Source organism: Embleya sp. NPDC020630, assembly GCF_044334985.1.
Taxonomy (GTDB): domain Bacteria; phylum Actinomycetota; class Actinomycetes; order Streptomycetales; family Streptomycetaceae; genus Embleya.
Map to the genome: position 1 here is coordinate 114900 of NZ_JBIRUB010000011.1, position 114003 is coordinate 228902.

Annotated in this window: 102 protein-coding genes, 3 tRNA genes, 1 pseudogene and 1 riboswitch (2 of these 107 running past the window's edge); of the genes and pseudogenes, 53 read left to right on the top strand and 53 right to left on the bottom strand. The window is 70.7% G+C overall.

Annotated features, from left to right (window positions below):
• The 5 genes from ACH4XV_RS31650 to ACH4XV_RS31670 form a co-directional block, all read right to left on the bottom strand.
• Positions 1-613 carry the 5' portion of an NTP transferase domain-containing protein gene (locus ACH4XV_RS31650; protein ID WP_395795766.1) on the bottom strand. It extends 254 nt beyond the left edge of the window, so 613 of the gene's 867 nt are visible here — the first part of the coding sequence; its start codon is at positions 611-613; its stop codon lies beyond the left edge, outside the window.
• Positions 610-1356 carry a TrmH family RNA methyltransferase gene (locus ACH4XV_RS31655; protein ID WP_395795767.1) on the bottom strand — a complete coding sequence of 249 codons (747 nt, stop codon included), beginning with the start codon at positions 1354-1356 and terminating at the stop codon, positions 610-612. The genes ACH4XV_RS31650 and ACH4XV_RS31655 overlap by 4 nt, the downstream gene beginning before the upstream one ends.
• 77 nt (positions 1357-1433) lie before the next feature.
• Complete coding sequence (locus tag ACH4XV_RS31660) at positions 1434-2729, bottom strand: HTTM domain-containing protein (RefSeq protein WP_395795768.1); 1296 nt, start codon at positions 2727-2729, stop codon at positions 1434-1436.
• Entirely contained in the window at positions 2716-3537 is an 822-nt protein-coding gene (locus tag ACH4XV_RS31665) for a DUF5819 family protein (RefSeq protein ID WP_395795769.1), read from the bottom strand. The genes ACH4XV_RS31660 and ACH4XV_RS31665 overlap by 14 nt, the downstream gene beginning before the upstream one ends.
• Positions 3538-3661: 124 nt before the next feature.
• The gene (locus ACH4XV_RS31670) at positions 3662-5308 is read right to left on the bottom strand and encodes an AMP-binding protein (protein WP_395795770.1); all 1647 of its coding nucleotides are present in this window, start codon (positions 5306-5308) and stop codon (positions 3662-3664) included.
• 163 nt (positions 5309-5471) lie between these two features.
• Here ACH4XV_RS31670 and ACH4XV_RS31675 point away from each other — a divergent pair, with 163 nt between their 5' ends.
• A complete protein-coding gene (locus ACH4XV_RS31675; protein ID WP_395795771.1) occupies positions 5472-6161 on the top strand; it encodes a PaaI family thioesterase in 690 nt (229 codons plus the stop codon).
• Positions 6162-6203: 42 nt separating this feature from the next.
• On the opposite strand, the gene ACH4XV_RS31680 is transcribed toward ACH4XV_RS31675, so the two are convergent.
• Positions 6204-6536 carry a rhodanese-like domain-containing protein gene (locus tag ACH4XV_RS31680; protein ID WP_395795772.1) on the bottom strand — a complete coding sequence of 111 codons (333 nt, stop codon included), beginning with the start codon at positions 6534-6536 and terminating at the stop codon, positions 6204-6206.
• Positions 6537-6697: 161 nt separating this feature from the next.
• Complete coding sequence (locus ACH4XV_RS31685; protein WP_395795773.1) at positions 6698-7504, bottom strand: hypothetical protein; 807 nt, start codon at positions 7502-7504, stop codon at positions 6698-6700.
• 182 nt (positions 7505-7686) lie between these two features.
• On the opposite strand from ACH4XV_RS31685, the gene ACH4XV_RS31690 reads away from it, so the two are divergent.
• Positions 7687-8274, top strand: coding sequence for a TetR/AcrR family transcriptional regulator (locus ACH4XV_RS31690; protein ID WP_078976338.1), 588 nt, complete (start codon positions 7687-7689; stop codon positions 8272-8274).
• Positions 8275-8798: 524 nt separating this feature from the next.
• On the opposite strand, the gene ACH4XV_RS31695 is transcribed toward ACH4XV_RS31690, so the two are convergent.
• Together ACH4XV_RS31695 and ACH4XV_RS31700 are read right to left on the bottom strand one after the other, a co-directional pair.
• Positions 8799-10181 carry a DUF2252 domain-containing protein gene (locus ACH4XV_RS31695; RefSeq protein WP_395795774.1) on the bottom strand — a complete coding sequence of 461 codons (1383 nt, stop codon included), beginning with the start codon at positions 10179-10181 and terminating at the stop codon, positions 8799-8801.
• A gap of 100 nt (positions 10182-10281) precedes the next feature.
• Positions 10282-10365, bottom strand: a tRNA-Leu gene (locus ACH4XV_RS31700).
• 387 nt (positions 10366-10752) lie between these two features.
• Here ACH4XV_RS31700 and ACH4XV_RS31705 point away from each other — a divergent pair.
• The 6 genes and pseudogenes from ACH4XV_RS31705 (at position 10753) to pknB (ending at position 19132) form a co-directional block, all read left to right on the top strand.
• Positions 10753-11637, top strand: coding sequence for an FhaA domain-containing protein (locus ACH4XV_RS31705; RefSeq protein WP_395795775.1), 885 nt, complete (start codon positions 10753-10755; stop codon positions 11635-11637).
• Between the two features lie 10 nt (positions 11638-11647).
• Positions 11648-12187: an FHA domain-containing protein gene (locus ACH4XV_RS31710; protein ID WP_078976335.1), complete on the top strand. Its 540-nt coding sequence runs from the start codon at positions 11648-11650 to the stop codon at positions 12185-12187.
• 5 nt (positions 12188-12192) lie between these two features.
• Positions 12193-13782, top strand: coding sequence for a protein phosphatase 2C domain-containing protein (locus tag ACH4XV_RS31715; protein WP_395795776.1), 1590 nt, complete (start codon positions 12193-12195; stop codon positions 13780-13782).
• Positions 13748-15166, top strand: a pseudogene (locus tag ACH4XV_RS31720) (FtsW/RodA/SpoVE family cell cycle protein); the annotation flags it as partial. The gene ACH4XV_RS31715 and the pseudogene ACH4XV_RS31720, both read left to right, overlap by 35 nt.
• Positions 15167-15497: 331 nt before the next feature.
• The gene (locus tag ACH4XV_RS31725) at positions 15498-17027 is read left to right on the top strand and encodes a peptidoglycan D,D-transpeptidase FtsI family protein (protein ID WP_395795777.1); all 1530 of its coding nucleotides are present in this window, start codon (positions 15498-15500) and stop codon (positions 17025-17027) included.
• 206 nt (positions 17028-17233) lie between these two features.
• Entirely contained in the window at positions 17234-19132 is a 1899-nt protein-coding gene (pknB, locus tag ACH4XV_RS31730; RefSeq protein ID WP_395795778.1) for a Stk1 family PASTA domain-containing Ser/Thr kinase, read from the top strand.
• Between the two features lie 91 nt (positions 19133-19223).
• Here pknB and ACH4XV_RS31735 read toward each other — a convergent pair whose 3' ends face one another.
• Positions 19224-20207, bottom strand: coding sequence for a helix-turn-helix domain-containing protein (locus tag ACH4XV_RS31735; protein ID WP_395795779.1), 984 nt, complete (start codon positions 20205-20207; stop codon positions 19224-19226).
• A gap of 125 nt (positions 20208-20332) precedes the next feature.
• On the opposite strand from ACH4XV_RS31735, the gene ACH4XV_RS31740 reads away from it, so the two are divergent.
• The 3 genes from ACH4XV_RS31740 (at position 20333) to ACH4XV_RS31750 (ending at position 21730) form a co-directional block, all read left to right on the top strand.
• The gene (locus ACH4XV_RS31740; RefSeq protein ID WP_395795780.1) at positions 20333-21145 is read left to right on the top strand and encodes an NAD(P)H-dependent oxidoreductase; all 813 of its coding nucleotides are present in this window, start codon (positions 20333-20335) and stop codon (positions 21143-21145) included.
• A gap of 239 nt (positions 21146-21384) precedes the next feature.
• On the top strand, positions 21385-21522 hold the full coding sequence (locus ACH4XV_RS31745) for a DLW-39 family protein (RefSeq protein WP_170222265.1): 138 nt from the start codon (positions 21385-21387) through the stop codon (positions 21520-21522).
• 135 nt (positions 21523-21657) lie between these two features.
• A tRNA-Ala gene (locus ACH4XV_RS31750) sits at positions 21658-21730 on the top strand.
• 75 nt (positions 21731-21805) lie between these two features.
• Here the strand turns inward: ACH4XV_RS31750 and ACH4XV_RS31755 are convergent.
• Positions 21806-22414: a DUF5324 family protein gene (locus ACH4XV_RS31755; RefSeq protein ID WP_395795882.1), complete on the bottom strand. Its 609-nt coding sequence runs from the start codon at positions 22412-22414 to the stop codon at positions 21806-21808.
• 201 nt (positions 22415-22615) lie between these two features.
• On the opposite strand from ACH4XV_RS31755, the gene ACH4XV_RS31760 reads away from it, so the two are divergent.
• Both ACH4XV_RS31760 and ACH4XV_RS31765 read left to right on the top strand, forming a co-directional pair.
• Positions 22616-23146 carry a peptidylprolyl isomerase gene (locus ACH4XV_RS31760; protein WP_395795781.1) on the top strand — a complete coding sequence of 177 codons (531 nt, stop codon included), beginning with the start codon at positions 22616-22618 and terminating at the stop codon, positions 23144-23146.
• A 62-nt stretch (positions 23147-23208) separates the two neighbouring features.
• Positions 23209-24090, top strand: coding sequence for a rhomboid family intramembrane serine protease (locus ACH4XV_RS31765; protein ID WP_395795782.1), 882 nt, complete (start codon positions 23209-23211; stop codon positions 24088-24090).
• A gap of 248 nt (positions 24091-24338) precedes the next feature.
• Here the strand turns inward: ACH4XV_RS31765 and crgA are convergent, their stop codons facing one another.
• Positions 24339-24590: a cell division protein CrgA gene (gene crgA, locus ACH4XV_RS31770; protein WP_078976324.1), complete on the bottom strand. Its 252-nt coding sequence runs from the start codon at positions 24588-24590 to the stop codon at positions 24339-24341.
• 130 nt (positions 24591-24720) lie between these two features.
• Here crgA and ACH4XV_RS31775 point away from each other — a divergent pair, with 130 nt between their 5' ends.
• The 8 genes from ACH4XV_RS31775 (at position 24721) to gcvH (ending at position 31395) form a co-directional block, all read left to right on the top strand.
• On the top strand, positions 24721-25470 hold the full coding sequence (locus ACH4XV_RS31775) for a DUF881 domain-containing protein (protein WP_126640326.1): 750 nt from the start codon (positions 24721-24723) through the stop codon (positions 25468-25470).
• Between the two features lie 49 nt (positions 25471-25519).
• Entirely contained in the window at positions 25520-26215 is a 696-nt protein-coding gene (locus ACH4XV_RS31780) for a class E sortase (RefSeq protein WP_395795783.1), read from the top strand.
• A 61-nt stretch (positions 26216-26276) separates the two neighbouring features.
• Positions 26277-26540 (top strand): hypothetical protein, encoded by a 264-nt coding sequence (locus ACH4XV_RS31785; RefSeq protein ID WP_395795890.1) that lies wholly within the window; start codon positions 26277-26279, stop codon positions 26538-26540.
• Positions 26537-27175: an aminodeoxychorismate/anthranilate synthase component II gene (locus ACH4XV_RS31790; RefSeq protein ID WP_126640238.1), complete on the top strand. Its 639-nt coding sequence runs from the start codon at positions 26537-26539 to the stop codon at positions 27173-27175. Before ACH4XV_RS31785 ends, ACH4XV_RS31790 begins: the two co-directional genes overlap by 4 nt.
• A 119-nt stretch (positions 27176-27294) precedes the next feature.
• Positions 27295-28611, top strand: a complete 1317-nt coding sequence (locus tag ACH4XV_RS31795; RefSeq protein WP_395795784.1) for a class E sortase — start codon at positions 27295-27297, stop codon at positions 28609-28611.
• Between the two features lie 65 nt (positions 28612-28676).
• Complete coding sequence (locus ACH4XV_RS31800) at positions 28677-29456, top strand: class E sortase (protein WP_395795785.1); 780 nt, start codon at positions 28677-28679, stop codon at positions 29454-29456.
• Between the two features lie 103 nt (positions 29457-29559).
• Positions 29560-30873 (top strand): hypothetical protein, encoded by a 1314-nt coding sequence (locus ACH4XV_RS31805; protein ID WP_395795786.1) that lies wholly within the window; start codon positions 29560-29562, stop codon positions 30871-30873.
• A 126-nt stretch (positions 30874-30999) separates the two neighbouring features.
• The gene (gene gcvH, locus ACH4XV_RS31810; protein ID WP_395795787.1) at positions 31000-31395 is read left to right on the top strand and encodes a glycine cleavage system protein GcvH; all 396 of its coding nucleotides are present in this window, start codon (positions 31000-31002) and stop codon (positions 31393-31395) included.
• Positions 31396-31478: 83 nt separating this feature from the next.
• Here the strand turns inward: gcvH and ACH4XV_RS31815 are convergent.
• From ACH4XV_RS31815 to dnaA, 9 genes are all read right to left on the bottom strand, one after another.
• A tRNA-Ile gene (locus tag ACH4XV_RS31815) sits at positions 31479-31552 on the bottom strand.
• A 50-nt stretch (positions 31553-31602) separates the two neighbouring features.
• Positions 31603-31923 carry a DUF3566 domain-containing protein gene (locus tag ACH4XV_RS31820; RefSeq protein WP_395795883.1) on the bottom strand — a complete coding sequence of 107 codons (321 nt, stop codon included), beginning with the start codon at positions 31921-31923 and terminating at the stop codon, positions 31603-31605.
• A 504-nt stretch (positions 31924-32427) separates the two neighbouring features.
• Positions 32428-35052, bottom strand: coding sequence for a DNA gyrase subunit A (gyrA, locus tag ACH4XV_RS31825; RefSeq protein WP_126640253.1), 2625 nt, complete (start codon positions 35050-35052; stop codon positions 32428-32430).
• A gap of 81 nt (positions 35053-35133) precedes the next feature.
• Positions 35134-37170, bottom strand: a complete 2037-nt coding sequence (gyrB, locus tag ACH4XV_RS31830) for a DNA topoisomerase (ATP-hydrolyzing) subunit B (protein WP_395795788.1) — start codon at positions 37168-37170, stop codon at positions 35134-35136.
• Positions 37171-37565: 395 nt separating this feature from the next.
• Positions 37566-38081 carry a DUF721 domain-containing protein gene (locus ACH4XV_RS31835; RefSeq protein WP_395795789.1) on the bottom strand — a complete coding sequence of 172 codons (516 nt, stop codon included), beginning with the start codon at positions 38079-38081 and terminating at the stop codon, positions 37566-37568.
• Entirely contained in the window at positions 38074-39231 is a 1158-nt protein-coding gene (gene recF, locus ACH4XV_RS31840; RefSeq protein ID WP_395795790.1) for a DNA replication/repair protein RecF, read from the bottom strand. The genes ACH4XV_RS31835 and recF overlap by 8 nt, the downstream gene beginning before the upstream one ends.
• Before the next feature lie 18 nt (positions 39232-39249).
• Positions 39250-40191 carry a phosphogluconate dehydrogenase (NAD(+)-dependent, decarboxylating) gene (gene gnd / locus ACH4XV_RS31845; protein ID WP_395795791.1) on the bottom strand — a complete coding sequence of 314 codons (942 nt, stop codon included), beginning with the start codon at positions 40189-40191 and terminating at the stop codon, positions 39250-39252.
• Between the two features lie 200 nt (positions 40192-40391).
• Positions 40392-41525 carry a DNA polymerase III subunit beta gene (gene dnaN / locus ACH4XV_RS31850; RefSeq protein ID WP_078976313.1) on the bottom strand — a complete coding sequence of 378 codons (1134 nt, stop codon included), beginning with the start codon at positions 41523-41525 and terminating at the stop codon, positions 40392-40394.
• Between the two features lie 836 nt (positions 41526-42361).
• Positions 42362-44353 (bottom strand): chromosomal replication initiator protein DnaA, encoded by a 1992-nt coding sequence (gene dnaA / locus ACH4XV_RS31855; protein ID WP_395795792.1) that lies wholly within the window; start codon positions 44351-44353, stop codon positions 42362-42364.
• Between the two features lie 351 nt (positions 44354-44704).
• Between dnaA and rpmH the strand changes: the two genes are divergently transcribed.
• The 9 genes from rpmH (at position 44705) to ACH4XV_RS31900 (ending at position 51091) form a co-directional block, all read left to right on the top strand.
• Entirely contained in the window at positions 44705-44842 is a 138-nt protein-coding gene (gene rpmH, locus ACH4XV_RS31860; protein ID WP_010849920.1) for a 50S ribosomal protein L34, read from the top strand.
• A gap of 16 nt (positions 44843-44858) precedes the next feature.
• Positions 44859-45362 (top strand): ribonuclease P protein component, encoded by a 504-nt coding sequence (gene rnpA, locus ACH4XV_RS31865; RefSeq protein WP_395795793.1) that lies wholly within the window; start codon positions 44859-44861, stop codon positions 45360-45362.
• On the top strand, positions 45359-45703 hold the full coding sequence (gene yidD, locus ACH4XV_RS31870; RefSeq protein ID WP_380003311.1) for a membrane protein insertion efficiency factor YidD: 345 nt from the start codon (positions 45359-45361) through the stop codon (positions 45701-45703). The genes rnpA and yidD overlap by 4 nt, the downstream gene beginning before the upstream one ends.
• Before the next feature lie 2 nt (positions 45704-45705).
• Entirely contained in the window at positions 45706-46872 is a 1167-nt protein-coding gene (yidC, locus tag ACH4XV_RS31875; RefSeq protein ID WP_395795794.1) for a membrane protein insertase YidC, read from the top strand.
• Positions 46873-46940: 68 nt separating this feature from the next.
• Positions 46941-47492: a protein jag gene (locus ACH4XV_RS31880; RefSeq protein WP_371863052.1), complete on the top strand. Its 552-nt coding sequence runs from the start codon at positions 46941-46943 to the stop codon at positions 47490-47492.
• Positions 47493-47574: 82 nt separating this feature from the next.
• Entirely contained in the window at positions 47575-48327 is a 753-nt protein-coding gene (gene rsmG / locus ACH4XV_RS31885; protein WP_395795884.1) for a 16S rRNA (guanine(527)-N(7))-methyltransferase RsmG, read from the top strand.
• Positions 48328-48600: 273 nt separating this feature from the next.
• Positions 48601-49533 carry a ParA family protein gene (locus ACH4XV_RS31890; protein ID WP_246126980.1) on the top strand — a complete coding sequence of 311 codons (933 nt, stop codon included), beginning with the start codon at positions 48601-48603 and terminating at the stop codon, positions 49531-49533.
• Complete coding sequence (locus tag ACH4XV_RS31895; RefSeq protein ID WP_395795795.1) at positions 49530-50696, top strand: ParB/RepB/Spo0J family partition protein; 1167 nt, start codon at positions 49530-49532, stop codon at positions 50694-50696. Before ACH4XV_RS31890 ends, ACH4XV_RS31895 begins: the two co-directional genes overlap by 4 nt.
• 170 nt (positions 50697-50866) lie before the next feature.
• Complete coding sequence (locus ACH4XV_RS31900; protein ID WP_395795796.1) at positions 50867-51091, top strand: hypothetical protein; 225 nt, start codon at positions 50867-50869, stop codon at positions 51089-51091.
• An 88-nt stretch (positions 51092-51179) separates the two neighbouring features.
• Here ACH4XV_RS31900 and ACH4XV_RS31905 read toward each other — a convergent pair whose 3' ends face one another.
• The 9 genes from ACH4XV_RS31905 to ACH4XV_RS31945 form a co-directional block, all read right to left on the bottom strand.
• On the bottom strand, positions 51180-52358 hold the full coding sequence (locus ACH4XV_RS31905) for an N-acetylmuramoyl-L-alanine amidase (RefSeq protein ID WP_395795797.1): 1179 nt from the start codon (positions 52356-52358) through the stop codon (positions 51180-51182).
• Positions 52359-52616: 258 nt separating this feature from the next.
• The gene (gene trxA, locus ACH4XV_RS31910; protein WP_380003315.1) at positions 52617-52943 is read right to left on the bottom strand and encodes a thioredoxin; all 327 of its coding nucleotides are present in this window, start codon (positions 52941-52943) and stop codon (positions 52617-52619) included.
• Between the two features lie 65 nt (positions 52944-53008).
• A complete protein-coding gene (gene trxB / locus ACH4XV_RS31915; RefSeq protein WP_380003316.1) occupies positions 53009-53956 on the bottom strand; it encodes a thioredoxin-disulfide reductase in 948 nt (315 codons plus the stop codon).
• Positions 53957-54121: 165 nt separating this feature from the next.
• Complete coding sequence (locus ACH4XV_RS31920; RefSeq protein ID WP_395795798.1) at positions 54122-55072, bottom strand: anti-sigma factor family protein; 951 nt, start codon at positions 55070-55072, stop codon at positions 54122-54124.
• Positions 55069-55782, bottom strand: coding sequence for an RNA polymerase sigma factor SigM (gene sigM / locus ACH4XV_RS31925; protein WP_395795799.1), 714 nt, complete (start codon positions 55780-55782; stop codon positions 55069-55071). Before sigM ends, ACH4XV_RS31920 begins: the two co-directional genes overlap by 4 nt.
• Before the next feature lie 85 nt (positions 55783-55867).
• Positions 55868-57667 carry a protein kinase family protein gene (locus tag ACH4XV_RS31930; RefSeq protein ID WP_395795800.1) on the bottom strand — a complete coding sequence of 600 codons (1800 nt, stop codon included), beginning with the start codon at positions 57665-57667 and terminating at the stop codon, positions 55868-55870.
• Positions 57668-58153: 486 nt separating this feature from the next.
• The gene (murJ, locus tag ACH4XV_RS31935; protein WP_395795801.1) at positions 58154-60781 is read right to left on the bottom strand and encodes a murein biosynthesis integral membrane protein MurJ; all 2628 of its coding nucleotides are present in this window, start codon (positions 60779-60781) and stop codon (positions 58154-58156) included.
• A gap of 52 nt (positions 60782-60833) precedes the next feature.
• The gene (locus ACH4XV_RS31940) at positions 60834-63254 is read right to left on the bottom strand and encodes a DUF6049 family protein (RefSeq protein ID WP_395795802.1); all 2421 of its coding nucleotides are present in this window, start codon (positions 63252-63254) and stop codon (positions 60834-60836) included.
• The gene (locus ACH4XV_RS31945; protein ID WP_078976297.1) at positions 63251-63712 is read right to left on the bottom strand and encodes an NUDIX hydrolase; all 462 of its coding nucleotides are present in this window, start codon (positions 63710-63712) and stop codon (positions 63251-63253) included. The genes ACH4XV_RS31940 and ACH4XV_RS31945 overlap by 4 nt, the downstream gene beginning before the upstream one ends.
• A 129-nt stretch (positions 63713-63841) precedes the next feature.
• Between ACH4XV_RS31945 and ACH4XV_RS31950 the strand changes: the two genes are divergently transcribed.
• The gene (locus ACH4XV_RS31950; RefSeq protein WP_395795803.1) at positions 63842-65329 is read left to right on the top strand and encodes a CCA tRNA nucleotidyltransferase; all 1488 of its coding nucleotides are present in this window, start codon (positions 63842-63844) and stop codon (positions 65327-65329) included.
• Positions 65330-65392: 63 nt separating this feature from the next.
• Here the strand turns inward: ACH4XV_RS31950 and ACH4XV_RS31955 are convergent, their stop codons facing one another.
• From ACH4XV_RS31955 to ACH4XV_RS31975, 5 genes are all read right to left on the bottom strand, one after another.
• Positions 65393-66058: a hypothetical protein gene (locus ACH4XV_RS31955; RefSeq protein WP_395795804.1), complete on the bottom strand. Its 666-nt coding sequence runs from the start codon at positions 66056-66058 to the stop codon at positions 65393-65395.
• Positions 66059-66202: 144 nt separating this feature from the next.
• Entirely contained in the window at positions 66203-66706 is a 504-nt protein-coding gene (locus ACH4XV_RS31960) for a hypothetical protein (RefSeq protein ID WP_395795805.1), read from the bottom strand.
• Positions 66707-66839: 133 nt separating this feature from the next.
• Positions 66840-68159 (bottom strand): MFS transporter, encoded by a 1320-nt coding sequence (locus tag ACH4XV_RS31965; RefSeq protein WP_395795806.1) that lies wholly within the window; start codon positions 68157-68159, stop codon positions 66840-66842.
• 143 nt (positions 68160-68302) lie between these two features.
• On the bottom strand, positions 68303-69382 hold the full coding sequence (locus ACH4XV_RS31970) for an inositol-3-phosphate synthase (RefSeq protein ID WP_380003326.1): 1080 nt from the start codon (positions 69380-69382) through the stop codon (positions 68303-68305).
• 48 nt (positions 69383-69430) lie between these two features.
• Positions 69431-70090: a PadR family transcriptional regulator gene (locus ACH4XV_RS31975; RefSeq protein WP_380003328.1), complete on the bottom strand. Its 660-nt coding sequence runs from the start codon at positions 70088-70090 to the stop codon at positions 69431-69433.
• Between the two features lie 535 nt (positions 70091-70625).
• On the opposite strand from ACH4XV_RS31975, the gene ACH4XV_RS31980 reads away from it, so the two are divergent.
• Both ACH4XV_RS31980 and ACH4XV_RS31985 read left to right on the top strand, forming a co-directional pair.
• Entirely contained in the window at positions 70626-73019 is a 2394-nt protein-coding gene (locus ACH4XV_RS31980) for a transglycosylase domain-containing protein (protein WP_395795807.1), read from the top strand.
• A gap of 147 nt (positions 73020-73166) precedes the next feature.
• The gene (locus ACH4XV_RS31985) at positions 73167-74624 is read left to right on the top strand and encodes a glycosyltransferase family 87 protein (protein ID WP_395795808.1); all 1458 of its coding nucleotides are present in this window, start codon (positions 73167-73169) and stop codon (positions 74622-74624) included.
• 127 nt (positions 74625-74751) lie between these two features.
• On the opposite strand, the gene ACH4XV_RS31990 is transcribed toward ACH4XV_RS31985, so the two are convergent.
• The 3 genes from ACH4XV_RS31990 to ACH4XV_RS32000 form a co-directional block, all read right to left on the bottom strand.
• Positions 74752-75783: an alanine racemase gene (locus tag ACH4XV_RS31990; RefSeq protein ID WP_380030588.1), complete on the bottom strand. Its 1032-nt coding sequence runs from the start codon at positions 75781-75783 to the stop codon at positions 74752-74754.
• Positions 75784-75911: 128 nt separating this feature from the next.
• Complete coding sequence (locus ACH4XV_RS31995) at positions 75912-77030, bottom strand: lipid II:glycine glycyltransferase FemX (RefSeq protein WP_395795809.1); 1119 nt, start codon at positions 77028-77030, stop codon at positions 75912-75914.
• A 219-nt stretch (positions 77031-77249) separates the two neighbouring features.
• Positions 77250-77585, bottom strand: coding sequence for a hypothetical protein (locus tag ACH4XV_RS32000; protein ID WP_395795810.1), 336 nt, complete (start codon positions 77583-77585; stop codon positions 77250-77252).
• Positions 77586-77832: 247 nt separating this feature from the next.
• Here ACH4XV_RS32000 and rpsF point away from each other — a divergent pair, with 247 nt between their 5' ends.
• The 9 genes from rpsF to ACH4XV_RS32045 all read left to right on the top strand — a co-directional run bounded on the left by rpsF (position 77833) and on the right by ACH4XV_RS32045 (position 84158).
• Positions 77833-78123: a 30S ribosomal protein S6 gene (rpsF, locus tag ACH4XV_RS32005; RefSeq protein WP_020557172.1), complete on the top strand. Its 291-nt coding sequence runs from the start codon at positions 77833-77835 to the stop codon at positions 78121-78123.
• Positions 78124-78197: 74 nt separating this feature from the next.
• Complete coding sequence (locus ACH4XV_RS32010; RefSeq protein WP_395795811.1) at positions 78198-78797, top strand: single-stranded DNA-binding protein; 600 nt, start codon at positions 78198-78200, stop codon at positions 78795-78797.
• Positions 78798-78865: 68 nt separating this feature from the next.
• Positions 78866-79102, top strand: coding sequence for a 30S ribosomal protein S18 (gene rpsR / locus ACH4XV_RS32015; RefSeq protein ID WP_020557174.1), 237 nt, complete (start codon positions 78866-78868; stop codon positions 79100-79102).
• A 17-nt stretch (positions 79103-79119) separates the two neighbouring features.
• Positions 79120-79566, top strand: coding sequence for a 50S ribosomal protein L9 (gene rplI / locus ACH4XV_RS32020; RefSeq protein ID WP_078976286.1), 447 nt, complete (start codon positions 79120-79122; stop codon positions 79564-79566).
• A 158-nt stretch (positions 79567-79724) separates the two neighbouring features.
• Complete coding sequence (locus ACH4XV_RS32025) at positions 79725-81269, top strand: phenylacetate--CoA ligase family protein (RefSeq protein WP_395795812.1); 1545 nt, start codon at positions 79725-79727, stop codon at positions 81267-81269.
• Complete coding sequence (locus ACH4XV_RS32030; RefSeq protein ID WP_395795813.1) at positions 81266-81724, top strand: DUF4188 domain-containing protein; 459 nt, start codon at positions 81266-81268, stop codon at positions 81722-81724. The genes ACH4XV_RS32025 and ACH4XV_RS32030 overlap by 4 nt, the downstream gene beginning before the upstream one ends.
• Entirely contained in the window at positions 81721-82833 is a 1113-nt protein-coding gene (locus ACH4XV_RS32035; protein ID WP_395795814.1) for a hypothetical protein, read from the top strand. The genes ACH4XV_RS32030 and ACH4XV_RS32035 overlap by 4 nt, the downstream gene beginning before the upstream one ends.
• Complete coding sequence (locus ACH4XV_RS32040; RefSeq protein ID WP_395795815.1) at positions 82830-83792, top strand: hypothetical protein; 963 nt, start codon at positions 82830-82832, stop codon at positions 83790-83792. Before ACH4XV_RS32035 ends, ACH4XV_RS32040 begins: the two co-directional genes overlap by 4 nt.
• 156 nt (positions 83793-83948) lie before the next feature.
• The gene (locus tag ACH4XV_RS32045) at positions 83949-84158 is read left to right on the top strand and encodes a heavy-metal-associated domain-containing protein (protein ID WP_078976282.1); all 210 of its coding nucleotides are present in this window, start codon (positions 83949-83951) and stop codon (positions 84156-84158) included.
• A 63-nt stretch (positions 84159-84221) separates the two neighbouring features.
• On the opposite strand, the gene ACH4XV_RS32050 is transcribed toward ACH4XV_RS32045, so the two are convergent.
• A complete protein-coding gene (locus ACH4XV_RS32050) occupies positions 84222-85505 on the bottom strand; it encodes an MATE family efflux transporter (protein ID WP_395795885.1) in 1284 nt (427 codons plus the stop codon).
• Positions 85506-86059: 554 nt separating this feature from the next.
• On the opposite strand from ACH4XV_RS32050, the gene dnaB reads away from it, so the two are divergent.
• Positions 86060-88648: a replicative DNA helicase gene (gene dnaB, locus ACH4XV_RS32055; protein WP_395795816.1), complete on the top strand. Its 2589-nt coding sequence runs from the start codon at positions 86060-86062 to the stop codon at positions 88646-88648.
• Between the two features lie 12 nt (positions 88649-88660).
• Here the strand turns inward: dnaB and ACH4XV_RS32060 are convergent, their stop codons facing one another.
• Positions 88661-89545, bottom strand: coding sequence for a LysR family transcriptional regulator (locus tag ACH4XV_RS32060; protein WP_395795817.1), 885 nt, complete (start codon positions 89543-89545; stop codon positions 88661-88663).
• Positions 89546-89674: 129 nt separating this feature from the next.
• Here ACH4XV_RS32060 and ACH4XV_RS32065 point away from each other — a divergent pair, with 129 nt between their 5' ends.
• Entirely contained in the window at positions 89675-91204 is a 1530-nt protein-coding gene (locus ACH4XV_RS32065) for an MFS transporter (protein WP_395795818.1), read from the top strand.
• Positions 91205-91224: 20 nt separating this feature from the next.
• Here ACH4XV_RS32065 and ACH4XV_RS32070 read toward each other — a convergent pair whose 3' ends face one another.
• Positions 91225-91734: a nuclear transport factor 2 family protein gene (locus ACH4XV_RS32070; protein ID WP_395795819.1), complete on the bottom strand. Its 510-nt coding sequence runs from the start codon at positions 91732-91734 to the stop codon at positions 91225-91227.
• 168 nt (positions 91735-91902) lie between these two features.
• On the opposite strand from ACH4XV_RS32070, the gene ACH4XV_RS32075 reads away from it, so the two are divergent.
• The 4 genes from ACH4XV_RS32075 (at position 91903) to ACH4XV_RS32090 (ending at position 96849) form a co-directional block, all read left to right on the top strand.
• On the top strand, positions 91903-92070 hold the full coding sequence (locus ACH4XV_RS32075) for a hypothetical protein (RefSeq protein WP_395795820.1): 168 nt from the start codon (positions 91903-91905) through the stop codon (positions 92068-92070).
• Between the two features lie 593 nt (positions 92071-92663).
• On the top strand, positions 92664-94832 hold the full coding sequence (locus ACH4XV_RS32080) for an MMPL family transporter (protein ID WP_395795821.1): 2169 nt from the start codon (positions 92664-92666) through the stop codon (positions 94830-94832).
• Positions 94833-94855: 23 nt separating this feature from the next.
• Entirely contained in the window at positions 94856-96184 is a 1329-nt protein-coding gene (locus ACH4XV_RS32085) for a sensor histidine kinase (protein ID WP_395795822.1), read from the top strand.
• Positions 96181-96849 carry a response regulator transcription factor gene (locus ACH4XV_RS32090; protein ID WP_078976274.1) on the top strand — a complete coding sequence of 223 codons (669 nt, stop codon included), beginning with the start codon at positions 96181-96183 and terminating at the stop codon, positions 96847-96849. Before ACH4XV_RS32085 ends, ACH4XV_RS32090 begins: the two co-directional genes overlap by 4 nt.
• A gap of 21 nt (positions 96850-96870) precedes the next feature.
• Here ACH4XV_RS32090 and ACH4XV_RS32095 read toward each other — a convergent pair whose 3' ends face one another.
• The 4 genes from ACH4XV_RS32095 to ACH4XV_RS32110 form a co-directional block, all read right to left on the bottom strand.
• On the bottom strand, positions 96871-97332 hold the full coding sequence (locus tag ACH4XV_RS32095; RefSeq protein ID WP_380003345.1) for an NUDIX domain-containing protein: 462 nt from the start codon (positions 97330-97332) through the stop codon (positions 96871-96873).
• A gap of 99 nt (positions 97333-97431) precedes the next feature.
• Positions 97432-98331, bottom strand: coding sequence for a LysR family transcriptional regulator (locus ACH4XV_RS32100; RefSeq protein ID WP_395795823.1), 900 nt, complete (start codon positions 98329-98331; stop codon positions 97432-97434).
• A 74-nt stretch (positions 98332-98405) separates the two neighbouring features.
• Complete coding sequence (locus ACH4XV_RS32105; protein WP_395795824.1) at positions 98406-99527, bottom strand: cystathionine gamma-lyase; 1122 nt, start codon at positions 99525-99527, stop codon at positions 98406-98408.
• A gap of 63 nt (positions 99528-99590) precedes the next feature.
• A complete protein-coding gene (locus tag ACH4XV_RS32110; RefSeq protein ID WP_126640292.1) occupies positions 99591-99968 on the bottom strand; it encodes a phage holin family protein in 378 nt (125 codons plus the stop codon).
• An 81-nt stretch (positions 99969-100049) separates the two neighbouring features.
• Here ACH4XV_RS32110 and ACH4XV_RS32115 point away from each other — a divergent pair, with 81 nt between their 5' ends.
• From ACH4XV_RS32115 to thiC, 4 genes are all read left to right on the top strand, one after another.
• A complete protein-coding gene (locus ACH4XV_RS32115) occupies positions 100050-100367 on the top strand; it encodes a cupin domain-containing protein (protein WP_380030574.1) in 318 nt (105 codons plus the stop codon).
• Positions 100368-100479: 112 nt separating this feature from the next.
• Complete coding sequence (gene tenA / locus ACH4XV_RS32120) at positions 100480-101145, top strand: thiaminase II (protein ID WP_395795825.1); 666 nt, start codon at positions 100480-100482, stop codon at positions 101143-101145.
• Between the two features lie 152 nt (positions 101146-101297).
• Positions 101298-101498: a hypothetical protein gene (locus ACH4XV_RS32125; RefSeq protein WP_395795826.1), complete on the top strand. Its 201-nt coding sequence runs from the start codon at positions 101298-101300 to the stop codon at positions 101496-101498.
• A 51-nt stretch (positions 101499-101549) separates the two neighbouring features.
• A riboswitch (TPP riboswitch) is annotated at positions 101550-101658 on the top strand.
• Positions 101650-103398, top strand: coding sequence for a phosphomethylpyrimidine synthase ThiC (thiC, locus tag ACH4XV_RS32130; RefSeq protein ID WP_395795827.1), 1749 nt, complete (start codon positions 101650-101652; stop codon positions 103396-103398). (Overlaps the previous riboswitch by 9 nt.)
• Positions 103399-103472: 74 nt before the next feature.
• On the opposite strand, the gene ACH4XV_RS32135 is transcribed toward thiC, so the two are convergent.
• On the bottom strand, positions 103473-104315 hold the full coding sequence (locus ACH4XV_RS32135) for a helix-turn-helix domain-containing protein (RefSeq protein ID WP_395795828.1): 843 nt from the start codon (positions 104313-104315) through the stop codon (positions 103473-103475).
• Between the two features lie 112 nt (positions 104316-104427).
• Between ACH4XV_RS32135 and ACH4XV_RS32140 the strand changes: the two genes are divergently transcribed.
• Complete coding sequence (locus ACH4XV_RS32140; protein ID WP_395795829.1) at positions 104428-105021, top strand: NADPH-dependent FMN reductase; 594 nt, start codon at positions 104428-104430, stop codon at positions 105019-105021.
• A gap of 36 nt (positions 105022-105057) precedes the next feature.
• On the opposite strand, the gene ACH4XV_RS32145 is transcribed toward ACH4XV_RS32140, so the two are convergent.
• From ACH4XV_RS32145 to cydD, 7 genes are all read right to left on the bottom strand, one after another.
• Positions 105058-105753: a response regulator gene (locus ACH4XV_RS32145; protein WP_395795830.1), complete on the bottom strand. Its 696-nt coding sequence runs from the start codon at positions 105751-105753 to the stop codon at positions 105058-105060.
• Entirely contained in the window at positions 105750-106877 is a 1128-nt protein-coding gene (locus ACH4XV_RS32150; protein ID WP_395795831.1) for a sensor histidine kinase, read from the bottom strand. Before ACH4XV_RS32150 ends, ACH4XV_RS32145 begins: the two co-directional genes overlap by 4 nt.
• Positions 106874-107593, bottom strand: a complete 720-nt coding sequence (locus ACH4XV_RS32155) for an ABC transporter permease (protein ID WP_395795832.1) — start codon at positions 107591-107593, stop codon at positions 106874-106876. The genes ACH4XV_RS32150 and ACH4XV_RS32155 overlap by 4 nt, the downstream gene beginning before the upstream one ends.
• Positions 107590-108486: an ABC transporter ATP-binding protein gene (locus ACH4XV_RS32160; RefSeq protein WP_395795833.1), complete on the bottom strand. Its 897-nt coding sequence runs from the start codon at positions 108484-108486 to the stop codon at positions 107590-107592. Before ACH4XV_RS32160 ends, ACH4XV_RS32155 begins: the two co-directional genes overlap by 4 nt.
• Before the next feature lie 96 nt (positions 108487-108582).
• A complete protein-coding gene (locus ACH4XV_RS32165; RefSeq protein WP_395795834.1) occupies positions 108583-109665 on the bottom strand; it encodes a medium chain dehydrogenase/reductase family protein in 1083 nt (360 codons plus the stop codon).
• Between the two features lie 99 nt (positions 109666-109764).
• Entirely contained in the window at positions 109765-111540 is a 1776-nt protein-coding gene (locus tag ACH4XV_RS32170; RefSeq protein WP_395795835.1) for a GAF domain-containing protein, read from the bottom strand.
• Between the two features lie 117 nt (positions 111541-111657).
• On the bottom strand, positions 111658-114003 hold the 3' portion of the coding sequence (gene cydD, locus ACH4XV_RS32175) for a thiol reductant ABC exporter subunit CydD (protein ID WP_395795836.1). Its footprint extends 1326 nt past the window's final position; 2346 of the gene's 3672 nt are visible here — the last part of the coding sequence; its start codon lies off the right edge, out of view; its stop codon occupies positions 111658-111660.

Below are 114003 nucleotides of genomic sequence, written 5' to 3' on the forward strand. Positions count from 1 at the left end.
TCATCTCTCTCCTCTTCGGGGCTGTGTCCATCCTCCCCGACCGTGCTCGCGCGTCGCGCACATCCGCCCAGGTGTCGCAGTCGAAGGCGGCGTCGGGACCGGCCTGGATCCGGCGCGTCGCGAGCGGGCCGACCACCCGGCGCAGCGCCGCCCCGGCGGGCTCGTCCAGACCGGCCAGCGCGGTGCGGAGCGCGGCGGTGCGGTAGGCGGCGAGCAGGTACTGGTCGCGCCCGTCGGCGTCGACCGCGACCACGCCGGCCGGCGCGTCCGGCCCCCGGTCGGGGCCGAGCGCGGCCACCAGGCGGTCGAGCAACGCGGCGGACAGGAAGGGCAGATCGGCCGCGAGCAGGACCACCGCGTCGGCCCGCACGACCGGCAGCGCGGCGGCGAGCGCGGCCACCGGGCCACCGCCGGGCGGGTCCTCGCGCACCCACACCACCTCGCGGCGGGTCGGCCGGCGCGGGCCCACCACGATGGTGCGCTCGGCGCCGGCCGCCGCGGCGAGCACCCGGTCGAGCAGCGGGACACCGGCCACGAGCAGGCCCGGCTTGTCCGCGCCGGCCAGCCGCCGGGCGGCGCCGCCGGCGAGCACGATGGCGTCGTGGCCGCTCATGCCGGCGCGTTCGCGGAGGTGCAGGACCAGCGGAAGAGGGCCATCCCGACACTGGTGGCCAGGTTGTAGCTGGAGACCCTGGGCCGCATCGGGATGGCCACTCGTCGATCCGCCCGCCCGCGCAACGCCGCGGAGACGCCGTGTCGTTCGGTGCCAAAGGCGAGGACCGCGTCGTCGGGGATGTCGGTGGCCCGCAGGTCGTCGCCCTCGGGGTCGAGCACGAACAGCGGCCCTTCGGGCAGTTGGTCGGGGCCGACCCGGGCGACCTCGGTGGCGAAGTGCAGCCCCGCGCTGCCCCGGATCACGTGCGGATGCCACGGGTCGAGGTCGCCGGTGGTCAGCACGGCGGCGGCGCCGAACCCGGCGGCCAGCCGGATCACCGCCCCGACGTTGCCCAGGTTGCGCGGGTTCTCCAGGAGCACGACGGGCGCGGCGCGCTCGCCCGGGGGCGCCGGTTCGGGACGCCGGGCGAACGCGAGCACCCCGGTGGGGCTGCCGCGCGGGACCAGTTCGCGCAGCAGGGCTTCCGACACCTCGATCGCCGTCTCGTCGAGGTGTTCGCCCACGTCGGCCGCGAGTTCGTCGGCGAGCGCGCGAACCGCGGCCCGGTCGGTGGTCACCACCAGGGACACGTCCGCGCCGAACCGCAGTGCGTGCTTGACCGCGTGGAAGCCGTCGAGCAGCACCGTCCCGGGCGCCGCGGCCGACCGGCGCACGCGGGCATCGACGTCGTGGAGGTCCATGGCAGCAGCCTAGAACCCGGCGTGCCCCCGCCCCGACCGGCGTGGCGCGGGTCGGGACGGGGGTGCGAGTGCCTCGGTCAGGCCCGACTCGCGGTCGGCGACAACCCCGCCGGCCCCTCGGACGCGGGCGGCCCGGCCGGCGGCGCGGGATCGGCCGGCACCTGTGCCGGCGCGGCGGGCCCGCGCCGCAGCCGCGCCGTGAGCCGCCCGATCACCCGCGAGCGGGTCCAGATCAGGAACGCGGTGGGCAGGAACAGCGCGTCGCCCACCGACATCGACGCGGAGAACGCGGGCAGGCCGAGCAGGACGGCGATGCCGAAGTGCATGCCGAGCAGGATCACGATCGCGACGTACTTGACCCGCTTCGCGAACAGCATGAAGACGAAGCCGACCTGGATGAACACCGTGAGGTAGGCCAGCACGACGCCCATCTCGGTGTTCGCGGCGAGCGTGTGGCTGACCCCGGGCCAGGGCGCGAAGTACTCCAGGTTCAGCACGTAGTGCATCGCCGTGCCGTCCTGCCAGTACGAGCCCTGCACCTTGTAGAGGCCGGCCGCGCCGTAGATGAAGCACACCTCGGCGGCGATGACGAACAGCGCGCAGTTGTGCACCGCGGTGACCAGGCCGGCGCGGACCTGCTCCACCTCGCGTGGAAGCCGCCACAGCGCGCCGAAGACCACGAGGATCCCGGGGAGCCAGATCCATTGGCACACGAACGCGAAGGAGAACTTGGGGTGCAGGGCCCACGAGTCGCCCCGGCAGGTGGTGCCGAGCACGACCATGGCGATCAGCCCGACGAGCACCCCGACCTCGTGCCCGGGACCGGTGCCGGGGCGCACCCCGGTGCGCCGGGCCCGACGGGCGTCCAGCGACCACACCCGACCGCAGGCGGTGAAGGCGAGGTAGATCGACATCAGCAGCAGGACGGTGTCGCCGCCGTCGGTCATCAGGATGGAGCGGCTGTTGAACGACACCACCATGACGGCGAACAGGATGCTCGTCGCCCGGGTGTGCCAGCCGAGCACGAACAGCGCGCTGACCACGATGGCGGCCAGGTAGACGCCCTCGAACCACCAGCGCGAGTCGCTTTCGAGCAGCAGGCTCACGCCCTGGATGCCGTTCAGCAACTCCCGGGCCATGTCCGGCGACCAGGCCGACTGATCGCCCCAGATCTCCCGCCGGTTCAGGTATTCGCGCAGCAGGCTGACCAGGAACACCAGGCCGTAGCCGATCCGCAGCAGCGCCGCCTGGTGCACCGCGAAGGTACGTGTACCGACCGCGTCCAGGGCCCCGACCAGCGCGCGGCCGACGGCGTCCTCCCCGCGGCGCCACGGGCTCGCCGCGCCGGGCGGCCGCACCTCACCGGAAGTCATCGGGCTTCGTCTCCCACCAGCCGAGCGTGCGGTACGAGGTCGTCGGCTCGGGGCTCGCACCGGGCTTGCCGATCGCCGTGGTCGCGACCCGGATCCGGATGGACTCCAGCGAGCGGTTCAGGCCCGCGTCCTGGAAGCGGTGCACCACGATCCGGCGCAGGTAGCGCTGGGTCAGCGGGCCGCGGCTGCCGACCGCCGACTCGTCCTTGGCGTCGTGGCTGTCGGAGTAGCTGGACCAGGCGCGCCGGATCATGTTCTGGTCGGCCTTGCTCGGATACGGGTTGCCCCGGATGTGGTTCAGGTCGTCCAGGGTCAGGTCGGACCAGTCCGACTCGACGACCCGGCCGTCCGGACCGCGCACTCGCGACTGTGCCTGCACGCGGAAGTTCTCCGACATCGGATTCGGCGCGAACAGCGCCCAGTTCTGTTCGAAGTAGGGGTAGATCCAGGTGCCGGTCTCCTTCTGGTACTCCTGGCTCAGCGCGTTGCTCGGCGCCACGTGCAGGAACACGAAGAAGACGTGGACGAGGGTCACCAGGATCGCGAGGACGGCGAACACCGCCGTGACCGAGCGCACCGCGGTCGACCGGCGCTCGTCGGCGGGCACCGCCGTGTCCGTCGGCACGTCGACGGGGGAACGCTCCCCCGCCTGTTCCGGGATGCGGACGGCGGGCGATGGTGTGCCGGGTGCCGGACCCGAATCGGCCGTCGGTCCGCCGGTCGCGGTGCCCACCGCCGCCCCGGACTCGACTACCGGCTTCGACCGATCCACCGGTTGCCCGGGCACCGCGTCGTCAGGCGACTGCATGCCTCTCCCGTGGTCGATGGGTCCGATCCGGACCCGTGCGCCCGGCACGCTACCGGGTCCGGTCGGCGGGGCGTACCCAAACCACCGCCGACCACCCGTTCCCGACGGCTTCCGCGAGCGCGGCTCACAGGTCCAGCACGTGCTCCCGCTCGTGCGCGCGGTAGCGCCCGATCAGCTCTTGTCGCCCGGCGTCGTCGAGGAGGCGATACGCCCCCTCGCGCTCGGGACGCCACCACACCTCGTCCGCCGTACGAAATCCCTCGCGGCGCAATCCGACCTTGTGCACCTTGTTGGTCGCGGTGGTCGGCACCGTGTCCACCACCCGCACGAACGTGGGCGCCATCTTGGTGCCCAGGTCGGGCTGTTCGGCGATGAACGCGGCGAACTCCCCGGGGTCGAAGGCGGTCCCCTCGCGCATCTGCACGGCCGCCATCACCAGGTCCCCGGTCACCGGGTCCGGCACCCCGTACACGACCACCACCTCGAACGGCTCGTGGCGGGCGAGGATGCCCTCGATCGTGGCCACCGCCAGGTTCTCCCCGTCCACCCGCAGCTTGTCGTCCGCCCGCGCGGCGAAGTAGAGGTATCCGGCCGCGTCCCGGTAGAAGTGGTCGCCCGTCCAGTAGCGGCCGTCCCGGGACCGGGCCGCCGACGCCTGCTCGTTGCGCCAGTAGCCCTCGAACCCGCTGCGCCCGGTGTTGACCAGCTCACCTATCGCGGCGTCGCCGTTGACCAGCCGACCCGCCGCGTCGAACTCGGCCCGCGCGCACTCCTCGCCGGTCGCCGGATCGAGCACCGCGGCGTGCTCCGGGCACGGCCCGACCGCGCCCGGGGGCGTCCCGGGCCGCCGGTTGACGCTCATCCCGCCCTCCGAGGAGCCGTATCCCTCGGTCAGCGCGCATCCGAAGCGCGCCTCGAAGCGCGCCATGTCCACCGCGCCCGCCTCGGTGCCGAACCCGGCGCGCAGCGGGTTGTCCCGGTCGTCGGGCCGCTCCGGGGTGGCCAGCAGATACGAGATCGCACGCCCGACGTAGGTGAAGTAGGACGCGCCGTAGCGGCGGACGTCGGGCAGGAACGCCGACGCGGAGAACCGGCGGCGCAGCGCGACCGCGCCGCCCGCGCGCAGCGCCGGCGCCCAGTTCGCCATCAGCGCGTTGCCGTGGAACATCGGCATGCACACGTAGTTGACGTCGTCCGGGCCGAAGCCGAACTGCGCGGTCAGCGCGCTGCCCGCGCCGGCCAACCGGCCCTGCGAGCAGATGACCCCCTTGGGCGCGCCGGTGGAGCCGGAGGTGAACACGATCAGCAGCCGATCCGAGGGGTCGACCGTCAGGGCGGGCAGCGCGGCGTCCGCGTACGGTCGCAGCAGGTCGGCGTAGCCGGGGTCGTCGACCACCAGGATGCGCTGCGCCGGGATGCCCAGATCCAATCCGTCGAGCAGCGGCAGGTGCGCCCGCTCGGTGACCAGGACGGCGCATTCGGCGTGGGTGATGTCGCGCGCCAACTCCGCGCCGCGGCGCGTCGAGTTCACTCCCACGAGGGTGGCGCCCGCCACCGCCGCGGCGGACAACCAGAGCGGGAATTCGGGCACGTTGTCGAGCAGGACCCCCACGTGCGGCTCGACTCCGCGCGGCAGCAGGTCGGCGAGCAGCGCGGCCCGGGCGGCGGCGTCGCGGGCGATCCGGTCGTGCGTCCAGGTCAGGTCCTCGAAATGCAGCCCGGTCCGCTCGTCGCCCCATTGGCGATGTACGAGCTCCGCGATCGTCACCATGCCGCACTCCCTCACCGCGATCCGGCCGCGCCGGGTCTGATAGACCGTTAGATCTGATGCACCGTCATATTCTTGGCCCGCATTCTTGGCAAGATCAAGAACCGCGTCACGAAAGATGGGGCATTCTCGGCAGGCTCCAGCAAAGTGTCACGAAGGGACGGGTATGAACTCGAACACCGGGCCGCTGCCGCCGGCCTCGGCCACCGCCCTCGCCGAACTGATGGCCGGCACCCTGCCCGGACCGGAGAGCGTGACCCCGGAGGCGCTCGACCTCGCGGACCGGGTGCGGGATCTGGTCGAGGCGGTGGTGTGGACCGACGTGGACGCGGCGGTACGCGCGGACGCGGCCGGGCGGATCGCCGAGCTGACCGCGCTGCTCGGCGCGGCCCGCCGCCCGCAGGCGGTCTCGCTGATCCGGTATCCGGACGGCCGGCTGGAACATCTGACCCAGATGGGCTCGGGACGGCTCAACCCGCAGGCGCCCCGGCTGGTGTTCGCCGAGGTCACCCCCAGGCCCGACCCGACGGCGGAGCCCGCGTCGGTGGAGATCAACGCCCGATGCACGCTGACCGCGGCACACGGCGGCCCGCCCGCCCGCGCGCACGGCGGCATCGTGGCGGTGATCCTGGACCAGCTGCTCGGGGTGGCCGCGTCCGCGGCCGGGGCGCCGGGGCTGACCGCCGGCCTCGACATCCGCTACCGCCGGGCGACGCCCTACGACGTACCGCTGGAGCTGACCGGGCGCTGGACCGGCCGCGAAGGACGCAAGAGCTTCGCGACCGGTGAGATCCGCGCCGACGGGCAGGTGACCGCCGAGGCGACCGCGGTGTTCATCGCGGAACGGCGGTCCTGAACCGAACGACGGTCCCGGCCGGAGGGAGCGGCGCGGCGGGCCTCAGACCACCGCCGGAGCCGCCTCGGTCTCGCTCACCATCGGCCGCCCCGCGGCCTCCCAGGCGAGCATCCCGCCGTCCACGTTGACCGCGTCCCAGCCCTGCTGGCCCAGATAGTGGGTGACCTGCGCGGACCGGCCGCCGACCCGGCACATCACGTACACCCGCGTGTCGTGCGGCACCTCGTCGATCCGGTCGAGCAGCGTGTTCATCGGGATGTGCCGGGCGCCGGCCACATGACCGGCGTCCCACTCGTGCGCCTCCCGTACGTCCAGTACGAAGGCGTCGTCGGGAACCGCGGCGGCGGCCACGGCCGGCGGGGGCGACAGGTGCATCGGGTCTCCGGGAGGTCAGGCGTCCGGAACCCGTCCGGCCGCGCTCATCGCACATTGTCGGTCATCGGCGCCGCGCACAGGTGCCCCGAACGGGCGAACCGCCCGCTCGTCACCCCCGGCACACGCGCGGGCGGGGGCGGCCGGGCACCGGCCGCGGCCGATCACGGCACCAGCGTGCCGAGCACCTTCTCCTTCTCCGCGATGTCGTGCAGGAGCTGGTCGGCCAGATGTTCGAGCAGGCCGTCCGGATCGTCGGGGGCGAGCTGGAGCAGCTGCCCCATCGCACCCGCCATCAGCTCCTCGCGCAGCCCGGCCAGCTCGGTGCGGCGATGGGTGAGCCAGGCCAGCCGGCTGCGCAACCACTGCCCCCGGCCCTCGGTACCCGCCTCGCTCGCGCCCTCCGGGGACGTGGCCCATTCCGTACCCAACGCCAGCAGCTCGGTCACGTCGCCGCGCGCGTACGCGGCGTTCACCCGGGCGATGAAGGCACCCCGGCGCTGCTTCTCCTCCGGGTCCTGGACCAGATCCGGGTGCGCCCGGCGGGCCAGCTCGCGAAACAGCTTGCGTGCCTCGGCGCCGGGGCTGACCCGGTGCACCTCAGGCACCGGCATCGACTCCTCGGCCGAACCGCCCTCCGCGCCGGGCGCCCCGTCGAGGGCACCCAAAAGCGAGTCCAAGTCCGGCATGTCCGTGACCACACCACGCAATTCGACCGCGCGCCGGATGTCCGCCGGATCGCCGGTGTGCGCCGCGATCGCCTCCGCGATCAAGGCGTCCAACTCGTCCAGCCGCTCGTAGAGCGGACCGAGCCGGCGGTGGTGCACGATCGCCAGGTTGTCCAGCTCGACCTGAAGGGTCGTCACATCCACTTCGTCGTCGAGCAAGGCGGTCTCCTCGGCGGCGACCTGTCGCTCCAACTCGGCGATTTCGGGGTCCGACCAGGGGGTCGGCGCGCTGACCTCGTCCATCACGTCCCTTGTGTGCTGTTCTGTTCCCGCGCGACACCGGCCGGCGGGCGCGTCTGCCGGACTTTGAAGATCAAATCACTCGCAACACCCCCCAGCAGCCTATGTGGTAGGGCAGCATGGTCAGGCCGTCCCTGGCCAGTCGATCCAACAAAGCAGTTGGCTAGAGGGGATAAGATCCAGCCATGCCGCCCGACACCGCACGCACCCGAGCCAAACTTCTCGACGCCGCCCGCGCGGAGTTCGCCGAGCACGGCATCGCCGGCGCCCGCGTCGACCGCATCGCCCTGCGCGCCGGGGTGAACAAGGAGCGCATCTACGCGTACTTCGGGAACAAGGAGCAGCTCTTCCAGCACGTGCTGACGGAGTCGCTCCAGGAGCTCAACACGGTCGTCACGATGCCCAACGACGACCCGGCCGAGTACATCGCCCAGGTGTACGACTTCTACTGCGCCCGCCCGGAATTGCTCCGGCTGCTGGTGTGGGAGGCGTTGTACTACGGGCACGACCCGGTCCCGGACGAGGAGCGGCGAGTCACGAGCTACGCCGCGAAACTTCAGGAGTTCGCCGATCACCTCGGCGTGAAGCCCTCGCCCGACGTCGCCCAGCTGCTCTACTCGCTCATCGGCGTCGCCGCCTGGCAACAGACGATGCCGCAGATGTCGCGGGTACTGCTCGGGGCCGACTCGGAGTCCGAGGAGGCCCGGGCGAACCGGCGCAAGCACCTCATCGAGTTCACGCGAGCGTCCATCGCGTCGATGAAGCAGTCATAGCGCGCACGGCCGGATGAAGGGTCCACCCTTCATCCGGCATGCCCACGAACGTGCCGTCCTTCCGGCACGCTCTCCTCGAAGGAAGGCACGGCCGGGGCAGGCCCTCCCCCGGGCACCCCGCACGCGCGGCGGCCGGCACACCCCATGCCCCCGCCGCCCGCACACCCCGTCCCCCCGCCCCGGAACGGCGACCGAGCCGGAACACCCCGCCGGCCGGTCCACGACACGAAGCCCTCGTGCGCGGCAACGCGCACGAGGGAATCGGCCAGGGCCGTCCCGCACCCCGGGGCTTCACCCCGGATGAGCAGACGCTCGCCCCATCGCAACGAGGGAATCGGCCAGGGCCGTCCCGCACCCCAGGGCTTCACCCCGGATGAGCAGACGCTCGCCCCATCGCAACAAGGGAATCGGCCAGGGCCGTCCCGCACCCCAGGGCTTCACCCCGGATGAGCAGACGCTCGCCCCATCGCAACGAGGGAATCGGCCAGGGCCGTCCCGCACCCCGGGACTGAACCCCCGCCGGGTCAGACGCCGGTCTCGGCCGGCAGCCGGCCCGACCGCACTGCGGCCAGCAGTTGTTCGTGGTCGGCCTCCGTACGATCCGCGTACCGCACCGCGAACCGCGCGAACGCGTCTTCCAGCCGGTCGTTCTTCCCGCAGTAACCGGCCAACACCTGCGGGTCCACCGAGTGGCTGTGCGCCCGGGCCAGCAGCGCGCCGGTCATCCGCGCGTAGTCGTCTATCTCGTGCGCGGCCAGCAGCGTCGCGTCGATGCTGCCCTTCATATTGCGGAACCGCCGCACCATGAAGTCGCGCCCGTCTATCGAGGTCCAGCCCAGCAGCGCGTCGGTGCCGGCCTGCATCCACTTCTGCCCGACCACCACCCGACGCCCCTCGTGCTCGACCCGGGTGGGCGGCAGATACGGCGCCAGCGCCGACGGACGGGCCTCCTTCACCTGCAGCACCAGCGGCTCGTCGCCATTGCCCAGGAGCAGCACCACATAGGCCCGGGTACCGACGCTGCCGGTGCCGACCACCCGAAACGCCACGTCCTCCACCGCGAACCGGGCCAACAACGGCCGCCGCTCGGTGGAGAGGGTGTCCACGTAGCTCTCCAGGCCGCCCGCCACCGCACGGGCGAGGTCGTCGTCCACCTCGGTGAGCACCGGCGGATCGGGCACGAAGTGCCAGGTGCCGTCGGAGCGCCGTGCGGTCGACTTGGCCGCGAACCGCGCGCTGGTGTTGCGCCGCGCTTTCGCGGTGACCTGCGCCAGCAGTCCGGACAACTCGTCCGCGTCCGCGTGCGCCACCAGCGAGTCGTCGGCGATCGCGTTCCAGGCCTGGAGCACCGGCATTTTGGCGAGCAGCGCCATCGTCTTGCGATACGACGCGGCCGCGTCGTAGGCGGCCGCGTGACACGCGTCCTCGTCGAGCCCGCCGACCCGACCCGCCACCACGAGCGAGGCCACCAGCCGCTTGAGGTCCCACTCCCACGGTCCCTGCACGGTCTCGTCGAAGTCGTTGAGGTCCATCACGAGCCGACCCTCGGCCGTACCGAACACCCCGAAGTTCGCCGCGTGCGCGTCACCGCATATCTGTGCCGTCAGCCCCGTCACCGGCTCCGCCGCCAGGTCCGCCGCCATCAACCCGGCCGCCCCGCGCAGGAACGCGAACGGCGAGGCCGCCATGCGCCCGATCCGCAACGGCACCAGGTGTTCGAGTCGCCCGACGTTGGAGCGCTCGACGCTCTCCACCACGTCCGGCCGATCCACCGCCGGCTCGAACGCCGCGTGCGCGGACCGCGACACCCGCTCGCGCAGGCCCTTGCCCAGCGCCTTGGACGCCACATCCGACCTGTCCCGAAAACCCGGAACGATGAATTCCCGCCCCACCGAAGTCCCCGACATGTACCGATCCTCCCCGGACCCAGCCCACGACCGGCCATGCACGACACACGGCCCGACATACGAAAAGGCCCCAGGTCGATGACCTGGGGCCTTTGCTCGGTGCGCGAGGGGGGAGTTGAACCCCCACGCCCTTTCGGGCACTGGAACCTGAATCCAGCGCGTCTGCCTATTCCGCCACCCGCGCGAGCAATCAAAGATTAGCACGGGCCCGAGGCCCATTACGAATCCTTACCCGCAGCCCCCACGGCTCACACCATGAGCACCCGTATGGCCACTCAGAGCAACCAACGGTTCATCTTTCCGTACCGGGATCCCCACGACCCCCGCCTCTCCGGCATGCTTGCCCTGCACCGTACGGTGAACGGGCTTCGGCCCGGGCCACGCACACGGTCGCGGCACAACTACTGCAAGCGAGCCACCGAGGGGTCGACAGGGTGTAGGAATCCCTGTGAAAGCCAACACTCCTTACAGTGGCCACGGTAGGGAACCGCGCCCGTTTCCCACGCGTGGATACGATCAGTGAGCAGACTGTAGGACCGGACCGGCCGATCGCGTACGGAAGGAGGTGCCCGTGGGTCCCCTGAAGAAGTTCGAGCAACGGCTCGAGGGCCTGGTCAACGGCGCCTTCGCCAAGGCGTTCAAGTCCGATGTCCAGCCCGTCGAGATCGCCAGCGCCCTCAAGCGCGAGTGCGACAACAACGCGACGATCTGGAACCGAGACCGCACCATGGTCCCGAACGACTTCGTCGTCGAGCTCGGACAACACGACTATGAGCGCCTGAGCCCGTACGTGCAGCAACTCGGCGGTGAGCTGGCGACCGTGGTGCGCGACTACGCGCAACAGCAGCGCTATTCGTTCATCGGCCCCGTCGAGGTCCATTTCGAACATGCCGACGATCTGGACACGGGTCTGTACCGGGTGCGCAGTCAGGCACTCGCGGGCAGCCAGTCCCAGCTGGACCAGCAACAGCCCCCACAGGCATCGCCCTTCCCGGGCGGGGGGCCGCAACCCGAGCAGCCGCCGCAGGGTTATGGATACGGTCGACCCGGCGGGCCACCCCCGCCCGGGGTGCCCGCACCGCCCCCCTTCGGCCCGCCCGGGACCCCGGGAACGCCGCCCCGGCCACAGCCGGGGGAGCAGGCCGGCTACGGTCAGACTCCGCCGCCGGCACCACGGCTGCGTACCTGGCTGGAGGTCAACGGGGTGCGTCACGAGCTCACCGCCCCGGTCGTGAAGTTGGGCCGCAGCACCGATGTGGAAGTTCGCGTCGACGATCCGAGCGTTTCGCGGCACCACGCCGAGATCCGCGTAGGCGCCCCGGCGTCGATCACGGACCTCGGTTCGACCAACGGGATCGTCGTCGACGGCCAGCACTGCCAACGTGCCGGCCTGCGGGACGGATCGCGCATCGTGCTCGGCAGCACCACTGTCGTGTTCCGCCAAGCCGAGGGGTGACAACGGGCGCATGTCTGAGCTGACCCTCACCGTTATGCGGTTGGGTTTCCTCGCTGTGCTGTGGTTGTTCGTGATCGTCGCCGTACAGGTGATCCGTAGCGACCTCTTCGGCACACGCGTGACCCAACGACCCACGCGGCGCAGAACCGCCGCGCCGGCCGCAGCCGGAGGAGGTGCCACTCCGCCTCCGCAGGCGCAGCCGGCCCCGCCTCCGCAGCGGCAGCAGGCCCGGCCCCGCCGCGGCCAACGCAACAACAGCCCGAGCAAACTGGTGATCACCGAAGGCTCGCTGACCGGCACGACGATAAATCTGACGGATCAGCAGATCACCATCGGCCGGGCGCACGACTCGACCATCGTGCTGGACGACGACTACGCGTCGAGTCGGCACGCCCGCATCTACCCTGCGCCCGACGGCAGCTGGGTGGTCGAAGACCTCGGGTCGACGAACGGTACCTACCTGGACCGTACGCGCCTGACCGGTCCGACCCCCGTGCCGCTCGGTGCGCCGATCCGCATCGGCAAGACCGTTATCGAGCTGCGCAGGTAGCCTGAATGAGCCTCTCTCTCCGCTTCGCCGCCGGATCCCACAAGGGCATGATCCGAGAAGGCAACGAGGACTCCGGGTATGCCGGTCCTCGCCTGCTCGCGGTCGCCGACGGCATGGGCGGGCAGGCAGCGGGCGAAGTCGCCAGCTCCGAAGTCCTGTCCACCATCGTCGAACTCGACGAGGACGTGCCCGGAGCCGACCTGCTCGACGCGCTGCGTTCGGCGGTCGATCGCGCCAACGACCGACTGCGTGTGATGGTCGACGACGATCCCCAGCTCGAGGGCATGGGGACCACGTTGACGGCGCTGTTGTGGACCGGGAGCCGTCTCGGCCTCGCCCACATCGGCGACTCCCGTGCCTACCTCCTGCGTGACGGCGCCCTGGAGCAGATCACCCAGGACCACACCTGGGTGCAGCGCCTGGTCGACGAGGGTCGGATCACCGAGGAGGAGGCCGACCACCATCCGCAGCGCTCGCTGCTGATGCGCGCGCTGGACGGGCGCGGCCACGTCGAGCCGGACCTGTCGGTGCGCGAGGCCCGGCCCGGCGATCGCTACCTGATCTGCAGCGACGGCCTGTCGGGGGTGGTCAGCCGGGAGACGATGGAGACCACCCTCCTCACCTACGGCAATCCCAACGACGCGGTCCAGGAGCTGATCCAGCTCGCGCTGCGCGGCGGTGGCCCGGACAACATCACCTGCATCGTCGCGGACGTGGTCGACCCCTCCGACCAGCCCTCCGACAGCCCGATCGTGGTGGGAGCGGTCGCGGCCGTGGTGGACGACACCACGACGCTGCCGAACACCCCGGCCTCCCGGGCCCGGGAGCTGACCGCCGGCGAGTACGAGACCGAGGCCCTGGTCTCCGAGCCGGGCAGCCGGCGCAAGCCCAAGCCCAAGTCCACCCTGCGCAAGACGCTGCCCATCTGGGGCGGCGTCGCGGTGCTGGTGGCGGCGCTCGGCGGCGCCTACTACTGGACCCAGACGCAATACTTCGTGGCCGACAAAGGAGACCACGTAGCGATCTACCGGGGGATCGACTCGAAGATCCTGGGCATCAACCTCGCGAGCACGTACCAGAGTTACGACGAGGTGAAGCTGTCCCTGATCGGTCAGCCCAATCGGGACGCGGTCAACAGCACGCTCGACGCGACGAGCCTGAGCGACGCACGGCACACCATCGACCGGCTCAAGCGCCAGGCCGACGTGTGCCGCAGGTCGTACTCGGCGCAGGACATGAAGAAGACCGAGGCTCCCGGCAACCCCGGCGCCCAGCCGGCGGGCAGCGTGGACGCGTTCCCGCAGCAGGTCCAGGGCCTCCCGGTGGCGCTGCAGACCAACCTGCCGGCCGCCAAGCACACCTCGACCACGGCCTCGCGCAGCAACCGGAGTTCGACCGCGCCGCCCACCGAGTCGGGCGGTCGAAGCAAGGGCAGCACGACCACGAGCCCGACTGCCCCGGCGAGTTCGGCACCACCGAGTACGACACCACCGGCGGCGACACCGGAGGCACCCGGGGCGGGGCTGAGCGCCGAAGAGGCCGAGCTGGCCAAGCAGTGTTATCCGCGACCGGCCGGAACCGCCGGAACGAACTGAGGGGAGCGCCGTGAGCAACACGACGATCACCCCCCAAGCCGCACCGAATCGCCGCAACACCGAGTTGATGATGCTCGGATTCGCGGTCCTGGTGCCGATGCTGGCCTACGCCAACGTGGGACTGGCGGGGGACGGGTCACTGCCCATGGGCAGCCTGATCAAGTACGGCTTCGGCCTCGGCGTCTTCGCGGGAATCGCGCACCTGCTGGTCCGCAAGTTCGCCCCGTACGCCGACCCGCTGCTGCTGCCGTTGGCCACGTTCCTCAACGGCATGGGCCTGATGTTCATCAACCGGCTCGACCTGGACATCGTCAAGGGCATCGGTCTGGGCGGCAGGCACGGCACCGCGGCGGCCGGTTCGCAGCTGATGTACTCGGCGATCGGCATCGGGCTGTTCGCGGGCATCGTGGTGCTCCTGAAGGACCACCGGCTGCTCCAGCGCTACACGTACACGTTCATGGCGCTCGCGCTGGTCCTGCTCGTGTCGCCGATCCCGTTCCCGGGCGACATGTACGGCGCGAAGATCTGGATCCGGCTCGGCCCGTTCAACTTCCAGCCCGGCGAGTTCACCAAGATCGTGCTGACGATCTTCTTCGCCGGCTACCTGATGGCCAAGCGCGACGCGCTCGCGCTGGCCAGCCGCAAGGTGATGGGGCTGTACTTCCCGCGCGGTCGGGACATGGGCCCGATCGTGGTGGTCTGGCTGCTGAGCATCCTGATCCTGGTGTTCGAGCGCGACCTCGGCACCTCGCTGCTGTTCTTCGGCCTGTTCGTGGTCATGCTCTACGTGGCCACCGAGCGCACGAGTTGGCTGCTGTTCGGTCTGTTCATGGCCGTCGGCGGCGCGGTCGTGGTCGGCACGCTCGAACCGCACGTGCACGACCGCGTGGCGGCCTGGCTGGATCCGCTGGCCGCCTACAACGGCAGCGGATCGGTGCAGTCCGAGCAGCTGGCCCAGGCCCTGTTCGGCTACGGCACCGGCGGCCTGCTCGGCACCGGCCTCAACCAGGGCCACCCGACCGAGATCGGTTTCGCCGCGCGCAGCGACTTCATCCTGACCACGGTCGGCGAGGAGTTGGGCCTGGCCGGGATGATGGCCATGTTCATGGTGTACGCGCTGCTGATCGAGCGTGGTCTGCGGACCTCGCTGGCCGCGCGCGACCCGTTCGGCAAGCTGCTCGCGGCCGGCCTGTCGGTCACCATCGCGCTCCAGGTCTTCGTGGTCGCGGGCGGCGTCACCGGCCTGATCCCGCTCACCGGTATGACGATGCCGTTCCTGGCCCAGGGCGGCTCGTCCGTGATCACCAACTGGGCGCTGGTGGCGATCCTGATCCGGATCAGCGACACCGCCCGCCGCCCCGCGCCGCCCGCCGGGACCTTCGACCCGGGCGCGGGAGTGGCCCCCCGGCGCGGCTCGCACGCCTCGGGCCGCGACGGCACACCGGCCGGCGGCACCACCCCGCCGCCGCCGAACACGACGCCCGCCGACGGTTCGTCCGCTCCCGACCCCGAGGCGCTGACCGTGGCCGGCGGGGTGCCCAGCGCCCCCGGCGGCCCCGGCACCCCGCCTCCGGGCGGCTCCGGGACGCCACCCAGACCATTCGCGCCCCCGCCGCACCCCGGCGGCGGAGCCCCGTTCGGCCCGCCGGGCCAGGGCGGCTCCGGCGGGCCGAACCCGTGACCGCCGCAACGCACGTCCAGGGGAGGGAAACACCGTGAACAAGCCGTTGAGGCGGGTCTCCGTCTTCTGTCTGATCCTGGTCGCGGCACTGATGCTGCGGGCCAACTGGGTCCAGGTCGTCAAGGCCGACGACTACGCGAACAACACCCACAACAAGCGGGCGATCTACGAGAAGTACTCGCACCCGCGCGGCGACTTCCTCGTCGAGGGCAAGCCGATCACCAGCTCGGTCAAGACCGACGACAAGCAGTACGAGTTCCTGCGCAAGTACGAGTTCGGCCCGATGTACGCGCCGGTCACCGGCTACATCTCGCCGTTCGTCGGCAAGAACCTGCTGGAGAGCATCGACGACGACATCCTCAGCGGCAAGGACAGCCGGCTGTTCGTGCGCAAGGTGCTCGACACGGTGACCAACAAGGGCACCCGGGGCGGCAACGTCGCGCTGACGATCAACGCCAAGGCGCAGGAGGCCGCGTACAACGGCCTCAAGGACAAGACCGGCGCGGCGGTCGCGATCGACCCGGACACCGGCAAGGTGCTGGCCATGGTCAGCACGCCGTCCTACGACCCGAACGTGCTGGCCCAGAACGACCGCAACGCGGTGGCCGAGGCGTACGACCAGATGACCCTGGACAGCGACCCCAAGCGCAAGAAGCCGGACACCAAGTTCGACCCGAAGATGCCGATGGACAACCGGGCGCTGCGCTACACCTATCCGCCCGGGTCGACGTTCAAGCTGATCACCGCGGCGGCGGCGCTGTCCGAGGGCAAGGCCAAGCCGAACGAGGCGCCGACGGTCCCGCTCAAGGGCGACACGCTGTTCTACCCGTCCTCGAACCAGGGTTTGAGCGAGGCCTCGCACCCGGGCTGTGTCGGCGCGACCACGCAGCGCGCGCTGGAGTTGTCCTGCAACACGGTCTTCGCCCAGCTCGGCACGGACGTCGGCGAGGCGAAGCTGAAGGAACAAGCCGAGAAGTTCGGGTTCAACAACTTCGGCAAGGGCGTCAACGACAACCCGCTGGACATCCCCACCCGGGCCAAGCCCAGCCTCTTCCCCGGCGGAAACGACGGCGGACAGCTCATGCGGGCCTCGATCGGCCAGCAGAGCGTCGCGGCCACCCCCATCGAGATGGCCATGGTCGTCGCCGGGATCGCCAACAACGGCAAGGTGATGAAGCCGTACGTGGTGGACGAGTTGCGGGCGCAGAACCTCTCGGTGCTGGAGAAGACCCAGCCGCAGTTGGCCAGTCAGGCGGTCTCGCCGGAGGTCTCGGCGCAGCTGCGGGACATGATGCAGGCCGTGGTCAAGGACGGCACGGGCAAGCCCGCCGCCATCCCGGGCGTCGAGGTCGGCGGCAAGACCGGCACCGCGCAGCAGGGTCTCAACAACGACAAGAAGCCGTTCGCGTGGTTCGTCTCGTACGCCAAGGGCGCCGACGGCAAGAGTGTCGCGGTCGCGGTGGTGGTCGAGCCGGACGACAACGTCCAGCGTGACGACATCGCCGGCGGCCAGCTCGCCGGCCCGATCGCCAAGGCAATCATGGAAGCCGTGGTCAAGAAGTGAGCCATGGCACACGATCACCCCGATAGTCACTCCGACCACTACTGCAATCAGATATCGACGTGCCCTCGTGGCTCGGGTGTGACGGCCCGCCGGGCCGCCGCACCGGTACCGTGTCGGAGAACGCGCCGGACCGTTGGGGCAATCGCCGCGGTGCCGGCCGGCCGAAGACCGAAGGCCGTGGACCGGTAAGGGAAGGGCTGGAAGTTATGGAAGAGCCGCGTCGCCTCGGCGACCGGTACGAGATCGGCGCGGTCCTCGGCCGTGGTGGCATGGCCGAGGTGTACATGGGCCGTGACATTCGTCTGGGACGCAGTGTGGCGGTCAAGACACTGCGCGCCGATCTCGCCCGTGACCCAACGTTCCAGGCCCGGTTCCGCCGCGAGGCGCAGTCGGCCGCGTCGTTGAACCACCCGGCGATCGTCGCGGTCTACGACACCGGCGAGGACTACATCGACGGGATCTCGATCCCGTACATCGTGATGGAGTACGTGGACGGCTCGACGCTGCGCGAGCTGCTGCACTCGGGCCGCCGGCTGCTGCCGGAACGGGCTCTGGAGATGACCGCCGGCGTGCTCCAGGCGCTGGAGTACAGCCACCGCAACGGCATCATCCACCGCGACATCAAGCCCGCCAACGTCATGCTGACGCGGCAGGGCACGGTCAAGGTGATGGACTTCGGCATCGCGCGGTCCATGGCCGACAACGGCATGACCATGACGCAGACCGCGGCCGTGATCGGCACCGCGCAGTACCTGTCGCCGGAGCAGGCCCGCGGCGAGACCGTGGACGCCCGGACCGACCTGTACTCCACCGGCTGCCTGCTCTACGAGCTGTTGACCGAGCGCCCGCCGTTCATCGGCGACTCCCCGGTCGCGGTGGCCTATCAGCACGTCCGCGAGGACCCGCTGCCGCCGAGCACGTTCGACCCCGAGGTCTCGCCGACCATCGACTCGATCGTGCTCAAGTCGCTGGCGAAGAACCCGGACAACCGGTACCAGAGCGCCGACGAGATGCGCGCCGACATCGAGCGGGCGCTGCACGGCCTCCCGGTGGGCGCGCCGAGCGTGATGGCCGCGCCGATGGGGGCCGACCCGGCGACGCAGTACCTGCCGCCGACGGCGGGCGGGGCGACCCAGGTCATTCCGGCACACGGTCAGGGGCCGGCCACGGGGCAGTACGAGCTCGACGACAACGACCGCCGCCGGGACGAGCCGAAGAAGTCCAGGGGCGGCGCCTGGATCCTGCTGGCGCTGGCCTGCATCGCGGTCCTGGTCGCCGCCTTCTTCATCGGCAAGACCCTGATGGGCGACGGCGAGGACAAGTCGGCGGGGGTGCCCACCCTGACCGGCAAGACCCTGGAGGAAGCCACCAAGGCGGTGGACAACGCCGGGTTCAAGATCAACATGAACAACGACCCGTCGCAGTGCCCCAAGGACGCCACCGGGACCAAGGGGACCATCTGCAAGCAGACCCCGCCGGCCGGAGGGAGCGCCAAGAAGGGCGACACCATCCAGGTCTGGGCCTTCGGCGGCCCGAAGAAGACCACCGTCCCGCCGGGCCTCAAGGGCGCCACCGAGGAGGAGGCGACCAAGAAGCTCAAGGACGCCGGTCTGCTGGCCGACCCCGTGCGCAGCCAGACGCTGACCAGCTGCACCCGGGACACCGTCTGCTCGACCAGCCCCGACGCGGGCGCCGAGCTGAACGAGGGCGACAAGGTCACCCTGAACATCTTCACCGGCAAGACCCAGGTGCAGGTGCCGCAGGTGGTCGGCCTCAGCTACGACGACGCCAAGGCCAAGCTGGAGAACCTCGGGTTCAAGGTCACCAAGTCCTCCGACCAGTACACGACGGAGAAGCCGGCCGGCCAGGTGTTCAAGCAGAGCGAGACCGCGGGCTCGAAGATCAACGAGGGCGGCACCATCAACCTCACCGTCTCCAAGGGTCCGACCCCGGCCACCACGGCCCCTCCGGCCACGGGCACCCCGGGCGGCAACACGGGCTCCAGCAGCCCGCCCCCGTCCGGTGGCAACAACCAGGGCAACGGCGGCGGCAACCCGGTGTTGGGCGGCGACCTGAGGGGCGGCCACGGCAACTGGCCGAACTGACCCGAAGACATCACCGGACCGAGGCCCCGAGAGCCGATCCTCCCGGGGCCTCGGCCTTTTCCCGCCGACGCGCAGGGGGCGTGGGCAGGGACTACCTCCGGAGACCCTCGGTTGCGTCGGCGGGGGTGGGGTCGGAGGTGGTCGCCCGGTCGACGAGTGTGGCCAGGTGGGACAGCGCGGTCGCCGACGGGGTGTTCGGGCGGGCGCGGAAGACGTGGATTTCCAGGGCGGTGTCGCCGGTCGGGGTGGGGACGCGCAGGGTTTCGTAGTCCAGGTGCATCGAGCCGACCGCCGGGTGGTGCACGCTCTTGTGGCCGGCGCCGCAGACCAGCACCTTGCCGGTGGCCCAGATCCGCCGGAAATCGGCGCTGTGGGTGGAGAGTTCGGTGATCAGCGTGGCCAGCTCCGCGTCGTCGGGGTAGCGCCCGGCCGAGACCCGCAGCTGGCCCACCGCGTCCTCGGCCCGCTCCTCCCACTCGGGGAACACGCGGCGGGAGGCGGGGTCGAGGAAGAGGAACCTGGCGTTGTTGCGGTCGCGGCGGCTCGGGTCGGCCAGGCCGCCGACGAGTTCGGCGCCCAGGTCGTTCCAGGCCACCGTGTCCAGGCGGTGGTTCGTGGCGAAGGCCGGGAGCCGGGTCAGCGAGTCCAGGATCTGCTGGATCAGCGGGCTGACCCGGGCCGTCGGCGCGGGGACGCGGCGGGTGCCGGCCAGCGTGATCAGGTGCCGGTGCTCGGCGGCGTCGAGGCCGAGCGCCCGGGCGAGTGCGTCGAGCACCTCGGGGGAGGGCTGGGTGGCCCGACCCTGTTCGAGGCGTACGTAGTAGTCGACGCTGATCCCGGCGAGCTGGGCCAACTCCTCGCGGCGCAGGCCGCGGACCCGGCGTCGCCGGCCGCCGACGAGTCCGACGTGCTCCGGTGCGACGCGGCCTCGGCGGGCCCGCAGGAAGCCGCCCAGCGCGCGCCGGGCGTCGCCGACGCCCTCGACCGCGTCGTCGGTGTGCGCGGCGGGCACGCCCGCCGTCCCGGTGCGCCACTCGGTGGCGGTCGTACGCTCGTCCTGCTCCACCCCGTTCATGCGGTCAAGTATGCGCGGGCGCCGGGCGGATCGGTCCTGTGTGGTTCTCGCAGTACCAGGAACGGGGTTCCGCCGGTTGAACCGGGTCCTGGCTACCCGTTCGCGCCCGGAGGAGGGTTGGCTCCATGAACCCCACCACACCGCAGTCCGGCCGGCCCACGTCGTCGCCCCGCAAAGTCCTCGTCGTCGCCGCCCATCCCGAGCCGCGCTCGCTCAACGGCGCGCTGACCGAGTTCGCGGTCGAGCGGCTGCGAGCGGCGGGGCATCACGTGCGGGTGTCCGACCTGTACGCGATGAAGTGGAAGGCGACGGTGGACGGCGACGACTTCCCGGAGCACGTCGCGGACCACCGCCTTCGGGTGATGGCCGAGTCGCAGCGGGCCACGCTGACCAAGCGGCTGGCCCCGGAGATCGCCGCCGAGCAGGAGAAGGTGCTCTGGGCGAACGCGGTCGTCCTGCAGTTTCCGATGTGGTGGTTCTCCGCGCCGGCGATTTTGAAGGGTTGGATCGACCGGGTGTTCACCGCCGGATTCGCCTATGGCCCGGAGGTCCCGCCCCCGTACAGCGAGGGCGCGTTGGCCGGGCGGCGGGCACTGTTGTCGGTGACGGCCGGCGCCCGGGAGACCGCGTTCTCCGACCGGGGCATTCACGGGCGGTTGGCGGAACTGCTCTTCCCGCTCCAGCACGGGTTGTTCTGGTTCGCCGGCCTGGCCCCGCTGGAGCCGTTCGCCGTGTTCGGCTCGAACGACGTGTCGCCGGAGCGGTTCGAGGCGGCGAAGGAGGAGTACGGCCGACGGCTGGACGGGCTGTTCACCGACGAGCCGGTGGCCTTCCGCGCGCTCGGCGGCGGCGACTACGACCGTGAGATGCGGCTGCTGCCGGGCGTCGAGGCGCCCGGGACGAGCGGGATCGACATACATGTGCGGTCGGGTGCCTGAGCCCGGGGGCCGGTCGCGTCCGACTCCCCCGTACGCGGGGGCGGTTCGGGGCCGCGAAACGGGCGGCGACCTGCGCGGACCGGCTCTGCCGGGGGCCGACGACCGGCGCTGGGACCATGACTTTCGGTATTGGTCGGCCCCTCGGTCCACCTGTTATTGTCGAGCCCGACCCGACCGCAGCGCCCACGGCACGCGGACAGGTGCACGAACGTCACTCGCAGGACGGAGAGGCCACGCTGATGAAGAAGCTGATCCTGGTGGCTTTGGCTGCTGTAGCCGGCCTGTTGGTCTACCGGCAGATTCAGGCGGATCGGGCCGAGCAGGATCTGTGGACCGAGGCGACGGACGCGGTTCCGGCGGGCACCGGCACTCGCTGAACAGATCGTGCGGGAGATCCCGCAGAGGCTTGACCCACCCTGGGAAGTGTGACGTTTCACGTGAAACGTCACACTTCCCAGGGTGAGGTGTCGTGAAATCGCGGCCCGGTTGCCGCTAATCTGGTTCGGTACCGAGGGGCCTTAGCTCAGCTGGTAGAGCGCTGCCTTTGCAAGGCAGATGTCAGGGGTTCGACTCCCCTAGGCTCCACAAGGATCCACGACTCGCGATACGAACGAAGGGCCCGGCACGATGCCGGGCCCTTCGTTCGTATGTTCGAGCGGGTCAGTCGGTGTTCCGCTTCGGGGCGGCCGAGCGGAACTCGTCCTCGGTCAGCTTGACCTCGTCGTCGAGGGACGCGGGGGACTGCGGGGTGGTGGCGGAGCCCTGCGGGGCCTCGTCGGGCTCGTCGGTCAGCCACTCGGGCCGGGCATTGCGGCGGCGCCACCACGAGAAGGCCGCGAAGCCGCCACCCGCGACGACCGTGATCAGCAGGATCCGGCGGCGGCGGGCCCGGCGCCGCTTGGCGCGGCCGACCCGGGCGACATCCTCGGCGCTGATCTCGCCCTTGAGGACGGACAGCGCGGCGCCGGCCCGCAGAAGGGCCTCGTCACGGACGGGTTCGGCGGCGCCCCGCGCCTGGTCGACCGCCTGGTATACCCGCGGAACCACGTCGTTGCGGACCCGGTGGCGGGCCGTCTCCACGACGTGCTCGACGTGCGGTGCGGCCGTGTCCTTGGCGTTCACCAGTGCGGGTACGACCTTCTCGCGGGTGGTCTCGACCGCTCGCTCACGGGCCGCGCCCGCGTAGTGGATCGCCGCCTCCTTGGCGTGCGCGGCGTGTGGGGCAAGCCGGTCCCTGGTCCTGCCGGTCGCCTCGCGGACCGGATCCATACGGGTCACGACATCCTCCTCCTCGCCGGGTTCACCCGCTATCTGTTCCCGACGATCCCGGGATCATGCGCCGCGTATCGACGCGGGATCCGTACGGTGGAACGGTGTCCGCGGTGGTCTCGTGGCAGGAGCCGCCCGCGGCATGCGAGGATTTCGAGGATTCAAGAAGACCGTCCGTGTAACCGTAGGGAAGGCACATCAGTGGCCGAGGAACTTTTCGCCACCATCAAGACCAACCACGGGGACATCCGCATCCGGTTGTTCCCGAACCACGCACCGAAGACGGTCGCGAACTTCGTGGAGCTGTCGCAGGGGCAGCGCGAGTGGGTCCACCCGGCCAAGGGGCAGAAGACCACCGACCGCCTCTACGACGGCACCGTGTTCCACCGCGTCATCTCCGGCTTCATGATCCAGGGCGGTGACCCGCTGGGCACCGGGACCGGCGGCCCGGGCTACCGCTTCGCCGACGAGTTCCACCCGGACCTGGCGTTCTCCAAGCCGTACCTGCTGGCGATGGCCAACGCCGGACCGGGCACCAACGGTTCGCAGTTCTTCATCACCGTGGGTGCCACGCCGCACCTGAACAACAAGCACACCATCTTCGGTGAGGTCGCCGACGCGGAGAGCCGCAAGGTCGTCGACGCGATCGCCGGTACCCAGACCGACATGCGCGACCGTCCGGCCTCCGATGTCGTGATCAACACGGTCGAGGTCGAGACCGTCTCGTCCTGAACCCCGAGCGCACGGGCCGGGGCCTTCGGGTCCCGGCCCGCGGCGCGTGCCTGAAGGTGAGCATGAGCCCCGACGAGCAGCAGCCGAGTGCGACCGGACCGGCCGGTCCGCCCGTGTGTTATCGGCATCCCGATCGGGAGTCGAACATTCGCTGTACGCGCTGCGAGCGGCCCGTCTGCGGCGATTGCATGGTGAGCGCGTCCGTCGGGTTCCAGTGCCCGGACTGTGTCCGGCAGGGCAGTCGCCAGGTACGCGAGGCGCGCACCGTGGCGGGCGGCCGGGTCGCGCCCACCACGGCGACCGCGATCGTGACCAAGACCCTGATCGGGCTCAACCTCGCCGTCTTCGTGCTGGTCCAGGTGGTCGGCAACACGTTCGTGGACCGGTGGATACTGGTCGGCCGCTTCTTCATGGGCGGCGAATGGCAGGGTGTCGCCGAGGGCCAGTGGTACCGCCTGCTCACCGCGACGTTCCTGCACCAGCAGTTCTGGCACATCGGGTTGAACATGCTCGGCCTGTGGATGCTGGGTCCGCCGCTCGAGGCGGCGCTGGGCCGGACCCGGTTCATCGCCCTCTACCTGGTCGCGGGCCTGGGCGGCAGCGCGCTGTCGTACCTGATCGCCGAACCGAACCAGGGCTCGCTGGGCGCCTCGGGCGCGTTGTTCGGGCTCTTCGGCGCGATGATCGTGCTCGGTCGGCGGATGAACTACGACCTGAAACCGCTGATCATCCTGCTGGCGCTGAATCTGATGATCACGTTCTTGAACATGAGCACGATCGACTGGCGCGCACACCTCGGGGGACTGGTCGCGGGCACCCTCGCCGCGATCGGCGTGGTCTACGCGCCGGCGCGGCAGCGGACCCTGGTCCAGGTGGGCAGCCTGCTCGCGGTGCTGGCGGTCGTCGTGGCGATCGTGCTGATTCGGACCGCGCAGATCGTCTGAGGCCACGAGGGCACGACGGCGCGAGACCACAGGCAATAGGCACGCGACCCGGGCCCGACGCCCGAGCATGATCACCCTGTGAATCGTACCAATGACCCGGAGTGATGAATCCGGGATGCGAGCCGTTACCCACATCCCGGCCGGTCGTTGGACCGTAACGGGTTATCCACAGGATCCGCCCAGTTATCCCCACTGTGGATAACTCTGTGGAGTCTCCCCGGGAAAACTCGCTGAGCTGCGCGTATGCGCTACTTCCACTGAGTGGACACGCCGAAGCCGGCGGCGATGAAGCCGAAGCCGACGACGATGTTCCAGTTCTTCAGGGACTCGATCGGGAAGCGCATGTCGGTCACGTAGAAGACCACGATCCACAGCAGGCCGATCGCGAAGAGGGCCAGCATGAACGGCGCCACCCAGCGGCGCGAGTCCAGCTTTATGGTCGTCTTCTTGACGGGCGGCGGGGTGAAGTCGTCCTTCTTACGGATCCGGGACTTCGGCACGAGAGTCTCTCCTGTCGATGTAGCCGGACGAGTGGGTGCGCAGCACACGCGACACGATCCGGTGATGTGTCGGTTAGCGTAGTCGCTGTCAGGTCCGGAAGGAGGGTACGGCGACGTGCGTATCTTCGCCATGCGGCCGTCCGGGATGTCCTGGCGTGCGATCGTACCCCGATTGTCCGCACTTGTGGTGTTCGCCCTGGCCGGTCTGCTCTTCTGGATCAGCGCCGACACCTCCCACGGCACCAATCTGCGCAGCGACGCGCAGATGCTCAAACTCTCCGACGTGATCCGGGACCAGGGTCGGCGCAACGAGAGCGCCCAGCAGGACCTGTCCAAGCTGCAGCGGGACGTGGACGGGCTGGTCCAGGAGCAGGCCAACGACCCCCAGGCGCGCGGTCGCATCGACGCCGTCGCGGACCCGGCCGGGGTCACCCCGGTCTCCGGCGAGGGCTTGACGGTCACCCTGACCGACGCCCCGCCGGACGCCAAGTCGCGCGTACCCGGCGTGCGCGAGCCCACCGCCGACGACCTCGTAGTGCACCAGCAGGACATCCAGGGCGTGGTGAACGCGCTGTGGAACGGCGGCGCACGGGCGATCCAGATCATGGACCAGCGGATCGTGGCCACGTCAGCGGTGCGCTGCGTCGGCAACACGCTGATCCTGCACGGCCGGGTGTACTCGCCCCCGTACGTGATCTCGGCGGTCGGCGACATCGGCGCCCTGCGGCGCGCCCTGGATCAGAGCAAGAGCGTGTCCAACTACACCGACTACGTCGAGGCGTTCGGCCTGGGATGGAAGGTCGAGGACCGCAAGCGCATCGATGCGCCGGGGTATACGGGCCCGCTGGGCCTGGAGTATGCGAAAGTCTCCGGGACGTGATCGGCAGCGGTGAATCGAGGGGAGTCTGACGACAGTGTTGCGGACCACGATGCGAGGCCTCGGGGAGGTCTTCATCACACTGGGCGTCGTCATCCTCTTGTTCGTCGTCTATCAGCTCTACTGGACCGGCGTGCTGGCCGATCGTGCGCGGGCCGACGAGATGCACAAGCTCGACGAGGCCCGCAAGCGGATCGGGGCGAGTGTGCCCAAGGACGTGCCGGTCGCCCAGGCACCCGCGGCGCAGGCCCCGTACGAGGACGGTGAGCCATTCGGGACCATGTACATCCCCCGTTTCGGTGACGGCTGGTACAAGACGATCCGGCCCGGGGTCACGCCCAAGGAACTGCAAAAGGGCCTGGGTTGGTACAAGGGCAGCGCGCAGGCGGGTCAGGACGGCAACTTCGCCATCGCCGGGCACCGCAAGACCTACGGTGACCCGTTCCTGAACGTGCCCAAGCTGCAGGTGGGCGACAAGGTCGTGATCGAGGGCATCACCGAGTGGTTCGTCTACTCGATCGACAAGCCGGTCAGCCTTCCCGGGGACAAGGCGGTCCTGAAGACCGTTCCCGAGGACGTGCACGTGCTCGACCCGGTGCCGGCGAAGGCCTATACGGCGCCCGGGAAATACATCACCCTGACCACCTGCGAACCCGAGTTCGGCAGCACGCACCGGTTGATCGTCTGGGGCCACCTGGAATCGCGGACCCCGCTGTCGTCCGGTCGACCGGCGGCGTTGCAGGGATGAGCGGGGCGGGGATGAGCGAGTCGGGCCGCGCGGGCGGCGAGCGAGAGAGGGCCTGGGCCTGATGTACGGCTGGATCTGGCGCACCCTGCCGGGGAACGTGTGGGTGAAGCTCCTGCTCTCCCTGGTCCTGGTGCTGGCCATCGTGTACGCGCTGTTCACGTGGGTCTTCCCGTGGGCCGAACCCCTGCTGCCGTTCAGCGATGTGACGGTCGATCAGGACAACGTGACGAACACCACCGGGCCCGGCGGCGTACCGCTTCCGGCGGGTGCGACCTCGGGGTCATCCGGGTCACCCTCTTCACTGCCGGGAGGACTGCCGGGATGAGCGCGCGCATTCTCGTCGTGGACAACTACGACAGCTTCGTCTTCAACCTCGTGCAGTACCTCTACCAACTCGGCGCGACCTGCGAGGTGCGGCGCAACGACGCGGTGACGGTCGAGGAGGCCGAGGAATTCGACGGCGTACTGCTGTCCCCGGGACCCGGTACGCCCGAGGGCGCCGGGATCTGCATGGAGATGGTGCGCCGCGAGGGCGGCCGGGTGCCGGTCTTCGGGGTGTGCCTGGGGATGCAGTCCATCGCGGCGGCGCACGGCGCTACCGTTGGCCGGGCGCCCGAGCTTCTCCACGGCAAGACCAGCCCTGTGGTGCATGAGGGGGCGGGCGTCTTCGCCGGCCTGCCGTCGCCGTTCACCGCGACGCGCTATCACTCGCTCGCGGTGGATCCGGACACGATTCCGGCCGAACTGGAGGTGACCGCATGGACCGGGACCGGCGTGATCATGGGCCTGCGGCACCGCGACCGACCGGTCGAAGGCGTGCAGTTCCACCCGGAGTCGGTGCTGACGGAGTACGGCCACCGGATGCTGGCGAACTGGCTGGTGAGCTGCGGGGACCCGACGGCGCCGGACCGGTCGGCGGGTCTGGCACCCGTCGTCGGGCGCACGCCGCTCCCGGCCTGACCGAGGGGTCGATACCCGACGGCGGGTACGGGGCGGGCGAGGCCGGGCCGTATGGGTCGGGCGGTGTCCCGTACGGGTCGGGTGAGAGCGGCTCGGATGGGCCGGGCGGTTCCCACGCCTTGGGCGGGGGCGGACGGCACGGGGCGGGTGGCGGGCGGCATGGAGCGGGCGGGCAGGCCCCGTATGCGCCCGAGGACTATGCGCGAGACCTGGTCGACCCCGGCTTCACGGCACCGCCCACAGCGGCCCTTCCGGCCGTTTCGGATCCGGTTCCGGGCGGGCGCGCGGCCCGTCGGCGGGCCGCGCAGCGGCAGCGGGCCGAGTCGGTCGAGCAGACGGCGGTCTACATGCCGCCGGCGGCCATGGTGGAAGCGCCTCGGGCGCTGCCGGGTGCGCGGGCCACGGCCGGTGTGCCGGACGTGGTGGGCGCGGCGGACGCCGTGGACGCGTCCGACGCGATGGATGCGTGGTTTCGGGCCGACGCGGGGGTGGTGGGCGCCGATCCGGTGCTCGACCCGGCGTACGCGCCCGCTCCGGAGGCCGTTCCGCGGTTGACGCCGACACCGACGCCGAGCGCGGCGGGCGGCGGCGCGGTCGTACCCGGCGGGCGGGCGGAGCGGCGCAAGGCGCAGCGCAGGAAGGCCGGCCGGGGCGGCTCCCGTCCGCCCGCGCGCCCGGAGCCGGCCGAGGGCGCCGGACGAGCGGCCCGGCGGCGGGCGGCCAAGCCGTCGACGGGCGCGCGGATACTGACCGCCGGCGCCCGCCTCGTGGGCGAACTCGCGATGACGGTGGGCGTACTCCTGGTCCTGTACGTGGTGTACCTGACCTGGTGGACGAACATCGTGGCGGCGGAGAAGGCCCGGAACGAGGCGCACGACATACAGCAGAGCTGGAACAACACGCCCGGCCAGGTGGTCGACCCACGCAACCCCGGCCAGTACGTCGCCCCGAACAAGGGGTTCGCGCTGCTGTACATCCCCCGGATCGGGATGGAGAAGCAGGCGATAGCGGAGGGCACCGACCGGGGCAGGGTGCTCAACAACGGCCTGGTGGGCCACTACACCGACCCGAAGACGGCGATGCCGTGGGACGTCCAGGGCAACTTCGCGGTGGCCGCGCACCGCAACGGGCACGGCGAGCCGTTCCGCTACATCAACAAGCTCAAGCCCGGCGACAAGGTGGTCGTGGAGACCGCGACCACGTACTTCACGTACACCGTCGACGCGGACCTGCCGCAGACCTCTCCGTCGCACATCCAGGTGATCGATCCGATCCCCGACAAGGGGCCGTACACCAAGCCCGGCCGCTACATCACGCTGACCACGTGCACGCCGGACGGCGCCTCGACGTATCGCCTGATCGTCTGGGGCCACCTGGAGGAGGAGCGGCCGCGTTCCCAGGGCAAACCGGACGCGCTGCTGGCCGGGGCGAAGTGACGGCGCATCACATTCCGGTCTCCGGGTCCTGACCGAACTTCTTGTCTGTGCCAAGCTGTCGACCCATGGGCGCTGTACGCAAAACCATTCGCGTCGGGGCGGAACTCCTCCTGACCCTGGGCCTGGTCGGCCTGCTGCTGTGTGTGCACCAGCTCTACTGGACCAACTTCGAGGCCCGGGCCGAGGCCCGCAGCGAGGTGGACCAGCTGCGCAGGGACTGGGCCAGGCAGGGCACCGGGGGCCCCGAGGGCCCTGAGAGCACCGAACCGCCCGCCGCGCAGCCGCCCACCGACGTCCTGAGCGGGCCCACCGACGTGAGCGTGGACGGCGGCAAGGACGGCCAGAAGGTGGTGGGTTCGCACACCATCCGCGGCGAGACGCTGGCCATCCTGTGGATCCCCAGACTCGGCTCGGGCTGGTACCAGCCGATCATCGAGGGGTCGAGCCTGGCCTCGCTCTCGAAGGGCGTCGGCCACTACACGTACCCGCCCTACGTCGGCCCCGGCGGCGCCGGCAACTTCGGCCTCGCCGGCCACCGCAACGGACACGGCGAGCCGTTCCGCCACCTGAACAACCTGCGGGCGGGCGACAAGGTCGTGGTCGAGACCAAGACCCAGTGGTTCACGTACACGATCGTCAAGGGCCCGTTCATCACCAAGCCCTCCAACGGCTCGGTCCTCACCGCCCGCCCCCCGGACCTGGGCGGCCCGGCCGGCCGCAGCCTGATCACCCTGACCACGTGCGATCCGGAGTTCACCTCCAAGAACCGCATGATCTACTGGGGCGAACTCACCACAACGGACCCGAAACAGGGCGACACAAAGCCGGCGGCCCTACGCCGCTGACCGCGGAAGCGTACGCGGGTCTCCGGGGCTCCACATCGCTACCCAACGGCGACGGCACTTGATAGCTTCGCTCTCCTCTTGATCTCAGCAACGGAGGGTGAAGATGACCCTTGCTGTACGGGGCCACCTCTTGTTGATCGAGAGCGCACGGGGTCGTGCGTCCCGTCGACAGCTGCGCGGCACCGGCGCCAACCTGGGCGCGATGACCGAGATTCCTCCGGCGTGCTTCGCTCCTCGCGCCTCGGGTGTCGACGTGGTCCAGATCGATGATGCGGTCAACCCTCACGCGGTGTTGAGCCGCATCAAGGCGGCGGCGCGCATCCCCGGGCCCGTGGTCGTGTACGTCTCGGGTCTGCTGATGTTCGATCGCACCGGCGCCGCGCATCTCGGGCTGCGGGACTCCACGCCGCGCAGCGTGCGCTACGACGGGCTGCCGTGGGAGTGGCTGGTGAACGCGCTTCGTTCGCGGCCTCGCAGCCGGACACTGGTCATCGTGGACTTCGCCACCGAGGCACAGAGCTGGGCCCGACTTCACGACGGCACCCCGGCGTCACTGACGAACAGCATCCCGGTGTGGGGCGTGATCAACCCGCCGGCCAAGTCGGCGGACGGCACCAGCCCCTTCACCCGCGCGCTGTCCGCCGTACTGCCGCAGGGCATACCTCGGGCGCCTGCCGAGGTGCATCCGTCCGACATCCACCGTGCGGTGGTCGAGCGGGCCGGCCTGGCGGTCGACACCGTGGAACTCGTACCCGATGCGCCCGGGTTGCGGCTGGGGAACGTCCACCCCGGGGCGCCGCCGGCCGCGCTCGCCCCCTCCGAGGTCACGACCGCCGAGACGCCCGCACAGATACTCCTGCAACCGTCCGACCCGGCGGCGTACACGGGGGATCTCACGCGGATTCGCACGGCGAGTGAAGCGGGTGACCACACGGTCGCCGTCCTCCTGGCTCGAGAGCTGGACCACCGCTTGGCCACGACCCTGGGGTTCGATCACCCCGATTCGTGGGCCGCTCGGGAAGTCCACGCCTGGGCGTCGGCGATGGCCGGCCGCTACCTGCATGCCTGCGAGCTGTACCGAGACGTCGCCCGGCGACGCATGCGGGGCCTGCCCCACGACCATGCGACCGTCGTCGGCCCCACCGACTGCGCCCATGCCGCGTGGCTGCGCATCACCGACGGGGACGACGCGCGCCGAGTGGGGCCGTCGATCGTCGCCCTCCGGGAACTCGTACCCGGCCCCGGCGGGGCGCTCTCGGCCGCGCGGCGCCACCTGGTCCGACTCCGGGACGACGATCCCGAGGTGCAGATGCGCCGTGGGCCCGAAGCCTGGTCCGCCTACCTGGGCCGGCAGACCCGGCAGTCCACCGGCCATGCCGGCATGCCGACGGTAGGGCCTTCGAACTCCGCGGTCTGAAGCCTCGCCGTGCTCCCGGTGCTCGTCGTCACTCGTACGAGTGTGTCCGGTTCCGCCCGGGGCGGGTGTGTAGCAGGCTTGCCATCGCCACCCACGAAGCGATGAAGAAGAGCCCCGGAGGCCGACATGGCGAACATCCCGAGCGATCGCCTGTACAGCAAGGACCACGAATGGGCCCAGGTCGAGGGCGACCTGGTGCGGGTCGGCCTGACGGATCACGCCCAAAAGCAACTCGGCGACGTCGTCTTCGTCGAACTACCCGGCGTGGGCGACCGCTTCGAGGCCGGCGAGCCGTTCGGCAACGTGGAGTCGGTGAAGGCCGTGAGCGAGGTCTACGTACCCGTGACCGGCGAGGTGGTCGAGGTGAACGAAACCCTGAACGACAGCCCGGAACAGGTCAACGACGACCCCTACGGCGACGGCTGGACCATCCGCCTCCGCACGGCGGGATCACCACAGACCGACGACCTGCTCACCGCAGACCAGTACGCCGACTACATCAAAGAAGAAGCATCGAACTGACCCGCGCCCCTATTTCGCCCCTGAACCGAGCAAGGGTCCTTCCCCGGTGAATGGGGAAGGACCCTTGCTCCGCAGTACGTAAGTGGGCCTAACAGGACTTGAACCTGTGGCCTCTTCCTTATCAGGGAAGCGCTCTAACCGTCTGAGCTATAGGCCCGCGTGCGTGCTCAGAGAGCGTACCGCACCGCTTGCCCGCCACCAAAATCCTTAGTCCTCCTCCGCCAGGGTGACCTCGATGCCTCCGGTGAAGGATGCGGTGAGGTTGTAGAGGAAGGCGCCGAGGGTGGCCAGTGCGGTCACCAGGATGACGTCGACGATGGCCACGATGCCGCTGAAGAAGAGCGTGTTCTTCAGGGACAGGAAGTGTTGGAGGTCGAAGCCGGAGTTGTTCTCCGACTGGGTCGCCTCCTTCACCGTGTCGCCGACCGAGGTGAATACGCCGAGGCCGTCCAGCACCAGCCACAACACGGTCACCGCCACCATCAGCACCACGCCCAGTGCCAGGGACAGCAGGAAACCCACCTTCATCACCGACCACGGATCCACCCGCGCCGCCCGCAGTCGGGCCCGCCTCGTGCGCGCGCTCGGCCGCGGTTGCGGCTCCGGGCCCGAACCGGGTCGGCCCCCCTGCTGCGCCACGGGCTGCCCCGGCTGGTGGGCGGCCGACGGAGCCCCGCCGGCCGCGGTGCCCCGGATCGGGCGCGGCGTGGTGATCGTGCCGCCCGCCGTCGGACGAGCCGCGAGCGGCCTGCCGTTGACCGCGGCCTGCGGTCGCTCCGTACCCTCGCTCGCCGCAGCCGCGGGAGGGAAGGGGGACGCGAACGGGGTCGGCCCCGCGGGACGCGGCGGATGCGCCGCCGCGTCCCGGGGGGGCCCGGCCCCGTGCGCGGGGGGTGGACCGGCCGGCCTCGGCGGCACCGCGTCCGGCGGCACCGCCTCGCCGCGACCCGTGCTGTCAGCGCGCCCGCCGGTTCGACCCCGGTCGGCGCGCTCGCCTCTCCCGCCGGCCGACTTCCGGTCTGTGCTCACGCGTCACCCTTCCTGCCCGCCGGGCGCGACCTCCCCTGCGATGGTGGAGGTCGGCTCGTGCGTGCCATCGGCCGCACCGGCTTCGGCCCCATCGACCTCAGGGTCGATCTCGGCCTCGGGCTCAGGTTCGGCGTTACGTGCGATGCCGACAACGGCGTCGCCCTTACCCAGGTTGATCAGCTGCACACCCATCGTGTCACGTCCGGTGTGCCGGACACCCGCGGCGCGGGTACGGATCACTCCGCCGCCGAGGGTGATGGCCAGGATTTCATCCGTGTCGTCCACCACGAGCGCCCCGACGAGTGAACCGCGGTCCTCGACGATCTTGGCGGCCTTGATGCCGAGGCCCCCACGACCCTGGACGCGATACTCGTCCACACTGGTTCGCTTCGCGAAGCCGCCATCGGTGGCGGTGAACACGAACGTGCCCTCGCGCACCACGTTCATCGACAGCAGTTCGTCGCCTTCGCGGAAGCTCATGCCCTTCACCCCGGACGTCGCGCGACCCATCGGCCGCAACGACTCGTCCGTGGCGGTGAACCGGATCGACTGCGCCTTCTTGCTGACCAGCAGCAGGTCGTCGTCCGCGGAGACCAGCTCGGCGCCGATCACCTCGTCGTCGTCACCGGCCTCGTCCGAGCGCAGGTTGATCGCGATCACGCCCGCCGAGCGGTTGGTGTCGTACTCCTTGAGCGCGGTCTTCTTCACCAGACCGGCCTTGGTCGCGAGCACCAGATACGGCGCGACCTCGTAGTCGCGCAGGTCGAGCACCTGGGCGATCTTCTCGTCGGGCTGGAACGCCAGCAGGTTGGCCACGTGTTGCCCACGCGCCTCACGACCGGTGTCCGGCAGCTCGTACGCCTTCGCCCGGTACACCCGACCCTTGTTCGTGAAGAACAGGATCCAGTGGTGCGTGGTGGTCACGAAGAAGTGGTCGACGATGTCGTCCTGCTTCAGATGCGCCCCACGCACGCCCTTGCCGCCGCGCTTTTGCGAGCGGTACAGGTCGGTCCGGGTGCGCTTGACGTAGCCGCCCCGGGTGATGGTGATGACGATGTCCTCTTCGGCGATCAGGTCCTCGATGGACATGTCGCCGTCGAAGGGCACCAGCTGGCTGCGCCGGTCATCGCCGAACTTCTCGACGATCGCGGCCAGTTCCTCGCTGATGATCTGCCGCTGCCGCTCCGGCGAGGCCAGGATCGCCTGGTAGTCGGTGATCTTCGCCATCAGCTCGTCGTGCTCGGCGGTGATCTTCTGGTGCTCCAACGCGGCCAGGCGACGCAGCTGCATCTCCAGGATCGCGTTGGCCTGGATCTCGTCGATCTCCAGGAGCCCGATCAGGCCGGTACGCGCCTCGTCCACCGTGTTCGAGGCCCGGATCAGCGCGATGACCTCCTCGATCGCGTCGAGGGCCTTGAGCAGACCGCGCAGGATGTGCGCGCGCTCCTCCGCCTTGCGCAGCCGGAAGCGGGTCCGCCGGATGATCACCTCGATCTGGTGGTCCACCCAGTTGCGGATGAACAGGTCGATCGAGAGCGTGCGCGGCACACCGTCCACCAGCGCGAGCATGTTCGCGCCGAAGGTGTCCTGCAGCTGGGTGTGCTTGTACAGGTTGTTCAGCACGACCTTGGCCACCGCGTCGCGCTTGAGCACGATCACCAGGCGCTGCCCGGTACGCGAGGAGGTCTCGTCGCGCACGTCGGCGATGCCGCCGATCTTGCCGTCCTTGACCAGGTCGGCGATCTTCTGCGCGAGGTTGTCCGGGTTGACCTGGTAGGGCAGTTCGGTGACCACCAGGCACTGGCGGTTCTGGATCTCCTCGACCTCGACCACCGCGCGCATGGTGATCGAGCCGCGCCCGGTGCGGTACGCGTCCTCGATGCCGCGCCGGCCGACGACCAGTGCGCCGCTGGGGAAATCCGGGCCCTTGATCCGCTCGATCAGGGCGTCCTGCAGCTCCTCCGCGGACACGTCCGGGTTCTGCAGGAACCACTGCGCGCCCGACGCGACCTCGCGCAGGTTGTGCGGCGGGATGTTGGTCGCCATGCCGACCGCGATACCGGCGGACCCGTTGACCAGCAGGTTCGGGAACCGGGCCGGCAGGACCGTCGGCTCCTGGTTGCGGCCGTCGTAGTTGTCCTGGAGATCGACGGTCTCCTCGTCGATGTCCCGGAGCATCTCCATGGACAGCCACTTGAGCTTGCACTCGGTGTACCGCATGGCCGCGGCCGGGTCGTTGCCCGGCGAGCCGAAGTTGCCGTTGCTGTCCACCAGCGGCATGCGCATCGACCACGGCTGGGCCAGGCGCACCAGCGCGTCGTAGATGGAGGTGTCGCCGTGCGGGTGGTACGTACCCATGACGTCACCGACGACGCGGGCGCACTTGTAGAAGCCCTTCTCGGGCCGGTAGCCGCCGTCGTACATCGCGTAGAGCACGCGCCGGTGCACCGGCTTGAGGCCGTCGCGCACGTCGGGCAGGGCGCGCGAGACGATCACGCTCATCGCGTAGTCGAGGTAGCTGCGCTGCATCTCGGTCTCGAGCCCGACCGGCTCGATCCGCAGGCCGCCGGTGCTGTTCACCGCGTCCTCCTGGTCGCCTTCGGGCGCCGGGGTGTTCTCATCGGCCATTGCTGGTCAATGTCCTTTCGAGCTGTGACGTGGGGCCGACTCGGATGTGGATATCCGCCGGGAGGCGGATGCCCCGGCCGGTCAGATGTCCAGGAACCTGACGTCCTTGGCGTTGCGCTGGATGAACGAGCGACGAGCCTCGACGTCCTCACCCATGAGCACCGAGAACAGTTCGTCGGCCTGGGCCGCGTCGTCGAGGGTGACCTGACCCAGGACGCGGTGGTCGATGTCCATCGTGGTCACCCGAAGCTCCTCGGCGTTCATCTCGCCGAGGCCCTTGAAGCGCTGGATCGAGTCGTCCTTGGCCCGCTTGCCCGCCTGTCGGCCGAGTTCGAGCAGCGCGTCGCGCTCGCGGTCGGAGTAGGCGTACTCGAAGTCGTCCCGGCTCCACTTGATCTTGTACAGCGGCGGCCGGGAGAGGTACACGTGGCCGGCCTCGACCAGCGGGCGCATGAAGCGGAACAGGAAGGTCAGCAGCAGGGTGTTGATGTGCTGACCGTCGACGTCGGCGTCCGCCATCAGGATGATCTTGTGATAGCGCAGCTTCTCGATGTCGAAGTCCTCGTGCACACCGGTGCCGAAGGCCGAGATGAGCGCCTGGACCTCGGTGTTCTGCAGGATCTTGTCGATCCGGGCCTTCTCGACGTTCAGGATCTTGCCGCGGATCGGCAGGATCGCCTGGTACATCGGGTCGCGGCCGGACTTGGCCGAGCCGCCGGCCGAGTCGCCCTCGACGATGAAGATCTCGCACTTGGACGGGTCGTTGCTCTGGCAGTCGCTGAGCTTGCCCGGCAGCGAGGCGGTCTCCAGCAGGCCCTTGCGCCGGGTCAGGTCGCGCGCCTTGCGCGCAGCCATCCGCGCGGTGGCCGCCTGGATGCCCTTGCGGATGATGTCCGCGGCCTCGCTCGGGTTGCGGTCGAGCCAGTCGGTGAGGTGCTCGTGCACCACCCGCTGCACGAACGTCTTCGCCTCGGTGTTGCCCAGCTTGTCCTTGGTCTGGCCCTCGAACTGCGGGTCGCCGAGCTTGACCGAGATGATCGCGGTCAGACCCTCGCGGATGTCCTCGCCGGCGAGGTTCTCGTCCTTCTCCTTGAGCAGCTTCTTCTCCCGCGCGTAGCGGTTGATCAGCGCGGTCAGCGCCGACCGGAAGCCCTCTTCGTGGGTGCCGCCGCCATGCGTGTGGATCGTGTTCGCGAAGCTGTGCACACCCTCGGTGTACTGCGAGTTCCACTGCATCGCGACTTCCACCGAGATGGTGCGCGACTTGTCCTCGGCCTCGATGTCGATCACCGAGGGGTGGACCAGCTCGCCCTTGCGCGAGTTGAGGTAGCGCACGAAGTCGGCGATGCCGCCCTCGTAGTGGTACGTGACCGAGAGCTGCTCGCCCTTCTCGTCCACGTGGTCCGGGCGCTCGTCCCGGAGCGAGATGGTCAGGCCCTTGTTGAGGAAGGCCATCTCCTGGAAGCGCCGGGAGAGCGTCTCGAACGAGTAGACGGTGGTCTCGAAGATGTCCGGGTCGGCCCAGAAGGTGACCGTGGTGCCGGTCTCGGTGGCCGCCTCGTGCCGCTCCAGCGGCGCGGTGGGAGTGCCCAGCTTGTAGTCCTGCGTCCAGCGGTAGCCGTCGCGGCGGATGTCCACCGCGAGGCGCGAGGACAGCGCGTTTACCACGGAGACGCCGACGCCGTGCAGACCGCCGGAAACCGAGTAGCCGCCGCCGCCGAACTTGCCGCCGGCGTGCAGGATGGTCAGGACGACCTCGACCGCGGGCTTCTTCTCCACCGGGTGCATGTCGACCGGGATACCGCGGCCGTTGTCCACCACGCGCACGCCGCCGTCGGCGAGGATCGTCGCCTCGATGTGCGTCGCGTGCCCCGCCAGCGCCTCGTCGACCGAGTTGTCCACGACCTCGTAGACGAGGTGGTGCAGACCGCGCTCACCGGTGGAACCGATGTACATGCCCGGGCGCTTGCGGACCGCGTCGAGGCCCTCCAGGACCTGGATGTCGCTCGCGCCGTAGGACTGCCCGTTGCTCGCGGCAGAGGTTTCCGGCGAGCCGGCCACGTCATTCTCCTTGGGGTTGCCGGAATCGGCCACGAAGCGCCCTTTCTGGCACAGCACGGCTCCCTGCCCGGGAGCAGGAACGGCAGGGTGCGTCGAAGGGCAGGCAGCCGGCCCGACGCGCCCCCGGGCACGGAGCCGCGGAAGTCGAAACAGGATCCGCATGAGCGGTATTGCTGGTTCAGTCTACCGGTCGGGGCGACACAAAGATGGGTTCCCAAGGGCCCTGTATCCGCGTGTGGCGCCCTGATGTGCCCTGTCGCATGTCCCCCCACTTGCCCCAGGGTCCCGAATCGCTCTCATGCCTATCCACGCGGCGCGGGCGACTCGGATGGTGACAGCGTGTCAGACCGGTATGACACCGGACACATCGCCCCCGCCGGCGCGGTCGCCGGCGGGCGGGGGCGCACCCGCCCGGATCGGCGTGGACCGTGTGGCCCGTGGCCGGAAACCGTCTACGGCTGGGCGCGCCACGCGCCCCGGCGGCGCTCCTGGGCCGGACCGAGGACGCGGATGTAGGTGACGGTGCCGTCGCCCAGCTCCTGGTTGAGCCGGGCGAGCAGTTTCGGCGCGAGCCAGCGCAATTGGGTGGCGTAGTTGTCGGATTCGGCGCGCACCACGAGTTCGCCGTCCTCGAACCGCTCCGGACGGCAGTTGGCCGCCAGCGCGGGGCCGACGATTTCCGGCCAGCGCTGGAGCACGCCGTGCACCGCCGCCGGGGTCTGCCAGCCGCGCTCGCTGACCAGGCGCCCCATGATCTGCCGCAGCGGCTGGGGGTCGCGGTCGTCGGGTCCGGAACCGCTGCGTTTCAAGCCACGCCGGGCCCGGTCCTGGTCCTGCCGGTGGTCGTACCGGGTGCGCGCCTGGGCCCGGGCCTGAGTCAGCGCGGCACGGGCCAGGTCGATGCCGCGCGTCGGCTCGGCCGCGCCGGTGTCGCCCGCGACAGGCGGGATGTGGCCCTCGTCACTCACCCTCGACCCCCGTCCCCTCGACCTTGCGCACCTCGCCGGCGGCGACGTCGTAGCGCGCGCCCACGAGCGCGGGCGGTACGTCCTCGGCCACCGCGGCCGTGACCAGCACCTGCTCGCCGTGCGCGACCATCTCGGCCAGCCGCGCCCGCCGGGTGACGTCCAGCTCGGCGAACACGTCGTCGAGCACCAGGACCGGCTCGCCCCCGTCCGCGCGCAGCAGTTCGTAGGAGCCCAGCCGCAGCGCCAGCGCGTACGACCAGGACTCGCCGTGGCTGGCGTAGCCCTTCGCTGGCAACGGGCCCAGCCGCAACACGAGATCGTCCCGATGCGGGCCGACCAGGGTCTGTCCGCGCTCGACCTCCGCCGCCCGACCGGCGGCGATCGCGGCGGTGAGCACCGCGTGGATCCCGGCCCGGTCCGAGGGCAGCGGGTCCTCCGACATCGAACTGCGGTAGTCGAGCACGATCGGTCCACCGCCTGTGGACAACGCGTCGTACGCCTTGTCCACCAGGGGTTGCAGTGCGGCGACCAGGTCGAGCCGGGCCGCGGTCAACTCGGCGCCGGTCGCGGCCAGATGTTCGTCCCACACGTCGAGCGTGCTCAGCGCCCCGCTGCGGCCGCCGCCCGCCCGACGGGCCAGCGCCGCGGTCCGCAGCAGCGTGTTGCGCTGTTTGAGCACCCGGTCGTAGTCCTGCCGCACCCCCAGCAGCCGAGGGGTGCGCGCGGTCAACAACTCGTCCAGGAACCGGCGGCGTTCCCCGGGGTCGCCCTTGACCAGGGCCAGGTCTTCCGGCGCGAACAGCACGGTGCGCAGCAGCCCGAGCAGATCGCGCGGCCGGGTGGCGGCCGAGCGGTTGATCCGGGCCCGGTTGGCCTTGCCGGGGTTGATCTCCAACTCGGCCAGCGCGCTGCGGCCGTCCTCGCGGACGATGCTCGCGCGGACATAGGCCCGCTCGGCGCCGAGCCGGACCAGGGGCGCGTCGGAGGCGACCCGGTGGCTGCCGAGCGTGGCCAGGTAGCCGATCGCCTCGACCAGGTTGGTCTTGCCCTGGCCGTTGGGCCCCACGAACGCGGTCACGCCCGGTTCGAGGGGAACCTCGACCCGGGCGTACGACCGGTAGTCGACGAGTGACAGGTGCGCTACATGCATGGGCGGGCGGGCTGCCGGTCAGCCCGCGTCGGCCTCCTTCGGCGGCGTGACGTCGGCGCCGGGGGCGTCGGCGCCCTTGTGCGTCGACGCGGCGGTGACCGCGTGCCCACCGAACTGGTTGCGCAGCGCGGCGACCATCTTCATCTGCGGCGAGTCGTCCTGACGCGAGGCGAACCGGGCGAACAGCGACGCGGTGATCGCGGGCAGCGGTACGGCGTGGTCGATCGCCGCCTCGACCGTCCAGCGGCCCTCGCCGGAGTCCTCCGCGTAGCCGCGCAGGCCCTCCAGGTGCTCGTCGTCGTCCATCGCGCGCACGGCCAGGTCGAGCAGCCAGGAACGGATGACCGTGCCCTCCTGCCAGCTGCGGAAGACCTCGCGCACGTCGGTGACCACGTCGGCGGCCTCGAGCAGTTCCCAGCCCTCGGCGTAGGCCTGCATCAGCGCGTATTCGATGCCGTTGTGCACCATCTTGGCGAAGTGCCCGGCGCCGACCTTGCCCGCGTGCACGAAGCCGGCCGGGCCCTCGGGCTTGAGCGCGTCGAAGATCGGCTGCACCTTGGCGATGTCGGCCGCGTCCCCGCCGCACATCAGCGCGTAACCGTTGTCCCGGCCCCACACGCCGCCGGAGACGCCGCAGTCGACGAAGCCGATGTCCTTCTCGGCCAGCGCCTCGGCGTGCTTGATGTCGTCCGTCCAGCGCGAGTTGCCGCCGTCGACGACCACATCGCCCGGGGACAGCAGTTCGCCGAGCTCGTCGATGGTGGCCTGGGTCGGCGCCCCCGCCGGCACCATCACCCACACCACGCGCGGCTCGGCGAGCGTGTCCACAAGTTCCCCCAGGCTGTGGACGTCCGCCACGTCGGGGTTGCGGTCGTAGCCCACCACCGTGTGGCCCGCGCGGCGCAACCGCTCGCGCATGTTGCCACCCATCTTGCCGAGGCCGACGAGTCCGAGCTGCATCCTGAAATCCTTCGTTCGCTGCTGCGATGCCGGGTGGGGCACCGCCGAGGCCGCTTCCGCGCCCCCGGCGCCCTCGTAGGGGCGGGGGCTTTCACCGCGTCGACGGTACGCGGGTAGCGGTTGCCCGTGCGGTCGCGGGGTATGCACCGGCGCGTCGGCCGAACCCGGTTGTGCCCCGGCCCGGTTCGACGCCGCCCGGATCAGCCGGAGAGCCGCACCGGCATGATCAGGTAGCGGTACTCGTCGGTGGCCTCGGCCTCCACGTCGGGCTTGCCGGTCATCACGGCGGGCTTCGTGGACGTGGTGAAGGAGATCTGGGCGACCGGGGAGTTGATCGCGCTCAGTCCCTCGAGCAGGAACGTCGGGTTGAAGGCGATCGAGATCTCCTCGCCCTCCAGGCCCGCCTCGATCGCCTCGGACGCCTGGGCCTCGTCGCCGGAGCCGGCTTCGAGCACGAGTCGGCCGTCGGAGAAGGACAGCCGCACCGGGGTGTTGCGCTCGGCGACCAGGGACACGCGCTTGACCGCGTCCACGAACGGCGCGGTCTCGACGGTGGCGACCGTCTCCGACTGCTCCGGGAACAGCGCGCGGTACTTGGGGAATTCGCCTTCGAGCAGGCGGGTGGTGGTGCGCCGGCCCGAACCCTCGAAGCCGATCATGCCCTCGCCGATCTTGTCCCCGGACAGCGCGATCTGCACGCTGTCGCCCTGGGTCAGCGACTTGGCGGTGTCGTTGAGCGTCTTGGCGGGCACCAGGGCCACCGCCGAGGAGAGGCCGTCGGCCTCGGGCTTCCAGTGGAACTGGCGGACCGCGAGCCGGTATCGGTCAGTGGCGGCCAGGGTGACCAGGTCGCCCTCGATCTCGACCCGGACGCCGGTCAGCATCGGCAGCGTGTCGTCGCGGCCTGCGGCGATGGCCACCTGGGCCACGGCGGCGGCGAAGACGTCGCCCTCGACGGCACCCGCAGCGGTGGGCATCTCCGGCAGCGCCGGGTAGTCCTCCACAGGGAGTGTGGGCAACGTGAAGCGGGCGCTGCCGCAGACCACGGTCACCTTGGCGCCGTCGGTGGACACCTCGACGGGGCGGTTCGGCAGGCTCTTGGAGATGTCGGCGAGCAGTCGCCCGGACACCAGCACCCGGCCCGGCTCGTCCACCTCGGCCTCGACGCCGCCGCGGGCGGAGACCTCGTAGTCGAAGCTGGACAGCGTCAGCCGCTGGTCGGCCGCCTCCAGGAGCAATCCGGCGAGGACGGGAACCGCCGGCCGCGCCGGGAGACTCCGCGCGGTCCACGCCACCGCATCAGCGAGAACGTCACGCTCGACCCGGAACTTCACCGGTTCACCGCCTCCTGCCGTTGCCGGCCGTCTGTCGTTTGGTCGCCGTTCGTTTCGGCGTCGGTGTCGGGCCGTCGGGGCCTACCACCGGGACACAGTCTGACGCACCGCGCCGACAGCCCGCGCAGCCCCCGGCAAACCCGCAGTCCACAGATTCGGCCCGCCCCGACCGTTTTCCGTGGATCGATCTTGAACTACGCGTGGTCGTAGTAGTAGGGGGTGTGGATACCGTGGATAACCGGTATATGCGCAGGTCAGAGCCGCTTTTTTATCCACTTCGGGGTGTGGGTGGACCCGTGGATAAACCCCCTGTGTCTGTGGATGCCCGAATTGGCTCCACAGGTCGTCCCCAGCCGTACCCCCGGTTGTCCCCAAACAATCCCCAGGTTGGGGGCCACTTGTCCCCACCCCCTGCGGACGCCATTCGGCTCGGGATTCACCGTAAGGGGTGAAACCGGCCCGACTGTGGACAGATCCGTGGACAACCTGGGGACAAGCCGCGATTTCCGGTGGACGGGACGTGGACAACCGGGCAACACGGCGATGGACGGTGCGCCACGGGAAAGTTATCCACAGTCTGTGGAGGACTCCGCTCCACATCACCACAGGAACCTGACCTGCCGGCTCGCCGGCGTTTTCCCCAGGTTCCCGTAGCCATTGTGGGGAACTCGACGGTAAACAGGTCGTCCCCATGGTGTGGACGCCCGACTCGGCGCCGATCGGTGGATAACTCACCCACATCGGAGCCGATGAGATGAAGGTCACATCGCATACAAGAAGGCCGGCGCCCCGAAAAGGGAACGCCGGCCGGCCCGAGCGGGTGATCGGGGCTCGAATCAGCTCTTGATCCGGTTCGTCAACTCGGTCACCTGGTTGTAGATCGACCGCCGCTCGGCCATCAGCGAGCGGATCTTGCGGTCGGCGTGCATCACGGTGGTGTGGTCGCGCCCGCCGAACTGGGCGCCGATCTTCGGCAACGACAGATCGGTCAGCTCGCGGCACAGATACATGGCGATCTGGCGCGCGGTCACCAGCACCCGGCTTCGCGAGGTGCCGCACAGGTCCTCGACGGACAGCCCGAAGTAGGCCGCGGTGTGCGCCATGATCGTGGTCGCCGTGATCTCGGGCCCCGCGCTGTCCGGAATCAGGTCCTTGAGCACGATCTCGGTCAGCTGCAGGTCCACCGGCTGCCGGTTCAGGCTCGCGAACGCGGTCACCCGGATCAGCGCGCCCTCCAGCTCGCGGATGTTCCGGGAGATCTTGCTGGCGATGTACTCCAGCACGTCCGGCGGCGCGTTCAACCCCTCCTGGATCGCCTTCTTGCGCAAGATCGCGATCCGAGTCTCCAATTCGGGCGGCTGGACGTCGGTCAACAGCCCCCACTCGAAACGATTGCGCAGTCGATCCTCCAGGGTCACCAGCTGCTTGGGCGGCCGGTCCGACGAGATGACGATCTGCTTGTTCGCGTTGTGGAGCGTATTGAAGGTGTGGAAGAACTCCTCCTGGGTCTGCTCCTTGGTCTCCAGGAATTGGATGTCGTCCACCAGCAGAACGTCGACATCTCGATAACGCCGGCGGAAGCCGTCGGCCTTGCCGTCGCGGATCGAGTTGATGAACTCGTTGGTGAACTCCTCCGAGCTCACGTAGCGCACCCGGGTGCCCGGATACAGGCTCTTCGCGTAGTGCCCGATCGCGTGCAGCAGGTGGGTCTTGCCCAGCCCCGACTCGCCGTAGATGAACAGCGGGTTGTACGCCTTCGCGGGCGCCTCGGCCACGGCCACCGCGGCCGCGTGCGCGAACCGGTTGCTGGAGCCGATGACGAAGGTCTCGAACAGGTACTTGGGGTTCAGCCGCGCGGCCGGTTCGTGCTCGACCACCCCGTGCTCGCGGCCGGTGCCCGGCCGGGCCAGTCGCAGCGGCCGGTTCCCGGGCACGTCGGCCGGCGGGACCGAGGGCGGCTGGTGGGGCGGCGACTGCTGCGGCGGTTGCGGGGCGCCCGAAACCGGCTCTCTGTCGCCGGATTGATGTGTCGAAGTATCCACAAAGCTGTGGACTGGAGGTGTGGAAAAGCCGGGTCCCCCGAACAGGTCCTCACGATCGGCGAAGAGTGTCCCGTCGGACGGCGGAATGCCCGGATGATCGGACGAGCCGCCCGGCCCGCCGCCATATCCGTATTGATCACGGGAATCGCGCGGATCGCGGGAGTCCCGGTGGTCGCGATCACGCGGATCCCGACCGTCCCGGCCCTCGCGCGCCTCCCGGGGATCACGCGGCTCGCGGGACTCGCGGGGATCACGCGTCTCCCGGGGATCACGCTGGTCCCGGTACGGTCCGGGCGCGTAGCGCTCGTGCGGGTAGTCCTGCTGGTACTGCGGCTCGGCGTACGGGTCGCGGTCCTGGCGATACGGCTGCTGGCCGTACGGCTCCTGCGGGTAGGGCTCCTGGGGGTAGCCGTCGCGGCCGTAGCGGTCGCCGTAGGCGGGACGCCCGTACGGACCGGGGTTGTAGTCGTCGTGCCGCGGCGAGCGCTCGTGCCGCTCGGGTACCTGCTCCGGCTCGCCCGCACCCGGCTCGACGCTGACCGCGAAGCGGATCGGCCGCCCGAAACCGTGACTCAGCGCGTCCGTCACCACCTGGCGGAGCCGGGTCTCCAGCACTTCCTTGGCGAACTCGTTCGGCACCGCGAGCAGTGCGGTGTCGGAGAAGAGGGTCAGCGGCTGGGTGCGCTGGAGCCATCCCTTGTCCTTGGCCGTGACCGAGTCGTCGGTGGCCAGTCGTTCCAGGAACCGTGCCCAGACTGCGGCGAGGTCGCTGGTGATGTCAGCCACAGTGCACGCTCTTTCATTGCATCGACGCAGGTCTCGGGAGGGCTCCCAGTGTCCCGGACCCCGGGAGCGAGCGCTCCGGTCCGACTCCACCAGTTCACGGTAGTGGCGGCCATCCACCCGCTCAAGCCGTTGTCCACAGCCTGTGTACAGCCTGCCCGACAGGGCGTTTCCGCAGGTGGGCGACGTGCCCCGGATCCCCCATTTGACCCCGTCCCCTGTTGGTACGTACCGTGGGCCGGTCTAGTTGTCTGACGACCGCTGCCGCATGTCCGAGATCATGTCGATGCGGACGTACGGTGGTGGCCGGCGGTCTTTTCTGCCGGCCCACGATTCAAATCCTGGAGCCCCCGAGTGAGCAAGCGCACCTTCCAGCCGAACAACCGTCGCCGGGCGAAGACCCACGGGTTCCGGCTGCGCATGCGCACCCGTGCCGGTCGCGCCATCCTTGCTGCCCGTCGCCGCAAGGGCCGCGCGGAGCTTTCCGCCTGAGTTCGCGGATCTCTCCGTGCTGCCTGCCGATAACCGGCTGAGGCGGCGCGAGGACTTCGCGATCGCGGTTCGCCGCGGGCGTCGAGCCGGCCGTCCGAGCCTGGTCGTCCACCTGCATCGCCAGGAGACGAGCGGACTCGGCGCGCCCGCGCACACCCCGGTGACCGCGCAGCCGTCCGAGCCGGACACCCTGCGCCAATCTGTGGCAGAGGACCCGCACGCGGAAGTGGAGCACGCTCCACCACCGCGTGCGGGTTTCGTCGTGAGCAAGGCCGTCGGCCCCGCTGTTGTCCGTAACGTCGTCAAGCGTCGGCTACGCCACCTCATACGCGATCGGATGGCCCTGCTCCCGGCAGGTAGCCTGGTCGTGGTACGGGCATTGCCACCCGCAGCCCAGGCGGACCATTCCGACCTGGCACGGGATCTGGACGCAGCGTTCGACCGGCTCCTGGGCCGGGCCGGGCGCCCCGTCGCGGTTCGAGCGGATGGGCCCGCGGCCAAGCCGGGAGCGACGGCGTGAAGTACCTGTTCATGGGGTTCATTCGGGTCTATCAGTGGACGATCAGCCCGATGCTGGGGCCGGTGTGTCGCTTCTACCCGTCGTGCTCGCATTATGGGTATGAGGCGATGTCCGTGCACGGCGCCGTCAAGGGCACCTATCTCACCGTGTGGCGCATCCTGCGCTGCAACCCCTGGAACTCTGGCGGTGTCGATCCTGTGCCGCCGCGCACACGCCGACCGTGGCGACTTCCCGAGCGGAAGTCGCGCTCGGAGTCGGAGCCGCAGGAGCGGCAGCAGACGTCCAGCACCGGCCGTACCGAGCCCGCGCCCGGTGCGAACACCACCGCCCGAGGAGCTTGACCGTGGGGATTCTTAACCCCCTATATACCGCCGTCTCGTGGATCATCGTCCAATTCCACTCGTTGTTCAGCCCGATCTTCGGCAAGAACAGCGGCTGGTCGTGGGGGCTGTCCATCGTCTGCCTCGTGGTCGTCATCCGGATCTGCCTGATCCCGCTCTTCGTGAAGCAGATCAAGGCGACCCGTGGACTCCAGGCGCTGCAGCCGCGCATCAAGGAAGTCCAGAAGCGGTACAAGGACGACCGCGAGCGGCAGTCCCAGGAAATGATGAAGCTCTACAAGGAGACGGGCACCAACCCGCTCTCGAGCTGCCTTCCGATCCTGGTGCAGTCGCCGTTCTTCTTCGCCCTGTTCCACGTGCTCCAGCGGGTGTCGCAGAACAAGACGGTCGGTGTCATCGACCGCGACCTGGTGAACAGCGCCCAGCAGGCGCACATCTTCGGCGCACCGATCGCCGCCAAGTTCACCGACTCGGCGGCCAAGATCGAAAGCCTCGGGGCCGACCTCACCACGGTGCGCATCGTCACGGTCGTGATGATCATCCTGATGTCCGGGTCGCAGTTCTTCACCCAGCGCCAGCTGATGACGAAGAACACCGACCCCGCTTCGCTCGTGGGCAACCCGTTCGCGAAGCAGCAGAAGCTGATGATGTACGCGTTCCCGATCATGTTCGCGGTCTTCGGCATCAACTTCCCCGTCGGTGTGCTCGTCTACTGGCTCACCACCAACGTGTGGACGATGGGTCAGCAGCTGTTCGTGATCAACCGCAACCCCACCCCCGGCAGCCCGGCGTTCAAGGTGCGGCAGGAGAAGCTGGCGGAGAAGGCGCGCAAGCAGGGCAAGGTGCTGCTGCCCGACGGCAAGCTGATGGACCAGGCCGAGTACGACGCCCAGCAGGCCGAGCTCAAGGCCCAGGCCGCCCGGCGCCAGCAGCCCACCCGACTGACCAAGTCGCAGCGCAAGGCTCGGGCCCGGGACGAGGCTGAGGCGGCCGGTGCCGACGCCGAGGAGAGCGCCGACGCCGACACCGCGACGCGCAACGGCTCGGCTACACCCGCCAGGTCGAACGGCGCGGTCAAGGGCTCTACCGCGCGGACGCCGCACTCCGGTGCGCGCAATGCCGGTCAGCGCCGGCAGCCCCAGGGCCGGAAGCACCCGAGGAAGAAGTGACCGCCCTCGACGGGCCGGCCGCCGCCCACCCCCATGACTCGCTCACTCGTCCACAAAGGAGTTCCCCTGTGACGGAAGGCACGACCCCCGCCGTCGACTCACCCGCCGCGTCGCGTCGGATCACGCTCACCGCGGAGGAGATCAGCCGTCTGGAACAGGAGGGTGAGATCGCCGCGGACTACCTGGAGGCCCTGCTCGACATCGCCGACCTCGACGGCGACATCGACATGGACGTCGAGGGCGGGCGCGCGTCGGTCTCGGTGATCGCGGGCGAGGAGAGCGAATCCTCCGGCGCCGACCTCAAGCGCCTCGTCGGTCGTGACGGTGAGGTCCTGGAGGCCCTTCAGGAGCTGACCCGACTTGCGGTGCACCGGGAGACCGGCGAGCGCAGCCGGCTGATGCTGGATGTGGACGGGTTCCGTGCCGCCAAGCGGGCGAACCTGGCGCGGATCGCCGGTGAAGCGGTGGAACGGGTCAAGGCCGCGGGTACCTCGCTCAAGCTCGAGCCGATGACCCCGTTCGAGCGCAAGGTCGTGCACGACACCGTCGCGGAGGCCGGACTGCGCAGCGAGTCGGAGGGCGAGGAGCCCAATCGCTGCGTCGTCGTCCTGCCCGCCTGATCGGATCCCCGGATCCGTTTCCGCCAACCGTCGCGCCGGCCCCACCTGCACCACAGGTGGGGCCGGCGCCGTTCTTGGGATGATGTTCCACGTGAAACGTCAGGACGACACGACCCCCGACCCGCCGGCGGACGAACGCGCGCCCGAGGCTCCGGAAGCGGCAGGGCGGCTCTTCGGGGCCAACCTCGACCGCGCGATCCGCTATGCCGACATGCTGGCCGGCCCCGGCGTGCGCCGGGGCATGGTCGGCCCGCGTGAGGTCGGCCGGCTCTGGGAGCGGCACCTGCTCAACTGCGGCGTGGTCGCCGAACTGATCGCGGAGAACGCGATCGTGCACGACGTCGGCTCGGGTGGTGGCCTGCCCGGCATTCCGCTCGCCCTGGTCCGTCCGGACCTGCGGATCACCCTCGTCGAGCCGCTGCTGCGGCGCACCACGTTCCTCGACGAGGTGGTCGACGAGCTGGGCCTGGACAACGTACGGGTGCTGCGCGGCCGTGCCGAGGAGGTGCGCGGGCAGACCTGGGCCGACGTGGTCACCGCGCGCGCGGTGGCGCCGCTGGCCAAGCTCGCCGGATGGGGGCTGCCGCTGCTTGCCTCCGGCGGCGAGATGTTGGCGCTCAAGGGCGACTCGGCCGCCGACGAACTGCTGGAGTCGGAGGCGGATCTGCGCAAGCTCGGTGCGGTGTCGTGGGCGGTCGCGCACGCGGGTGCCGGGATCGTGGATCCGCTGACCACCGTCGTCCGGGTACGGATCGGCACCGTCGCGCCCAAGGAGTCGAAGGCGGCCAAGGCGCGCCGAACCGCCAAGCCGGCCCGGCGGCGCCCCGCCAAGTAGGCGAACTCGCCCACGGGTTGGGCCGGACGGCTGAAACGCCGTTCCTGCCCGCTCGGGGTGTGTCGTGAACGCCGTCCCCCGACCGCACCCGGGATCGTGTTTCACGTGAAACGCCTTCCGTGGAAACGCTTCTACTCACCTGAGGCGCGCCGGAACGTGACACCCTCTGAGGGTGCCGCCGCAGTGCGTGGTCATTCCGTCGGCCCGAGTTCCCATGTCGCCGCGGCAGGAGAGGAGAGTGGACCGTTGCCGTCCGAGTATCCGACAGCCTCGATGCCGGCGCCCCGTGTGGGTGCCGCCGTCGACGTTTCACGTGAAACAGAGGCGCCCGGTATCGAAGACACCCCGATCGCCCGAGCGGCCAGACAGGCCGTGGAGACGATGGGGCGCGCCTCGGAGGGATTGCCCCGCCCCGAGCGCACCCGCGTCATGGTGGTCGCGAACCAGAAGGGCGGCGTCGGCAAGACCACGTCGACCGTGAACCTCGCGGCCGCGCTGGCGATGCACGGCGCGCGCGTGCTGGTGATAGACCTCGACCCCCAGGGCAACGCCTCCACCGCGCTCGGGGTGGACCATCACGCCGGCACGCCGTCGATCTACGAGGTGCTGGTCGAGGGCCGCGATCTGGCCGAGGTCGTGCAGCCCGTGCGCGACGTCGAGGGACTGTTCTGTGCCCCGGCCACGATCGACCTCGCCGGGGCCGAGATCGAACTCGTCTCGCTGGTCGCTCGGGAGAGCCGGCTGCAACGCGCGATCGCCGCCTACGAGCAGCCGCTGGACTACATCCTGATCGACTGCCCGCCCTCGCTCGGACTGCTGACGGTGAACGCGCTCGTCGCGGGCGCCGAAGTGGTCATCCCGATCCAGTGCGAGTACTACGCGCTGGAGGGGCTGGGCCAGCTGTTGCGCAACGTGGAACTGGTCCGCGCACACCTGAACCCGAACCTCGGCGTCTCGACGATCCTGCTGACGATGTACGACGCCCGGACCCGGTTGGCCTCGCAGGTGGCCCAGGAGGTGCGCGACCACTTCCCGGACGAGGTGTTGCCCACCGCGATCCCGCGTTCGGTCCGCATCTCCGAGGCGCCCAGCTACGGGCAGACCGTGATGACCTACGACCCGGGGTCCACCGGAGCGTTGTCGTATCTTGAAGCGGCTCGGGAGATGGCGCTGCGCGGTGTGGCGAAGGCGAAGGAGGAAGTATGAGCGGACAACGCAGGGGATTGGGCAAGGGACTCGAATCGCTCATCCCGGCCCGGCCGTTGAAGCCGTCCTCCTCCGCCGCGGCGACCCTGCGGAAGATGGCGGAGATAGCGACGGACGAGTCGGCCCTGTCGCCGACCTCGGTGCCGTTGCAGGATGCGCCGAAGACCGAACCGGCGCCGCCGGCCGCGCTGTACGCCGAACTGCTCGTCGATCTGATCGAGCCGAACCCGCGGCAGCCGCGCGAGGTGTTCGACGAGGACGCGCTGGCCGAACTGGTGCAGTCGATCCGGGAGGTGGGCGTCCTTCAGCCGGTCGTGGTGCGCTCGACCAACGAGGGCAGCTACGAACTGGTGATGGGCGAGCGCCGGTTGCGGGCCTCCCGCATCGCCGGGCTGACCCGCATCCCGGCGATCGTGCGGGTGACCAACGACGACAAGATGCTGCTCGACGCGCTCCTGGAGAACCTGCACCGCGCCGAGCTGAACCCGCTCGAAGAGGCGTTGGCCTACCAGCAGTTGCTGGAGGAGTTCCGGTGCAAGCAGGAGGAGCTGGCGGATCGTATCGGTCGTTCGCGTTCGCATCTGAGCAACACGATGCGGCTGCTGCGGTTGCCGATGGAGGTGCGCACCAAGGTGGCGGCGGGCACGTTGCTCGCCGGGCACGCGCGTGCGTTGCTCGCCCTGCTGGATCGGCCCGACGAGCTGATCAAGCTGTCGAAGCGGATCATCGCCGAGGGCATGACGGTGCGTACGGTCGAGGAGATCGCGCGCACGATCAACAACGAGGAGCCGGCGGCGAAGCCGAGGCCGCAGAAGCCGCGTCCGGGCGCGATCGTGGCACCCGCGCTGAACCATCTCGCGGATCGGCTCAAGGACCGGTTCGAGACCGAGGTGAAGGTGGTGCTCGGTCCGAAGAAGGGCAAGATCGTCGTCGAGTTCGCCTCGGTCGAGGATCTGGAGCGCATTCTCGCCTCGATGGCGCCCGGCGAGGGTGACCAGTTCGCCAAGCAGCTCGCCGAGCGGGAGGTGCCCAGCCAGGCCGGGCGGGCCCGCGGCGCAGCGGCGGCCGGTGTCACGGGGCCGGCGGAGGAGGCGGGAGCCGAGGCGACGTCGGCCGCCGCGAACGACGCGGACGGCGCGGAGACTTCGGTGCTCGTCCCGTAGGCGGCATCGCCATGGGCCCGTAGCGGCTTGGCAAAGGAAGGTGGGAAGGGGCCCGCGGTCGTTGACCGCGGGCCCCTTCCTTGCTTGTGTTTCACGTGAAACGCGTCGCCGCCGGAGGTCGCGGTGTGCCGATGTTTCACGTGAAACCTGTGCGCACCCCTGGAGGGACGATGAGGTCGAAGCGCTGGGTCCTGGCGGGTCTGGGCGTGGGCGCGGTCGGCGGATTCGTCGGCGGCCTGCTCGGTGGCTCGCCGCGGTCCCGGGTGCCCGGTCCGCCGCCGTGGACGCCCGCGGGTCCCGCGATCCCGGTCCATGCGCTGCCGCAGGGCTCACGGTGGCCGGTGGATCGGGGCGGCCCGGCGGATCGGACCGCCCGGGCGCGGCCGGGCGGGTAGCCGCGATCGGTGGGCGCGCGGGAGCAGGCCGGTGAAGGGATCGATCCGGTGTGTGGTGATCGTCCGCCGCCTGATCCGGCGCGGACGGTCAGGTGAAGACGGGCAGCCGCAACATCCCCGTGGGCACGTCCTCGTCCGGCGGCAGGTAGAGCCGCTGGAGGGCCACGACGACCGATTCGGCGGCGTGGTCGCGGAACTCCGAGGAGGCCAGCCGGGCCGCGTCGTCCACGTTGGTGAGGTAGCCCATCTCGATGCGCACGGCGGGCATCCGGGTGCGCCGCAGCAGTGTCCACGCCTTGCCGTGGGTGCGGCCGTCCACCATGCCGGTGCGCGCCACGAGTTCGCGCTGGACCAGGCTCGCGAAGTGCTCCCCGGTGGGCGAGCGTCGCCCGTACCGGTCGCTGCCGCTGCCGTAGTAGTAGCACGCGACCCCGGCGGCACGCGGGCTGTCGTTGCGGTCCGCGTGCAGGGATATCACGAGGTCGGCGTCGGTGGCGTTGGCGAAGGCCGCCCGCTCCTCCTCGCCGATGCCGTCCTCGGCGGGTCCGCGAGTGAGGTAGGCGCGTACGCCCAGGGCGGACAGGCGGCCCTCCAGGCGCCGGGCCAGGTCCCACATCACCTCGGCCTCGGTCAGCCCGTGTGCGACCACACCCGCGTCCGCGCCGCCGTGGCCCGGGTCGATCACCACGGTCTTGCCTGCCAGCGACGGGCCGGAGCGGTGCAGCAGTTCGGACTCGCGCATCGCGTGTGGTTGGCCGCCGACGACCGTGCGCGCGAGCCGGTCGAGGGCTCGGAACGTGGCCGGTCCGCACGTACCGTCCGCGCCGAGTCCGTAGTTGCGTTGGAATTCGCGCAGGGCGAGCTCGGTGGCCGGGCCCAGGATGCCGTCCACCCGGCCGCAGTCGAAGCCCATGTCGAGCAACCGCTGCTGGAGGGTGGCCACATCGTCCCCGACGGTGGGGTGGCCGGCCGAGTAGGACAACATGCGGTCGCCCAGGCGCCACCGTGCCTCGTCGAGGTGACGGTAGGTCTCCGGGCCGACGACGCCGTCCACGGTCATCGCGCGCTGCTGCTGGAAGTGCCGGACGGCGAGGTCCACGGAGTCGTCGAACACCGCGTCCGCGTAGCCGCCGAGGTCGTCCGGACCGCCGGTGTCGGTCGGCCTGGGGGCACCGGCGGGCAGGAGGCCGAGCAGCACCAGTTTGGACCTGATCTCGGCCACTGCGGGGCCGGTGTCACCGCGTCGGTACCGCCGCTGCATGGTCATGGAAAGAAGTCCTCCCGAGTTTTGACGCAACACTCGATCGTACGCGCGCATCCGGTCGTTCCCGTACCGGAGCGGGGGTCCGGGGGCCTCGATTCCATTCCGCACCGCGCGCCGGGGGCGGGTCGGGCGCGCGGTGCGGCGGTGCGCGGCCCGTGGCGCGCGGCCCGTTCGTCGCCGCCCGGCCGGTACGCCCTGACACGCGCGAAGGGCGCCCCCGGTTCCGGGAAGCGCCCTTCGCGTACGGCTGATGCGATCGACTCAGATGAGCCCGTCGAGCTCCCGCAGGAGCGCCGCCTTCGGCTTGGCGCCGACGATCGTCTTGACGATCTCGCCGCCCTGGAACACGTGCAGGGTCGGGATCGACAGCACGCCGTAGCGGGTGGTGATCTCCGGGTTCTCGTCGATGTTCAGCTTCGCCACGGAGAGCTTGTCGCCGTTCTCCGCCGCGATCTGCTCCAGCGCCGGGGCGATCTGGCGGCAGGGGCCGCACCACTCGGCCCAGAAGTCGACGAGCACGGGCTTGTCGCTCATCAGGACGTCGGTGTCGAAGGTCTTGTCGGTGACTGTGGTGGTGGCCCCTGCCATGGGTTGCTCCTCGGTGTGCTGGGGGTGGGACGGACGAAGGACGGACGAAGGGGTGCGGGCGCGGATCAGGCGCTCGCGCCGTCGGCGAGCGAGGCGAGGTAGTGCTCGGCGTCCAGGGCGGCCGCGCAGCCGGTGCCGGCCGCGGTGATCGCCTGGCGGTAGGTGTGGTCCACGACGTCGCCCGCCGCGAAGACGCCGGTGAGGTTGGTCCTCGTGGTCGGCGCGTCGACCTTGATGTAACCCTCGTCGTCGAGGTCGATCTGGCCGCGCACCAGCTCGGTGCGCGGGTCGTGGCCGACCGCGATGAACAGGCCGGTGACCGCCAGGTCGCGCAGCTCGCCGGTGACGGTGTCACGCAGCTGCACGCCGCTGAGCTTGCCGTCGCCCCGGATCTCCGCGACCTCGCTGTTCCAGGCGAACGAGATCTTCTCGTTCGCGAACGCCCGATGCTGCATCGCCTTGCTCGCGCGCAGTTCGTCGCGGCGGTGGATCACCGTCACCGAGCGGGCGAAGCGGGACAGGAACGTGGCCTCCTCGATCGCCGAGTCGCCGCCGCCGACCACCGCGATGTCCTGGTCGCGGAAGAAGAAGCCGTCGCAGGTGGCGCACCAGGAGACCCCGCGGCCGGACAGCGCGTCCTCGTTGGGGAGGGAGAGCTTGCGGTAGGCCGACCCGGTCGCCAGGATCACCGCGCGCGCCTTGTGCACGGTGCCCGCGCTGTCGGTGACCGTCTTGACGTCGCCCGCGAGGTCGACGGCGACGATGTCGTCCGGCACCAGCTCGGCGCCGAAACGCTCGGCCTGCTTGCGCATGTTGTCCATCAGGTCCGGACCCATGATGCCGTCCGGCCAGCCGGGGAAGTTCTCGACCTCGGTGGTGTTCATCAGCGCCCCGCCCGCGGTGACGGCGCCTTCGAAGACCAACGGCTTCAGGTCCGCGCGTGCTGCGTAGACGGCGGCCGTGTACCCGGTCGGACCGGATCCGATGATGATCACGTTGCGGACGTCGCTCACGCTGAGCCTTCCCTGGTTCCTTGTCGAGCCTCGTGCCGGAGGTCGGCGTCGGCTGTGCGGGTCTGCGAAACCCGCGCCCCGAGAGATGCGGTGTCTCGTTCGACAACGGATCCTAGGCGCGCACCATTCCCGGGTCACAACGCCGCGTGTGCGGCGTGCCGGGGATCACCTTCTCGGTACCTCGGTGCTCAACAGGAGCGCGCCGGCGAAGGCGGTCGAGGGGGGTACGGCGGCCGGCGGGCTCGCCGAGGCGTCGGCGGTGGAGCGCGGGACGCACGACGCGTCCACGATGTACACCCGGACCCGGTCGGTGTTCGAGCCGGGCAGGACCACCACCCACGCGGGCTTGCCGGTGTAGCTGCCGGGGTCGGCTGCCAACGCCCGCGGCGCGTCGGGACCCACCGCGGCGGCCACACAGGTGGGCAGCTCGCGCGGCGCGCGGTCGGCGCGGTGCAGCAGCAGCGAGACCTGGTCGGCCAGTCCGGCGGCGGTGTACACCGTCGGCGCGGCGGTGGACGACGCCAGCGGGGTCTGCGGCGTGTGCTCCTCCGCGTTCGCCCCGGGGCGCTCGCCCGACTTGCCGGGTGGGGCGGCGGCCTTGGGCGCGGACGCGTCGGTGTTGCTCTTGACGGCGCTCGACCGGTGGTCCGAGTCGCCGTCGTCCCCGGTGCCGACCACGATCGTGACGCCCAGGGCCACCGCGGCCGCGGCGGCGGCGATCAGGAGCAGCGGACCGCGCCGCCGACGGCGGGCCCGGTCGAGCGGGACGACGACGTGCTCGGTGGGCGGCGCGCCGTGCTCGGTCGGCGGCGTGCTCGGCGCGCGCGGCGGTGTCACCACCGATACCGGCATCGGCAGCGGCGTCGGCGGCTCGGCGGGGCGCGGCGGCGGCAGCGCGGCCAGGGCCAGCGCGTCGTCGATCCGGGCGATCACGTCGGCGGGCATCGGCTCGGCCGGTTGTCCGCCGAGCAGTTCGCGCACCTCCACGAGCGCGTCGCGGGTGTCGCGGCACTCGCCGCACTCGGCGAGGTGCGCGTCGAGCGCGGCCGCCTCGGCCGTGGTGAGCAGTCCCTCGACGAGGTCGGACAGCACCTCGACGTCGATGTGTTCGCTCATCGTGTGCCACCTCCCTCCATACTCGTGCCGCCCGTATCGGGGGTCGGACCGCCGGCTCGTGGGCGGTCGTCCGCCGATGGGACGGATTGTCCGGCCGCGGGGTTCCCCGGGGACCCGGCCGGGCCCGGTGGCCCGCTCTCGCGCAGGTGCCGCACCAGGGGCAGCAGCTTGGCCCGACCGCGGGCGCAACGACTCTTGATGGTGCCGGACGCGACGTCGAGGATCCTGGCCGCCTCGTCGACGGGGTAACCCTCCATGTCCACCAGGACGAGCGCGGCGCGCTGTTCGGCGGGGAGGGTGGCCAGCGCGGCGAGCAGCGCCTCGCGGGTCTCGCCCCGGACCGCCGGATCCTCCTGCGCGGGCGCGGGCAGCCGCTGGTCCAGATCCTCGGGCAGCGGTACCGCCGGGCGGGCGGCACGGCGGCGGGCCCGGTCCAGGCAGGCGTTGACCACGATCCGGTGCAGCCACGTCGTGACGGCCGCGCGGCCCTCGAACCGTCCTGCGGCCCGGTAGGCGGAAACCAGGGCGTCCTGGAGGGCGTCAGCGGCTTCCTCGCGGTCCCCCAGGGTGCGCAGGGCCACCGCCCACAGCCGATCGCGGTGCCGGCGCACGAGTTCGCCGAACGCGTCGGGGTCGCCGTGGGTGTGCCGGGTGAGCAGGTCGGCGTCGGTGACGTCCGCGTACGCCGATCCGCTGCGCTCGGTACTCACCGCCTACCTCCCCTGGGCCCGGGGTCATCCTGGCATGCGATGCGGCGGCGCCGGAGGCAGGTCCGGCTCGATCGTTCGGACAAGGTCAGCTGTTGACCGTGAAGGTGATCTCGCGCCAGGCGTTCTGATGCCCCGGCGTGTAGATGTGGTAGCCGTTGACGTCCTGGAGAACCTTGGGCATCGCGGTCATCAGCACCAGTACGTACTGGGTCTTGAATGCCTTGTCGGAACGGATGCTCACCTCGGCCGCATCGGTCGACTTGGTACCCACGGTGGTGGTGAAGGCGTCCTGGCTCGACGGCATCGATGTGGCACCCGGCGCGGCCTTGAGCGTGATGGTGGTGCCGGCTCCGCCCGTGCCGAGCGCGAGGTCGAGGCCGCGGACGTCCATCGGTTCGCCGAGGTCGTAGATGATTCCGTACCCCTTGCGGCCGTTGTAGTCGACCGTCGGTCCGTCCTTCATCATGTTGGTCTGCCAGTACGTGTCGCGGTTTTCGTCGTAGGTCTTGACCACGTCGTCCGGGTCGACGGGCGCCCCGCCGATCGAGATCTCCGTGCCGCGCTTGGGGAGGGTCTGCCGCGTGGGTGCCGGAGCCACCGGTGCCTGGGTCGGCGTGCTCGACTGGCCGTGGCTCTGCTCCTCCAGGGGCGGTTTCTTCTTCTCGCCGTCGCCCACGTGGCTGGCCACCTGCCACGTCACCAGCACGATGGCGAGGACCACCAGGACCGCGACCGAGCCCTTGACCGCGGCGCCGAACCGGCCGCCCAGCGGCGGTGGCGGGGTGACCGGCGGTCGGGCCGGGCCGTTCGGGCCGCGGCCGCCGGAGTAGCCCGCCGAGGCGTAGACCGTCCGGTTCGGCGTCGGGGTGTAGATCGGGTACTCGTCCGGCTCCGGGCCGCCGACGATGGTGTTCTGCTCCGGCGGGTGCATCTCCGGGATGGCGGTGATCGCCGCGGACAGCTCTCCCGGTGTCTCGAACGCCGGTTCGTGCTTGACCTCGTGGCCGAGCGCGCGCATCGCCAGGGCGGCGAGCGTGTCGTCCACGCCGGCCCGGATCTGGCCGGGCGCGCACAGCCTGCCGCCGGTGAACGGCGCGGCCTGCAAGCCGTATTCGGTGCCCTCGACCCAGCGTCGGGTCAGCGCGGCGTACATCAGCCGGCCGACCGCGTGCGTGTCGTCGCGGGCCGCGTCGGTGGTGTCGTGTCCGTACAGCGCGGCCTCGACCGCCAGGCCGACGATCTTGTACTGGCCGGTGTGCATGCGCAGCACGTTCTCCGGCGTCAGCCGCAGGTGCGACAGGCCGGCGCGGTGTGCGACGGACATCGCCTGGGCGAGCGCGCGGGTGAGTTCGTAGACCTCGTGCGGCGGCAGCGGGGCGCTCTCGAAGACCTTGGTGAGGTTGTCCGCGTCGGGCAGCCACTCCTTCACCACATAGATCAGGCCGTCCTGTTCGGCGCAGTCGAGGACCTGGACGAAGCGGGGGTCGCCCATCAGCGCGGCGGCGCGGGCGGCGGCGATCACCGCCCGACCGTGTTCACCGCCGGCGGGGACGATGTGTACGCCCACCGCGCGCCGCAACTTCTCGTCCACCGCGCGCCAGGTCTCGCTGCGGCCGTTCTGGGACAGGCGGTGCTCGAGTCGGTAGCGCTCGGCGAGCCGGGTGCCTCGGCTGACCCGGGGGGCGGGGGGCTCCGGGGCCGGCGCGGGCTCGGCCGGGGTGCTGCCGGCGTCCGGGTCGCCCTCGTCGCCGTGGTCACCGTCGGCATCGCCGTCGTCGGTCGGCTTCCGCACGACCGGTTCGGCCGCTGCCTCGACCGCCGCTTCGGTGTTCTTCGCGGTCTCGGTCGGCTCGGCGGTCTCGGCCGCCGCCTCTTCGTCGGACAAAGGACCGGAAGGCGACCCGGGCTCGGAGCCGGCGTCGGGTTCGGGCTCGGAACCGATGGGCAAAACCGTGGTGGTGGTTCCGGAGGTCTTCTCGTCCGAACCGACACGTTTGTCCAACGATGCGTCAGAAGCCTTTGTCGGTACGGGGTTTGCCTCACCCGTCGCTAGGTCGACGGATCCTGCGGTTCGGTCCGTCACCTCGGCCTCATCCTCCTCGTCGGCACACTCATCGTAGAGGTGAGGCTTCTCGGGCCGTTGGTCAGGGACGACCTCTACATACCTTGAGACTCCCGGACCCCACTTCGGGTTGCCTCCTCGCAAGATCCGAAAGGAAACCGAGACCGGCGTATCGGGAGCATTACCCCCGTTTTGCCGAGAGCCACACCCTCACTCGCACCATGGTGGTGCATCCCACACCGTTCCGCCCGCCGAATTCCCGGTGGGAAAACGGCGGGCGGGCGCGGTACGGCCGCGCGCGTGACCCGGTCAGCGGCCGAGTCGGCCCTTGATCATCCCGGTCATCGCGCTCATCTCCTCGACGCGCATGCGGTTCGCCGCGATGAAGAACACCACGAACATGGTCACGATCCCGGCGCCGACCGCGATCGCCGAGCCGCCCATGGCCGAGCCGAAGTGGCCGGTGCACACCCGGGCCACGAAGAACGCCGCGGCGCCGCCGATCCCGGCGGCGATCAGCAGCCGGGTGTAGGTCCGGGTCACCCGGCGGCCGTCCAGGTCGCCGAGCCGCTTCTTCAGCCGTTGCGCGGCCAGCACCACGCCGACGAGGTAGGCGAGGCTGTAGCCGCCCGCGATGCCGACACCGGCCCACTTGGTGGGCAGCGCGACATAGGCCAGGCCCGCGAAGGCCGCTTGGGCGCCCGCGATCCACACGGTGTTCAGGAACGGTGTCCGGGTGTCCTCGTACACGTAGAAGCCGCGCAGCAGCACGTACTGCGCCGAGTACGGGATCAGGCCCAGGCCGAGTGCCATCAGCATGTAGCCGATCCAGTGCGCGCTCTGTTCGCCGGTGGGCGCGAAGATGAAGCCGCCGATGTCCCGGCCGAGGGCCACGAAGATCACCGCACAGGGGATCATCGCCACCGCCGACAGGCGCAGGCCGGAGGAGATGTCGCCGCGCACGCTGGCCTCGTCGCCGTCGGCGGCGGCGCGACTCATCCGGGGCAACATCGCGGTCATCACCGACACGGTGATCACCGCCTGGGGCAACTGCCAGATCAGCAGCGCGCTGCTGTAGGCGGTGAAGCCGACGCCGAACTGGATGTTCTGGTCCCGCGCGTCGACGTCGATCGCGGTGGCGAGCTGGGTCACCACCAGGTAGCCGGCCTGGTTGGCCAGCACGAACAGGAACGTCCACTTGGCCAGCCCGAGCGCCTTGCCCATCCCCGAGCCGCGCCAGTCGAAGCGCGGCCGGAAGCGGAACCGGGCCGACTTGAGATACGGGATCATCGCCATCGACTGCACGACCATGCCGAGCAGCGTGCCCAGACCCAGCAGCCGGATCTCGTCCGGGGTGATGGTGTCCGAGTTCTGCCCGGTGTTCTTCTGGGTGCCGGCCACCCAGATGTACAGGCCGAACGTCGCGATGATGACGATGTTGTTCAGGACCGGGGTCCACATCATCGGGCCGTAGCGTTCGCGCGCGTTGAGGATCTGGCCGAACAGCACGTGCAGGCCCATGAAGAAGATGATCGGCAGGCAGTAGCGCGCGAAGGTGATCGCGAGCTCGTAGTCCTGATGATGCTTGGCCAGCGAGTTCGCGAACGCCCGGATCAGCAGCGGCGCGCCGAACCAGGCCAGCATCACCAACCCCGCCAGCACCGTCATCACCAGGGTGAGCAGGCGGTTCGCGTACGCCTCGCCGCCGTCGTCGTCCTGGCGCATGGCCCGCACCAGCTGCGGTACGAACACCGCGTTCAGCGCGCCGCCGCCGACCAGGATGTACAGCAGCGTCGGCATCGTGTTGGCGACGTTGTAGGTGTTCGCCAGGATCGCGGTGCCCAGCGCCGCCGCGGCGACCAGGTTGCGGACGAAGCCGGTCATCCGGGACACGATGGTGCCCGCCGCCATCACGGCGGAGGAGCGCATTATCCCGCCGAGCTTGCTGCCCTTCCGGCCGCCGCCGCCGACCGGGATGCCGGCCATGCGCTCCTCGGCGCCCGAGCCGGGCATCCGATAGACGGGCGAGGTGGACGGGTTGACCGGGACCGGCGGGGCGTCGAGGACGGCGCTCGCCGACATCGACGCGGCGGCCGCCTCGGCCCGGTGCTGGGTCTCGTAGCGCTGGTACGCCTCGGTGTACGAGGGCATGCCCGCGACGTCGCCGGCGAGGCCGAGGTTGATGCCGGTCAGCGTCTGGTCCATCAGCCAGCCGCCGGGGCGGTCGTAGTCGCCCCAGCCGCCCTGGCCCTGCTGCGGGCTCGGCTGCTGCGGGACGTACGACTGCTGCTGGTATGCCTGCTGTGGCTGTTGCGGTTGCTGCGCGTAGTTCTGCGCCTGTGGGGCCTGTGGCTGCTGCCCGTACGGGTCGCCGGAGCCGTAGCCGCCGTGGTCGCCGTACTGCTGCGGCGCGCCGGAGGGGTCGTAGTGCTGCGCGGGGTCGTACTGCCGAGAAGGGTCGTACGGCGCCGGATCGGGGGTGAAGATCTCGTCCACGCCCACGTACGGGTCGTTGCCGGGCGGGTCGCTCAACTCGTCGCGGAACCACGCCCCGCCGTCCTGCGCGGGTTGCTGCTGTTGTTGCTGCTGCCCGTAGGGGTCGTAGCCGCCGCCCGACTGGGCGCCGTAGGGATCGCCGTAGGCCGGTTCGGGGCCCGCGCCGTAGCCGCCCTGGCTCGGATATCCCTGCTGCGGGTACTCGGGCTCGCCGTAGCCCGGGTGCGCGTTGGGGTCGGGATAGCCCTGCTCCCCGGGGTGCGCGTACTGATCCGGCGGTTGCGCGGCGTAGGGATCGGCCGGCTGCCCGTACGGATCGACGTACTGCTGCAGGTAGGGGTCGGCGGGCGGCCGACCCCGGTAGGGATCGTCGTGCGCGCCGTCGTCCGGCTCGGCGGAGCCGCCGGTGTACGGCTGACGTTCGTCGCTCCGGTCGCTCATGCGGGCGGGCCCTCGTCTTCTCGGTCAGGTTGAGTGTCCGGTGCCCACTTTCTCATTCGGGGCGGTCGGTCGTGGATCCCAACGGTGTGTGTCCGTGCGGGTCGGCCGGATCGGGCGGTCGGTTCCCGCCGGCGTGCGGGTGCGTCGGACGGGGTGGCGACCACCCCGGTATCGGCCCGATTCGGTCCCCGTCGGCGGCTTCCGGGGGATCGGATTCGGCCGGCGGCTCGACGTCGTCCTCACCATCCTCGCCGTGCGTGTCCCCGGCAAGGGCCGCCTCCCGGCGCTTGCGCAGGAACGCGCGGAGCGAGAACACCGCGAGCAGGAACGCGAGGCCGCCGATGATCCAGCGGGTCAGCGCGTCGATCGTGGTGGTGTTCACGAAGAACGACTGCGCCGGATTCACCGCCCGCCCGTCCGGGGTGAGCAGCGCCACGTCGACCATGACCTTGCCGTTCGCGGCCGATTTCGCCGAGATCGGCACTTCGAGCCGGCGACCGTCGGGCACGGTCACGGTGGCCGGGTCGCCCAGCCTGAGCCGGTTGGGCTGGTGCGAGGTGACCACCACCCGCACGTTGATCGGCTGCTGGAGATTGTTCACCACGGTCACCGGGATGTTGCCCTGGTCGCCGGACAGCGTCACCCCGGTTCTGCGGATGATGTAGACGAGCGATTCCAGCTCGCGCAGTCCCCGGGTCACGCCCAACCGATAACGATCCGCCCCCTGCGTGTCGCCGCGCCACGAGGTGGACAACAAGCGCAGCAGCGCGGGATCGAACGGGCCGGTCACCCGCTCCGGCCGGGTCAGGATCGAGGCGAAGGTCTGCATCGACCCGGCCAGGTTGTCGGTCTCCGCCAGGTATTGCGCGCTCGGCTCGGAGGCGCGGACGCCCTTGGGGTAGGCGGCCGACTTGCGAGCGGGCAGCGGACCGGGCTCGGCGGCCAACTCGCTCAGGGCGGTGGGCTGCGTCCACTCGGCCGACGCGGCCATCACGTCGCGCAGCACGCCCGCCAGCGCGGTGTCCATCAGTCGCGGCGGGGCGACCAGCACGCTGCGGGTGGGCTTGAGCGTGGGCTCCTGCAACACGATGGTCAGGAACTCGGCGAGCAACTGCTGGGTGGTCAGCACCGCCTGGCCCGGCGCCCTGGTGTCCGCGGCCAGCAGCGTGTCGATGTCCGGGTCGGTGACCAGCGCGGTGCCCTTGTCGGCGCCCGGCAGGGACGCGGTGGCCAGCGGTGTGACGTTGAGGTCCTTGGTCGGCGGCAGGCTCGCGCCGGCGGTGATCACCGTGCCGGCGCCGCTGCTGCCGGCCAGGGAGACGATCGAGGGGTCCAGCGCGCCGGAGGCGGGCCAGACGACGTCGGCGCGCGCGGGCCTGCCCAGGGTGCGTTGGAATACGGCGGAGGATTGGAGCTGGGCCTCGGTCAACTGCGGGCGCAGGTCCGCCTTGCCGGCGTCGAGCGCGTGCGCCACGGCGGCGATGTCGGTATCGCCGTACGGGAGGCCGATCACGGGCTGGGGGCCGATGGCGCCCTTGAGCCGGTCCAGCCATCCGGCGGCGGTCGGACCGCCGCCGCCCGCCAGGGTGTTCGAGATCTGGTTCGGCGTCGCCTTGGCCGTGTCCTCCTCGGGCGGAGGCTTGCCGTCCTTGGTCTTCTTCGGCTTGCCCGGCTCCAGGCTGCCGGGCGGCGCGACCCGGTAGCCGCCGGCCATCTCGGCGGCGGAGTCGAGCAGTTCGGGGTCGATCGCCCAGTCGACCTTCATCCCGCCGCCGATCGCCGCCAGTTCGTACAGCCGCCCGCCCGGGGCGAACAGCGCGGCCAACTCGTCGTCGCGGAACACCGGCGTCTGACCCTCGTCGCCGAGCGTGGTGCCGTCGCGGTGCGGTCGGTCGACCAGCGGCCAGACCATGCCGACCCGCAGTTTCGGCACGTTCTTCAGGCCGTTCTTGCCGACCCACGGCAGGAAGGTGCGGGTGGAGCCGACGATCCGGCCGCCGACCCGCGCCTCGACCGCGAGCGGGTACGCGCCGGCCTCGCCCAGATTGAGCGCGTCGGCGCGAATGTTGAACGACCACGGCCGGCCCGGTCCCGAGGCCGGCACCTGTACGGTCACCGGCTTGACGTCACGCACCAGGGAGCCGTTCGACTGGCCCTCCTCGGGCGAGGAGATGCCGCTGCGGAAGAGCGGTTCAGAGGTGCGCATCCGCACCGCCAGCTCCACCGTGTCGAGCGGCTTGGAGCCGCTGTTGAGCACCTGGCCCTCGACGGTGATGGTGCCGCCGGGCTTGGCGATCGGGGTCATCTTGGTGATCAGGATTCGGACGCCGTCGCCGTCGGCGGCGCGTACGACCGTCGGTGGCAGCGCGCCGAGCAGTGTGACGGCGAGCAGCAGGGCCAAAAGCAGCACACCGGCCACTCGACCGCGTCGCGGCGGCATCCCGGCCTCGGAGCGGATCCGGCGATCGCTCACGCGCTGTCCGCCAACAGCTCCGGGGCGAGTGTCGCCAACCGTCGTTCGTCGGGGTAGGCGAGGCGCGCGGAGAGCGCGCCGAGCGGAACCCAAGCCACCGCTTCGACCTCGATGTCGTCGTCCGACAGATCCCCGCCCGCCGCCTCCATGAGGTAGTGGTGGACGGTCTTGTGCACCCGCCGGTCCGGCGCGGTGAACCAATAGTCGATCACGCCGAGCGGAGCCAGCACCCGACCCACGATGCCGGTCTCCTCCTCGACCTCGCGCAGCGCGGCGTCCACCACGCTCTCGCCGTCCTCGATGTGCCCCTTGGGCAGCGACCACAGCAGTCGGCCGCGTCGATCACGGCGGGCGATCAACGCCGCGCGCAACGTGAGCCGATCGATCACCAGACCACCCGCCGAGGTCTCCTCGACCACCTGCAGCCGACGGCGCGGCGGCGTGGTCTCGGAAGGCATCCGCCAAGCTTAGTGCGACATGCGCCACGCCATCACGCCATGATCACGCCGGCACGCCGACCGTGCGCGAGGGCGGCCCCGGCATAAAGCGCGCGAGAGCCGCGGCCTCGACCCGTAACCTTGTCTCCCGTGCCGAACGCCAAGAACACACCCCTCCCGGACGACTCGCCGGCCGGCGGCGAGCTGAGCGCCGTCCAGCGCCGCGCCGTCACCGAACTGTTGCGCGTCGCCCCCGTCGCCGACGACCTCGCCCGCCGCTTCGAAGCGGCCGGGCACACGCTCGCGCTGGTCGGCGGCTCGGTGCGGGACGCGCTGCTCGGCCGGTTGGGCAACGACCTCGACTTCACCACCGACGCGCGCCCCGAACAGGTGCTGGCGATCGTGCGCCCCTGGGCGGACGCGGTGTGGGACGTGGGCATCGCGTTCGGCACGGTCGGCTGCCGCAAGAGGCTCGCCGGTTCGCCCGACTACCAGATCGAGATCACCACCTACCGCTCCGAGGCGTACGACCGCACCTCGCGCAAGCCGGAGGTCTCCTACGGCGACTCGATCGAGGACGACCTGGTCCGGCGCGACTTCACGGTCAACGCGATGGCGGTCGCGCTGCCGGGGATCACGTTCGTGGACCCGCACGGCGGGCTGGCCGACCTGGCCGCGCGCGTGTTGCGCACCCCGGGCACGCCCGAGGCGTCCTTCGGCGACGATCCGCTGCGGATGATGCGGGCCGCGCGCTTCGCCGCACAGCTCGACTTCGAGGTCGCGCCCGAGGTGGTCGCGGCGATGACGGACATGGCCGAGCGGATCGAGATCGTCTCCGCCGAGCGGGTCCGCGACGAGCTGAACAAGCTGATCGTGTCCGATCACCCGCGCAAGGGCCTGGAGCTGCTGGTCACCACCGGCCTGGCCGAGCACGTGCTGCCGGAGCTGCCGACGTTGCGCCTGGAGGTGGACGAGCACCACCGGCACAAGGACGTGTACGAGCACACGCTGATCGTGCTCGAACAGGCGATGGCGCTGGAGGCGCCGGGCGAGCCGGACCTGGTGCTGCGCCTGGCCGCGCTGCTGCACGACATCGGCAAGCCGCGCACCCGGCGCTTCGAGGCGGACGGCCGGGTCTCGTTCCACCATCACGAGATGGTCGGCGCGCACATGTCCCGCAAGCGGCTCAAGGCATTGAAGTATCCGAAGGACGTCACCGACGACATCACCCGCCTGGTCGAGCTGCACCTGCGCTTCCACGGCTACGGCACGGGCGAGTGGACCGACTCGGCGGTGCGCCGCTACGTGCGCGACGCGGGGCCGCTGCTCGATCGGCTGCACAAGCTGACCCGCTCGGACTGCACCACCCGCAACAAGCGCAAGGCGGCCACGCTGGCCCGGGCCTACGACTCGCTGGAGGAGCGGATCGCGCAGCTCGCCGAGCAGGAGGAGCTGGACTCGATCCGGCCGGACCTGGACGGCAACGAGATCATGAAGCTCTTGGAGGTGCCGCCGGGCCCGCTGGTCGGCAAGGCCTACCGGCACATGCTGGAGCTGCGCCTCGAACACGGCCCGATGGACCACGAGACGGCCGTCGCCGCGCTGCGCGAGTGGTGGACGGCGAACACACCGGCCTGAACACGCACGAAGCCCGCCGGTGGGACGACCGGCGGGCTTCGGTGTCGTAGGGGTGCGGGGTGCCTACTCGAACTTGGCGCCCTTTTCCTCGAGTTGCTTCTTGGTCGCCTGGAAGTCTTCCTCGGTGGCGCTCATCGTCGAGATGGGGTCCAGCGCCTTGACGTCGGACAGCGTCGTCTTCGAGGTGAAGGCCATGCAGACCACGCCCTTCTTGGAACCGGTCCAGTAGAACATCGCGAAGTAACCCGAGCTGTCCGGGAGACCCTCGCACTTGCTCTTGTCCGAGCTGCCGTCGACCTTCTTGAGGACCTTCCACTTGGCGTCGGGCGAGTCGCACTTGGCGATCTTCGGCATCTTGGACTTGCCGATGCCGCCCTCGATGCGCGCGAGGCAGTCGCCGGCCTTGGCGCTGGTGGCGTCGTCCTTCTTGAACACATTCAGCGCGATCGCGGCGACGATGCCCAGCACGATGAGCACACCGATCGGGATCAGGATCTTCTTCAGCTTGCTCTTGCGCGGCGGGGGCGGCGGCGGGCCGCCGTAGAAGCCCGGCTGACCGGCGGGCGGGTATCCGCCCGGCTGACCGGGCTGCTGCCCCCAACCCTGCTGCGGCTGGCCCGGCTGCTGCTGCCACCCGCCCTGCGGCGGCTGCTGCTGACCGGGCTGCTGGTTCCAGCCCTGGTTCGGCTGCTGCGGGCCGTTGGGGCCGGGCGGGAAGGGATTGGACATGGGGGCGATCTCCGTTGCAGGGGACTGGTGAGACAGTCCGGAACACTAGGGGTCCGGCCGGACACGCGCAGCGGGGATTCCCCTTACACCGGTCGAATGTGAGCGGAATAACGGGCATAAAGCGCTATTCACAGGTGACGCGGATTACTTTCGTGCCCCGAGACACAGTACGAAGCGGTCCTGTGCGGGATCCGAGACCAGCGCGATCGGATCGCCCGGCAGCGAATCGCAGACGTCGGTGTCCGTCGTGCCCTGGACCCGTTCGACCACGATGAAGCGGGCCTGCGGGTCCTCGCACGGGACCGGGTCCGCGTCGACGCTCGTCTTGTCCCGCAGGCAGTCGCCCTCGTGGATGCGGATCCCGTCGGCGTCGTTCTTGTGCACATACCACCAGCCCCCGGCGGCCGTCCCGCCGCCGATCAGCAGCACCGCCAGGGCCGCGATCAGCGCCGCGCGGCCGCGTCGCGGGCGTTCGGCCGCCCGCCGGCTCGCGCGCCCGTCGACCTGCGGCCGACGGACCACCACCGGGACGTGCGGGGCGGCCGGCTCACGGACGGTGAACTCGTGCCCGTGCGGCGGAGTGCTCTCGGTCCATGCCGGTCTGTACGGCAAAGGATTGTTTTCACCCGGACCGGCGTCGTTGGACATGGAGTATCTCCAGAGGTGCCGAAAATCGCTGGATGTGCAGATTAGAACCTCGGCCTCGTCATTGCACTACCCACGGGTAATTTCTTGGAGATGTGCGGCGGCTTGAATGCCTCGTCCGGTTATGAAAGGGACATCACGGCCGGTCGTTGCCCGCCGGTGAGCCCTCGATGATCACCGGAGGGTGGCGGCGCGACGCCAGGCCGTACAGGACTCCGGTCAGCGCGTACACCCCGGCGACGCCGAGCAGCACCGCCGGGGACCGACCGTCGTCGGGCAGCCCGAGCGCGGCGACCGCGGCGGCGCCGACGAACGCGACGTTGAAGAGCACGTCGTAGACGGAGAACACCCGACCCCGGTACGCGTCGTCGACGGTGGTCTGCACGATCGTGTCCACCCCGATCTTGGCGCCCTGCGAGGTCACCCCGAGCAGGAAGGCGCCCACCGCCATCGGCGCGAACAGGAACGGCAGCCCGAGCGCCGCCTGGCACACCGCCCCGGCCAGCGCGCACGCGCCGATCCAGGCCGGGACGCCGATCCGCGCGGTGACCCCCGGCGTGATCACGGCCGCCACGAAGAAGCCGAGCGCGGACACGCTCACCGTGATCCCGAAGGTCGCAAGTCCGCCGTCGGTGTCGTTCGGATCGTTGAACGTGTTGCGGCACAGCAGCACCGTCATCACGGTCAGCACGCCGTAGCAGAACCGCATCGCGGTGATCGCGGCCAACGCGTGCGCGGGCGCCCGGCGCCGCCACACATGCACCGCCCCCTCGCGCAGCCCCCGGGCCACCGAGCGCAGCGCCTCGCGCACATCCGGCAACACCCGGTCGGGATCGGGCCCGAGCAGATCACTCGGCATCGTCGCGGCGACCGCCGCCGAGCCCAGGTACAGCAGGCCCGACACCACGATCACCAGAGCGGTGGCCCCCGAACCCTCGGCCAGGAGCGCGTGCACGAGCACCGCGGCCCCGCCGCCGACCGCCGCCGCCACCGTGCCGGCCGTGGGCGACACCGAGTTCGCCGTCACCAGCCGCTCGGCCGGCACCACACGCGGCAGCGACGCGGACAGCCCGGCGAGCACGAACCGGTTCACCGACAGCACCACCAGGGCCGCCGCGTAGAAGACCGGATCGGGCACCCCGATCAGCACCAGCGCGGCCGTCACCGCCACCAGCACCGCGCGCAGCAGATTGCACCGCACCAGGACCTGCCGCCGCCGCCACCGGTCGAGCAGCACCCCGGTGAACGGCCCCACCAGCGAATACGGCAGCAGCAGCACGGCGAACGCGGTCGCGATCGCCGCGGCCGAGGTCTGCTTCTCCGGCGAGAAGAACGCCTGCCCCGCGATCGCGACCTGGAAGGCGCCGTCGGACAGCTGCGAGGTCAGCCGGGTGGCGAAGAGCCGACGGAAGTCGCGCAGCTTCAACAACGAGCGCAGATCACGGATGAGGGCCACGGCGCCCACCGTAGCCGGCGGCGGGCGCCGCACCCGAAACGGGCACCGCCGCGTCCGGGTACGCCGAAGGCCCGGCTCCTGGAGGGGAGCCGGGCCTTGGACCACTCGAACGCACCGCGGGGGTGCGGGCCGAGCGGAGCGGGTCAGCGCTCGATGTCGCCCTTGATGAAGGACTCGACGGCGTTGCGGGCCTCGTCGTCGAAGTACTGCACCGGCGGCGACTTCATGAAGTAGGAGGACGCCGACAGGATCGGGCCACCGATGCCGCGGTCCTTGGCGATCTTCGCGGCGCGCACGGCGTCGATGATGACACCGGCCGAGTTCGGCGAGTCCCAGACCTCGAGCTTGTACTCCAGGTTCAGCGGCACGTCGCCGAAGGCGCGACCCTCGAGGCGCACGTACGCCCACTTGCGGTCGTCGAGCCACGCGACGAAGTCCGACGGGCCGATGTGCACGTTGTCCGAGCCGAGGTCGCGGTCCACCTGCGAGGTGACCGACTGCGTCTTGGAGATCTTCTTCGACTCCAGGCGCTCGCGCTCCAACATGTTCTTGAAGTCCATGTTGCCGCCGACGTTCAGCTGCATGGTGCGCTCGAGCAGGACACCGCGGTCCTCGAAGAGCTTCGCCATCACGCGGTGCGTGATCGTGGCGCCCACCTGCGACTTGATGTCGTCGCCGACGATCGGCACGCCCGCCTCGGTGAACTTGTCCGCCCACTCCTTGGTGCCGGCGATGAAGACCGGGAGGGCGTTGACGAAGGCGACCTTGGCGTCGATGGCGCACTGGGCGTAGAACTTCGCCGCGTCCTCGGAACCCACCGGGAGGTAGCAGACGAGGACGTCGACGGCCTGGTCCTTGAGGACCTTGACCACGTCGACGGGGGCGTCGGTCGACTCCTCGATGGTCTCGCGGTAGTACTTGCCGAGACCGTCCAGGGTGTGCCCACGCTGCACGGTGACGCCCGACGGCGGCACGTCGCAGATCTTGATCGTGTTGTTCTCGCTGGCACCGATGGCGTCGGACAGGTCGAAGCCGACCTTCTTGGCGTCCACATCGAAAGCGGCCACGAACTCGACGTCACGCACGTGATACTCGCCGAACTGCACGTGCATCAGGCCGGGGACGCGGCTGTTCGGGTCGGCGTCCTTGTAGTACTCGACGCCCTGCACCAGCGAAGCGGCGCAGTTGCCCACGCCGACGATGGCTACGCGAACCGAACCCATTCCGGTTGCTCCCTGTGATCTCGACGAAGTCGCCACGAACCGGCGACCTCAGTTGTTGGATGCGGACGGGTCCGAGGCCACGTCCTGGGTGGGGGTCCGAAGCCGGTCGGCGTCCTTCGACGGGTCGACCGGGGTTTCGGGGCCGGGGGCGTCCGGAGTCGCTCCGGCGTGCCGCTCGGCGGTGATGAGCTCGTTCAGCCAGCGCACTTCGCGCTCGACCGACTCCAAGCCGTGTCGCTGCAACTCGAGGGTGTAACCGTCGAGCTTCTCCCGTGTCCGGGTCAGCGACCCGCGCACCCGGTCGAGGCGCTCCTCGAGCCGGCTGCGCCGACCCTCGAGGATACGCATGCGCACCTCGTGGTCGGTTCGACCGAAGAAGGCGAAGTGCACGCCGAAGTTCTCGTCCTCCCAGGCCGAGGGCCCGGACTCGGACAGCAGTTCTTGGAAGTGCTCCTTGCCCTGTGCCGTCAGCTGGTAGACGATCCGGGACCGCTTGCTGCCGGCGAGTGCCGTCACCTCCGGAATCTCCTCCGCGAGCAGACCCCGCTCCAGCAGGGACTTCAGGCACGGATAGAGGGTGCCGTAGGCGATGGCACGGAACGAACCGAGCACGGTGTTGAGTCGCTTGCGCAACTCGTAGCCGTGCATGGGGGAGTCGTGCAGCAGACCGAGGATCGCGAATTCGAGGACGCCACCGCGCCTGCTCATCGCCTTCCTCCATCCACTGCGGACCGGGCCGGACATGGGCACGGACACGACCGTGGGATACGGTCACAGCCGACCTTCGTCCGGCCGGGGCTCCTGCGCCCCCGGCTCGATGTACCGGCCCGATGTATCGAACCGATACATCGAGACGATAGGTCTCCTTGCCGTGTGGTGGCAAGGTGGCCGCCGGTGACTCGGGTCACAGGCAGGTCACAGTGAGGTCGCGAAAGCGGATCCGCGTAGTCTGTTCCGCCGTGTGGTACCTCAAGCCCCGCTTCCTGCGGAACCGCTTCCCACGCGCCTGCGTCCTGGGGAGCGGAGAGCCACGACCCGTGCGTCCGACCTCCGTGTCGTACGGCCGAGGAGTAGCGAACGCATGAGTGAACATCGCCGTAGATCACCGCAGCCGCGTCCCGAGGGGCGCGGTGGCTCGCATTCGGGGGGCGCGGGAGGGTCCGGGGGCGGCGGAACGCCACCCGGCGGCTCGTCGTTGCCCGACGGGCCCGGGGAGGGCGACGAGGAACGCCCGCTCTCGCGCATGGAGGCCCGAGCGGCCGCCCGCACCGGGGGCCGGCGGGCCGCCAACGGCGGGGCGGCCGGCGGCCGATCCCGTTCCGAGGCCGGTCCGCCCCGGAGGAAGCGGTTCATCGACTACCCCAGGTACGGCAAGACCGGCATTCGTCGCTGGTTGCCGTCCATCAAGCAGATCCTGGCGATGATCCTGTTCTTCTTCGCGTCGCTGATGGGGCTCGCGGCCCTGGCGTACGCGATGGTCAAGGTGCCCGACCCGAACGCGAACACGACATACCAGTCGAACATCTACTACTACGCCGACGGCGTCACCGAGATCGGGCGCACCGGGCAGGTCAACCGGCAGAACGTCACGGTGGACCAGATCCCCAAGCACGTGCAGAAGGCCGTGATCGCGGCGGAGAACCGGTCGTTCTACAGCGACTCCGGCGTCTCCCCCAAGGGTCTGCTCCGCGCCGGGGTCACCATGGTCAAGGGCGGTGACACGCAGGGTGGTTCGACGATCACCCAGCAGTACGTCAAGAACACGTACCTGACCCAGGAGCGCACCTTCAAGCGCAAGTTCAGCGAGATCTTCATCGCGCTGAAGGTCGACCGGCAGATGCGCAAGGACGACATCCTCGTCGGCTACCTCAACACCGCCTTCTACGGCCGCAACGCGTACGGCATCCAGGCCGCCGCGCAGGCCTACTACGGCAAGAACGTCGGCGACCTGAACGTGGCCGAGGGCGCCTACCTGGCCACCCTGCTCAACGCGCCGGGCATCTACGACGTGATCGAGTTCCCGGGCCAGCTGGACAAGGTCAAGGGCCGCTGGGCGTACGCGCTGGACGGCATGGTCAAGGAGGGCTGGCTGACCAAGGCCGAGCGCGAGACGCTCCAGTTCCCGATGCCGATCAAGCCCAAGCCGGCCGCGAACAAGGCCGGTCAGGCCGGTTACCTGATGAAGGTGACCGACCAGTACCTCAAGGCCAACAACGTGATACCCGAGGCGAATCTGGCCCGGGGCGGCTACAAGATCGTCACCACGTTCGAAAAGCCCAAGCAGGACGCGGCGGTCGCGGCGGTCAAGGACCAGCTGACCTCCGAGCTCAAGCCTGACAAGAACGAGGCGGACCGCTACATCCGCACCGGCCTGGCCTCGGTGGTCCCCGGCGACGGAGCGGTGGTCGCGCTGTACGGCGGTCCGGACTTCGTCCAGCAGGAGTACAACGACGCGGTCCGGCGCGACATCCAGGCGGGTTCGACGTTCAAGCTGTTCGTGCTCGCGGCGGCACTGCGTAACGGCGGAGCCGACGGGAAACCCATCGGTCCGGACAGCACGTACAACGGTGACAGCAAGATTCCGATCAAGTTGCGCAACGGGCAGGTCTTCAAGGACGACAAGACCAACAAGGAGTACTTGGCCCCGAACGAGGGGGACGTGAACTACGGGCCCATCCCGATCACCAGAGCCATGGAGAAGTCGGTGAACACCGTCTTCCTCCAACTCGCCGCCGACGTCGGGCCGGAGAACGTGAAGAAGGCCGCCATCGACGCCGGACTGCCGCCGGATCTCGGTTCGTTCGAGCCGACCCCGACGATGGCGCTCGGTGTCGCGCCGCCGAGTGCGCTGGACATGGCCGAGGCCTACGCCACGTTCGCGGCACGCGGTCTGCACGCCGATCCGTACTTCGTCAAGGACGTCACCCACGACGGCTCGAAGGTCGAACTGCCCAAGCACGAGCCGAAGCAACTGTTCGACAAGAATGTCGCGGACACCGTCAACCAGGTCATGCAGCGGGTCGTGGACAACCCGCCGCTCAACGACGGCACCGGCCGCGCGGCCAAGGCGCTGGGTCGGCCCGTGGCCGGCAAGACCGGTACCACCGACGGCAACAACTCCGCGTGGTTCGTGGGATACACGCCGAACCTGGCCACCTCGGTGGCGCTGTTCCGGGAGGACCCGAATACCCACGCCCGCCTGTCGCTCAAGGGATTGGGCGGTCGCGACTCCGTGCACGGTGGTGACATCCCCACGCTGGTGTGGACCGCGTACATGAAGGGCGCGATGCAGGGGATGCCCAACGCCGACTTCGCGGTGCCGGGCGAGAAGTTCGAGGACCGGGACCGGGTGACCATCCCGCCCACGACCGCGCCGCCGACCACCAAGGCGCCCAGCACCCCGCCGCCGACGACCAGCGCACCGCCGACCACGCCGCCGGCGACGACGACCGCGCCCGGAGGCGGCTCGCACGGCAGCAGTGGTGATCCCGGAGGGGGCGGGAACACCGGCAAACCGACGAACACCGGCAAACCGACGAACACCGAACCCGGCGGCCCCGGCGGCCCCGGCGGCGGTCCGGGCGGTCCTCGGGGTGGCGCCAACGGCTTCATCATCGGCGGCCGGGGCAGCGGCTGACCGACCCGGGCGCCATGCCGGACGCCGAGAACTCGGCGACGCTTCCGGACAGGGCCTAGCCTTACGCGTGCCCCACCGCAGCAGCGGTGGGGCACGCGTTGTCGTTATCCGGCCGGCGAGGGCAGCCTCCTCGTGGAGCGCGAGAGGATGGGCGCCATGACGCCGACATCGACCGAACCCGTCCTGCCGAGCCTCGACGACCCGGTGGTCCGGGCGGGCAGCGAGGTCGTCGGCGGGCCGGCCGGGCGCCGGATCCGATTCGTGGGCAACCGCTGGTGGAGCCCCGTGCGGGTGCTCGTCCTGCTCGCGGTGGCGTGCTTCGCGCTCGGGATCATGCAGAAGAAGCCCTGCTACGACGGCGGTTGGTTCGCCGGCAGCACGCAGTACTCGCACGCCTGCTACAGCGACATGCCGCACCTGTACGTCAATCGTGGTCTCGCGGACGGGAAGATCCCGTACTTCCAGGAGACCGGCGACAAGGACATGAAGTTCCTGGAGTATCCGGTGATCACCGGCGGGGTGATGGCCTTCGCGGGCACCCTGGCCCGGGCCGCCGGGGACCTCACCGACGGCGATCTCCGGGACGAACAGCTGTGGTTCGTGATGATCAACGCGTTGATCATGATGGCCTGCGCGGTGGTCACCGTGATCGCGGTCAAGGGCACGTCGGGGCGCCGACCCTGGGACGCCGCGATGGTGGCGTGCGCGCCGGCGCTGGCGCTCAACGGGTTGATCAACTGGGACCTGGTCGCGGTCGCGCTGACCGCGGTGGCCATGTGGTCGTGGGCGCGGCGCAATGTGGTGGTCGCCGGCGTGCTGATCGGCCTGGCGACCGCGGCGAAGCTGTATCCCGTGCTGCTGCTGGCGCCGCTGTTCCTGCTGTGTCTGCGCTCGGGACGGCTGGTCGCGTTCGCCAAGACGGCCGCCGCGGCGGTGGTGTCCTGGTTGGTGGTCAACCTGCCGGTGATGCTGGTGTACGACGGGCATTGGTACAACCGGCACGACTGGTATATCCGCGAGGGCTGGAAGTTGTTCTACACGTTCAGCCAGGACCGACCCGCCGACTACGGATCGGTCTGGCTGATCATCCAGCAGCGCGACGGCAAGACCCTGGAGGGTCTGAACACCTACGTCACGCTGAGCCTGGTGCTGTGCTGTCTCGCGATCGCCGCGCTGGTGATGTTCGCGCCGCGCCGGCCGCGCTTCGCCCAGGTCGCGTTCCTGATCGTGGCCGCGTTCGTCCTGACCAACAAGGTCTACTCGCCGCAGTACGTGTTGTGGCTGATCCCGCTGGTGGTGCTGGCCCGGCCGCGCTGGCGCGACTTCCTGATCTGGCAGGCCTGCGAGGTGACGTACTTCCTGGGCGTGTGGATGTACATCGCCTCGTTCTCCGGCAAGGGCCTGTCTCAGAACGCGTACCACGTGGTGATCCTGCTGCACCTGCTCGGCACCGCGTACATCTGCCTGGTGGTGGCGCGCGACATCCTGCGCCCGGAGCGGGACCCGGTGCGCGCGGACGGCAGCGACGACCCCTCGGGCGGCGTGCTGGACCGGGCGCCCGACGTGTTCGTGCCCGGCGTGATCCCGGCGCGGGCGGGCCACTGAGCGACGGCGCGACGGCGAGACGACGAACGGCCTCGGGGCGGTGGGATCGCCGCCCCGAGGCCGTTCGGCTTTGTCGGGTCCTTCAGGTACTTCGGGTGCTGCCGGCTCGGCGGACGCGCCCGCCGGGTCAGCGGATCGCGATCCGGTCGAAGTGCGTCGTGGTGTGCCGCAGCGCCGCCTCCAGCTCGTCGCCGGGCTTGGGCGGGGCCACGTCGTTGGCCAGGAACAGCAGGCTGACCTGCATGTGCGGCGGCTCGGCGAACCAGCGCTGCTTGCCCGCCCAGGTGAACGGGGACAACGAGCGGTTGACGGTGGCCAGCCCGGCGCGCGCGACGCCCTTGGCCCTCGGCATCACCCCGCGCACCGTCTTGGGCGCCTCCAGGCCGACCCCCTGCGCGGTGCCGCCGCTGACCACGACCAGGTGCCCGTCGCTCGGCGCCTTGCGCTGGCGGTAGCCGAACCGCTCGCCGCGCGCGATCCGCACCACGTCGAGCACCGTGCCCCGACTGGCCAGCGCGTCGTGGTCGCCCAGCCACAGGTCGGTGCCGATCCGCGGCCGGAACTCGGTGTCCGGGTACCGCTCGCGCAGCACCCCCAACTCGGCCGCGGTCAGGTGGCTGACGTACATCGTCCGCACCGGCAGGCGCGCCGCGCGCAGCCGCTCCACCCAGCCCACCACCTCGACGACCGGGTCGTAGCCGTCCGGGTGGTCCAGCGGCAGGTGCAGCGAGAAGCCCTCGAGGCGGACGTCGTCCATCCCGGTGCGGAGCTTGACCAACTCCTCCTCGGTGACCCCGTCGCGCTTCATCGTCGTCATGCACGCGACCACGATCCGGCAGCCCACCAGGTCCCGCGCGGCCTGCACGGAGGAGACCGTGCGGATGGTGCGATCCGGCAGCGGCACCGCCTCCTCGCCGCGCAGATACGGCGTGAGCACCAGGACCTTGCCGTCGAAGTAGTCCTTGACCAGCGCGGCCTCGTAGGTGGTCCCCACGGCCACGGTGTCCACGCACATCCGGGTGGCCTCCTCGGCCAGCCTCGGATTGGTGAACCCGTACCCGTTGCCCTTCATCACCGGCACCAGGCCCGGGAACGTGTCGCGGACCTCGTCCTGGTGCTTGCGCCACCGGGCGGCATCGACGTAGAGCGTGAGCGACATGGGCGTTTCGGGGCCTTCCGGGTGTGGGGCGTGCCTTGGGGGACGCGGGGCGAAGGCGGAGCACGCGACGTGGGTCGCGTCGCGGTGATCACGGGCGGCCGGCGACTCGGGGCGCCGCCGGCGTTGCGTCAGCGGCGTGACATGTACATGTCGAGTGCCTTGTGCAGCATCTTGTTGAGCGGGAAGTCCCACTCGCCGAGGTATTCGACGGCCTGGCCGCCGGTGCCGAGCTTGAACTGGATCAGCCCGAAGAGGTGGTCGTTCTCGTCCAGGGTGTCACTGATGCCGCGCAGGTCGTAGGCCGAGGCGCCCAGCGCGTACGCGTCCCGCAACATCCGCCACTGGATCGCGTTCGAGGGCCGGACCTCGCGCTTGTGGTTGGCGGACGCGCCGTACGAGTACCAGACGTGGTCGCCCACGGTGACCATCGTGGTGGAGGCGAGCACCTCCCCCTCGTGCTTGGCCAGGTACAGCCGCATGCGCTCGGGGTCCTCGGCGTTGAGCGCCTTCCACATGCCCTGGAAGTAGGCCAGCGGGCGCGGGGTGAAGTGGTCGCGCACGGCGGTGACCTTGTAGACCTCGTGGAACACCGGCAGGTCGTCGTAGCCGCCTTGGACCACGTCGACGCCGGCCTTCGTGGCCTTCTTGATGTTGCGCCGCCACAGCTGGTTGAAGCCCGCGTGCACGTCGTCGAGGCTGCGCCGGACCAGCGGCACCTGGAAGACGTAGCGCGGCTGCACGTCGCCGAAGCCGGCCCCGCCCGAGGCGTCCTGCTGCCAGCCCAGGCCGCGCAGTTGCCGCTCCAGCTCGGAGCCGCGCTCGTCGGTCCAGTCGGGGGTCAGGTCGCGAAGCCGGTTCGCCGACTTGCCCGCGATCGCCTTCTTGATCGTCTCCGCCTCCCAGCGGGCGATCACCACGGGCGGGCCCATCTTGACCGAGAACGAGCCCCGGCTCTTCAGGTGCGCGAGCATCGGGTCGAGCCATCGCCGCAGGTCGCCGTCGAACCAGTCGATGACCGGGCCCTCGGGCATGTAGGCGAGGTAACGCTTTATCTTCGGCAACTGCCGGTACAGCACGAGTGCCGCGCCCACGACGGCGCCCGACTCGTCGATCCAACCGATGCTCTCGGATCGCCACTCACTCTTCACCGCACCCCAGGAGGGGCACTGAAGAAAGCTCACGGAGGGCCTGCCCTTGATGAAGGCCAGGTGCTCCTCGGCGGTGAGCGTCCTCAGGCGCAAAGACATGTAAGAGCTCCTCGATATCGGTTCGGCCGTGACAGAGGTTACTGCGCCTGCGGGCGCCATGGATCGTGTCGGGCGTCGCAGGCGGGACGGTACAGGGGCGATGTGGACCTTCACCGGCGAAGCGGGCGCCCGGATCGGCCGCGCGCGACGGGGTCGCAACCGCGAGCGGCCCGCCGGATCCCGGTCCGGCGGGCCGCTTCGGGCGGGCGGTGCGACGGGTCAGTACAGGCCGCCGTGGAACATGTTCATGAACAGTGCGACGGCCGAGACGCCGAGCGCGAGCACGGTGACCACCCGCTCCTCCGTGGTCGCCGAGAACATCTGGCTGACCAGGCCGGTCACCACACCGGCCAGCGCGGTCCACGCGCCGAGGATGTGCATGCCCTTGAAGAACGCGCAGATGCCGGCCACCAGCGCGAACAGCACGACGGCGGCGACCAGCGCGTTCTCGCGCGGGTGGGCACGGCCGTCGGAGTTGAGGGTCAGCCGGGGCCGGTGCGCCCCGGCGGGCGCCGCGGGCGCGGCGGACGCTGTGCGGCGGATCGTATGTGCCATCGCACACCTCCGGTGAGTGACTGCGGGACGGACCAATTTGTCCATATATCCATCCCCTGGCGTGACCGCCGTCATGCTCGGATTTCGAGACTGTCTGCCGGTCCGGGTACGCTGTACCGTCCGCTGCACTCTCGGCACCCCCTGAGCGTTTTGCCCAAGGGGCCGCCTTGGCGTGGCGGCGATTACGCAAGCCCTCCTGCCACGGAGATCCCGTGGCCGACTCAGTCCACAGGAGGTGGGTGTTCACATGCGTAGCTATGAACTCATGGTCATCCTCGACGCGGACCTCGAAGAGCGCGCGGTCACGCCGCTGCTCGAGCAGTTCCTCAATGTCATCCGCAACGACGGTGGCAAGGTCGAGAAGATCGACACGTGGGGCCGTCGTCGGCTCTCGTACGAGATCAAGAAGAAGTCCGAGGGCATCTACGCCGTCGTGGACCTGGCCGCGGAGCCCGCGACCGTCAAGGAACTCGACCGTCAGATGAACCTCAACGAGTCGGTGCTGCGGACCAAGGTCCTGCGTCCCGACCAGCGCTAGTCCGAGCTCGCGCACCACCAACCGCACCGCACGACGAAACGCAGCACTGCGCTGAAATCAGCGAAGGGGTCAGCATGGCAGGCGAGACCATCATCACTGTTGTCGGGAACCTGACTGCCGACCCGGAACTGCGCTTCACGCCCAGCGGTGCCGCCGTCGCGAACTTCACCGTGGCGTCCACGCCGCGCACGTTCGACCGTCAGACGAACGAGTGGAAGGACGGCGAAGCGCTGTTCCTCCGCTGTTCGGCCTGGAAGCAGCTGGCCGAGAACGTGGCGGAATCCCTCCAGCGCGGCACGGGCGTCATCGTCCAGGGCCGGCTGAAGCAGCGGTCCTACGAGACCAAAGAGGGCGAAAAGCGCACCGTCGTGGAGCTCGAGGTCGACGAGATCGGCCCGACCCTGAAGTGGGCGACCGCCAAAGTCACCAAGGCGAGCCGCGGAGGCGGCGGCCAGGGTGGCTACGGCGGCGGTCAGCAGGGTGGCGGCTACGGCGGTCAGCAGGGCGGCGGTCAGCAGGGAGGCGGCGGCTACGGCGGTCGTCCCCAGCAGGGCGGTGGCGCACCCGCCGACGACCCGTGGGCCACTCCCGCAGGGGGCGGCCAGCAGCAGGGCGGCGGCGCGGGGGGCTGGGGTCCCCCGCCGGGCGGCTACTCGGACGAACCCCCCTTCTAGGCCGGAGACGGCACCAGGGGCGGGTCGCGACCCGAGCTGAAGACTTCTGAAACGATCTGGAGAGCACAATGGCGAAGGCGCCTGCGCGCAAGCCTAAGAAGAAGGTCTGCGTGTTCTGCAAGGAGAAGATCTCCTATGTGGACTACAAGGACACCAACCTGCTGCGGAAGTTCATTTCCGACCGTGGCAAGATCCGCGCTCGTCGCGTGACCGGTAACTGCACGCAGCACCAGCGTGACGTCGCCGTGGCCGTCAAGAACAGCCGCGAGATGGCGCTGCTGCCGTACACCAGCACTGCTCGCTGAGAAAGGGTGATCTTGTCATGAAGCTCATCCTCACCCACGAGGTGACCGGTCTCGGTGAGCCCGGCGACATCATCGAGGTCAAGGACGGCTACGGCCGCAACTACCTCATCCCGCGCGGCTACGCGATCCGTTGGAGCCGCGGCGGGGAGAAGGACGTGGCGGCCATCCGTCGCGCCCGCAAGGTTCGCGAGATTCGCACGCTCGACCAGGCCACCGAGGTCAAGGGTCGGCTCGCGGGTCTCAAGGTGACGCTCCAGACGCGCGCCGGCGACACGGGCCGACTGTTCGGCTCGGTCACCGTCGCGGACGTCGTGGCGGCCATCAAGGCCGCCGGCGGTCCGGACATCGACAAGCGGCGCGTGGAGATCGGTACTCCGATCAAGACCGTCGGGTCGCACCGCATCACGGTTCGCCTCCACCAGGAGGTGTCGGCCGCGCTCGACCTCGACGTCGTGCCCGCCTGACCCGAATCACCCGAACGGCCCGATCCCCTTGCGGGATCGGGCCGTTCGGCGTTTTCCGAGTACCGAATGAGTAGTGGTACTCATGTCGCGCCCGCCCCCCGAGGCCCAGTCTGGAGATACACGCCGGGTGGGCCGGCGAGGCAAAGGGGCGGGCGGTCATGGCCAGATTCATCCGACAGTGGTTGCTGCGCGTGGTCAGCTTCGCGCTGACCGGGCTGTATCAGCTCTACCGGGTCCATCCCGTGGTGTGGCGCTGGACCGCCACCCACTATCGGCCGTGGATGCAGCGCTTCGCCCGTCGACACGCGTGGATGACCTGCCAGTTCGCCGCGCTCGACGTGCCCGCCTACCGCGACTTCCTGCGGCGGCACCGGTGGCGCTTCCGCTGGTTCGACCTCGCGTCGTATCCGGAGACGTCCAAGGAGAACTACGTCAAGGCGTATCCCGAGGACAGCCGCTGCTGGCTGGGCGCCCTGGAGGTGGCCGGGACCGTGGTGGACGAGTCGTCGGGCTCCTCGGGGACGCCGCACAACTGGCTGCGCTCGCGCCGCGAGCTCAAGTCGGTGCACCGCAACGTGGCCGGCTACACGTCGATGGTCTTCCCACGGCGCAAGTTGTTCGTGATCAACGCCTACTCGATGGGCGCGTGGGCGACCGGCACCAACACCGGAATCGCGATGGCGCGGGTGGCGATGGTGAAGAATACCGGCCCCGACATCGACAAGATCGTGGACACGCTGCGCCACTTCGGGCCGCGCTTCACCTACCTGGTCACCGCGTACCCGCCGTTCCTCAAGCACCTGCGCGACCGGCTGGACGCGGACGGCTTCGACTGGACGCGGCACCGGATGTACGGCTTCGTCGGCGGCGAGGGCATGACCGAGGCGCTGCGCGACTACCTGGAGGAGCGCTTCGTCAAGGTGCGCTCCGGTTACGGCGCCTCCGACCTGACCATAGGGATGGCCGGCGAGAGCGACGCGACGGTGTGGCTGCGCAAGCGGCTGCTGACCGACGAGCGGCTGCGCACCCGGATGCTGGGGCCGGACGAGGGCCGGGTGCCGATGGTCTTCCAGTACAACCCGCTGGAGACCTACCTGGAGACCAACGCCGAGGACGAGGTGATCTGCACGATCAACTCGACCGCGGTGATGAGTCCGAAGGTGCGCTACAACATCGGCGACGAGGGTCGGTTGCTGACCTTCCCGGAGGTCGAGGAGATGATCCGGCCGGACCGCGAGGCGTGGGCCGACTGGGAGCGCGCGGCGCGGGTGGAGGGCATGCGGCTGCCGCTGCTGCTGCTGTTCGGCCGCAAGGACAGCACGATCTCCTACATGGGCGCGAACATCTATCCGCAGGACGTCGAGTACGGGCTCTACCGGGACAACCCGATGGCGGCGCACCTGGAGGGGTTCTGCCTGACCGTCGACGAGTACGCCGACCTGGAGAGCCGTCCGGTGGTCAACCTGCAACTGCGCGACGGGACTTCGCTGGACGAGGCGGATCGGGAAAAGCTCGCCCTGGTGTGCCGCGAGGGTGTGGTGCGGCATCTGGCCCGGGTCAGCCGGGACTTCGCGCAGTCGCTCGCGGAGGATCCGACGGCGGCCGATGTACGGGTGCTGGTCCACGACTTCCGGACCGGGCCGTTCCTGCGCGGCACCACCCGGATCAAGAACGTCTATCTCGTGGAAGGGGAGCAGCGATGAGGACCACCGACTTCTCGGCGGCGCCGCCGCAGGCGCGCGGCGAGGCGATGTTCATCGGGGCCACGCACTACAGCGGTCTGCGTTCGCTGCTCTCGCTGGCCCGGCCGTGGTTGCGGATGGTGCGCACGATGAAGCGCATGGACGGCTACCGCTGGCACAAGGTCTATCTGCAGGGGCCGTTCACCCTGGGCACCATCGCGGTGTTCGCCGACCGTGAGGCGCTGATGCGGTTCGCCCGTACGACCGCGCACCGCGATCTGATGTGCTGGATGACCGATCGGGGCGATCGCAACGGAACGGCGGGGTTCATCCGGCTCTTCGACGCGCAGCCCGGCGGGTACAGCAACGGCGAGTGGCGGGCCGAGGGGCGCGAGATGGCGCACATCGAGGAGTTCACCCCGATCGGGCGCGAGGAGAGCGGCCCGCCGGTGCACCGGAAGGCGAAGAGGTCGTGACGCTCACCGTGGAGCGGGTGGGGTCCCGGCGCGCGTTGCGCGACTTCTGCGCGTTGCCGATGCGGCTGCACCCGAGGGATCGTTATGTGCCGGTGCTGCGCGATCAGGTGCGGCGGTGGGCGCGGGCGGGGATCGAGCTGTATCTGGTGCGCGATCGGGCCGGGCGGGTGGTGGGGCGCACCTGTACGCACACCGAGGCGCGGTTCGACGCCAAGTTGGGTGGGCGGCACCAGCTGTTCGGGCTCACCGAGTTCGCCGAGGACCCGGCGGTGTTCGCCCGGCTGGTGGAACTGATCGAGGAGCGGGCCGTGCGGGCGGGGGCGAAGAGCCTGTTCGGGCCGGTGGCGCTGTTGCCGAACCAGACCGGCGGGGTGATCACGTCGGGGTTCACCGAGCGGGGCTTCGTGGACTCGGCGTGGAATCCGGCGCGGTATCCGGAGACCTACGAACGGGCCGGATTCGCCCGGCGGTTCTCGGCGTCGACGTGGATCTGTCCGGGGTTGGCCGAGCGGGTGGACGATCCGGCGGCGACGTATGTGTTCGACGACGCGCGGATCGCCGCCGAGCAACTGGTGATCCGGCGCGGGTCGCGGCGTCGGCTGGCCGAGCAACTGCCGATCCTGCACACGATGTTGAACGCGAGCTTCGCGCAGCTGGGCTATTACACGCCGATCGCCCTGGACGAACTGCGAGCGCAGACCGAGGGGTTGGCGTATCTGCTGGACGAGTCGCTGCTGTTGTGGCTGGAGCGGGCCGGCGAGCCGGTCGCGTTCACCCTCGCGGTGCCGGACATCTCGGAGTTTTTGATCCGGATCCGCGGCGATCTGCACCTGGGCAACCAGGTGCGGCTGCTGGCGACCCGGGGGCGGTATCGCCGGGAGGCGGTGTTGATCATCAAGGGCACGGTGCCCGGGGCCCAGGGGCGCGGCTACCTCACCCTGCTCGCGCGGGAGCAGTATCGGGCGCTGCGGGCGGGCGGCTACGACACGTTGCGCAGCACGTGGGTCGAGGACGACAACAAGGCGTCGGCGGCGCAGTACCGCCGGATCGGCGGGCGGGAGCTGCACGGGCACACCTTCTACGCGAAGCCGGTCGGGAGTGCCCGATGAGCACCGAACTCGCGGATCTGCTCCGGCTGGCCGGGCGGGCGCCGAGCGCGCACAACACCCAGCCGTGGACGGTGGCGCCGAGTGGCGCTCTGGGCTACGCGTTGTCCTGGGATCCGGCGCGGGCGTTGCCGGTCGGTGATCCCGGGCGGCGGGACCTGTTCCTGGGGCTGGGGGCGTTCGTGGAGGCGTTCTCGATCGCCTCGGCGGCGCTGGGTGTGCCGTTGCGGGTGGAGTGCGCGGGGGCGTCGGAGCGGGAGCGGGGGGTGGTGGCCCGGTTCGTCCGGGCGGACGAGTGTTATCGCACGCCGTTCACGGCGGCGGAGCTGGCCGGGCGGCGCAGTGCGCGGGGGGCGTACGAGCCGGGGGTGCTGCCCGACGCGGTGTTCGCGCAGGCGGTGGGCGCGTTCGCCGGGTCGGCGGGTCTGTGGCGGGGTGGGACCCGGGTGCTGGCGCCGCTGCTCGACGAGGCGGATCGGTGGATGTTCGGGGATCCGGCGCTGGTCGGCGAGTTGCGCCGGTGGTTGCGGTTGCGGGCGGGGCGGGAGTCGGCGCGGGACGGGCTGACCGGGCGGGCGTTGGTGTTGTCCGGGGTGGAGGCGCGGGCGCTGCACGCGGTGTTGCGGCCGGGGGCGTATCGGATGTTGCGGCCGGTGGGTTTGGCGCGGGCGCTGGCGGCGTCCTCGCGGGGGGTGTTGCGCTACGACGGGAGTGTGCTCGTGGTGACCGCGCCGGCCGCGCCCGGGGATCCGGCCGAGTTGCTGGAGCCGGGGCGGGGGTTGTTCCGGTGTTGGTTGACGTTGGCCCGGCACGGCTACGCGACGCATCCGCTGAGCCAGCTCATCGACTGTGCGCGGACGGGCGAGGAGGTGGCGGGTCTGGTGGGGGCGGTGCCGTTGGCGGTGTTCCGGGTGGGGCGGCCGGTGGGCGAGCCGGTGCGGTCGGCGCGGCTGACGGACTGAGGCGGGGCGGGGCGGACGGGCTCGGCGGAGGTCGGGGCGGGTTGTGAAATCGCTCGAAAGAGTGATCGAGCCGGCTTGCCTTGATACCCCTAGGGGGTATAACTTCGTGGTCGTGGAGCCGACGATGGCCTCCGCGTCGAGGAAAGGATCACCGTCATGAGCACCGCCACCTTCACCGTCAGTGGAATGACCTGCGGTCACTGCGTGTCCTCCGTCACCGAGGAGGTCTCCGAGGTGGCGGGCGTGACCGATGTCGCGGTCGAACTGGCCTCGGGTCTGGTCACCGTGACGTCGGCGCAGCCGGTGGACCCCGACGCGGTGCGCGCGGCGGTCGTCGAGGCGGGCTACGAGGTCGTCGGCGCGTGAGGCGAGGCCGTCCCGTCGGTCGCGCCGGCGGGACGGCGGGTTCGCCTTCGGGGATCGGCGTGCTCAGCGGCGGCCGGTCACCAGCCACGCGTCGGCGCGGACCCGATGGCCGAGCAGGATCACCCGGGCGAGCATGAAGGTGCCGATCGCCCACCACCACATCGCGATCAGGCCGCCGCCGAGGGCCAGCACCGTGCCCAGGGCCGCACAGAACGCGGCCAGCACGAGCGGCATGGTGAGCGCGAGATAGCGCCCGTCGCCCGCGCCGATCAGCACGCCGTCCAGGACGAACACCGCGGCGGCCACCGGCTGGAGCGCGGCGACCGCGAGCAGCGCGCCGGCCAGCAGGTGGCGCACCGCCGGGTCGGCCGTGAACAGCGGGATGTACAGCGGACGCGCCGCGACCACCACGATCGCGAACAGCGCCCCCGTCCACACCCCCCACACCAGCATCCGGCGCGTGGCGGCGCGGGCGCCGCTCGCGTCGCCCGCGCCCAGGGCCCGGCCGACGATCGCCTGGGCGGCGATCGCGAGGGCGTCGAGGGCGAAGGCGAGGAAGGTCCACACCTGCCAGGCGACCTGGTGGGTGGCGATCGAGGTGTCGCCCATCCGGGTCGCCGCCACGGTGGCGCCGATCAGGATCGCGCGCAGGCTGACGGTGCGCACGAACAGCGGTGCGCCGGCGCCGGCCGACGCGCGGATGCCGGCGAGGTCGGGGCGCAGCGAGGCGCCGTGCCGACGGGCGCCGCGCACCACGGTGACGAGGTAGACCGCGGCCATGCCGGTCTGGGCGATCACCGTGCCCCACGCGGATCCGGCGATCCCCCAGTGCAGGCCGTACACGAAGCCGAGGTTGAGCAGCAGGTTGGCGGTGAAACCGAGGACCGCCACCAGGAGCGGGGTGCGGGTGTCCTGGAGGCCGCGCAGCACGCCGGTGGCGGCCAGCACGATCAGCATCGCCGGCACGCCGAGCGAGCCGATCCGCAGGTAGGTCACCGCGTGCGGGGCCGCGCTGTCGGAGGCGCCGAAGGCGGCGACGATCCACGGGGCGGTGACCAGGCCGACCACCGTCAGCGCGAGGCCGAGCAGCGCGGCGAGCCAGACGCCGTCCAGGCCCTGGCGGATCGCGGCGCGCGGGTCGCCGGCGCCGAGCAGCCGGGCGACGGCGGCGGTGGTCGCGTAGGCGAGGAACACGCACAGGTTGACCAGGGTGGTCAGCATCGCGCCCGCGACGCCGAGTCCGGCCAGCTGCGGGGTGCCGAGGCGGCCGACGATCGCCGAGTCGACGAGCACGAACAGCGGCTCGGCGACGAGGGCGAAGAACGCGGGGACGGCCAGGCGCAGGATGTCGCGGTCGTGCGCCCGGGGCCGGGGCGTGGGGGTGGGCGCGGTGTCGGGGTGTGGATCGAGCTGCTGTGGATCGAGCGATTGTGGATCGGTCGCCGGAGGGTTCGTCGGCGAGGAGGGGGTGGACGGCACCCGTCCACGGTAGTCATCCACAGGTAAGGGTCACAATGCCGTTCTGGTCATTACCGGCGAGCGCGGGGCGTACGCGGGTGCACACGTGGGGCGATAGCCGCATGATTCGCCCAACAGTTTTTCACATACACAGCCGGTGGATAGAGAAGTCGCAGGTCAGAGCCGGTTTGTGGACATGATTGCGAAGCGTTGACGGCCGACTGCGCACAGCTTGTACACAGCTGGACCCGTCCCCCTCCACAGGTTGTCCACAGTTATCCACAGGCCCTGTGTATGACCGCCTTGGCCGGCCGGGGGTCCACCCGTACGGTGAAGGGCCGCATGCCGCGTCGTGCGGCGATTCTGTCGGCCGTGTGGCGTATGAAGGACACGGTGATTGCGGTGCGATCTCGCACGAGCCTTGTCGAAAGGAGACCCCGGGCATGAGCGTCTCCGAGTTCGAAGAGGCCCGGCCCGAACCGGCCCGCGAAGGATTCGAGCGGACCCCGCCGCAGGACATCGCGGCCGAACAGTCGGTCCTCGGCGGCATGATGTTGTCCAAGGACGCGATCGCCGACGTCGTGGAGAACCTCAAGCCGGTCGACTTCTACCGGCCCGCCCACGAACTCGTCTACAACGCGATCCTGGACCTGTACGCCCGGGGCGAACCGGCCGACGCGGTCACCGTCGCCGCCGAGTTGACCAAGCGCACCGAGATCGGCCGGGTGGGCGGCGCCCCGTACCTGCACACCCTGATCTCGTCCGTGCCGACCGCGGCCAACGCCGAGTACTACGCGCGGATCGTGCGCGAACAGGCGGTGCTGCGCCGCCTGGTCGAGGCGGGCACCCGGATCGTGCAGATGGGATACGCGGCCGACGGCGAGGTCGACGACATCGTCAACAACGCCCAGGCCGAGGTGTACAAGGTCACCGAGCAGCGCACCACCGAGGACTACGCCCCGCTGGCCGACATCATGGAGGGCGCCCTCGACGAGATCGAGGCGATCGGCTCCCGCGGCGGCCAGATGTCCGGCATCCCCACCGGCTTCACCGACCTGGACTCCCTCACCAACGGCCTCCACGCCGGCCAAATGATCGTCATCGCCGCCCGCCCCGCCATGGGCAAGGCATTGGCGCTGGACACTCCGCTACCGACGCCCAATGGCTGGACCACGATGGGCGAGGTGCGGGTCGGCGACCTGTTGATCGGGGCCGACGGAGCGCCGACGCGTGTGGTGGCGGCCACTGAGGTGCTGAACGATCGGCCGTGCTACGAGGTGGAGTTCTCCGACGGCGCGGTGATCGTCGCGGACGGCGCCCACCAGTGGGTGACCGAGACCCGGGCCGAGCGTCGCGCGGTGCGGGACCACGCCCCGGAAGCGAGCCGCGGCGCGGTACGTACCACGGAGGAGATCGCGGCCACCGTGCGGTGCGCGACGGCCGATCGCCGACTGAACCACGCCGTCCGGGTCGCCGCCCCGGCGCGCCTCCCGGAACGGGCCCTCATGTTGCCGCCCTACGTGCTCGGCGCGTGGCTGGGCGACGGACACAGCGCGGGCAGTCGATTCACCACGGCCGATCCCGAGCTGATCGACAACATCGAACGCGAGGGCATCCGCGCCCTCCCGACCTCGAGCCCGATGTTGTACAACCTCCGTCTGCCGGAACCCAAGGCCGTCGCCGAGCGTGCCTGCGTGGTCTGTGGGAAACCGTTCGTGCCACGCACCTCGCAGGTGCGCTCGTGTGGCAAGTCCTGCGGTGGCCGGGCGAAGGCGGTCTCGGCGCCGGTCGCCGAGCCCACATGTGCCGATTGCGGGCGACCCTCCCGTGGGCTTGTGCGGTGCCAGGCATGCCGGGACCGACACGGGACCGTCCCAGCGATCCTGCGCACGCTCGGAGTCTTGAACGACAAGCACATTCCCGAGGACTACCTGCGGGCGTCCGAAGCGCAGCGGCGAGCTCTCCTCGCGGGGCTGCTCGACACCGACGGCTACGTGAGTCCGAGTGGGACCGTGCAGTTCGCCGTGACCAACCGCAGGCTCGCCGAGGACACTCTCGAACTCGTGCTGAGCCTGGGTTATCGCGCAACGATGCGTACCAAGCCGGTCAAGGGACGCAACGCCGAGACGTCGATCTGCTACCAGGTGAACTTCACGCCCGCGGACAAGGTCTTTCGGCTGACCCGCAAAATCGCCCGGCAGAGCACCCTCGCCTACCCGACCACCCGGCTGCGCTACATCGCCGCGGTGCGGCGGATCGACTCGGTGCCGGTGCGCTGCGTCGAGGTGGACAACGCGGACCATCTCTACCTGGCGGGCCGGGCGTGGATCCCGACCCACAATTCGACCCTCGGCCTCGACATCGCGCGCGCGTGTTCGATCAGGAATGGGCTTTCCAGTGTGATCTTCTCGCTGGAGATGGGGCGCAACGAGATCATGATGCGTCTGCTGTCGGCGGAGGCGCGGGTCGCGTTGCATCACATGCGGTCGGGGAGCATGACCGACGACGACTGGACCCGGCTGTCACGCAAGATGGGCGAGGTCACCGCGGCGCCGATGTACATCGACGACTCGCCGAACCTGTCGATGATGGAGATCCGGGCCAAGTGCCGCCGGCTCAAGCAGAAGCACGACCTGCGCCTGGTGATCATCGACTACCTCCAGCTGATGCAGTCGGGCGGCTCGCGCCGGGCCGAGAACCGCCAGCAGGAGGTCTCCGAGATGTCGCGAAACCTCAAGCTCCTGGCCAAGGAGCTGGAGGTCCCGGTGGTCGCGATGTCCCAGCTCAACCGCGGCCCCGAGCAGCGCACCGACAAGAAGCCGATGGTCTCCGACCTGCGTGAAAGTGGTTCGATCGAGCAGGACGCCGACATGGTCATCCTGTTGCATCGTGAGGACGCGTACGAGAAGGAGTCGCCCCGGGCCGGGGAGGCGGACCTGATCGTGGCCAAGCACCGCAACGGCCCGACGGCGACGATCACCGTGGCGTTCCAGGGGCACTACTCGCGCTTCGTGGACATGGCCCAGAGCTGAGACCCGGGCCGGTCACGGGGTTGGGGTGAAGGCCCTGCGGGTGTGGGCGAGGAGTTCGCGGACGGCCGGGTTGTGGGTGTGTTTCCAGACCAGGGCCAACAGGGCCGGGGTTTGTACGTCGGCGATGGTGCGGGCGAGCAGGCGGTCGGCGTAGTGGGCGGCCATGGATTGGCTGAGGACGCCGACCGCCAGGCCGCGGGCGGCGAGGTCGGCGATCGCGTCCGCCGCGCTGGCCTCCAGCGCGATCCTGGGGTGCAGGTCGTGGGCCGTGCAGGCCCGGTCGAGGACGGTGCGCAGGCCGGTGCCAGGGGGCATGCAGGTGATCGGGTGGGCGGTCAGGTCGGACAGGGTGATCCGGGAGCGGGCCGCCAGCGGGTGGTCGGGCGGGAAGACCGCGACGAGGCGTTCGTTGATGATCGTCATCGCCTCCAGGTCCTCGGGCGTGGCGGCGGCGACTCCGATCAGGGCCAGGTCGGTGGCGCCGGTGCGGACGTCGTGGGTGAGGGAGTCGGAGTTGTCCTCCTGGAGCGCGATCTCCACCCCGGGATGTGCCCGGTGGAAGGCGGCCAGGGCGTCGAACAGCGGGGTGATGGTGCAGCCGATGACCATGCCGACGGTGACCCGGCCCCGGATCAGGTCGGTCACCTCGCCGACCGCCTGACCGACCGACCCGGCGGCGGCCAGTGCGGCGCGGGCGTATTCGAGCGCGGCCTTGCCCGCCACGCTGAGCGTGACGCCGCGCGCCGAGCGCTCGAACAGCTCGGCGCCAAGCTCGCGTTCCAGCTGTCGGATCTGCGCGCTGACCCCCGACTGACTGATGTGCACCCGCTCGGCCGCGCGGGTGAAGTTGCGCTCCTCGGCGACCGCGACGAAGTATTCGAGCTGCCTCAGTTCCATGACTGTGGATTCTAGCTTTCAGAATTCCAATCTGTTGGATTTCTGGCAAAGCGCTGCCCAGACTGGGTGCCGGGGAGCCGCACCGGGCCTGCCCCCGCCCCGTCGCCTTCACCGGAAACAGGTATCGACATGCGCAAGTGGCTGCCTCTGATCACGGTGTGCCTGGGCACGTTCATGCTGCTCATCGACGTCACGATCGTGAACGTCGCGCTCCCGGACATGGTCGGCGACCTGGACGCGTCCTTCGGGGCGCTGCAATGGGTCGTCGACGCCTACGCCCTCGCCCTGGCCGCGTTCGTGCTCGGCGCGGGCTCGATCGCCGACCGCTTCGGCCACCGGCCGATCTACGTCGGCGGGCTCGCGCTGTTCGCGCTGTCGTCCCTGGCCTGCGGGCTCGCACCCGACACGGGGGTGCTGATCGGCGCCCGGAGCGTACAGGGCGTCGGTGCGGCGGCGATGTTCGCCACCACCTTCGCCCTGCTCAACAGCGCCTACACCGGGCGGGACCGGGGCAGCGCGTACGGCGTCTGGGGGGCGGTCGCGGGCGCCTCTGCGGCGGTCGGCCCGATCCTGGGCGGGCTGCTCACCCAGGGGGTGTCGTGGCGCTGGATCTTCTTCGTCAACCTGCCGGTCAGCGCGGTGGCCGTCGTGTTGTGCCTGCGGGTACTGGTGCCTGTCCGGCCGACGGTCGCGGGTCGGCTCGACCTCGCCGGCATGGTCGGCTTCACCGTCGCGGCGGCCGCCGCCACGTACGCGCTGATCCGGGCGAACGAGGACGGCTGGTCGGACGCCGGAGTCCGGTGGCTGCTGGTCGCCTCGGTCATCGCGCTCACCGGCTTCACGGTGATCGAAGTGCGTTCCGAGCAGCCCCTGTTCGACCTCGCGCTGCTGCGCAACCGCACGTTCGTCGGGGTGCTGCTCGCGGGCTTCCTGCTCACCTTCGCGGCCTTCGCCGGCTTCTCCTACACCTCGATCTGGCTCCAGACCGTGCGCGGGATGAGCCCGATCGGCGCGGGGCTGACCGGGCTGCCGATGTCGATCGTCGCGTTCGCGGTCTCCGCGGGGCTCGGTCGGGTGCTGCACGGTCGGCGCCCCGATCTGGTGATCGGCGGTGGGCTGCTCGCGGTCGGCGCCGGGGGGTTGCTGACCGCGGCGCTTGTGCACGGCTCGGCGGGGTGGCCGGCGCTGGTGCCGGGCTTCGCGCTGGTCGGCGTGGGGGTGGGGATGGCCACGCCGATCCTGGGTTCGGTGTCGATGTCGTCGGTGCCGGCGACGCGGGGCGGGATGGCCGCCGGCGCGGTCAACACCACCCGACAGTTGGGCTTCGCCTTCGGTATCGCGGTCCTGGGCAGCGTGTTCACCGCCCGGGTGCGGACCGAGCTGTCCGGGCGCGGCCTGGCCGACCCGGCGGGCGCCGCGCATAGGATCGCCGGCGGGCAGACGCCCGCCCTCGTGCACGCCGCCCCGCCGGAGCGCCGAATGTCGGTGGACGGCGCGGCGCACTCGGCGGCGGCGGCCGGTGTCCAGGCGACCTACCTCGTGGCGGGCCTGGTCGCAGTGGTGGCCGCGGTGCTCGTCACGCTCCTGATGCGGCCCGGCCGGAAGCCGGCGACCGCCCCCGAGGAGGCCGCCCCGCTCGCGTCGCCGGCGGCGGGCTGAGGCCGCCCGGCCGGTCGGGGTCAGGCGCCGATCAGGACCTTCGGGTCGCCGGTGCGCCAGATGTTTTCCACGTACAGGTGACGCATTGCCCAGGCGTCGCCGGTGCGGACCAGGTCGACGGCGTACCGGTTCTTCAGGAGCAGGTGTCGCCCGTGGTCGCCGGTCGGCAGGTGCTGGGCCTCGACCAGGGCGGTCAGGCGGGCCCGGTCGCCGGTGATCCCGATGCGCGTGTTGTCCACCGTGTGGGTGGTGTCGAGCCGGACGTCCGGGTTGAAGTGCACCGCCTCGATCGCCTCGATGCCGACCATCACCGGTACCTCCAGGCCGAGTTCGGCGGCGACCGGGCGGAAGTCGAACTCGGCGTCCGGGGTGAAGGCGCTCCGGAACAGGTCCCGGTCCTTCAGGTCGAAGCCGAGGCCGAAGCGCAGCAGCGCGTCCACGATCTCCGCCCGGTCGCGCAGTTCGCGGACGATCGTGGCGGTGTCGGTCGTGGCGCCGGCGGTGAGTGCGGTGGGGCGGGTGACGAACATCCGGACTCCTCGGGTGGTGGCTCTGGTCGGGCTCCTCTCCAGCCTCGGTGCGGATCGGGGGTGAGTGGGGGTGGGTGAGGGGGTGATCGGTCCGGCGCCGGGGGTGAGCCGGCCCAGGCGGGCCTGGGCCCACCTCGGGTGGGGGTCCGGCGCAGTGTTTCCGAAATCGTGCGGAACCAGACTCGTGGCGCGGGGCCGGAGGGGCCGGGCGGGGACGGACGGCTGTCCGGCTCGGCCCTGCTGCGGGCGCACGCGGTGTGGACGCGGAGCCTGCTCGGCCCGGTGTCCGCGAAGGAGCACGGCGTGATGCCGGTCGCGTACCCCGCCGCCGCGTAGCTCGCGCTCGCGCACCCCGACCCTCCGACAGCCGCCGCCCGCCGGGACGCCCTCCGCCCCGGCGGCGGCGTGCGTGGCCGGGTCCCCGGCGAGCGGCGGGTGTACCGGGGAGGCGGCGGCGGTCCACGGGCTCCCTCCCCCGGAAGGCCGCGGACCGCTCGCTCCCCCTACGGCGGGTCCCGGGGCACGGGGTCTGTTCGGGCCCGCCGCATGGATGTGATCGTGTCCGGTCGCGCTTGGTGTGCGGTGGGTTCGTGCTTGGTCCTCGTGCGGGTCTTCGTGCCGGATGTTCGTGCGAACCCGCGTGCAAAGACGTTCATCCCCGGGCACGAGATGTGTCTACTCCCGATGGAGTAGGAGGTCGTGGAGGCGTCTGCGAGGGCGGTGCGCGGCTGTAGTCCCCGGGGCGGAACTTGTGCTCCGGGGCCCGATTTCGTTTGAAGTGGTCGGCGCCGCCTGCCTACCGTCGACGCTGACACCACCAGCGTTCTCTCGGTTCGTGCGGCGATCGGCACGCCTTGTGAATCGGATCACAAGGCGTCCTCGGGGGCCGGTCACACCGTGGGATCGCCCACGCGACCGAGGAGAGATCAATGTTCGGACGACTCGGCAGGCTCGTCGTCCACAACCCCTGGAAGGTGATCGCGGCCTGGCTGATAGCCGCGATCGCCCTCGTCATGTTCGCGCCGAAGCTGAGCGATCTGACCAACCAGGACCAGTCGAGCTTCCTGCCCGGCAAGTACGAGTCCGTACAGGCCCAAGACCTCGCCGAGAAGGCCTTCCCGCAGTCCACCGAGCAGACCGCGCTGCTGGTCTTCAAGCGTGCCGACGGCAAGAACCTGACCGAGGCCGACAAGAGCACGGTCAAGGACATCACCGGCAGGCTGGGCGCGGCCGGCGTCGAGCACGTCAGCAAGGTCGAGGCGGGCGCCGCCAAGGACCGGATCGCCCTGGGCACCGCCTACATCAAGGGCGAACAGCAGGACAAGTTCGTCAACGAGGCGCTGAAGAAGCTCCGCGACAAGGCGAAGCCGATGGTCGAAAAGACCGACCTCAAGCTCGGCTTCACCGGCAGCGTGGCGATCAACGTCGACAACGAGGACGCCTTCAAGAAGGCCGAGGCGATCGTCGGCATCGTCACGATCGTGCTGATCATCGTGCTGCTCCTGGCGATCTACCGCAGTCCGATCGCGGCCCTGCTGCCGGTGCTCATGGTCGCGCTGGTGTCGATGGTCGCCTCGCCCGTGATCGCGATCGTCGGCAAGGCCACCGGTCTGCAGGTGGACCAGTCGCTGAACACGATCCTGATCGTGGTGTTGTTCGGCATCGGCACCGACTACATCCTCTTCCTGCTCTTCCGCTACCGGGAACGACTGCGCGCGGGCGACGACAGGAAGGAGGCGATGATCGTCTCCGTCGAGCGGGTGGGCGAGGCCATCGCCTCGGCCGCCGGCGCCGTGGTGATCGCCTTCGGCGCGATGTTGCTCGCCACATTCGGCTCGTTCAAGTCGATGGGCCCGGGTCTGGCCATCGCGGTGATCGTGATGGCGATCGCCGCGCTGACCCTGGTGCCCGCCGTGGTGTCGCTGATCGGCCCGAAGGTGTTCTGGCCGTCCAAGACCTGGCAGCACCAGCCCAAGGGCACCGCCTTCCACCGGATCGGCGGCCTGGTCGGGCGCAAGCCGGTCGCGGTGGCCCTGGTCGCCGGCGTGGTCATGGTGGCCTTCGCCGCCGGCGCGCTGAACTTCAAGGCCGACTACGACCAGCTCGGTCAGCTGCCCGGGGACACCGAGTCGGCCAAGTCGATGAAGGACATGCAGCTCGACTTCGCGGCGGGCACGCTCAACCCGACGCAGATCTACCTCAAGAGCACCGACGGCAAGCCGATCGACAAGGGCGCGGCGGAGCGCTTCGCCCTGTCGTTCAAGGGCGTCGAGGGCGTCGGCGACCTGAACGAGGCCGGCGAGGACGCGAACGGTTCGCACGTCAAGGTCAGCGGCGACGGGATGTCCGCCGAGATCGCCATCGTGCTCAAGGAGAGCCCGTTCGCGAACAAGGCGCTGGACAGCATCGACCCGCTGCGCGACTTCGCGCACGCCCACCAGCCGGAGGGCACCAAGGCGATGGTGGGCGGCCAGACCGCGGCCTTCACCGACATCCGCGAGGCCACCAACCGCGACCTGTCGGTGATCTTCCCGGTCGCCGGTCTGCTGATCGCGCTGGTGCTCGGCCTGCTGCTGCGCAGCGTGGTGGCCCCGTGGTACCTGATGCTGGCGGTGGTCCTGGGCTTCATCTCGACGATCGGCGCGACGGTCCTCGTCTTCCAGACGCTGGCCGGCAACTCCGGCGTGATGTTCATGCTGCCGGTGATGATCTACATGTTCGTGGTCGCCATCGGCACCGACTACAACATCCTGATGGTCGCCCGCCTGCGCGAGGAGGCCAAGGAGGGACACGAGCCGAGGCGGGCCGCCGCGCTGGCCGTCGAGCACGCGGGTCCCTCGATCGCCGCCGCGGGTGTCATCCTGGCAGGGACGTTCGCGTCGCTCATGATGGCGGGCATCGACATGATGACCCAGATGGGCTTCGCGGTCTCGGTCGGGATCTGCATCTCGGCGTTCGTGATGTCGATGTTCCTGGTGCCCTCGGTGACCGCCCTGATCGGGCATGCCGCGTGGTGGCCGGGACACGGCGACCGGGCGACGGGGCGGGTCGGCCGGGGCGAGGAGGACAGGAAGCCGGTGTTCGCCGGGGACCGGTGACCCGGTAGGACCGAGGAGAGCAGATGGCCGCGGAAGGCCCCGCGCGAGTTGCCGTGCGGGGTCTTCCCGCGTCCGGGGCCGGAACCGGCAGCCGGACCGGCGAGTCGGTCGAGCCCTGGTTGTTGCCGCTGCCCAAGCCGTTCGCGCGGCGGCTGACCTGTCGGCCGTGGCTGGGCGAGCTGCTGCTGGTCGCCGCGGTACTGCTGTGCGTGATCGGCGGCGCGATCGGGTCGACCAAGCGGCAGGAGACCACCGGCAGCCCGGACGCGTTCAACCTGGCCATCGCCGCGCTCACCTGCCTGCTGCTGCTGGGCCGGCTGCGCTGGCCGCTGACCGTGCTGGTGCTCACCGAGGCCGGCCAGATCTTCTACCTGGCCGCCGACGGCCTCGACGGGCCGATCCTGATCCCGACCATGGTGGCGCTGTACACCGTGGCCGCCCGCGGTCAGCTGCGCCGCTCGGTGCTGATCGCCTCGGCCGTGGCCCTGCTGCACACCGGCATGCGGATAGGGCTGACCCCCGACGGGTTCCTGTCCCCGGAGAAGTACCTGTCCGGGATCTGGATGTATCTGCCGGTGGCGATCGGCGAGGCGGTCCGCGCGAAGCGGGCCTACTGGGCGGAGGTACAGGCTCGCCTCGCCCGCGCCGAGCAGGAGCGCGAGGACGAGGCCCGGCGCCGGGTCACCGCCGAACGTATGCGCATCGCCCGCGAGCTGCACGACGTGGTCGCGCACAGCATCGCGATGATCAACATCCAGGCGGGCGTGGCCGCGCACGTCATCGATCGCGACGTGCCGCAGGCCAAGGAGGCGCTGGTACACATCAAGGTGGCCAGCCGCGACGCGCTGGCCGAACTGCGCACCACGCTGGGCGTGCTGCGCCAGGACGGCGACAACGACCTGCCCACCGAGCCGACCCCCGGGGTGGACGACGTGGAGTCGCTGGTGGCGTCCTATCGCAACGCGGGGCTGCCGGTGCTGCTCGAGGAGTCCGGCCAGGACCGGAACCCGTCCGCGCCGGTGGGCCTGGCCCTGTACCGGATCGTCCAGGAGTCGCTGACCAACGCGATGAAGCACGCCGGCGACGGGGCCACCGCGATCGTGCGGGTGGTCTACGGGGAGCACGCGGTCGAGGTCGACGTGCTCGACGACGGCCGCGGCACCCCCGAGCCGGGGCGCACGGGCGGCGCCGACGGCACCGGCCACGGCCTGCTCGGCATGCGGGAACGGGCGGTCGCCGTGGGCGGCTCGCTCGCGGTGGGCCCCGGCCCCAACGGCGGGTTTTCGGTACACGCGGTGCTGCCGCACCACAAGGGCGCGCCGGCGGCGCGCCGCGAAGGAGAGTCCTCATGACGGTGCGCGTGCTGATCGCGGACGACCAGCTGCTGGTGCGCTCGGGCTTCAAGGTGCTGGTCGGCAGCGACCCGGAGCTGGTGGTGGTCGGCGAGGCGGCGAACGGCACCGAGGCGTTGGCGCTGGCCCGGGAGACCACCCCGGACGTGGTGCTGATGGACATCCGGATGCCCGGCATGGACGGCCTGGAGGCGACCCGGCGGATCGTGCGCGACGACGATCTCGCGGGGGTGCGGGTGCTGGTGCTGACCACGTTCGAGGTCGACGAGTACGTGTTCGAGGCGCTGCGGGCCGGGGCCAGCGGGTTCCTGGTCAAGGACACCGATCCCGAGGACCTGCTCAAGGCGATCAAGACCGTCGCGTCGGGAGACGCGCTGCTCTCGCCGGGCGCCACCCGCGCCCTGGTGGCCCGCTTCCTGTCCCAGCCCGAGCCCAAGGTGGCCGCCCCGGACCGGCTGGAGGCGCTGACCGACCGCGAGCGCGAGGTGTTGTCGCTGGTCGCGGCCGGGATGAGCAACGACGAGATCGCCGAGCACCTGTTCGTGTCACCGCTGACCGCCAAGACCCACGTCAGTCGGGCGATGGTCAAGCTCGGCGCGCGCGATCGGGCGCAACTCGTGGTGATCGCCTACGAGTCGGGGATGGTTCGACCGGGACGCGGCTGACTTCCCGCGTCCCGGCGCACGTCAGCCCAGATCGCCCGCGAGCAGGGTGTGGATGCCCTCGACGTTGGCCCGCAGATAGGCCGCGAGGCTGGCCGGCACCAGCCCGACCGAGGCCAGTCCGGCCGGCGTGAACGGCACGCGCACGATGTCGTACTCGCCGTTCGGCTCGTCCACCTCGGGCCCGTGCCGCAGCGCGGGGTCCATCGATTCGAGCCGGCAGGCGAAGAAGTGCTGGACCTTGACCCCGCCGGGCTCGGGCACGGTGTCCACGAACGCGGGCACCGGTCGGCCGATCTTGCCGCCCAACTCCTCGAACACCTCGCGTCGCAGCGCCTCGGTGACCGTGGTGTCCTCGGGTTCGACGCCGCCGCCGGGGGTGATCCAGTACGGGGAACTGCCCGGCTTCGTGCGTTTGATCAGCACCATCCGGTCCTCCTCGTCGAGAAGGATCGCGCGTGCCGTCCGCTTCACCACTGAACGCATCGTCGTGCCTCTGCTTTCTCGCCAGGCGTGGCCCCCCGCCTGAGACTTGCTTTCCGACGGAGCGGCCGGTTTATGCCTGTCTCACCCCACGCGAAGGGATCATGCCCAGCGCGCGGCGCGCGCGATCAGCTCGCCGTGCAGATGCGCGATGTGCGGTTGGCTCAGCGTGCCCTCGCGCACCGCGAGGAACACCGTGTGCAACGGCGGAAGTTCGGGCTCCAGCAGGGCCACCACCGCGCGCCGGTCCAGCGCCTCGGCGCACAGGTAGCGCGGCAGCACCGCGATGCCGTGCCCGGCGCGCACACACTCCAGGACGGCGCGCAGGTCGGGCACCGTCACCGCGGCGGGTGCGGTGGGCTTGGCGTCGAACACGGTGGACCAGTAGCGCCGGATCAGCGGTTGCTCCTCGGCCTCGCCGACCAGCGGCACCCCGTCCAGGGCGGCCGGGCCCTGCGCCCGGATCCGGCTCTGCGGCAGCCGCGAGGCCCAGTTCGGCGCGCCGACCAGGACGTACTCCTCGTCGGTGAGCGGTGTACCGACGATCCCCCGGGCGCGCGGGCGCACGTCGGAGATGACCAGGTCGTGCCGGGCCGCGGCGAGCCCGGCCAACAGCGTGTCGCCGGTACCCAGGGTCACCCGTAACCGCAGGCCGCGCCGGACCAGGTCGGCCAGCGACGGCAACACGCGCAGCGCGGTCAGTTCGGTGGGGCCGCCCAGGTGCACCGTGCGCCGCATCGGGTCGGTGCCGCGCAGTTCGCGGGCGGCGATCTCCTCGATCGCGTCCAGGTGCGGGGCGAGTCGGCGGGCCAGTTCGTCGGCGGGGCCGGTGGGCGCCACCCCACGCGGCAGCCGTTCGAACAACTGCTTGCCCACCTGCTTTTCCAGGGTGCGGATCTGCGCGGTTATCGCCGGTTGCGACAGTCCGAGCGACGCGGAGGCTCGGGTGAAGGAGCCCGCGCGGTGCACGGCCAGGAAAGTGCGCAACAGCGTCAGGTCCACGGGTCCCCCGTCTCGTGTCCCCCGACCACTCCCGAGAGCCGGGGACATCACGTGATCTTGCCCGAAGTCGCAGGTCAGCCCGGGGAGGCGGCGTCCAGGGCGCGCAGCACGTCGGCGACGAGATCCGCGGTGTCCTCGCAGCCCGCCGAGAATCTGACGAACCCCTCCGCGACATCGTTCCCGGCCCAGCGCGCACGTCGCTCGGCCATGCTGTGCACGCCGCCGAAACTGGTGGCTTCGGCGACCAGTTCGAGGGCGCCCAGGAAGCGACGAGCGGTGTCCGCGTCGGCGAGCGTGAAGCTCACGACGCAGCCGAACCGCCGCATCACACGGGTGGCCACATCGTAGGACGGATCGCCCTTCAGCGCGGGGTGGCGGACGTCGGTGACCTCGGGGCGAGCGAGCAGCGCCTCGGCCACGGCCAGCGCGTTGGTCCCCTGCCGATCCACCCGCAACTGGAGGGTGGACAACGAACGATGCGCCAACCAGGCCTCCATCGGCCCGGGCACCGCACCGGTGAGCGAGCGCCAGGACCGGACCCGCTCGGCCAGTTCGGCGCTCGCGCAGGCGACGTAGCCGAGCAGCACGTCGCTGTGCCCGGTCAGCGCCTTGGTGCCGCTCGCCGCCGAGATGTCCGCGCCCAGCGCGAGAGGGAGTTGGCCCAGTGGTGTGGCCAGCGTGTTGTCCACCGCCACCCGCGCGTCCCGGGCGTGCGCGAGTTCCGCGACGCGGCGGATGTCGCACACGTCCAGACCCGGATTGCTCGGGGTCTCCAGCCACACCAGTCGGGCCCCGGGCAGGGCCCGTTCCAGCTCGTCCCCGGCGGTCGGCACGGTGCGCACCTCGACCCCGCGCTCGGCCAGGTGCGCGCCGACCGTGCGGGTGGCGGGGTAGCCGTCGGAGGGCAGCACGACCACGTCGCCCGGCCCGGTGAGGCCGAGCAGGACGGCCGAGATCGCGGCCATCCCGGACGCGAACGTCACCGTGCCGGCGGCGCCCTCCAACGCGCCGATCGCGGTCTCCAGGCCGGTCCAGGTGGGGTTGGCGTAGCGCCCGTACCGGTAGGGCCCGGCCGGCTCGCCGGGCAGGTGGTAGGTGCCGGCGAACACCGGCCCGGGCAGGAAGGGGTCGCCCGGGGCGTGGCCGGGGCTGCCCACCCGGACCGCGCGTGTCCCGTCGCTCCATTCGTCGACCATCACGACTCCCTCGCTGCCTGTTTCACGTGAAACCTCATGCCGAGCCATCGTGGCGGACGGCCGTCAGTCGCGGTCCAGGATCATGCTCAGGAACCAGCTGACCAGGCCGATCACCAAGGCGCCGAGCAGGGCCGCCCCGAAGCCGTCGATGTGGAAGTCGAGATCGAGCTTGTTGGATATCGCCTCGGTCAGCCACAACATCAGCGCGTTGATCACGAACGTGATCAGACCCAGGGTGAGTACGAACAGCGGCAGGGAGAGCAGCTTCACGATCGGTTTGATTATCGCGTTGACGATCCCGAAGATGAGCGCGACGAAAATTATCGTCTTGGCCCTGGTGCCGGCGGAGGCACCGTCGGCGAGATCGATTCCGGACACGAACCAGCCGGCGAACCAGATGGCCAGTGCGTTGGCGACAAGTTTGATGAGCAGGCTTTTCATATCTTGATGCTGGCACCCGGCGGCCCCCTCCCGCTCGTGCCTGGACGATAAGTCTGTTCGTGTCGGTAAGGAGTTGGTCACATGAAGGTCTTCCGCCTCGACGACCTGGACGCGGAACGCGCCTTCGAACAGGGCGCGTATCTGAGCTTCCTGCGCGAGCGGAACTTCTCGATGGGCCTGTACGCCCTGGAGCCGGGCGAGAGCGACACCCAGAAGCCGCACGGGCAGGACGAGGCGTACGTGGTGATCAGCGGTCGGGCCACGCTGACCGTGGGTGACGAGTCGACCGCCGTCGCCCGCGGCAGTGTGGTGTACGTGCCGGCGAAGGTGCCGCACCACTTCCACCGGATCACCGAACCGCTGCGCGTACTGGTGTTTTTCTCGCCGCCGGAGGCGTGAGCGGGCGGGCCACCGGCCGACGGCGGCCCGCCCTGGCCCCGGCGGCTCCGCCCACCGACCGGGCGGTGTACGACAATCACATCTCGGGATCCGACGATGGGAAGTACTTCCGATGGCACTGCGCGACGAACTCTGGGCGTCGATCGAGGACGTCTACGCGGCGATCCTCGACCACCCCTTCATCCACGGACTCACCGACGGCACGCTGCCGCGCGAGGCGTTCCGGCACTACGTCGTGCAGGACTCGCACTACCTGCGCGACTACGCCAGGGCGCTCGCGGTGTGCGCGGCCAAGGCGCCGGACGAGGCGACGACCGTACAGTTCGCGCGGGACGCGGCCGGGGCGATCGCGGCGGAGCGGTCGCTGCACGAGGGCTTCATGGTCGACTTCGGCAGCTCGGTGGCCGACGCGACGGCGACCGAGCCGGTGTTGCCCAGCACCCGCGCCTACGTCAGCTACCTGATGGCGACCGTGCACAACGGCTCGTTCGCCGAGGGTGTGGCCGCGGTGCTGCCCTGCTACTGGATCTATGCCCGGGTGGGTGACGCGCTGCTCGCCAAGGGTTCGCCCGACGAGTTGTACGGGCGGTGGATAGCCACGTACGGCGCCGAGGAGTTCCAGGAGACGGTGCGCGCGGTCCTGGATCTGGTGGACCGGATCGGCGAGGACCTGTCGGCGGGCGAACGGGCCCGGATGCTGGAACACTTCGCGACCACCGCGCGCTACGAGTGGATGTTCTGGGACGCCGCGTGGCGAGGCGAGCGCTGGCCGGTCTGAGCACGGGGTACGGCGGAGCGCGGCCCGGCGCACGTCGGGCCGCCGTCGCGCGGAGCGGAACCGGGCTTCCCGGGTAGGGCGTGTCCTCCCGGGGAATGTGCTCCCCGGGTGTGCACGTCTCGCGTGGGTTCGCGTGACTTGGGGGTTGGACGATGGAGACATGGCCGCAGTGGGCGCGCATCGGCGTTCCGGTGGTGGCGCTGGTGCTGCTGTGCTGGTTGCTGATCTGGCTGTTCTCGGCCTTCCTGATGCTCCTCGTCAAGGGTGTCGTGGGGTTGTTCGTGGTGATCGGCATGGTCGTGCTCGCGCGTACGGCGGTGGCCGGTCGGGGACCGCGCGATCCGCTGGGGTGAACCCGGCGCTGGTCGTGCGGTCGGCGGTGTGCCAGGGTGGGGGCGCACCACACGGAGATACACGGGAGCTCGGGGCACCGGGCTGAGAGGGCGCTGAGGCCGCGCCGACCGCAGAACCTGACCGGGTAATGCCGGCGTAGGGAGCCTTTCCATGACCTCGCACGACACTTCGCTGTCCGCCGCCATCGCGCAGACGGTCACCAGCGGTCCGATTTCCCCCGCCCACCACCGCGGCTATGTCGCCGGATCGCGCGAGGACCTGCGCGTCCCGGTGCGTACGGTGCACCTGACCAACGGCGAGACGGTTCGCCTGTACGACACGTCCGGCCCGTACACCGATCCCGCCTTCGAGGTGGACGTGCGGCGCGGTCTGCCCGCGTTGCGCGAGGCGTGGATCGACGAGCGCGGCGACACCGAGCGCTATGACGGCCGGATCGCCGACCTCACCCCCGCCGGGCTCGCGGTGCCGGGTGCGGGGGCGCGTCCGCGGCGGGCCGCCGGATCCGAGGCGGTGACCCAACTCGGCTACGCCCGGCGCGGGCTGATCACCCCGGAGATGGAGTTCGTGGCCGTCCGCGAGGGCCTGACCCCCGAGGTGGTGCGCGACGAGATCGCCGCCGGGCGGGCGGTGTTGCCCGCGAACATCAACCACCCCGAGATCGAGCCGATGGCGATCGGGAAGAACTTCCTGGTCAAGGTCAACGCGAACATCGGCAACTCGGCGGTGACCTCCTCGATCGAGGAGGAGACCGACAAGCTGGTGTGGGCGATCCGCTGGGGCGCGGACACGGTGATGGACCTGTCCACCGGCAAGGACATCCACACCACGCGCGAGTGGATCGTGCGCAACTCGCCGGTCCCGATCGGCACGGTGCCGCTGTACCAGGCGCTGGAGAAGGTGAACGGCAAGCCCGAGGAACTGACCTGGGAGCTGTACCGGGACACCGTGATCGAGCAGTGCGAGCAGGGCGTCGACTACATGACGGTGCACGCCGGCGTGCTGCTTCGCTATGTGCCGCTGACCGCGCGGCGCAAGACCGGGATCGTCTCGCGCGGCGGCTCGATCATGGCCGCGTGGTGTCTGGCGCACCACCGGGAGAACTTCCTGTACACGCACTTCGCCGAGCTGACCGAGATCCTGCGCGCGTACGACGTGACCTACTCGCTCGGCGACGGCCTGCGGCCGGGCTCGATCGCCGACGCCAACGACGCGGCGCAGTTCGCCGAGTTGGAGACGCTGGGCGAACTGGGCCGGATCTCCCGGTCGATGGACGTCCAGGTGATGATCGAGGGCCCCGGCCACGTGCCGATGCACAAGATCAAGGAGAACGTCGACCTCCAGCAGCGCATCTGCGACGAGGCGCCGTTCTACACCCTGGGCCCGCTGACCACCGACGTGGCGCCCGGCTACGACCACATCACCTCGGCGATCGGCGCGGCGATGATCGGCATGTGGGGCACCGCGATGCTCTGCTACGTGACGCCGAAGGAGCACCTGGGCCTGCCGGACCGCGACGACGTCAAGGCGGGCGTGATCGCGTACCGGATCGCCGCGCACGCGGCCGACCTGGCCAAGGGCCACCCGGGCGCGCAGGCGTGGGACGACGCGCTCTCCGACGCCCGGTTCGAGTTCCGCTGGCAGGACCAGTTCGACCTGGCGATGGACCCGGACACGGCACGGGCCTATCACGACGCGACGCTGCCGGCCGAGCCGGCGAAGACCGCCCACTTCTGCTCGATGTGCGGGCCGAAGTTCTGCTCCATGCGGATCTCCCACGACATCCGCGCGGAACACGGCGACGGCGTGGCGGTCGACGTCGAGGCCGAGGCGGGCATGCGCGCCAAGTCGGCGGAGTTCGCCGCCTCGGGCAACCGGGTGTATCTGCCGCTGGCCGACTGAGTCGCGGCGACGGGCCGCGGATCCTCGTTCTCGATTGTGGTGGGATCCGCGGTCCCTCGCCGGACGGGGCCCGGCTAGGAGATCGCCCGGAGGCGGCCGGTGCCCGGCCGGCGCAGCTGCTCCAGGCTCGTCGCCGTTGCCTCGTTCGCGGGCAGGAAGACGACCAACTGCTGGTCGTCGCAGGCGAGTTCGAGTGTCTCCCGGTTGAGCTCGAGTCGGTGGCCCGAGGGGTGGTCGAGGCGGAGTACGCCGCGTGCGGGTACCACGTGTCGGTTCAGGCGGGTGGTGAACTCGGGTCCGGCGAGGGGCCCGAGTTCGCGGGTGATCCACTGGGAGCCCTCGACCGAGGGGGCGAGCCACAGGTCGAAGGCCTGCTCGTCCGCGACGATGTCCCAGTCGACGAAGAAGGTCCGGGCGGCGGGGTCGGTGAACACGTAGCGGGTGAGGTTCGGGGCGTCGGCGTCGAGCAATCCGCTCGCGCCCATGACCGACGCGTAGCCGGCGGTGTGGGCGAGCACGTAGCCCAGCCGGTTGCTCACCGCGGCGATGCCCGGTTCGAGGAGGCGAAGGGTCTCCTGAATGGTCGGGCGCACCTTTCGGGCCGTCGGCGTGGGCGCGGGCCGGGGATGGGCGGAGCATTCGCCACCGGTGATCTTCGCGAGGTAGCGCAGGTGCACCCGTTCCGCGGGGTCGAGGCTGAGCGCGTCGGCGAGCGCGTTCACGATCGACACCGAGGGGTTGCGGTCCCGGCCCTGTTCGATGCGGGTCAGGTATTCGACGCTGATGCCGGCGCGCGCGGCGAGATCCAGGCGCCGCAGTCCCGGCGACCTGCGTCGCCCGCGCTCGGGCAGGCCCAGTGATTCGGGTTGCACGCTGTCGCGTTTGGTGCGGATGAAATCCCCCAACGGCGTACTCATGCCGCGAGCATAGGCCGCCGATCGCCGCCGGTGGAGGGCTCAGCGTGGCTCCCCTGGGGCCGGCCTGAGCGCGGTCTGGTTGCCCCCGCGGCGCGGCCGGATCGTGGTGGGCATGGAGAACAAGCCCAAGCTGCTGATCATTGTCGGAAGTGTTCGCGAAGGCCGATTCGGCCCGGTCGTGACCTCGTGGTTCACCGAACAGGCCGGTGCCCACGGCGGATTCGAGGTGGATGTCGTCGATCTGGCCGAGATCGACATCCCGTTGGCACTGCCCGCGGCATCGCCCAAGGCCCCCGCCGACGAGTACCCCCGTCCGGCCGGGATGGCGCCGTTGACGTCGGCCCTCGCGAGTGCCGACGCGATCGTGCTGGTCACGCCGGAGTACAACCACAGCTATCCCGCGTCGTTGAAGGCCGCCATCGACTGGCACTTCACCCAGTGGACGGCCAAGCCCGTGGCCTTCGTCAGCTACGGCGGCGCGGCGGGTGGCCGGCACGCGGTGCTGCACCTGGAGAACGTGCTGACGGAGCTGCACGCGGTGACCATCCGCGACGGCCTGGCCTTCCCGAACTACTTCCTCACATGGCGGGACGACCGCCCGACCGACCCCGATGCCCCGGGCTACGCCAAGGTCCTGCTCGACCAGCTGTCCTGGTGGGCTCACGCGCTCCGGTCGGCGCGGGAGACGACTCCGTATCCGGCATGAGGCCGGCCTGACGACGGCCCGGATCCCGGGCCGTCGTCAGGCCGGTCCGGGCGGGTCCGCCTCGCCGGCGACGACGACGCCGTGCTCGTACGCGAACACCACCGCCTGCGCCCGATCGCGCAGGCCCAGCTTCGCGAACATGCCGCCCACGTGGCTCTTCACGGTCGCCTCGGTGACCACGAGCCGGGCGGCGATCTCGCTGTTGGACAGGCCGCGGCCGACCAGGAACAGCGCCTCTCGTTCGCGGGGGGTGAGTGTGGCCAGGAGCGCCGACGGCGGGCGGAGCGGATCGGTGCGGCCGGCGAAGTTCTCGATGAGGCGCCGGGTGATCGACGGCGAGAGCAGCCCCTCCCCGGCGTGGACCACGTGGATCGCCTCCACCAGGCGGGCGCGCGAGGCGTCCTTGAGCAGGAATCCCGCGGCGCCCGCGCGCAACGCGCCGAAGACGTACTCGTCCAGGTCGAACGTGGTCAGGATCAGTACGCGCGGGGGCGGTGAGATCCCGGCGGCGTGCAGGCGGGCGGTGGCCTCGACGCCGTCCATGCGCGGCATCCGGATGTCCATCAGGACCACGTCCGGACGCAGCGCGGCGGCCAGTTCGACGGCCTCGTCGCCGTCCTCGGCCTCGCCGACCACGTCGAAGTCGTCCCGGGTCTGCAGGAACAGGCGCAGACCGGTGCGGATCAGCTCCTGGTCGTCGACGATCAGCAGGCGGATGCCCCCGGTGCTCACGCGGGATCCCCGAGCGGCAGTCGGGCCGCGACCCGGAAGCCGCCGTCCGCGCCGGGCCGGGCCTCCAGTTCGCCGCCGAGCACGCCGATTCGCTCGCGCATGCCGACCAGGCCGTGGCCACCCGGGGCGGGTTCGGCCGCCGGCGCGCCGTCGTTGACGATCGTGACCCGCAGATGGGTGGCGCCGAAGTCGAGGGTGACCGCGACGCGGGTGGGACGGGCGTGCTTGAGCACGTTGGTCAGTGCCTCCTCGACGATGCGGTACACCGACAACTCGACGCCGCCGGCGAGCGGCCGGGAGGTGCCGGTGACCTCCAGGTGTGCGGGCAGCCCGGCCTCGCCGAACGAGGCGACCAGCGTGGGCAGTCGGGCCAGCGAGGGTTGCGGGTGCATCCGCACACCCTGGTCCGGCTCGCGCAGGAGCAGCAACATCCGGCGCAACTCGACCAGGCTCTGCTCGGCGTTGCGCTCGACCCGCTCCAGCGTGTCGTCGGCCACGTTGGGTGCCACGCGCAGCACGTCCCGCGCGCCGCGTACGCCCACCAGCGTCACGGTGACCGAGTGGGCGATGATGTCGTGCAGTTCGCGGGCGATCGCGGCGCGTTCGCGCTGGGCCGCGATCACCGAGAGTTGCTCGCGCTCGCGCTCCAGGTGGGCCGCGCGTTCCTCCAGGGCGGCGGTGTAGCGGCGCCGGGTCTGCGCGTAGGTGCCCAGGGCCCACGCGACGACGGTGACCGGGAACGAGACGATGTCGGCCGCCATCAGGAACACGGCCGTCGGCACGAGGGCGGCCACCGACGCCCGCCGCTCGCGCAGTTCGGCGATGGTGAACAGGGCCACCAGTGCCGGCGCCCCGCCGGGGTTGGCGCCGGTCGCCACGAGCAGCGCCTCGACGGCGCACACGGCCGGCAGCACGACGAGGGGTGCGGGCCGTCGGGCGAGCAGGAGCGCGCCGCTGCCCACGATCAGGACCACGCGAAGCGGCCGGACCGGGGTCGAGTCGTCGAAGTTCAGGTTGAGTTCGACGACGAGGGCCACCACCGCGACGACGGCGTCCAGTACCGCGAAGCGGCGCGCGTGGAGCCATGCGCGCGCCGCCCGTACGGACCGGGGTATTGCGATCACGCCAGGTCACGCCGACGCTCGCCGGCGACGGCCGCGGCCACCAGCACGATCGCCCAGGGGCACAGCACCACCGCGGCGGCACCCGGCGACAACGCCGTGGCGCGCGACGCGCGGGACAGCACCTCGGCGGCTCCGAACGGGGTGTAGGTCACCGCGGTTTCGGCGACACCGGAGACCAGCGGAAGCACCGCGAAGTTCACCAGCAACACCACGACCACCCCCACGACCGGACTGCGCACCATCGCGCCGACGGCGGCCCCCATGATCGCAGAGAGCACGAAGGCGACCAGGTTGCCCGCCGCGACCGAGGTCACCTGGCCCGGGGTGAGGTCGGCTCCCGGGTGGTCGGCGAGCAGGGGCAGGCCGAGACCGACCGACACGGCGATCAACAGGGCGGCGATCGACAGACCGGTCAGCGCGTAGGCGCCGATCCTGGCCAGCAGGAGCGTGCCGCGGTCGCGCCCGGCCACCAACGCGGCCGGCGCAGCGGTGCGGTGGCGATACTCGCCGGCCGCGCCGACCAGGCCCCACACCATCAACAGGACCGGCAACCCGGCCAGGGCCTGCTCCTTCTCGCCCACCTCGTCCAGCCGGCCCGAGCCGACGGCGACGATCAGCACGTTGAGCACGGCGTACCCGACGCCGCAGGCGACGAAGGTGTGCAGCGAGCGGGTGGTGAGCGTCTTGAGCAGCTCGCCCCGGAGCAGGCGGCTCATGCGCGCCGTCCTTCGGTCAGGTCGAGGAACACGTCCTCCAGGGAGGTGGTCCGCGCCGTGATCTCCTCCAGCGGGATACGTTCTCCCAGGGCCAGGCGGGCGACCTCGGCGGCCGGGAGCGCCTCGATCCACAGGCCGCCGCCGGGCGCGGGCCGGACCCGGGCGCCGGCGCCTTCGAGGAGGGCGGTCAGCCGCTCGGGTTCGGGGGTTCGTACCGAGAGCGCGCCCTGTTCGAGCTCGCCGATCGGGCCGGTGTGGACCAGCCGGCCCCGGTCGATGACGACCACGTCGTCGACCGTTCGCGCGGCCTCGCCGAGCATGTGGCTGGAGAGCAGGGTGGTACGGCCGCGCGCGGCGCGTTCGCGCAGCAGCGTGCGCAGTCGGCGGATGGCCTGGGGGTCCAGGCCGTTCACCGGTTCGTCCAGGACCAGGACCTCCGGATCGCCGAGCAACGCGGCGGCCAGTCCCAGGCGTTGCCGCATGCCCAGCGAGTAGGTGCCCACCCGCCGTCCGGCGGCCTGCTCCAGTGCGACGATTTCCAGCACCTCGTCGACCCGGGCGGCCGGCAGGCCGGCCAGGAGCGCCGAGGCCCGCAGGTGGGCCCGGCCGGTGCGGCCGGGATGGGCGCCGCACGGCTCGATGTGCACGCCCAGCGCGCGGGCGTCGCGGGGCACCGGACCGCCTCGGAAGGACACGTGCCCGGCGGTGGGCCGGACCAGTCCGACGACCGTCTTCAACACGGTCGTCTTGCCCGCCCCGTTCGGGCCGAGGAACCCGGTCACCACCCCCGCCCGCACAGTGAAGGAGAGACGGTCGACCACGGTGGTGCGGCCGTAGCGTTTGGTCAGTTCGTGGACCGCTATCGCCGGGGTGTGTGAGGGCGTCGAAGTCATGCCGAAAGCATCGACGCCGCCGATCTCCCGGTCTTCGGTCGAAGGACCGAACCCGAACTGCCACTTGCGGAGGAGCGGCGGGGTGGGGCGTCGCGGTCAGCGCGGGTCCGGGATCAGGACGACCTTGCCGGTGATCGTGCCCGACTCGGCCAGCGTCATCGCCTCCGCGGCCCGGGTCAGCGGGATGCGGGCGGCCACCTGGGGGGTGATGGTGCCCTCGGCGAGCAGGGCCAGGACCTCGGTCAGGTCGGCGCGCAGGCGGGCCCGGAACGCGGCGGGGCGGCGCTTGCCGGCCCAGATGTTGTAGAAGTGCGTGCGCCGCCCGTTGGGCAGCAGGTTCCACCACAGCAGGCGGGCGATCAGCCCCAGCACCGGGAGCCGGGACGAGCCGGGCCGGTCCTTCGTGGCCGCCGTTCCGTAGGAGACCAGCGTGCCGCCCCGGGCGAGCAGTCGGAACGAGTCGACGATGCCGTCCCCGCCCACGTGGTCGAACACCGCGTCGACGCCGTCGGGGGCCGACTCGCGCACCAGGGACGGCAGATCGGGCGCTCGGTAGTCGAGCGGGACGGCGCCGAGCGCGCGTACCGCGTCGTGGTGGCGCGGGGACGCGGTGCCGATCACCCGGATGCCCGCGTGCGTGGCCAGCTGGACCAGGGTCGAGCCCACGCCGCCGTTGGCGCCGTGTACCAGGATCGTCTGTCCCCGCCGCACCTTCGCCACGCGGTGCAACATCTGCCACGCGGTGATGCCGTTGACCACCACCGTCTCCGCCTCGGCCGGGTCGACCTCCTCGGGCACCTCGACCAGGTCGGCGACCGGGAGCACGATCCGGCTCGACCAGCCGCCGACCTTGGTCAGCGCGGCGAAGCGGCGGCCGACGAGGGAGGCGTTCACCCGGGGGCCCACCCGCGACACCGTGCCGACGAGGTCGTAGCCGGGCACGAACGGGAAGGGCGGCTGGTCGTAGTACTTGCCCCGGCGCATCTGCTGCTCGGCGAAGGACACGCCCGACGCCTCGACCGCGAGCAGCACCTCCCCGGGGCCCGGCTCGGCCACCGGGCGCTCGCGCACCTGCAGACCCGAGGGGTCGACGACGCCCGGGAGCACGATCTCGGTCGTGGTCTCGGCGGGGGGCCGGCCCTGGGCCTGGGACGTGGTCTCGATCGCACTGATGGTCATGGCATCTCCCGGAGATAGTGACTCTCAATCACCTTCGTTATAGCCTCTAACTTAAGTGCATGCCTGTAGTCCGTCAAGGTTTCCCGTGAAACACGTCGGCTAGATCGGCGCGGACCAGGTCACCGTCGTCCCGAGCCCCTCCGGCCCCGGGCCGAAGTCCGCCCGGCCGCCCAGTTCCTCGGCCCGGCCCGCCAGGTTGGCCAGCCCGCTGCGCCGACCGCCCGGCGGGATGCCCACCCCGTCGTCGGTGACCGCCAAGGCGACGGAGCCGCCGGCCACCACCAGGCTCACCTCGACGCGCGACGCGTGCGCGTGGCGGGAGGCGTTGGACAGGATCTCGCGCAGTGCGGCGAGAAGCTGCTCGGCGACCGCGTCCGGCACGGTCGAGTCGACCGGTCCGACGAAGGTGACCGTCGGATCGAAGCCGAGCGCGGGCGCCGCCGCGCTCGCCTCGCGCAACACCCGCCCCCGGACCCCGGTCGCCCCTTCGCGCGGCGGATTCTGCAGCGCGAAGATCGTGCTGCGCACCTCACGAATCGTCGCGTCGAGTTCGTCCACCGCCTGATTGACCCGGGTGACCACACCCGGCACCTTGGCCAGCCGGGCCGCGCCCTGGAGCATCATCCCCGTCGCGAACAGCCGCTGGATGACCAGGTCGTGCAGGTCCCGGGCGATCCGGTCGCGATCCTCGAACACCGCCAGCCGTTCCCGATCGCGCTGCGCGCCCGCCAGCATCAGCGCGATCGCGGCCTGGCCGCCGAACGCCTGCGCCATCGAGCGCTCGGTCGCGTTGAACGGCACCGCGCCGACGCGCTTGTCCAACTCCAGCGCGCCGAGGATGCGATCGCTGGCGATCAGCGGTACGAACAGGCCCGGACCGAAGCAGCGCGACTTGGCCACCATCACGTTCGGGTCGGTGCTCATGTCCTCGATGAAGATGCTGCGCCCGGCGTTGATCGCCTCCGCGAGCGGGGTGCCCTTCTCGATCACCGTGCCGCCGAGGCCCGCCAGGTCCTCGCCGGAGGTGACCTCGACCAGGTAGGAGCCGTCGGGCTGGGGCAGGTACATCGCGGCGAAATCCGCCTCGGCCAAGCCGCGGGCCCGCTCCGCCACCACGACCAGCGCCTCGTCGGGGTCCTGCGCGGTCAGCAGCGCCGTGGTGACGTCCGCCGAGCCCATGATCCACTTCTCTCGGCGGGCCGCGCTCTCGAACAGGCGCGCGTTCTCGATCGCGACGCCAGCCGCCGCCGCGAGTGCCCGGACCACCTGCTGGTCCTCGATGCCGAAGTCGGGTCGACCGCGCTTCTCGGTCAGGTACAGATTGCCGAACACCTCGTTGCGCACCCGGATCGGCACACCCAGGAACGAGTGCATCGCCGGATGGTTCGGCGGGAAGCCGTAGGAGGCCGGATGCCGGGTCAGATCGTCGAGGAGCAGCGGTTCGGGACGGTCGATCAGCAGGCCCAGGATGCCCCGGCCGTGCGGGAGTTCGCCGATGCGCTCGCGGTCGGCCGGGTCGATGCCGACGGTGATGAAGTCGGACAGGTTGTTGTCGCTGCCGATCACGCCGAGCGCGGCGTAGCGGGCGTCGGCCAGGTCGGCCGCGGCCTCGACGATCCGGCGCAGCGTGGTGTGCAGGTCCAGGTCGGCGCCGACCGCGATCACCGCTTCGAGCAGGCCCTGGAGCCGGTCCCCGGTGGCCGAGGCCGAGCCGAGCCGTTCGACCACCTCGGCGACGATGTCGTCCAGGGCGAGCGGGGCCGACGCGGGGGGTCGGTGGGTGTCGCGGGTGTCGTCTGTTCGGTCGGGGCGCCGGGGCGGGTCGGGGCGCTCGGTCCGCTCGGGTTCCTCCGGGCTGTCGCCGCCGTTCGCCATGGGTAAAGCGTACGGGTGTGAATCGGCTGGAAAGGTATCAAACCGCACGGACACGCGTACGGATCCGCGGCCGGCCCGTTCCGCGCCGGTCCGGGACGTCCGGGTGGGATGTCCCGCTCAGGCACCCGCCGTGACCGGCGCCGCCGCGTGCTCGCGGTCCAGGAGCGTGCGGAACTCCCCGGGCGCGGTGCTCAGTTCCGCCCACGTGCCGCGTTGGCGGATGCGCCCCTCGGCCAGGACCACGATCTCGTCCACCGCGTCCAGACCGGTGAGTCGGTGGGTCACCAGGAGGGTGGTCCGGCCCCGGGTGGCGTCGAGCAGGTCGGCGGTCAGCGCGTCGGCCGTGGGCAGGTCGAGGTGTTCGGCCGGCTCGTCCAGAAGCAGGATCTCGAAGTCGGCGAGCAGCGCGCGGGCGAGCGCGAGCCGTTGCCGCTGGCCGCCGGAGAGCCGGGCGCCGTGTTCGCCGACCATCGTGTCCAACCCCTCGGGCAGGCCGTCGACCCAGTCGAGGAGCCGGGCCCGGGCCAGCGCCGCCCGCATCGCCTCCTCGTCGCAGTCCGGCCGGGCCAGCCGCAGGTTCTCCCGCAGCGAGCTGTCGAAGACGTGCGCGTCCTGGGCACACAGCCCGATCACCCGGCGCACGTCGTCCCCGGCCGCCTCGCCGAGCGGTACACCGCCCAACGTCACCGTGCCCGCCGCCGGCTCCAGGAAGCGCAGCAGCACATTGGCCAACGTGGTCTTGCCCGACCCGCTCGGCCCGACCACCGCGAGCCGCTTGCCGGGCGTCAGGTCGAGGTCGACCCCGACCAGGGCCGGCGGGCCGTCGGGGGTCCAGCGGGCGGACAGGTCGCGCACCCGCAACGGGCGCGGCGCGGCGGACAGCGCGACGGGCGCGGCCGGTTCGCGCACCGGCTCCGGGGTGTCCAGCACCTCGAACACCCGTGCCGCGGCCCGCCGCGACGCCTCCAGGTGCCGGCCCGCGGCGGGCAGCACGACGGTGGCCTCGAACGCGGCCAACGGGGTGAGCACCACCAGCGCGAGCAGCACGCCGCCGAGTCGGTCGGCGTGCACCGCGGCGACGCCGACCAGGGCCGAGGCCCAGACCGTCGCGCCGGCCACCAGCGCGGCCAGGCCCGCGCCGACGCCCGCGCCCCGGGCCTGGCCCGCCTCGGTCGCCCGCAGCCGGGCGTCCACCTCGGCCACCTCGGCGAGTCGGGCGGGGGCGCGGCCGGTGGCGATCAATTCGGGGGTGCCGCGCAGCAGGTCGACCACGGCGGCGGAGAGCTCGCCCCGGACGGCCGCGACCCGACGCTCGGCCCGCCGGGCGACCCGGGCGGCCAGCCACGGGACCAGCGCGCCGGCGGCGAGCAGGCCCACCAGCAGCACCGCGCCGGCCTCCGGGAGCACCAGGGCCACGGTCAGTACCGCGCCCGCGCCGACCACCGCCGCCACACAGGCGGGCAACAGCGCCCGCAGGAAGAAGTCCTGCACCGCGTCCACGTCGGCGACCAGCCGGGACAGCAGATCCCCCCGACGGAAGGCGGGCAGCCCGGTCGGCGCCAGCCGCTCCAGCCGCTCGTACACCCGAACCCGCAGCCGGGCCAGGATCCGAAACGCCGCGTCGTGCCCGATCAGCCGCTCGGCATACCGGAACACCGCACGCGAGACGCCGAAGGCCCGAACCCCGGTCACCGCGACCATCAGCGTCAGCACCGGCGGATGCTCGGAGGCCCGCGAGATCAACCACGCCGAGGTGGCCATGAGCCCGACCGAACTACCGAGCGCGAGCGCCCCGCACAACACCGCCAGCGCGAGCCGCCCCCGCAACGGCCGGGCCAGCGCGAGCAGCCGCCGGCCGGGACCGGCCGGCGCGGGAGCCGTGGCAGGCGCGTCGGACGGTACGGCGGACGAACCGCCCGAGCCCGAGGCCCCCGACGAAGTCACCGAGCCGACCGACCCCACCGCTTCCGCAGCCACCTCCGCCGACACCGCCGCGACGTCACCCGCCGCCTCCGCCGCGCGCATCGTGTCCACCCGAGCCCGAGCCCCGACCGCCGCGTGCGCCCCGACCGAGTCCCGCGCCGACGCGCCCTCGGCCAGCGAGGTACCCGAGGCATCCGTGGCGCCCAAGGCACCCGAGGCACCCGCCGCCGAGCCCCCCACCCCCACCACCCGATCCGCCAACGGCAACAGCGCGGGCCGGTGCGCCACCAGGATCACCGTGCGCCCCACCGCCAGCCGGCCGACCGCCTCGACGACGGCCGCCTCGCTGTCCCCGTCCAGGTTCGAGGTCGGCTCGTCGAGCAGCAGGATCGGCCGGTCGGCCAGGAACGCCCGGGCCAGCGCGAGGCGTTGCCGCTGCCCGGCGGACAGGCCCGCCCCGTCCTCGCCCAGCGGCGCGTCGAGGCCCCCCGCGCGCGCCACGAAGTCGGCCGCCCCCGCGTCGGCCAGCGCCCGGTCCAC

Bases quoted from the DNA above. Each gene is read 5' to 3' on its own strand.
- ACH4XV_RS31655 (WP_395795767.1), bottom strand. From the start codon at position 1,356: ATGGACCTCCACGACGTCGATGCCCGCGTGCGCCGGTCGGCCGCGGCG.
- ACH4XV_RS31660 (WP_395795768.1), bottom strand. From the start codon at position 2,729: ATGACTTCCGGTGAGGTGCGGCCGCCCGGCGCGGCGAGCCCGTGGCGC.
- ACH4XV_RS31665 (WP_395795769.1), bottom strand. From the start codon at position 3,537: ATGCAGTCGCCTGACGACGCGGTGCCCGGGCAACCGGTGGATCGGTCG.
- ACH4XV_RS31670 (WP_395795770.1), bottom strand. From the start codon at position 5,308: ATGGTGACGATCGCGGAGCTCGTACATCGCCAATGGGGCGACGAGCGG.
- ACH4XV_RS31675 (WP_395795771.1), top strand. From the start codon at position 5,472: ATGAACTCGAACACCGGGCCGCTGCCGCCGGCCTCGGCCACCGCCCTC.
- ACH4XV_RS31680 (WP_395795772.1), bottom strand. From the start codon at position 6,536: ATGCACCTGTCGCCCCCGCCGGCCGTGGCCGCCGCCGCGGTTCCCGAC.
- ACH4XV_RS31685 (WP_395795773.1), bottom strand. From the start codon at position 7,504: ATGGACGAGGTCAGCGCGCCGACCCCCTGGTCGGACCCCGAAATCGCC.
- ACH4XV_RS31690 (WP_078976338.1), top strand. From the start codon at position 7,687: ATGCCGCCCGACACCGCACGCACCCGAGCCAAACTTCTCGACGCCGCC.
- ACH4XV_RS31695 (WP_395795774.1), bottom strand. From the start codon at position 10,181: ATGTCGGGGACTTCGGTGGGGCGGGAATTCATCGTTCCGGGTTTTCGG.
- ACH4XV_RS31710 (WP_078976335.1), top strand. From the start codon at position 11,648: ATGTCTGAGCTGACCCTCACCGTTATGCGGTTGGGTTTCCTCGCTGTG.
- ACH4XV_RS31715 (WP_395795776.1), top strand. From the start codon at position 12,193: ATGAGCCTCTCTCTCCGCTTCGCCGCCGGATCCCACAAGGGCATGATC.
- pknB (WP_395795778.1), top strand. From the start codon at position 17,234: ATGGAAGAGCCGCGTCGCCTCGGCGACCGGTACGAGATCGGCGCGGTC.
- ACH4XV_RS31735 (WP_395795779.1), bottom strand. From the start codon at position 20,207: ATGAACGGGGTGGAGCAGGACGAGCGTACGACCGCCACCGAGTGGCGC.
- ACH4XV_RS31740 (WP_395795780.1), top strand. From the start codon at position 20,333: ATGAACCCCACCACACCGCAGTCCGGCCGGCCCACGTCGTCGCCCCGC.
- ACH4XV_RS31745 (WP_170222265.1), top strand. From the start codon at position 21,385: ATGAAGAAGCTGATCCTGGTGGCTTTGGCTGCTGTAGCCGGCCTGTTG.
- ACH4XV_RS31755 (WP_395795882.1), bottom strand. From the start codon at position 22,414: ATGGATCCGGTCCGCGAGGCGACCGGCAGGACCAGGGACCGGCTTGCC.
- ACH4XV_RS31765 (WP_395795782.1), top strand. From the start codon at position 23,209: ATGAGCCCCGACGAGCAGCAGCCGAGTGCGACCGGACCGGCCGGTCCG.
- ACH4XV_RS31775 (WP_126640326.1), top strand. From the start codon at position 24,721: ATGCGGCCGTCCGGGATGTCCTGGCGTGCGATCGTACCCCGATTGTCC.
- ACH4XV_RS31780 (WP_395795783.1), top strand. From the start codon at position 25,520: ATGCGAGGCCTCGGGGAGGTCTTCATCACACTGGGCGTCGTCATCCTC.
- ACH4XV_RS31785 (WP_395795890.1), top strand. From the start codon at position 26,277: ATGTACGGCTGGATCTGGCGCACCCTGCCGGGGAACGTGTGGGTGAAG.
- ACH4XV_RS31790 (WP_126640238.1), top strand. From the start codon at position 26,537: ATGAGCGCGCGCATTCTCGTCGTGGACAACTACGACAGCTTCGTCTTC.
- ACH4XV_RS31800 (WP_395795785.1), top strand. From the start codon at position 28,677: ATGGGCGCTGTACGCAAAACCATTCGCGTCGGGGCGGAACTCCTCCTG.
- ACH4XV_RS31805 (WP_395795786.1), top strand. From the start codon at position 29,560: ATGACCCTTGCTGTACGGGGCCACCTCTTGTTGATCGAGAGCGCACGG.
- gcvH (WP_395795787.1), top strand. From the start codon at position 31,000: ATGGCGAACATCCCGAGCGATCGCCTGTACAGCAAGGACCACGAATGG.
- ACH4XV_RS31820 (WP_395795883.1), bottom strand. From the start codon at position 31,923: ATGAAGGTGGGTTTCCTGCTGTCCCTGGCACTGGGCGTGGTGCTGATG.
- gyrA (WP_126640253.1), bottom strand. From the start codon at position 35,052: ATGGCCGATGAGAACACCCCGGCGCCCGAAGGCGACCAGGAGGACGCG.
- recF (WP_395795790.1), bottom strand. From the start codon at position 39,231: ATGCATGTAGCGCACCTGTCACTCGTCGACTACCGGTCGTACGCCCGG.
- gnd (WP_395795791.1), bottom strand. From the start codon at position 40,191: ATGCAGCTCGGACTCGTCGGCCTCGGCAAGATGGGTGGCAACATGCGC.
- rsmG (WP_395795884.1), top strand. From the start codon at position 47,575: ATGTTCCACGTGAAACGTCAGGACGACACGACCCCCGACCCGCCGGCG.
- ACH4XV_RS31890 (WP_246126980.1), top strand. From the start codon at position 48,601: ATGCCGGCGCCCCGTGTGGGTGCCGCCGTCGACGTTTCACGTGAAACA.
- ACH4XV_RS31895 (WP_395795795.1), top strand. From the start codon at position 49,530: ATGAGCGGACAACGCAGGGGATTGGGCAAGGGACTCGAATCGCTCATC.
- ACH4XV_RS31900 (WP_395795796.1), top strand. From the start codon at position 50,867: ATGAGGTCGAAGCGCTGGGTCCTGGCGGGTCTGGGCGTGGGCGCGGTC.
- ACH4XV_RS31905 (WP_395795797.1), bottom strand. From the start codon at position 52,358: ATGACCATGCAGCGGCGGTACCGACGCGGTGACACCGGCCCCGCAGTG.
- trxA (WP_380003315.1), bottom strand. From the start codon at position 52,943: ATGGCAGGGGCCACCACCACAGTCACCGACAAGACCTTCGACACCGAC.
- ACH4XV_RS31920 (WP_395795798.1), bottom strand. From the start codon at position 55,072: ATGAGCGAACACATCGACGTCGAGGTGCTGTCCGACCTCGTCGAGGGA.
- murJ (WP_395795801.1), bottom strand. From the start codon at position 60,781: ATGAGCGACCGGAGCGACGAACGTCAGCCGTACACCGGCGGCTCCGCC.
- ACH4XV_RS31945 (WP_078976297.1), bottom strand. From the start codon at position 63,712: ATGCCTTCCGAGACCACGCCGCCGCGCCGTCGGCTGCAGGTGGTCGAG.
- ACH4XV_RS31955 (WP_395795804.1), bottom strand. From the start codon at position 66,058: ATGTCCAATCCCTTCCCGCCCGGCCCCAACGGCCCGCAGCAGCCGAAC.
- ACH4XV_RS31960 (WP_395795805.1), bottom strand. From the start codon at position 66,706: ATGTCCAACGACGCCGGTCCGGGTGAAAACAATCCTTTGCCGTACAGA.
- ACH4XV_RS31970 (WP_380003326.1), bottom strand. From the start codon at position 69,382: ATGGGTTCGGTTCGCGTAGCCATCGTCGGCGTGGGCAACTGCGCCGCT.
- ACH4XV_RS31975 (WP_380003328.1), bottom strand. From the start codon at position 70,090: ATGAGCAGGCGCGGTGGCGTCCTCGAATTCGCGATCCTCGGTCTGCTG.
- ACH4XV_RS31980 (WP_395795807.1), top strand. From the start codon at position 70,626: ATGGAGGCCCGAGCGGCCGCCCGCACCGGGGGCCGGCGGGCCGCCAAC.
- ACH4XV_RS31985 (WP_395795808.1), top strand. From the start codon at position 73,167: ATGGGCGCCATGACGCCGACATCGACCGAACCCGTCCTGCCGAGCCTC.
- ACH4XV_RS31990 (WP_380030588.1), bottom strand. From the start codon at position 75,783: ATGTCGCTCACGCTCTACGTCGATGCCGCCCGGTGGCGCAAGCACCAG.
- ACH4XV_RS31995 (WP_395795809.1), bottom strand. From the start codon at position 77,030: ATGTCTTTGCGCCTGAGGACGCTCACCGCCGAGGAGCACCTGGCCTTC.
- ACH4XV_RS32000 (WP_395795810.1), bottom strand. From the start codon at position 77,585: ATGGCACATACGATCCGCCGCACAGCGTCCGCCGCGCCCGCGGCGCCC.
- rpsF (WP_020557172.1), top strand. From the start codon at position 77,833: ATGCGTAGCTATGAACTCATGGTCATCCTCGACGCGGACCTCGAAGAG.
- ACH4XV_RS32010 (WP_395795811.1), top strand. From the start codon at position 78,198: ATGGCAGGCGAGACCATCATCACTGTTGTCGGGAACCTGACTGCCGAC.
- rpsR (WP_020557174.1), top strand. From the start codon at position 78,866: ATGGCGAAGGCGCCTGCGCGCAAGCCTAAGAAGAAGGTCTGCGTGTTC.
- rplI (WP_078976286.1), top strand. From the start codon at position 79,120: ATGAAGCTCATCCTCACCCACGAGGTGACCGGTCTCGGTGAGCCCGGC.
- ACH4XV_RS32025 (WP_395795812.1), top strand. From the start codon at position 79,725: ATGGCCAGATTCATCCGACAGTGGTTGCTGCGCGTGGTCAGCTTCGCG.
- ACH4XV_RS32030 (WP_395795813.1), top strand. From the start codon at position 81,266: ATGAGGACCACCGACTTCTCGGCGGCGCCGCCGCAGGCGCGCGGCGAG.
- ACH4XV_RS32040 (WP_395795815.1), top strand. From the start codon at position 82,830: ATGAGCACCGAACTCGCGGATCTGCTCCGGCTGGCCGGGCGGGCGCCG.
- ACH4XV_RS32045 (WP_078976282.1), top strand. From the start codon at position 83,949: ATGAGCACCGCCACCTTCACCGTCAGTGGAATGACCTGCGGTCACTGC.
- dnaB (WP_395795816.1), top strand. From the start codon at position 86,060: ATGAGCGTCTCCGAGTTCGAAGAGGCCCGGCCCGAACCGGCCCGCGAA.
- ACH4XV_RS32060 (WP_395795817.1), bottom strand. From the start codon at position 89,545: ATGGAACTGAGGCAGCTCGAATACTTCGTCGCGGTCGCCGAGGAGCGC.
- ACH4XV_RS32065 (WP_395795818.1), top strand. From the start codon at position 89,675: ATGCGCAAGTGGCTGCCTCTGATCACGGTGTGCCTGGGCACGTTCATG.
- ACH4XV_RS32070 (WP_395795819.1), bottom strand. From the start codon at position 91,734: ATGTTCGTCACCCGCCCCACCGCACTCACCGCCGGCGCCACGACCGAC.
- ACH4XV_RS32080 (WP_395795821.1), top strand. From the start codon at position 92,664: ATGTTCGGACGACTCGGCAGGCTCGTCGTCCACAACCCCTGGAAGGTG.
- ACH4XV_RS32085 (WP_395795822.1), top strand. From the start codon at position 94,856: ATGGCCGCGGAAGGCCCCGCGCGAGTTGCCGTGCGGGGTCTTCCCGCG.
- ACH4XV_RS32090 (WP_078976274.1), top strand. From the start codon at position 96,181: ATGACGGTGCGCGTGCTGATCGCGGACGACCAGCTGCTGGTGCGCTCG.
- ACH4XV_RS32095 (WP_380003345.1), bottom strand. From the start codon at position 97,332: ATGCGTTCAGTGGTGAAGCGGACGGCACGCGCGATCCTTCTCGACGAG.
- ACH4XV_RS32105 (WP_395795824.1), bottom strand. From the start codon at position 99,527: ATGGTCGACGAATGGAGCGACGGGACACGCGCGGTCCGGGTGGGCAGC.
- ACH4XV_RS32110 (WP_126640292.1), bottom strand. From the start codon at position 99,968: ATGAAAAGCCTGCTCATCAAACTTGTCGCCAACGCACTGGCCATCTGG.
- ACH4XV_RS32115 (WP_380030574.1), top strand. From the start codon at position 100,050: ATGAAGGTCTTCCGCCTCGACGACCTGGACGCGGAACGCGCCTTCGAA.
- tenA (WP_395795825.1), top strand. From the start codon at position 100,480: ATGGCACTGCGCGACGAACTCTGGGCGTCGATCGAGGACGTCTACGCG.
- ACH4XV_RS32125 (WP_395795826.1), top strand. From the start codon at position 101,298: ATGGAGACATGGCCGCAGTGGGCGCGCATCGGCGTTCCGGTGGTGGCG.
- thiC (WP_395795827.1), top strand. From the start codon at position 101,650: ATGACCTCGCACGACACTTCGCTGTCCGCCGCCATCGCGCAGACGGTC.
- ACH4XV_RS32135 (WP_395795828.1), bottom strand. From the start codon at position 104,315: ATGAGTACGCCGTTGGGGGATTTCATCCGCACCAAACGCGACAGCGTG.
- ACH4XV_RS32140 (WP_395795829.1), top strand. From the start codon at position 104,428: ATGGAGAACAAGCCCAAGCTGCTGATCATTGTCGGAAGTGTTCGCGAA.
- ACH4XV_RS32155 (WP_395795832.1), bottom strand. From the start codon at position 107,593: ATGAGCCGCCTGCTCCGGGGCGAGCTGCTCAAGACGCTCACCACCCGC.
- ACH4XV_RS32160 (WP_395795833.1), bottom strand. From the start codon at position 108,486: ATGACTTCGACGCCCTCACACACCCCGGCGATAGCGGTCCACGAACTG.
- ACH4XV_RS32165 (WP_395795834.1), bottom strand. From the start codon at position 109,665: ATGACCATCAGTGCGATCGAGACCACGTCCCAGGCCCAGGGCCGGCCC.
- ACH4XV_RS32170 (WP_395795835.1), bottom strand. From the start codon at position 111,540: ATGGCGAACGGCGGCGACAGCCCGGAGGAACCCGAGCGGACCGAGCGC.